The organism is Flavobacterium potami (assembly GCF_020026915.1).
Classification (GTDB): Bacteria; Bacteroidota; Bacteroidia; order Flavobacteriales; family Flavobacteriaceae; genus Flavobacterium; species Flavobacterium potami.
In genome coordinates, this window is sequence record NZ_JAINUY010000007.1 from 288,358 (window position 1) to 403,700 (window position 115,343).

Below are 115,343 nucleotides of genomic sequence, written 5' to 3' on the forward strand. Positions count from 1 at the left end.
AAAGGTTCGATGGTAAGAAATGCTTCTTTACGTTTTGACTTTTCGCACTTCGCTAAAGTTTCTGATGAAGAATTAGTAGAAGTAGAGAACTTTGTAAATGCAAGAATTCGCGAAAGTTTGCCGTTAATTGAGAAAAGAGCAATTCCGAAAGAACAAGCTCTTGAAGATGGTGCAATTGCTTTGTTTGGAGAAAAATATGGCGATTTAGTTCGTACGATTAAATTCGGAGATTCTGTCGAATTATGTGGAGGAACGCACGTTGCTAACACATCTGATATCTGGCACTTTAAAATTGTTTCAGAAGGAGCAGTTGCGGCTGGAATTAGAAGAATTGAAGCAATTACTAGTGAAGCTGCAAAAGAATATTTTGAGTCTCAAGCTGTTTCTTTAAATGAAATTAAAGAAGCGCTAAAAAATGCTCAAGATCCAGTAAAATCGATTTTGGCTTTACAGGACGAAAATGCTCAGTTGAAAAAACAATTGGAAACTTTATTGAAAGATAAAGCTAAAAATATGAAAGCTGATTTAGCTAAAGAATTACAAGAAATCAATGGAGTTCAGTTCTTAGCGAAACAAGTAGATTTAAATCCTGAAGGAGCAAAGGATTTGGCTTACGAGTTAGGTAATGCTTACAATGATTTATTTATTGTTTTGGCTACAGCTCACGAAGGAAAACCAATGTTAACATGTTATGTTTCTAAAGAAATTGTAGCAAGCAAAAACTTAAACGCTGGACAAGTAGTTCGTGAATTAGGAAAATACATCCAAGGTGGTGGAGGAGGACAACCTTTCTTCGCAACTGCAGGAGGTAAAAATGTTGACGGAATTGCTGAGGCGCTTTCGAAAGCGATTGAGTTTGTGAAATAAGTTGCTAAGAATCTGAGTTACTAAGATTCTAAGTTTTTTATAGATAGTAAACCCGACAGGTTTTTAAAACCTGTCGGGTTTTTGTTTTTTCTCATTTTATGTCATTTCGACTGAAAGGAGAAATCACACATGAAACTCCGCAAAGTATATCTAAAATCTTTGTCGATTTACTAGTGTGATTTCTCCCTTCGATCGAAATGACAAATAATACAATTTAATAACGTCCAGCTTTAGCTGGATGAAAAATTATAGCATTAGAAAAGGGCTTTAGCCAAACGTATCAGTTTGGCTAAAGCCCTTTTTTATAAGACTTTTTATACCTCCAGCTAAAGCAGGAGGCAATTCAAAAACTTAGCAACTTAGAATCTTAGTAGCTTAAAAAAAAACTACTTTCTTTCCCCAATCTGCTGGCGCCACATTGCGTAATACAATCCTTTCTCCACAATCAAATCTTCGTGTTTACCTTGTTCGATGATTTTTCCTTGTTCTAAAACAAAAATTCTATCAGCATGCATTACGGTTGACAAACGGTGAGCGATTAAAACTGTAATTCTGTTTTTGTCTGAGATGTTTCTAATAGTGGCATTAATTTCTTCTTCGGTAATAGAATCTAAAGCAGAAGTTGCTTCATCAAAAATCAATAAATTCGGATTTCTTAATATTGCTCTCGCAATAGATAAACGTTGTTTTTCTCCACCAGAGACTTTGATTCCGCCTTCACCGATTGTGGTGTTTAAGCCGTCTTCCGCACGTCTCAGAAGTTTATCACAACTAGCACGTTTTAAGGCATCGTATAAATCTTCGTCGGTTGCATTTGGTTTTACGAATAATAGATTTTCGCGAATAGTTCCAGAAAATAACTGTGCGTCCTGCGTTACAAATCCCAATTGTTTTCTTAGGTCCAGTAAATCAATATCTGTTGAATCAATATCATTATACAAAACGTGACCTTCCTGTGGAGAATACAAGCCAACTAATAGTTTTACTAAAGTTGTTTTTCCTGATCCAGACGGACCAACAAAAGCGACGGTTTGTCCTTGTTTGATTTCGAAATTGATGTTTTCAACTGCTTTGAATTTTGCTGTTTTATGTTGAAAACTAACATTTTCAAAAAGTAATTTTTGAATAGCTCCAACATGTTTTGGAGTTGCAGGACGAAATTCTTTAGGTGCATTCAATAGGTTTTTAAAGTTTTCCATAGAAACTTTCGTTTCATTCAATGCAATAATGAAGTTTCCTAATTCTTGTAACGGTCCAAAAATAAAGAAAGTGAAAAATACCATTGTCAATAAATCTCCAACAATGATTTTTCCTCCAAACAAGAAATAGTACAAAGCAAAAACAACACAAGTTCTCAAAAAGTGAACGGTTGTTCCCTGAATAAAACTCAAACTCCTAATAAAGCGGATTTTTTCCAATTCTAATTGAAGAATTTTAAAAGTGTTTAAGTTCAAACGTTTTTCTTCTTGATACGTTAAACCAAGACTTTTTACTAACTCAATATTTCGCAAACTTTCTGTTGTAGAACCCGCAAGAGCATTGGTCTGATTTACAATCTTTCTCGAGACAATTTTGATCTTTTTACCCAAATACAAACTCACCAAAGCAATAATTGGCGCTGTAATTAAAAAGATAATCGAGATTCTAAAGTCGATTCTTGCAACATAAACAATTACGAAAATAAATCCGATAATGGTTTGAAAGATTAACGAAATAGAAAGTGTAATTAGTTTTTCAGAATCAATTCTAACTTTTGTCAGTTTACTTAAAGTTTCACCGCTTCGCTGATCTTCAAATTCGGCAAAAGGCAAATCAAGAGATTTCTTGATACCGTCAGTATACATTTGTGCTCCAGTACGCTGAATTACAACGTTGGTGAAATAATCCTGAAAGTTTTTGGTAATTCTGGAAATCATTGCGGCACCAAGCGAAAGCCCAAGCCAGAAAGCCAATGATTTGATAAAATCCATTTCGTTTCCTTTGTATTTTGCCAGTCCAACCCCGCAATCCTGCATTAATTTTCCAGTAATTACTGAGTCTGACAAACTGAAACAAATGTTGATAGAAGCCATTATCAAAGCAAAAAACAAAAGCATTTTGTGTTTGATGATGTAAGTATATAATAATTTCATAAGTGATTTAAAAAAATGGAAGATGCAAAAGTAAGGAATTGTTTTAGTTTGTGAAGTCAGTTTTTGTTATTAAAAATGTAATTTTTTGAAGGGCAATTATTCTAACTTTGTAAAAAAAAAGGAAACCATGCAATTCAGAACTCAAATTCCAATTTTAAAAAGTAATTCTCCAATTGACTATAATTCGAAAATACTTTCTATTGGTTCTTGTTTTGCACAAAATATGGCGGAGAAATTCGATTATTTTAAATTCCAAAATGAAACCAATCCGTTTGGAATTATTTTTAATTCGGTTTCCATAGAAAAATTGTTTCAAAGAGTCTGCAATCTGGATTTCTATGGTGAAAAAGATGTTTTTTTTCATAATGAACGCTGGCATTCTTTTGATGTACATTCAGATTTAAGTAATGCTGATCGACAAGAATTATTAGAAACATTAAATAAAGCTCTTACAGAAACTCATAAACAATTAAAAGAAGCGACACATATTATTATCACTTTTGGAACTTCCTGGATTTACAGAAATCTGGAGAAAGACGAAATTGTAGCCAATTGTCATAAAGTGCCTCAAAAACAATTCTCAAAAGAATTATTATCGGTTGAAGCGATTCAAAAAAGCATTCAAAATACGATTGAATTAATTCAGGCATTAAATCCAGATATCAATTTCATTTTTACCATTTCACCAGTTCGCCATATAAAAGACGGTTTTGTAGAAAATCAATTAAGCAAATCGCATTTATTTACGGCTTTGCACAATACTTTTGACTTTCGACTTTCGACTTTCAACTATTTTCCTTCTTACGAAATCATGATGGATGAATTGCGTGATTATCGTTTTTATGGCGAAGATATGTTGCATCCCAATCAAATTGCTATCGATTATATCTGGAAGCTTTTCAGCGAAAATTATATTGCAGAAACTGATTTTTCGATAATGAAAGAAGTAGACGAAATCCAAAAAAGCCTGCGCCACAGAAGTTTTAATCCAGAATCAGAACAGCATCAAAAATTCCTAGATAATCTTCAAAAGAAAATTAATCTTCTAGGAGAAAAACAACCGCATATAAAATTTTAGAAAAAACTTCGTGCCTCAGAGCCTTCGTGGCAAGAAAAAGCTCATTTAGCAGTAAAATTTTAGAATAATTCCTCATAATTATGTAAATTGTTAAGGTTTAAATTTTACATTTTTGTAAAATGTCTAATCCTGCTTTTTTCAGAAGTAATCTAATCTAAAATGATTTTATTGAGGTATGAATAAGAAACCCATTCATTATTTAAAAAAAACACTTCGTATACTGCTTTGGTGTGTGGGTTCTGTGATTACGCTTTTATTACTTCTTATTATTTTAATTCAAGTTCCATCGGTTCAGAATTTCGTTAAAAATAAAGCGATTACATATCTTGAAGGCAAGATCAAAACCAAAGTTTCGTTAGATAAAATCTTAATCAAATTCCCGAAAGATGTAGTTCTGGAAGGTTTCTATTTTGAAGATCAAAAGAAAGATACTTTGCTGGCAGGTAAACGATTAGAAGTTGATGTTGATCTTTTTAAATTGGTAAGCAGTGAACTTGAAATCAACTCTGTTTCGCTTGAAAATGTAAAAGCGAATATTTCCAGAAACAAAGAAGGTGTTTTCAATTTCGATTATATCATCAAAGCATTTGAATCTAAAGAACCAAAAGTAGAAGATCCTAATGCCAAGCCTTTCAAAATTTCGGTTGTAAAAGTCAATCTAGATCAGGTTAAATTTAACTTTAAAGATGATTTTTCTAAAAATGATATTCGAGTAAATCTGACACATTTTGATACCAAATTCAAAAAGTTCGATTTAGATCAAATGGATTTTAATATTCCAACTATCAACTTAAATGGTTTAAAAGTGGTTTTAGATCAAGATGTTGTGGAGAAAATTGCAGAAGTTTCAGTTAAAACTGTTGACACGGTTTCGAAACGACCAGACTTCAAATTGAAATTGGATAAAATTGCTTTATCCAAAATTGATGTTTTATATGATAATAAAGACTCGAAATTAAATTCGGGTATAAGTTTAGGAAATTTAAATTTGTTAGTAAATGAGATTGATCTTAATAAACAGCTTTTGGATTTTGATACTTTTGAAGTTAAAAATCTTAAAGGAAATTTACGTTTGGGTGCAAAAGATAAGCAGATTCAAGCGCCAAACCTCGACACCACAGCCGTAAAACAAGCGGGCTGGAAAGTAAAATTAAACGAAACCAATTTAGAAAATATCGCTTTCAAATTTGATGACATGCAATCGAAACCAGTTTTAAGAGGAATCGATTACAAGCATTTAGATTTAAACAAATTCAACTTTAAAGCCAAGAAACTATACTACGGAAATGATACGATTTCAGGAAGTATCAAAACGCTTACTGTAAATGAAAAAAGTGGCTTAGCCATTCAATCTTTAAAAACCGATTTCTTTTACGGACCCAAAAATGCGTCTTTAGATAATTTATATTTAAAAACACCGCAAACTCTCGTTCAAGATAAAATAAAAGCCGAATATAAATCGCTTGAATCACTTCAAAAAGATTTAGGAAATTTGGCTCTTGATGCCAATTTAAAGCAATCAAAAATTGGTTTCAAAGACATTTTATTGTTTGTACCAGATTTACAGAAAACAAATCCGTTTAAGAGTAATCCAAATGCGATTTTGTATGTAGACAGTCGTGTAAGCGGGAAAGTAAAAGATCTGAATATTTCGAAGTTTGAAATGAGCGGAATAGGAACAACAAAAGTTTCCCTTTCGGGGAAAATTGCTGGTTTGCCTGATGCTCAAAAAGCGTATTACGATTTGAATATTAAAAAGATTTCCAGCACCGCAAAAGATATCAATATGTTTGTGCCGGCAGGAACAATTCCGAAAAATATTCAATTGCCTTCTCAATTAAATTTACAAGGAAAATTTAAAGGTTCGGTTCAGAATTTTAAAACTAATTTAGCTTTAAACAGCAGTTTCGGAAATGCTAAAGTGGACGCTTTATTTGATCAACGCATCAAGAAAAAAGAAAAATACGATGCAGAAGTCTATCTTCTAGATTTCGATTTAGGCCGATTAATTAAAAACGATTCGATTGGAAAAATTACGCTTAAAGCGAAAGTAAAAGGAAATGGTTTAGATCCGAAAACAGCAAATGCCGCTATTGATGGTTTAGTACAGAAAGCCGTTTTTAATAGATACACGTATAAAGATTTAGCTTTAAAAGGAAATATAGAAAACGGTTCTTTTGCAGTAAAATCTGGAATGAAAGATCCAAATCTGAATTTTGATTTAACGGCAAGCGGAGATACAAAAGATAAATATCCAACCGTAAAATTAAAACTGAATCTGGATATTGCCGATTTAGAAAAACTGAATCTGCATGCAGGCCCAATGAAATTGCGTGGCAATGTCGACGCCGATATTACCAACAGTAATCCCGATTATTTGAATGGAAAAGTATTCCTTTCGAATGTTCAAATTTTGCAAGACAAAGAACCAATTGTTTTGGATTCGGTTCGTGTAATTGCGTTTGCAGACCAAACACGTAATAATATTAAAGTTTCGTCTCAATTTTTAAAAGCCGAGGTTGACGGAAAATATAAGTTGACAACACTTGTTGCGGCAATGAAAAAATCATTGTCAAAATACATTGATTTGAAGAATCCAAAAGTGAACGGAGAATCAGATGAACAGAGGCTGGCGTTTACACTTTCTGTAGACAACGATCCGATTTTATTCAAATTGATTCCGAAATTGACAGGTTTAGAGCCAATTAAAATTACAGGGAAATATAACAATGTCACAGATTCTTTGGAAGTTCGAGGTACGATTCCAAGAATTGCTTATGCTGATAACACGATTTCTGATGGAAAAATTAATATTGAAGCCAAAGAAAATGCTTTAGAATATTCCATTTCAATCGCAACAATTGAAAGTGGTTCTTTAAAAATTCCGTTTACGAGTTTAAAAGGTGATGTTCAAAATAATATTTTGACTTACGCACTTGAGGTTCAGGATGCCAAACAAAAACAGCAGTATTTTATTGCAGGTGAATTTAAAGCAGAAGATTCTAAAAACATCTTAAAACTTGATGCTGAAAACTTCGTTTTAAACTATGACAAATGGAATGTTGATCCAGAAAATGCCATTGAATTTGGAGACAAACGACTTTATGTCAATAAATTCAATTTGAATAATAACGGAAATGAATTAAAAGTTCAATCGCAGGGAACGCAGGATAATGCGCCACTGCAAGTCGATTTTGTAAACTTCAAAATCGAGACCATCATGAATATGGTTAAAAAAGATGAGCTTTTAATGCAAGGTTTGATCAACGGAAATGCACTAGTTGAAAATGTAATGACCAATCCAACTTTTACATCCGATTTAAAAATTGATGATTTTACTTTTAAAGGAGATAAAGTAGGTGATTTAGAAATAAAAGTAGACAATAAAACTGCCAATACGCTTGCGGCAAATGTGACTTTAAGCGATGAAGGAAATGATCTTAAACTAACGGGAGATTATCAATTAGACGCTGGAAATTTTGATTTTGATGTCGATATCAATAAACTGAATATTGCCAGTATTCAAGGTTTCAGTATGGATAATATTACCGAAGGAAAAGGTTATTTATCAGGAAATTTTAAAATTACTGGAAACACAACAACTCCAAGAATTAATGGAGAATTGAATTTTAATGATGCCGCTTTCAGAGTAACACAACTGAATTCGTATTTTAAAATTGGAAACGAAAAAATCACATTCGATAACGAAACAATTTCGTTTGATAAATTCTCTCTTTTTGATGAAAATGACAATGAATTGTATGTAAATGGAAATATAAAATCGCCTGATTTTAGAAAATACAATTTCGATTTATTGGTTGAAGCAGACGATTTTAGAGCGATTAACTCCAAAGCAAAAGACAACGACTTATTCTACGGAGATTTATTTTTAGATACAAAATTAAATATCAAGGGAGATCTCGACAGTCCAGTAATTGATGGAACGTTAAAAATTAATAAAAAGACCAAATTTACAGTGGTTATGCCACAATCAGATCCTTCAATTGCGGATCGTGAAGGAATTGTAGAGTTTGTCGATGAAGATAACGTTTATCTGAAACAGACGGTTGATATGCAGAACAAACTGAATCAATCGGAGTTGAAAGGAATGAATGTAAATGTGGCGATTTCAATTGATAAAGAAGCAGAACTTACTTTGTTAATCGATAAATCAAATGGGGATTATTTGAATTTGAAAGGAGAAGCAGAATTAGTTGGCGGAATCGATCAATCTGGAAAAACAACTTTAACTGGGAAATATGAATTCTCAGAAGGTGCTTATCAAATGAATTTCAACGGAATAAAAAGAAAATTTGATATTCAGAAAGGAAGTTTTATTACCTGGAATGGCGAGCCGACAATGGCAACTTTAAATATTACGGCAATTTACAAAGTAAACACAGCGCCAATTGATTTGTTAGGAAATCAGTTGAAAAGCCTACCACCTGCAGTTCAAAATACTTATAAACAAAAACTTCCTTTTCAAACTTTGTTGAAGATGAACGGAGAATTGCTGAAACCAGAAATCTCCTTCGGAATTGTACTTCCAGAAGGAAATTATAATGTTTCTTCTGATGTTGTAGAATTAACGCAAACAAAGTTGAAACAATTAGAACAAGATCCGGCTGAGATGAACAAACAGGTTTTTGCGCTTTTATTATTGAACAGATTTGTTGGCGAAAATCCATTTTCAAGCGAAAGCGGTGGTACAAATGCCGAATCTTTTGCCAGACAAAGTGTGAGTAAAATTCTTTCGCAACAATTAAACAATCTTGCAGGTGATTTGATTACAGGATTTGAAGTCAATTTTGATTTAGAGTCGACAGAAGATTATACCACAGGAACAATGCAAAACCGAACTGATCTGAATGTTGAAGTTTCTAAAAAATTACTTGACGACCGATTGAAAGTGACAGTTGGAAGCAGTTTTGGAGTTGAAGGACAAGAACGTGCCAACGAAGAAAGCACCAATATTGCAGGAGATGTTGCTCTGGATTATCAACTTACAAAAGACGGTCGATATATGGTTCGTGCGTATCGTAAAAATCAATATCAGGTTGCGGTTGAAGGTCAGGTTGTAGAAACCGGTGTTGCTTTTGTAATTACGATGAGTTATAATAAATTCAGAGAGCTTTTTCATCGTTCAGAAGAAGAAAAAGAATTAATTAGAGAAGAGAAAATCCGAAAAGAGAAAGAAAAGAAAAAGAAGCAGGAGGAGAAGGAAAAAGAAAAACTGCAAGACAAAGAAGAAGAAAATCAAATTAAAGGAAATGAGCTTAAAACATAATCATATAAAACAATTTTATATAAAGTGTATCGCACTGTTTTCCTTATTTTTTATCATAGGATGCAGTAATACCAAATATCTTCCAGAAGGCGATTTACTTTATACTGGCGGTTCTGTGACTATAAAAGATTCGATTATGAAAAAGAAAGATCGAAAAGCTTTAGAAACAGAATTGGAAGGTTTATTACGTCCAAAACCCAACAAACAAATCTTTGGACTTCGACCTAAATTATGGATTTACAATCTTGCCGGAGAACCTAAAAAAGATAAAGGAACCAGATATTGGCTAAGAAACAAAGTCGGTGAAGCACCAGTTCTTTTTAGTCAGGTAGATTTAGATTATAATGCTTCGGTTTTGCGAAATTTTACGGAAAACAGAGGGTATTTTAAAACGCGTGTTAGTGCAGATTCGACTGTTCGAAACAAAAGAGTGACGGCTGAATATACCGTTACACCAAGAAAACAATACATTATAAAAAGTGTGACGTTTCCAGATGATTCTCTTAAGATGTCAAAAATCATTGCAAAGAGTCACAGAAGAAGTTTGTTGAAAGTCGGAAATCCGTATGATTTGGAGGTGATTAAAGCAGAAAGAGAACGAATTGATGCGCGATTAAAGGAAAAAGGTTATTTCTACTTTAATCCAGATTATATTCTAGCGAAAGTGGACAGCAGTAAAGGCGATCATGAAGTAAAAATCAGATTGGTTATAAAAGATGATACTCCTGTTAAAGCATTGACAGCTTATAAAATTGATAAAATCTTTGTGTATCCAAATTATTCGCTAACGAATGACAGCGCAGTTTACAGAAAAAGAAATATCACGCAGTACAAAGATTTTACAATAATTGATACCGCAGACACTTTTAAACCAAGAATTTACGACCGAACGATTTATTTCAAAAAAGGAGATGTTTACAATAGAAAAGATCATAATCTGACCTTAAACCGGTTTGTAAATCTGGGAACTTTTAGTTTCGTGAAAAATGAATTTAAACCTTCGGATTCGATTCCAAATGCATTAGATTCGTATTACTATTTGACGCTTTTGCCTAAAAAGTTTATTCGTGTTGAGGTAATTGGAAAAACGAATTCAGCAAGTTATACAGGAACTGAGTTAAATGTAAACTGGAACAATCGAAACTTCTTAAAGGGAGCAGAATTGTTTACAGCTTCTGTTTTTGGCGGAGCCGATTTTCAGCTTGGAGGAGTAAATAAAGGAAAAAATATTTACAAACTTGGAGGTGAAGTTAGTTTGACTTGGCCAAGATTTATTACGCCTTTTCATATTGAAGGAAATAGCGAATATGTTCCTAGAACCAAAGCAACATTGCGCTATGAATACCAAAAGAGAACACAATTATATGCTTTGAATTCTTTTAATACTTCATTCGGTTATTTGTGGAAAGAAAACATTCGTAAAGAACATCAGCTAAATGTAATTGATGTGACTTATGTAAGTCCAAATCACGTGACACCAGAATACTTAGAAGATATAAAAGAAGATCCTGCTTTAGGGAAAGTGATTGAAAAACAATTGATTTTTGGTCCAACATATAATTATACGTATACCAATACGATGCAGAAACGCCGAAAAAACACTATTTATTTTAATGGTGAATTGGATTTGGCAGGAAATATTACGGGATTGGTTACTGGCGCAGATTATCCGGATAAGGTAAAAACGATATTTGATGTTCCGTTTAGTCAATACGTTAAAATTAAAACAGATTTTAGGCATTATTTGAAACTAGGAAAAGAAAGCGAATTGGCAAGTAGATTAATTTTAGGCGCTGGATTTGCTTATGGAAACTCAAATACGCTTCCTGCATCAAAACAATTTGTAGTAGGAGGAACAAATAGTATTAGAGCCTTTAGAGCAAGAACTCTTGGGCCGGGAAGTTATGTTATTCCGCCAACGACAACTAATATAAATTATACTCCAGATCAATCTGCCGATTTAAAGTTGGAATTCAATACAGAATATCGAGCGAAATTATTTAGCATTGTAAGAGGAGCTATCTTTTTAGATGCCGGAAATATTTGGCTTTTACACGCCGACCCAGATAAACCAGGAGCCGAAATCTCAAAAGATTTTATGAAAGAACTTGCTGTTGGAGCAGGAGCAGGTCTACGTTTCGATTTGTCATTTTTAGTTTTGAGAACAGATTTGGCTATTCCGCTCCGAAATCCGGCATTACCGGACGGACAAAGATGGGTAATTGATGATATTAATTTCGGAAGCAGTTCATGGCGAAAAGACAATCTTATTTTGAATATAGCAATCGGATATCCGTTTTAAGTTTTTTCAGCCACGAATTCACGAATTATCTTTTAATCTTTATTTTATTTTCTCTAATTGCACTAATTAAAATTTGAGAAATTCGAATTGACCATCAAGTAAATTAGAGATAATTCGTGAATTCGTGGCTAAAAAATCTAAAAAAAGAAGTAAATTGGTCTAAAATATTTTACTAGAATGCAAAACTTGATCAAAAGAATTATAGGTGTCGGTGTCATCGTTTTATTAATTGTTCTCGCTTTTAAATATTGTGATTTCAAAAAAGACGACGATTCTTCAATGGATTATAATACCAATTTAATTCAGCAGCAAATTTTAAATGTTGGAAAATTGGTAGTAACCGAAGGACATTTCTCTGAAGTCGTTACCTATAAAAATCAGCAGAAATATTTTATGGATATGGTTTCTTTTGAAAAGAAAGCTTTAGTAGTTGTAAATGCAAATGTTACGGTTGCTTACGATTTGCATCAGATGAAATATGATATCGACGAAAAAAACAAAACGATTACGATTCTAAATATTCCAAAAGAAGAAATTACAATAAATCCAGATATTAAGTTTTACGATGTTGAACAAAGCAAACTGAATCCGTTTACGGGAGATGATTATAATAAAATCAATAAATCAGTAAAAGCGAATCTGGCTAAGAAAATCGAAAAATCTACACTAAAAACGAACGCCCAAAACAGATTAATCAGTGAATTATCTAAGATTTTAATCATGACCAATTCTATGGGTTGGAAACTGCAATACAACGGAAAAACTATTGAATCTGAAACAGAGTTGACTCAGGATTTGAAACTTTAAGGTTCAAAGGGACAAAGTAACAAAGGTTCAAAGTTGCAAAGACTTCCCTGCAATCTTGTCATTTCGAGGAACGAGAAATCACATTCGTAAATCGACAAAGATTGACGATATACTATATTGAATTTCTAGTGTGATTTCTCGTTCCTCGAAATGACAACAGTACTTTGTATTATACAATGTAAAAACCTTCGCGCCTTAGTGCCTTTGTGGCAAATTAGGCAAAGAATTAAAAATCAAATCCAATCCTCCAGCAATTAAATGCGCGATTTCAGGACGTTTTTCTTTCAATTGATCCAAATGAACCAATACTTCTTGTAAAAGTTGTTTTTCGTCAGAATCTTTCAAAAGTTCAGCAATTTCAACGGATAATAACCAGTCGTTTGCGTGATTGTTTTTTAGCTTTTCAAAAACAGATTGTAATTCAGTTTTAGGATTTTTATTATTTCGAATATCACGAACAAGTGCATATAAATGCTCCAGCTCGTCACGTTCTTCTGTATGTTTTGCTTTTATAGTTTTTGTTGAAGGAACGATATTGATTAAATCAAAACTATTGACATCGGCGGGACCAGAAAAAGCAGAAATCACTTTTTTACCAATTGCCATATCATAATTACCCCATTCTGGTTGGAATAAAATTGTTTCGCCATGCGTTACAGTACAATTTTTAAAACTGATTAAAATGATTTCCCCGTGAAGATTTCTTGAACCCGTAATAATTTCTCCTTCAACAATAATATTGCCTTCAAATTCAAGCGTTATTTTTTCTCCTTCAACAATACTGTAAGCTTGTAAGTCCTTCGGACTCATATCTTCAATTGCAAGATTAAATCCTTTCAGTTTCCCGATCGGACTTCCAAATCCGTGTGGATGCGTTAAAGTTCCGTGCCCAACTAATTCTTTTTCGCGATAAGCCAAAGCCGTTTTTCCAGTTGTTTGAATATAAACAGGTTTTCCTTCTTCTTCAATTACATTTGTAAAAACTCCTGAAATCTGTAAACCAGTACTCAATTCAATTGTCCCTAAAGCGTTCGATTGAATAAGCTTTTTAATTCCAGACAAACCTCCAGTTCTCAAAGCCATTTTATTAGCAAACTCTTCCAAAATCAAACTCAAATGAGAAAAAGTTGGCGTAACATAAAGTTGAGGTTGTAACTGTGTAATATCAAAATTCTGATTGGCAGCTGAAATATCATAAGGAATTTTCTTCACATTGTCGGTCATACAATGAGCACTTTCACCAATTGAAGAAAGCAATCCAGCACCATAAATTTTCGGATTCTCAACAGTTCCAATCAAACCATATTCAACAGTCCACCAATGCAGGTTTCTAATTTGAGCCATTTCAGATAGTTCACCCATATCGTTTTGTAAATCGGCAACCGCTTTTTCGGCTTCGTCGATTTTTTCTTGTGGTGTATCTTCGGCTTCTTTCAAAATAGAAAGCAAACGAATTGCTTCATACATTTGATAATCTTTGTGAGATGAAATTGCTTTACATCCAATTTCACCAAAACGTCTCAAATATTCCGCATATTCAGGATTCGCAATAATAGGAGCATGGCCGGCACCTTCATGAATAATATCTGGAGCCGGAGTATATTCAATATGCTCTAATTGTCGAATATCTGAAGCAATAACCAGAACATTGTAAGCCTGAAATTCCATAAAAGCATTTGGGGGAATAAAGCCATCAACGGCAACCGCAGCCCAGCCAATTTCGCTTAGAATTCGGTTCATCCCGTACATACTCGGAATAGAATCAACTTCGATTCCTGTTTTTCTTAAACCCTCCAAATAAGAATGATGTGCTACTTTAGAAAGATAATCTACATTTTTGCGCATCACATATCGCCAAACCGCTTGATTGATAGGAGTGTAATCGCTATAATCTTGAGGTTTAATAAATTGCTGTAAATGCTTCGGCAATCGCTCTAATAACGGATTGGTTTCAATATTTGGATTCATTTCGAAAACGATGTAGATTAGATTGTAAAATTACGAATTTACAGCTCGATTTGGTATCGCTAATCGAAAATTTTTTATTCTAAAGATCCTTTTATTGCATTTTTGTAGATTTTGTACGTCTAAGATTTATTTCCCGAATTTCTTAATTCGTTTTCCGCATTCCTAAAATATTCAATTTTATGACTAAACATAAAAGCCATATTGGTAGCACGCATTTTGGCTTCTTCAGTAATTGGACCTTCAAATTGCGAATCTATCGTGGAGTTAAAAATGGCAATCCAACGGTCAAAATGTGTTTTATCGACTGGTAATTGTTTGTGTGGAGGAAATGGAGTTCCTGAGTATGCGCGAACATCAAACAAAATAGTCTGCCAGAAATTATACATTTTTTGCAAGTGAGGTTCCCAGCGATCTTGAAGTTTGTCATTAAAAATTGGTCCAATCAAATCGTCTTTTCTTACGTTGCCATAAAAGCTGTCAACCATTTGTTTTATGTCTTCTAATGTAGAAATATCTTTTAGAGCTGCCATTTTTTGTAATTTAAAGTAATTGCAAAAATACAATTTATCTTTCTTTGGCTTTCCTGATATTTATCATTAACCCTTTTATTTCCTCATAAAAAGACATTTTGTAAGGAATTGTAGTGGTTTTGTAATTTTTGATGAGTTATTTGGATTTTAACAGGTAAGTTTTTTATGATTTTTTATTTTTTAAAGTATTGATAATTAATTTTTTAAAAAACAAATGGATTAGTTTTTGTTATGCCAAAATTTTGAATTTGATGTGTATTTGTAAAGTATTCAAAATAAGAATATTGCAGAATTACTCATAATATTGTGGTGTTTTAGTAAAATAAAACTGAATAATTGAGAAAAAGAAAAACTAATTATCTAACCACAAAAACCACAAAAGATGCACAAAACTACTCAAAAACCTACAAATCGGGTAAGTAAAGCGTTGAAACTACTTTTTTGTAGTTCGCTTTTATTTATGAACAGCTTAAATGCTCAGACGGTAACTCCTTGGATAACAAGTGGAGATCAATCTAAATTGCTACAACAGCAAGGAACGGTCAATTTCGGAGCCAATTCAGGAACAAATTCTTCGACAGTTACCGTAAATGCAGGAACAACTTATCAAACCATGGATGGCTTTGGTTATACCCTTACCGAAGGAAGCTGTGAGGTGATCTCGGGAATGGCGGCCACTCAACAAAATCAGTTATTGAATGATTTGTACAATCCTACAACAGGTTTAAATGCAAGCGTTGTCCGTATCAGTATTGCTGCTTCAGATTTAAGTAGTTCTTCTTATAGCTATAATGAAACTTCAGGCGATACGAATATGAACAATTTTAGTCTGAATGGACCTGATTTGACTTATTTAATTCCAATCATTAAAAAGATCCAGCAGATTAATCCAAATATCAAAATCTTGGCAACACCATGGTCAGCACCACGCTGGATGAAAACCAATGGTTCTTGGGTTGGAGGTTCACTTCAAACACAATATTATGCGGCTTACGCAAAATATTTTATCAAGTATTTTGATGCTATGAAAGCACAAGGTATTAATATTTGGGCAATTACACCACAAAATGAACCAGAAAATCCAAATAATGAACCAAGTATGTTGATGAATTCAACAGAACAAAAGAATTTTATTAATCAGCAGCTTGGTCCACAAATGGCAGCGGCCGGATATGGAAATGTGAAAATCATCGCTTTTGATCATAACTGTGATAATCCAAATTATCCAATAGATGTTTTAAATAATAGTTCTTACGTTGATGGTGCGGCATTTCACTTGTATTTGGGAAACATTTCAAATATGTCAGTAGTAAAAACTCAAACAGGAAAAAATGTATATTTTACGGAACAATATACGGGTGCAGGAGGAAATTTTGGAGGTGATTTTGGCTGGCATATGCAAAATGTAGTAATCGGAAGTACAACAAACTGGTCAAAAACAGTTTTAGAATGGAATGCTGCCAATAATTCAAGTTATGGACCACGTACTCCTGGCGGATGTACTACTTGTTTGGGAGCCATTACGGTTAATAACAGCACAAGTTACACGAGAAATGTAGCTTATTATATTATTGGGCAAGTTTCAAAATTTGTAAAACCAGGAGCAGTAAGAATAGCTTCTTCAAGTACAAACGGCAGTATTTCTTCTGTTGCATTCAAAAATCCTGATGGTTCTACGGCTCTTGTTGTTTATAATTCTGGATCGTCAAATACAATAAAAGTGGTTTCTGGTTCTTCGGCATTTAATTATACAGTTCCGGCATCTTCTGCGGTGACATTTAATTGGGGAGCATCAAATCCAGTTGCAGTTACAGGAGTTAGTGTTAGTCCTACTTCTTCAACAATTACAGCTGGACAAACTCAGCAATTAACGGCGACCGTTTCTCCAAATAATGCTACTAATACTGCTGTAAATTGGAGCTCAAGTAATACTTCTGTAGCAACGGTAAGCTCAAACGGATTGGTTACAGCGGTTTCTGCAGGAAATGCTACAATTACAGTTACAACTGTTGATGGAGCGAAAACTGCAACAAGTGCAATAACCGTAACAGCTGCAACAACTGGTTTTCCGGGATATTATAATATTATTTCAAGAAACAGTAACAAAGGTTTAGACGTTGCCGATAATTCTACCACGAGTGGAGGACGCATTCAGCAGTATGATATAACAAATGGAGGCGGAAATAATCAGCGTTGGAAATTTGTTTCTGCTGGAAATGGCAATTATTACATTATAGTAAAATCAACAGGAATGTATTTGGCTGTTGAAAATAACGGAACAGGAGACGGACTAAAAGTGCAACAAAAGTCTTTTTCAACCTCAAACGAATTTAAATGGACCATTACAAGTCTTGGCTCTGGATATTATAAAGTGATAAATGTAAACAGTGGAAAATCACTTGACGTAGAAGGTGTTTCTACAGCAAACGGAGCCAATATTCAGGTTTGGGCATACACAGGTGGACTTAATCAACAATGGCAATTTGTTCAGGTTGAAAGTTCTACAACTACCGCAAAAAGCACTTTGGCAGTGCAAGAAATTCCAGTTGAGAATGCGAGTTCAAACGATATGACCATTTTTGTTGATCAGACCAACAATCATTTGAAAATTGAGACCAATCGTGAAGGAAGTTCTGATGTTCAGATATTTAATGTAACGGGACAGCCGGTTTTAAAAAAGAATGTAAATTTTGTAAAAGGCAATCAGTCGGAAATAGAGATTTCCAAACTGCCGAAAGGAATTTATATTGTAAAAGTAAATGATAGTCAGGGTTCTTATTCCAAAAAGATAATAAAACAATAAATAAATGTCAGATTCAAATTAGTAATTTTTTATTGGATTTTAAAAGGCTGTCATTCCATCTGACAGCCTTTTTGTTTTTATCGATTAACCTATAAGTTGTGTAAACAAATCCTGATTATCATTTAAATATTGAAACTCAAATCCATTTTCTGTCATTTTTAATTTGATTGGCATAATGTCATTTTTGTTTTTCAATTCTAAACCTACTACTACAGAACCTACTTCGCGACTGTTTTTCTTTGCAAATTGAAAATAGGTAATGTCATCGTCTGGACCTAAAATATTATTTACAAATTCTTTTAAAGCTCCGGGGCGCTGTGGAAACTGAATCATAAAATAATGCATCAAACCTTCATAAAGCAGTGAGCGTTCTTTGATTTCAGCAGTTCTTTCAATATCATTATTACTTCCGCTTACAATGCAAACTACATTTTTTCCTTTTATTTTTTCCTTGTAAAAATCCAAAGCAGCAATTGTTAAAGCACCTGCTGGTTCAACTACCATTGCTTCTTCATTATACAAACGTAAAATTGTTGTACATACTTTTCCTTCGGGAACCAGAATAATATCTTCTAAATTATAACGGCAGATTTCGAAAGTTTTATTGCCAACTTGTTTTACAGCTGCGCCATCCACAAATTTGTCAATTGTTTTCAAGGCTGTATTCTGATTTTCTTCAATCGAAGTTTTCATTGAAGGAGCACCTTTAGGCTCAACACCAATGATTTTGGTTGTTGGACTTAAGTGTTTAAAAACTTCAGACAATCCCGAAGCCAATCCGCCGCCGCCAATTGGAACAAAAACATAATCAATAGGTTCTTTAAAACTTTCCAGAATTTCTAAACCAACAGTTCCTTGTCCGGCAATTACTTTTTCATCATCAAAAGGATGAATAAAGGTTTTATGATTTTTAATGGCATCTGCCGTTGCAGATGCATAAGCATCATCAAAAGTATCTCCAGTTAAAACAATTTCTACAAACGATTTTCCGAATAACTGAACTTGCTTTACTTTTTGTTTTGGCGTGGTTTTGGGCATGTAAATTTTTCCATTAATCTTCAGAAGATTACAAGAATAAGCGACACCTTGCGCATGATTTCCTGCACTGGCACAGACAATTCCGTTTGTTTTTTCTTTTTCGTTTAACGAAGAAATCTTATTATATGCGCCTCGAATTTTATACGAACGAACAATTTGTAAATCTTCTCTTTTTAATAAAATAGTAGATTCAAATTCGTCTGAAAGATTAAGGTTTTGAGTTAAAGGCGTAGCCGCAACTACATCTTCTAATTGCTTTTTTGCGTTAAGTACTTCGTTAAATAGATCCATCGTTTTTAGTTTTTTTGCCACGAATTACACGAATTAGCACTAATTTTTAAAGAAATTAATTCGTGTAATTTTGTGCAATTCGTGGCAATATTAAAAAATAAAAAACCTCCCAATTGGGAGGTTTCTATATATTATATTTGATATACTTATATAACACCTCGCCATTATTGCTGAATTGCAATAATGCTAATAATAGCGATAATAATGTTATTAAAGTTTTTCATTTTTTAGCTGAATGAATAGCAAATGTAATTAATTATTTAAAAAGAATTCAATAACTGGTTTCAGTTTTTTTGTGGAAACTGAAAACCGAGACTGAAAACTATTTTTTAACAGGCGGATATTGCGCTAAAATTTTGTTTACGAACTCCGCTATTTTCTGATCCTTTTTATCGATATTTCTAGTCAAAGTTCCCTGACCTTCACCTTGCCAAATCATTTCTTTCTTTTTAGCATCAATCAAATCGATGTATAGAGTTCCTTCAGTCGAAGTCGAAACAGTAGTTTGGTTTCCTCCGTACATCATCCACGGATTCCAACCCCAGCCCCAGCCGTAACCCCATCCGGCACTAAATTGGTTTACATTTACTTGTTCTCTAGATTTGGTAAAAATATTTACCAACAAATCAGGATTCTCACTTTTAGTAAGACCTTTGGCTTGCATTTCAGCATCGATTGCTTTCAGAATACGTCTTTTATCCAAATCAGAAATTTCCACTTTATCAATTCCTGGCTTAAAGAAAGCGTAAGTTTTGTAAGGCGCAAAATCGACAGTTTTGTCGTAGTCAGAATATACAGTAACAGTGCTGCATGAGCTAAGAATTAACAGCAGCAAAATCGGAACTAATTTGAATGTTTTCATATTATTGGAAATTTAATGTTCTCATTTTATTGTTTAAAGCAAACCTTCATCTACAAAATTAGGCAAAGTTACTTTTAGTAAAGGCTCAACTTCCATTGCTCTTTTTATGGCAAAAACAGCACCTTCATTTCGGGCCCAGCTTCTTCTTGAAATTCCGTTGTTAACATCCCAGAAAAGCATTGATGCTAAACGCTTTGAAGCTTCAGTAGAACCATCAAGAACCATACCAAATCCGCCATTTATAACCTCTCCCCAGCCAACTCCGCCACCGTTATGGATTGAAACCCAAGTTGCTCCTCTAAAACTATCTCCAATTACGTTATGAATCGCCATATCGGCTGTAAAGCGAGATCCGTCATAAATATTTGAAGTTTCTCTGTATGGCGAATCGGTTCCAGAAACGTCATGATGATCGCGTCCTAAAACCACAGCGCCAATTTCGCCTTTTGCAATCGCCTGATTAAAAGCTTCTGCAATTTTGATTCTTCCCTCTGCATCAGCATACAAAATACGAGCTTGTGAGCCTACAACCAGTTTGTTTTCTTGCGCGCCTTTGATCCATTTAATGTTGTCCTGCATTTGTTGCTGAATTTCATTTGGAGCAGTTTCGGCCATTTTTTCTAAAACTTCGCAAGCAATTGCATCCGTTTTTAATAAATCTTCCGGTTTTCCAGAAGTACAAACCCAACGGAAAGGCCCAAATCCATAATCGAAACACATTGGTCCCATAATATCCTGAACATAACTCGGATATTTAAAATCAATATTATTCTCTGCCATAACATCAGCTCCTGCGCGAGAAGCTTCTAATAAAAAAGCATTTCCATAATCGAAAAAGTACGTTCCTTTTGTAGTATGTTTGTTGATAGCATCTGCATGACGACGTAAACTTTCCTGAACTTTTTCTTTAAATAAATCCGGATTTTCAGCCATCATTTTATTAGCCTCTTCAAACGAAATCCCAACCGGATAATAACCTCCAGCCCAAGGATTATGAAGCGAAGTCTGATCTGAACCTAAATCAATTTTGATATTTTCCTGATCGAAACGTTCCCAAACATCAACCACATTTCCTAAATAAGCAATCGAAACGGTTTCTTTTTTTGCTTTCGCCGAAGCGACTCTCGCAACCAATTCGTCAGTAGAAGTTACCACTTCATTAATCCATCCTTGTTCGTGACGGATTTTAGTAATCTTCGGATTTACTTCGGCGCAGACAGTAATACAACCCGCGATATTTCCGGCTTTTGGCTGTGCACCTGACATTCCGCCCAATCCAGAAGTTACGAATAAATTGCCTTCTGGATTTTGTTTTATTTTTCGGAAACCGTTTAAAACCGTAATCGTAGTTCCGTGTACAATTCCCTGCGGACCAATATACATATAACTTCCTGCCGTCATTTGTCCGTATTGCGAAACTCCAAGAGCATTCATTTTTTCCCAATCGTCAGGTTTAGAATAATTTGGGATTACCATTCCGTTTGTAACCACAACTCTTGGCGCTTCTTTATGAGAAGGAAATAATCCCATTGGATGTCCAGAATACATAGTTAAAGTCTGCTCATCTGTCATTTCAGACAAATATTGCATCGTTAATAAATATTGCGCCCAGTTTTGAAAAACTGCTCCGTTTCCGCCATACGTAATCAATTCATGTGGGTGTTGCGCTACAGCATAATCCAGATTGTTCTGAATCATGTGCATAATCGCTTTTGCCTGCAATGATTTTCCTGGATATTCGTCAATTGGTCTTGCGTACATTTTATAATCCGGACGAAGACGATACATATAAATTCGGCCGTAAGTTTCTAATTCTTCTGAAAATTCAGGAAGTAACTCGGCGTGGTGTTTTGGATTAAAATAACGCAAAGCATTTTTCAACGCCAGCTTTTTTTCTTCTGCCGAAAGAATTTCTTTTCGTTTCGGAGCATGATTAATAGCCGGATCGTAAGCCTGCTTTTGAGGTAATATAGAAGGTATTCCTTGTTGTATTTGTTCTTTGAAAGTCATTTTTTTTAAGATACTAAGTTGCTGAGCTTCTAAGTTGCTAAGATATTTTAGCAAGATGAATATCAGATTAATTTTTTGTTTTTTTAATATGTCGCCCCGATGGGGCTTTAACATGACAGATTGCTAATTAATCCTATAAATATGTCGCTCCTAACGGAGCTGAAAAAAAATAGTAAATCCAGATGCAAAGACTTGGAAAGTTCTATATATATTTTGCTCCTAATGGAGCTGATAAATTCGTTAAACCCAAATGTAAAGCCTTGGAAAGGCGAAATATTTATAGAAAATCATAATCACCCACAAAAAGCTCCAGCGGAGCGAAATAAATTGGTAATTATCTAATTTTCAAATTGTCACATTATCTCATTAATTATAAACCTCTTCATTAACACAAAACGGCATTTTCTTATCTTCAAAAAGTGCGATGATATTTTGTGCAGCGCAAACCGCCATTCCGTTTCGGGCTTCGTAAGTTGCTGAACCAATATGTGGTAAAACACAACAGTTTGGAAGGGACAATAACGGATTATCAGATTTCATAGGTTCTGGATTTGTAACATCCAATCCAGCACCCCAGATTATATTATTCGTTAAAGCGTGAAATAAATCATCTTCATTTTGAAATTTCCCTCTTGCCGTATTAATGAAAATCGCATTAGATTTCATTTTTGCAAAAGTAGTTGCATTGAAAATTTCGTTGTTTTCTTCACTGTAATTAGAATGAATACTCAAAACATCACTTTCTGTAAGTAAGGTTTCAAAATCTACATATTTAGCATCTAGTTCTTTTTCGGCTTCTTTATTATGAGAACGATTGTGGTAAATAATGTTCATTCCGAATGCAGCTTTGCATTTTTTAGCCATTTCAAAACCAATTCTTCCCAAACCAAAAATCCCAAGAGTTTTACCGTAAAGTTCTTGACCTAAATTGGCTAACGGATCAAAACTTCCCCAATTATCATTTAGAATTCTTTTGTGATTAAAAAATGATTTTCTGGCTACGCTTTGCATCAATAAAAAAGCAATATCAGACGTAGCTCTGCTCAAAACGTCGGGTGTATTTCCAACAGGAATTTTTCTACTATTTGCTGACGGAATATTTACAGCATCAAATCCGACAGAAAATAAAGCGATGCCTTTTAAATTCGGACATTGCTCAAAAAAATCTTCGTCTAATTTATTTGTTCCAACATTTAGCAGCGCATCATGTTCTTGACAGATTTTTATAAACTCTTCTCTCGATAAAACATTCTTTGTTGGATTTATCGTAAGGCTGATTTCTTTTTCCTGAAGCAGTTTAATGCCGATTTCGGGTATATTTTTATTGATAAAAACCTTCATTGTTTGGTATTCTAATTTTTATTTATTCTTCCTGTTTTTTTATCATATCCGTATGGACAATGGCGACAACCGCTTTTGCAGCAATAACCACGTTTCAAATGATGTTTTTCAGTAAAGCATTTGTAACCTTCGGGCGTATAATAAAAATCTTCGCCTTCGATTAATTTATTTTCATTACTTTGCTCTTTCATAAATCTGTTTCGGGTTCAATTTCTAGTGAACTTAAAATCAAAAATAAAAATATTTGATTATGATTTTATTGAAATCGAACAATTTTATAGCTACAAATTTATAAATTTTACAGCCAATGTTTCTGATTGTTGCTAAATATTTAATTCCGAAAGGGTATCGTGGAATGACATTATTTCCTTTTGTTTTAGTTAAATATGATTTTGATAAAGGAAACAAAGTTTTCGTCAATCACGAAAAAATACATTTAAGACAACAACTAGAAATGTTAGTTTTTCCGTTCTATATTTGGTATGTTTTAGAATTTTTTATTCGTTTAATTCAATACAAAAACAAAGATTTGGCGTATCGAAATATTAGTTTTGAAAGAGAAGCTTATACCAAAGAAACCGATTTGAATTACCTGAAAAAACGATCTTTTTTTCGATTTCTGCATTATTTGTAGCTTTAGGGGCTAAGCAATAGGCTTTAAGCTTTACAATATTAAGATGTGAATTATCACTTTTGACTTTCGACTTTCCAACTTTCGACTTAAATTAAAATGAATCCAGTTTTTAATCAATTCCTAAATATTCAATTTCCAAATGATATTTCGATGACAATTAAGCGTGAAGATTTAATTCACCCTTTTGTTTCAGGAAATAAATTCAGAAAACTGAAATACAATTTGCTTCAAGCAAAAGCCGAAAACAAAACCACTTTGCTGACTTTTGGCGGAGCGTTCTCCAATCATATTGCAGCGGTTGCTTATGCAGGAAAAGAGAAAGGTTTTAAAACGATAGGCATCATTCGCGGAGACGAACTTTTAGATAAAATCGAAGAGAATCCAACTTTGAAATTTGCTCAAGAAAACGGAATGCAATTCGAGTTTGTTTCGAGGGAAGAGTATCGTTTAAAAAGTGAAGCTTCTTTTATAGAAAAGTTAAAAGATAAGTTTGGTGATTTTTATCTGGTTCCAGAAGGTGGTACAAACGAATTGGCTGTAAAAGGATGTGAAGAGATTTTGACAAATGAAGATTCTAGTTTTAATTACGTTTGTTGTGCTGTTGGAACGGGCGGTACAATTTCCGGATTAATAAATAGTGCATTACCAAATCAGAAAATTTTGGGATTTCCAGCGTTAAAAGGTGACTTTTTAACCGATGAAATTCGTATTTTTGCCAAAAAAGATAACTGGAATTTAATTTCTGACTATCATTTTGGAGGTTATGGCAAGATAAATTTAGAATTAATCGAATTTATAAATGCTTTTTTTGAAGAAAATAAAGTGCCCTTGGATCCAATTTATACAGGAAAGATGGTTTTTGGCGTTATAGATTTAATCCACAAAAATTATTTTCCTGCACATTCAAAAATTTTACTCATTCACACAGGTGGATTGCAAGGAATTGACGGAATGAATATAAAGTTGAAGCAGAAGAAATTACCAATACTCAAAACCAATGATTAAAAAAATTGTATTACTTCTCGTAATATTAGCTTTAGCAAGCTGCTCTTCTAGTAAGCCTGCCATCGCGACGACTAAAAAAGCGGCAGCAATTCAAACCAGAACAGCTTCAACAAAAAGAGGCGCTCCTGTAAAACCAATCGGAAAAAATTATCCTTCTACAAATAATACAACTGAGGTTATCCAGTCTACATCAAAAACAGTTGTTACCAGCGATTTAATTAACAATTATGTATTGCAGTACAAAGAGATTGCAATGGGCAACATGAAAACGTACGGAATTCCGGCAAGTATTATTTTAGCACAAGGAATTTTAGAATCGGGTGCGGGTAGAGGAGATTTGGCTGTTGATGCTAATAATCATTTTGGAATAAAATGTCATAATGATTGGTTGGGAGAAAGTGTTCGTCATGACGATGACTCAGCTCAGGAATGTTTTAGAAAATATCCTCAGGCATCAGAATCGTATAGAGATCACGCTTTGTTTTTGGTTGGAAAAAAGAGATATGCGACCTTGTTTACTTACGAAAAAGACGATTACAAATCTTGGGCAAAGGGTTTAAGAGCAGCAGGTTATGCAACAGATCCTAAATATCCAGACAAATTAATCAGTTATATTGAGCGTTACAATTTGCATCAATACGATTGCCAGGTTACAGGAAGGAACTACGTGCCAATTAATACTTCGGCACCAACAAGAAGTTCATCTTCAGTTGCAAATTCTGATCCGAAGATAAATATGAATACGTATGATCAAAATGCATATGAAGTTCAAAAAGGAGATACATTATATTCTATTTCAAAAAAATTCAATTTATTGGTGGAAGATTTAAAGAAGAAAAATAATCTAACAGATAATACGATTTCAATCGGGCAGAGGTTGAAGGTGAAATAATTATCAATTGATAATTGACAATTAATAATTAACAATTATCAAGAAATCTAAAATAAAAAATGTTATATAAAAGAAGTAGTCAGCTTTTTGCTGAAGCAGAAAAAGTAATTCCGGGAGGAGTAAATTCACCAGTTAGAGCATTTAAAGCCGTTGGAGGAACTCCGATTTTTGTAAAAAGTGCTAAAGGTGCTTATTTGTATGATGAAGACGGAAACAAATTAATCGATTATATCAACTCTTGGGGACCAATGGTTTTAGGTCATGCGTATCAGCCAGTTGTTGATGCCGTTGTTGAAAAAGCAAAACTAGGAACTTCATTTGGAATGCCAACAGAATTGGAAACAGAAATTGCAGCTTTGGCGGTTTCTATGGTTCCAAATATTGATAAAATTCGTTTTGTAAATTCAGGTACAGAAGCTTGTATGAGCGCGATTCGTCTAGCTCGCGGATTTACAAAAAGAGATAAAATTGTAAAATTTGCTGGTTGTTACCACGGACATTCAGATTCATTTTTGATTCAAGCAGGAAGTGGAGCTGTAACTTTTGGCTCGCCAAATAGCCCAGGTGTTACAGAAGGAACTGCAAAAGATACTTTGTTAGCCAAATACAATGATTTAGAAAATGTAAAAACATTGGTAGAAGCTAATAAGGGAGAAATTGCTGCGATTATTATTGAAGCCGTTGCAGGAAATATGGGATGTATTGTTCCTAAAGAAGGATTCTTGCAAGGTTTAAGAGATTTGTGTACTGCAAACGGAATCTTATTGATTTTTGATGAGGTAATGACAGGTTTCCGTTTGGCTCGTGGTGGAGTTCAAGAATTATATGGTATTGATGCTGATATCGTAACTTTCGGGAAAGTTATTGGTGGAGGATTGCCTGTTGGAGCTTTCGCTGCACGCGAAGAAATCATGAATCATTTAGCGCCTCTTGGACCAGTTTACCAAGCAGGAACATTATCTGGAAATCCGTTGGCAATGGCGGCTGGTTTGGCAATGTTGAAAGCACTTGATTCTGATAGAGAAATTTTTACTCGTTTAGAAGAAAAAACAGCTTATTTAGAAGCAGGAATCGACAGAGTTTTAAAAGCGAATAATGTTGTTTTTACCATCAATAGAGTAGGTTCTATGATTTCGGTTCACTTTGATGCAGATCCAGTTACCGATTTTCAAACGGCTGCAAAAGGTGATAACGAAACATTCAAAAAATTCTTCCACGGATTATTGCAAGAAGGAGTTTACATCGCGCCATCTGCATACGAAACGTGGTTCATTACAGATGCATTGACTTACGAAGATTTAGATTTTACAATCAATGCAATTGATAAAGTTTCCAAATCATTCTAAAAAGAATATAGTTAAAAATACTCAAGGCTCAATTTTTATTAATTGAGCCTTTTTTATCAATGATTTTAAAAAGTTAATAAAAAGTTAATACGGGAATATTTTTCTAGTTTATTATCAGAAAAATTATTTTTGTTTGACAAATAACCATAAAACCTACCTTAAATGAAGAAATTTTTCATTTTTTCTGCATTAACTGCAATTGCATTATTTCCCACAAACCAATTTGCTCAGAATAAGAAGAAAAAAGACCAGAAAGAAGCTGTTGCACCTGTGCAGGAAAAGAAACCCGAAACTTCTATTAAAGATTACAATAAAGTCATTACAAAAGAAGCTATTTCTGATGAAGGACTTTTTACTGTTCACAAAGTAGATAAAAAATATTATTTCGAAATTCCGAATAAGTATTTAAATAAAGACATGCTTTTGGTTAGCAGGTTATCAAAATTACCTTCAAATTTAGGAGGCGGTTATGTAAATGCTGGCTCTGAAACCAACGAACAACTGATTGTATGGCAGCGTTTTCAAGATAAAATTCTTATCAAATCAAAATCGTATAATGCTGTTGCAAACGATTCTTTACCCATTAGTATTTCGGTAAAAGCTAATAATTATGAGCCCACTTTATTTGCATTTGATATTGTAGCATTCAGTAAAGATTCGGCAAATACTGTTATCGATGTTACTAAATTTTACAGTACAGATGTAAAAGCAATTAGCGGGATCTCTCCAGAAATGCGTGAAACTTACAAAGTAAAAGGGTTAGACGATTCGAGAAGTTTCATCAATACAATGAAAAGTTTTCCGATGAATATCGAAGTAATTCAGGATTTGACTTATAATGCTTCTAAGCCTTCTATGTTAGAAGAATCAGAATCTATCAGCATTCAAATGAATCAGTCTATGATTTTATTGCCTGAAATTCCAATGAAACCAAGATTGGCAGATCCGCGTGTAGGATGGTTTACGATAAGTCAGTACGATTATGGAAGTAACGAACTAAAATCAGATCTTAAAACTTACATCAGACGTTGGAGATTAGAGCCAAAAGATCCGGAAGCGTATAATAGAGGAGAATTGGTTGAACCAATCAAACCGATCGTATATTATTTGGACCCAGCGACTCCTGAAAAATTGAAAAAATATATCAAACAAGGAATTGAAGAATGGCAGAAACCTTTTGAAACAGCAGGATTTAAAAATGCCATTATTGCAAAAGATGCTCCAACAAAAGAAGAAGATCCAGATTTTAGTCCAGAAGATGTACGTTATTCTGTAATTCGTTATGTTGCAAGTACAACTCGAAATGCAGTTGGACCAAGTGTTTCAGATCCTAGAACGGGAGAAATTATAGAAAGCGACGTAATTTGGTATCACAATCATTTACGCTCTTACAGAAACAGATATTTATTAGAAACCGGAGCAGCAAATCCGTCAGCAAGAACCTTACAGACCAGCGATGAAGAAATGGGAGAAATGATGCGAATGGTTATTGCGCATGAAGTCGGACATGCATTAGGATTTCCACATAATATGGGAGCTAGCTGTTCTTATGATGTAGAAAGTTACAGAAACGGTGCTTTTACACAAGAAAACGGAATTTCTGCAAGTATTATGGATTATGCCCGATTCAATTATATTGCACAACCTGGTGATCAAAATATTCGTTTTATTAGAAAAATGGGAGCTTATGATCATTATGCTCTGAATTGGGGTTACAGAGTAATTCCGACCGCTAAATCTCCCGAAGCAGAAACACCAACATTAGACAAGTGGATTTTAGAAAAAGCAGGAAATCCGATATATAAATTTGGAAAACAGAGCAGTACTTTTGATCCGAGTTCTCAAACGGAAGACATCGGAAATAACTCGATGAAAGCAAGTTCGTACGGACTTAAAAATCTGGAATATGTTGCAAGCCATTTAAGTGAATGGACCAGTACAGCGACTAATGACTATGAAGATTTAAATGAATTATACAAAGAGTTATTGGATTGTTGGAGCCGTTATGTTGGGCATGTTGTAACCAATGTTGGTGGGGTTTATGAAAATACTAAAAAGCCAAATCAGAAAGGGAATGTTTATGAAGTCGTTCCAAAAGCAAAACAAATTGAAGCGATGAACTGGCTTCAAAAAAATGCATTTGAATCGCCAACTTGGATTGTTAACACCAAAACATTACAGAATACGGAGTTTGCTGGTTACACAGAAAAGTTTAGAAACTTACAGGTTAGACAGTTGAATAATCTACTGACTTTAGGAAGAATAGGTCGATTAATGGATAACGAAATTTTGAGCGGTGATAACTACAAAGCTTTGGATTTCTTTAAAGATGTTCGTAAAGGGATTTGGAAGGAAGCAAGTACAGCGGGAAATGTAACGGTTTACAGAAGAAATCTTCAAAGAGCCTATATTGACAGAATGGGATATTTGATGACAGAAGAAATTAAACCAACGGATCGCTCCACAACTTACTACAACGTCTCTCAGTCAGATTTAAGAGCTTTGGTTAGAGGAGAACTAACTGCATTGCGCAAAGCATTGGTTGTTGCGAAAGCAGGAGGAAGTAATACCGAGACCAAATACCATTATGAAGATTGTATTAAAAGGATTGATTTGATTTTAAATCCGATTAAATAATAAAACAAAAAAGAGGCTTAAACAAGCCTCTTTTTTTATAAACAGAAATTAGATTTTATCTTTTCTGCGCTCTTTCATATTGTCTCTCATTTTTTCTTTTTTCTCTTCTTGCAAAGCTTTCCATTTTGTGTATTGATCTGCTTTTAAAATTGATTTCATTTTAGCGTCGTTTGCGGCAACTTCATCTTCCATTTGTTTCTTAAAAGCCGCTTTTTCTTCTGCAGTTGGTTTAACGTTACTGTCTTTTTTATCTTTTCTAGCCTCTTTAAATTTTTCAGCTTTAGCGCTTCTGTCTGCTAAAAGCTGTTTTACTTGTGCTTGCTGACTGGCATCCAAACTTAATTCAGTTGTCAGTTTTTGAAGCTGTTTTTCATTACGTTGTTCAGGAGTCATTCTTTCCTTATGCTCACGTGTAGGTTTTTGATCTGCGTCTTGTGCAAAACTTGCTATTCCAACAAATAACATAGCTGCGATAAATAATTTTTTCATGTTAAGTTTTTTTTATTGTTATATCGATTAGACTTTGTTAGCAGAAACAGGTTTAATCTCACTTTTAAAATTGTGTTTTATTTAACAAATTGAGAATCAACTTTTTTAAGAATCAGTTTAAATAAGATTATGATAACGCTAAATCTGTATTTGTAAGTGTTTTACGTTAGATATTTTTTTTAACTTTAGAGAAACTATTGCTTTTCAGTAATTTATGAAAAATAGTTTTTTAGGTTCCCCATATTTCAGTAATAGATTTTCAAAAACATAATTTAATACTTTATCCTATGGCAGATCTTTCCCAATCTCATCGCATTCTTTTTTTAAATACTTTGGCTTTTGCCATTTGTTTCGCTTGTTGGACACTAAATGGAGTGTTGGTTACTTTTTTAGTTGATAAAGAAATTTTTGATTGGAGTGTTGTACAAATTGGTTGGCTTTTAGGAATTCCTGTACTAACAGGATCCATTATGAGACTGCCAATGGGAATTTTAACCGATAAATTTGGAGGCAGAATTGTGCATTCTGCTTTATTGATTTTAGCATCTATTCCATTATTTCTTTTACCATTTGCTGCTTCTTTTACTGTTTTTGCTATTCTGAGTTTTTTGTTTGGAATGGTAGGAACCAGTTTTGCAGTCGGAGTCGCTTCAACCTCAGTTTGGTATCCAAAAGAATGGCAAGGAAGAGCTTTAGGAATCTTCGGGATGGGAACTGCGGGAGCTTCTATAACGCCTTTTTTAGCACCTTCATTATTAAGTAAATTTTCAGAAACCGATCCAGAAAATGGATGGAAATGGCTTCCAGTAATTTACGGTTCCGCTTTATTGTTAATGGGAATTGTATTTTTAATTTTCGCTAAAAACAAAAAAAGCGAAGCACAATCTAAAACTTTAAAACAATTGGTTCAGCCTTTAAAAAGAGTGCGTGTTTGGCGTTTTGGAACGTATTATTTTTTAGTATTTGGTTCATTTGTGACTTTCTCGCAATGGCTGTTGCCTAATTTTATGAATGTCTATCATATCTCTTTAATTCTTGGCGGAATCTTTACTTCTTGTTTCAGTTTACCAGCCGGAGTTGTTCGTGCTTTCGGAGGTTTTTTGTCTGATAAATTCGGCGCTAGAAAAGTAATGTATTGGGTTTTGAGTTCTTCTGTGGTTTTAAGCTTTTTATTATTATTTCCAAAAATGGATATCACTACTTCTGGAAGCGGATTATTGGCCAGTAAGGCAGGTACCGTTACTTCAGTTGCCCCTGATAAAATAGTGATTGAAGGAAAAGAATATGCCATCAGTCAAAAAGATGAAAATCAGCCTAATTCTAAATTTTTTCCATCTAAAAAAACATGGCAGGAAGTGGTTGTAACAGAAAATCAAAAAGTACAAAAGAAAGAGCTGTTAGCAGAAGGAATTACGCAGATTCATTTTGAGGCCAATATGTGGATCTATTTAGTATTAGTCATTTTAATTGGAATTTCTTGGGGAATTGGCTCTGCAGCAGTCTTCAAACACATTCCAGATTATTTCCCTAATGAAGTGGGAGTGATTGGTGGTATGGTTGGTTTATTAGGAGGCTTAGGTGGATTCTTCGGCCCAATTGTTTTTGGGTATTTATTATCACTTACGGGATTCTGGACCAGTTCATGGTTTTTCATTCTAGCCTTATCGCTGACTTGTTTAATCTGGATGCATCGTACAATTGTGAAAATGACCAAAGAAAAATTGCCTGAAATGGCTCAAGATATTGATCGAAAATAAAATGTTATGAAAGAAAGAGCATTCAATACAAAAGCATTATTAATTGCAACAGTAGCTTCGGTTTTTATGGTCGTATTGGTTTTCTATGGATCAAGAAAACTGCAGAATTTTGATGCAGCTTTAGTGACTTACCTGTTCGGAACACTATTTGCATTTTTCGGAGTGGTCTATCGCTATACCGTTTGGTTACAAAGACCGCCAACTTGGATGTATTTCAAACGCGGTATTCATTTTCTTTTTACAGGAAAAGTATTTTCTCATTTATGGTTTTTAGGAAAAGAATCTGTAGAAAATATCGCTTTGCAGAAATTCATTTATCCGATATGAAAATACCGTTGGATAGCGCACTTTTGTATCGCAATTGGCTGTTTTTCTGCTTTTGCAATCACTTTTCCATTAACATTTGGATGGATTCATTTTACGTTAGCTCCAAACTCAATTTCGGTTTACGAAGCCCACTTTTTTGGTTTTAAAGTAATGGATTTCAGATTAGATTCTATAATGGCGTTTTTGACATTTCACGCCTTAAACTGGTCTTCGTATTTGGTTATTTTCGGATCGCTTTATTATTTGAGACGTCGTTTGACTAATCCAGGATTAATTGCGACTCAGACTTTTGAAGGTGATTTGCTACCACTTCTTTTATTAATTGCCATTTCGGTTACAGGTTTATGTCTTACCTATTCTTATCAGTTTATGAAAGGATTCGCATATGATTTTCTGGCTGTAATTCACGCTGTAACCGTTATTATGTTTTTGATATGGATTCCCTTTGGAAAATTCTTTCATATCATTCAACGACCGGCTCAGATTGGTGCGCATATTTATAAAAAAGAAGGAATGAAAAAGGGAATGGCAATATGTCCCGAAACCGGAAAACCTTTTACAACACAACTTCATGTCGATGATTTGAAAATAGTAACCAAACAATTGGGATTTGATTTTAGTGATGATGAAGGCAATTCGCATCTCGATTTAAGTCCAGAAGGAAAAAGAGACCGTTTGGCAAAAGCACATTTAAAAGCAAGACTCGAAGGAGGGAATTTATTTGGATAGAATTATAGTTTCAAGTTTAAGGTTTCAGGTTTCAAGTTATCGCGAGGAACTTGAAACATGAAACATGAAACAAAAAAATAACAAAAAAGAACATGGCAAAACTACCTGTATCAACCGAAAAAATAATTCAAGACTTTGGTCCGCATTTGAATTATACTCCAAAAGAAGGATATGAAGGACGCGACGAACCAGACAAAACGGTAAAAACACATTGTTGTTTCTGCGGAATGCAGTGCGGAATTCAATTATCTGTAAAAGACAACAAAGTCGTTGGTTTTGAACCTTGGATGGAGTTTCCGTTCAACGAAGGTCGCTTGTGTCCAAAAGGAGTTCAGCGTTATATGCAAAACAATCATCCCGATCGATTACTGCATCCGATAAAAAGAGTAGAAGGCAAAGGTTTCGAAAAAACAACTTGGGATGAAGCAATGGATAAAACGGTTTCTGAAATCAAAAGAATTCAGGAAAAATACGGAAAACATGCTTTTTCAATGCTTTCTGGAGTTTCGCTTACGAATGAGAAAAGTTATTTGGTTGGGAAATTTGCCAGAGTCGCTTTAAAAACAAGAAATCTAGATTACAACGGACGTCTTTGCATGGTAAGTGCGGGCGCAGGAAATAAAAAAGCATTTGGTTTAGACCGAGCTTCAAACAATTATTCAGATTTAGAATATGCTGAGGTTATTATTGTGGCTGGAGCAAATGTAAGCGAAACTTTTCCAACTTTAACGCATTGGATTTGGAAAGCAAGAGATCGTGGTGCAAAACTGATTGTAGTTGACCCGCGTGTAATTCCGTTGGCAAGAACTGCCGATATTCATTTGGATGTAAGACCAGGAACAGATTCTGCTTTATACGGAGCAATGCTGAAATATTTGGTTGATCACGACATGTTGGACCACGATTTTATAGACAATTATACGTCAGGATTTCAAGAAACTATTGATGCTGTAAAAGAATATACTTTAGAATGGGCAGAAGAAGTTACAGGAATTTCTAAAGAAAAAATCAAAGCCGCAGCCGAATTGTGGGGAAAAGCAAAAACCAGCTTTTTACTCCATGCAAGAGGAATCGAACATCACTCAAAAGGTGTTGATAATGTAATTGGTTGCATCAATCTAGTTTTGGCAACAGGAAGAATCGGAAAGCCTTATTGCGGTTACGGAACTATTACAGGTCAAGGAAATGGTCAGGGCGGGAGAGAACATGGTCATAAATGCGATCAATTGCCAGGAAATCGTGATATCGAAAACATGGAACACCGAAAATATATTGCCGATGTTTGGAAAATAAAAGAAGAAGATATGCCGCACAAAGGCATTACAGCTTATGAAATTATCGAAGCCATTCACAGTGGCGAAATAAAAGGATTGATTTCGATTTGTTTTAATCCGTTAGTTTCTCTTCCTAATAATAATTATGTGCGTTCGGCTCTCGAAAAACTAGAGTTTTATGTTGCGATAGATTTCTTTTTGAATGAAACTGCTCGCCATGCAGATATTGTTTTAGCAGGCTCATTACAAGAAGAAGAAGAAGGAACAACCACATCTGCAGAAGGACGTGTAATAAGAATCAGGCAAGCCGTTACGCCACCGGGCGAGGCAAGAACAGATACTTCGATATTATTAGAATTAGCCAAAAGATTAGGCGAAGAAGAGCGATTTACCTATGCCAATAGTGAAGCCATTTTTAACGAATTGCGAGTTGCTTCAAAAGGAGGAACTGCCGATTACAATGGAATCACGTATAAAAAAGTAGAAGACAATATGGGCGTTTTCTGGCCATGTCCAACCGAAGATCATCCCGGAACGCCAAGATTGTGGGAAGATAAAAAGTTTGCGACGCCAGATGGAAAAGCGCATTTCAATCCCGCTCCTTATAAATTGCCAGGCGAAATTACAGATGAAGAATATCCGATAATATTAACCACCGGACGTGTAGTATCGCAATATTTAAGCGGAACTCAAACTAGAAGAATCGGGAAATTAGTCGATCAGTTTCCAGAACCATTGTTGGAAATTCACCCAGAAATGGCTCGAAAATATAATATCCAGCAAAGAGAATTGGTAAAAGTTTCAACCAGAAGAGGGGAAGGAATTTTTCCTGCCAATATTGTAGAAACCATCAGAAAAGATACTGTTTTTGTACCGTATCACTGGCCGGGAAAAAAATCAGCCAATCAGTTAACACCTGGGACTTTAGATCCGATTTCTAAAATTCCAGAGTTTAAAGTTTGTGCCTGTAAACTCGAACCATTAGGAGAAATCGAAAATTCATCAGACAAACCAAATGCTTATGCAAGTGTTTAATCTATAAAAACCAACAATTATGAATGTAACGAATTATAATAAGAACGAAGAGTTTTTTGTAGACTTACAAAGATGCATTGGCTGTAAAGCTTGCGAAATGGCTTGTGCAGAATGTGAAACCAATGGTCAGGAATCTATGATTCATGTCAATTATGTAGAACGTGAAGTTACCATTCAAACCACCGTTCAGGTTTGTATGCATTGTGAAGATCCCGTTTGTGCCAATGTTTGTCCAGCTGATGCGATTTCGCAAGACGAATTTGGCGTTGTTCATACCGCAAATACGGAGCGTTGCATCGGTTGTTCCAACTGCGTGATGGCTTGTCCGTTTGGAGTTCCGAAGAAAATGGAAGAATACGATTTAATGATGAAATGTACAATGTGCTATGATAGAACCAGCATTGGCAAAAAACCAATGTGTGCAACAGTTTGCCCTAGTGGAGCCTTGTTTTACGGAACTCGCGCTCAAATCGAAGAAATGCGCCCGAACAGTACTCCAGTAAATTCGTTTGTATTTGGAAAAGAGCGCGTAAACACCAAAGTGAATATCATGATGCCAAAAGGAAGTACCGAATTACGAATATTCTAAATCTAAAATCCATGTCTAAAGAAGATAATTTAAGTGAAAACTGGAAGAAAGATTTTCCATATAGAAAGCAAGAATCGACACAAGTCAGCCGACGTGATTTTGCCAAATTTCTTACTTTGGTTTCTGGCGGTTTAATGGTCGGTAGCGGATTGGTTGCGGCAAAAGCCTATTTGTTACCAGCCGATGAAGTTGTAGGCGAACATTTTGTATGCGAAATAAAAGATATTCCGTCGGGAGGAACTAGAGGTTTTGTAATTGAAGGAAGTACAATTCCGTACATATTAGTACATTTAGAAAGCGGCATGTTTAGAGCTTTTGAGCAAAAATGCACGCACCTTTCGTGTGCTGTTTATTACAAGCCTGGAACAGGAATTATTCATTGTCCTTGTCACGAAGGATCTTTTGATGCTTTGACTGGAGATGTTGTTGCAGGACCTCCGCCGAGAGCTTTGCCACAATTAGAAGTGGTTTTAAAAGGAGAGAAAATTTTTGTAAAAGCTTTAGAAAATAAGGAAAGTTAATTGTCTAAGAAATATATTATGAGTACATTTAGAAGAAGCCAAAATCGGGCAAATCCAAATAAGTTGAATGTAATTCTTTCTACTTTAATATTTGTTTTAATCTTAAATGTAAGTATTCAAATTTGGTTATTGTATGCAGCGCTGAACAATGCGTTAGATCATAATAAAGAAATTTTAATTCCGGCATTTATAGGTTCGCTTATTTTATTTTTAATTGGTTTTGGATGGCTGTATTATCTCCCAAAAGGGAATTTTAAAAATAACAAAACATAAAAAAAAATCCTTTATGAGCTTAAATCTTGGTGCAAACAAAATTGCATTTTTCTCAACCCAGCCCTACGATAAAACGTTTTTCAATAAGTACAATGAAGATTTTGGTTTTCAATTGGATTTTTTCGAAACACAACTCAATCAGCAAACAGTAGCTTTAATTGAAGCTTGTGAAATTGTTTGTGTATTTGTAAATGATATTGTAAACGAAACGGTCATTAAACAATTGGCAGAAAAGAATGTCAAAATAATTGCGTTGCGTTGCGCTGGATTTAATAATGTTGATTTAGAAGCAGCTAAAAAGCACAACATCAAAGTTTGTCGTGTTCCAGCGTATTCTCCGCAAGCCGTTGCAGAACATGCTATGGCCATGATTTTGACTTTAAACCGAAAAACACATAAAGCATACAATAGAGTTCGCGAACAAAATTTCTCTTTAAACGGATTATTAGGTTTTGATTTATTCGGAAAAACGATCGGAATTATTGGAACGGGAAATATCGGAAAAGCATTTTCTAAAATTGCATTAGGTTTTGGCTGTAAAGTCTTAGCGTACGATATTGTTGAAAGTGAAGAAATGAAAAAAGATGGCGTTTCTTTTGTGGGCTTAGAAGACATTTTCAAATCAAGTGATATTATTTCGCTTCATTGTCCGTTAAATGATCAGACGAAACATATCATCAATACAACTTCGCTTTCTTTTATGAAAGAAAGTGTAATGATTATCAACACCAGCCGAGGCGGATTAATTGAAACATCATCAGTAATTGAAGGCTTAAAGGAAGGTAAAATTGGTTATCTAGGAATTGACGTTTACGAGCAGGAAGAAAAGTTGTTCTTTAGAGATCTTTCAGCAGATATTATTCAAGATGATGCGATTCAGCGTTTAATGAGTTTTCCGAATGTTTTGGTAACAGCGCATCAGGCGTTTTTCACCAACGAAGCTTTAACGCAAATTGCATTAGTAACTTTCAATAATATTAAATCGCTCTTGGAGCAAAATGATATTGAAAATAACGCAGCATTATTGGTTTAGAAAGTAATATTAAAAGAATCAGATTATGAAAAATAAAGTTCTAATTCTAATCGGAATTCTGTTCTTGTCTTCTTGTCAAAATAAAGAAGAGAAAAAAAATATCATCAAAACGATTGTTCAGGATACTTTATCCAAAACACTCGGCGGAACAGCAGATTTAAGTGAAGTTTCGGAAAAAGATAGCAAAGTAGTAGAATTAATCCAGAAACAACTACAGATTTTATTGAAGAAAGATTTACCTGCAATGACAAAAGAGGATCGTTATTTTTATTATGAAGCGTTCGATTTAAACAGCGATCAAAAAGATGAATATTTTGTTGGTTTCTCCAATTCGTATTTTTGCGGAAGCGGAGGCTGTTCATGCTATATTTTAAACAATGATGGAAGTTTGATAAACAAATTTACGGTAACCGATTTTCCAATTTTGGTTACAACAGAATCTTCAGAGAAATTCTATAATCTTTTAATGAAAAGCGCAGGAACATTCCATCTCATAAAAATGAAAAACGGAAAATATCCATCAAATCCTTCTGTACAAGAAAAATGGAAAGGAGAAGTTCCTAAGGAAAGTACTTCTGTTTTGGATATTCAAGGAAAGACATTGGAGAAGTATTCGTTTTAAATTTATAATATAAATGCAATTCTAAATTAAACCGGACTGAAGTCCGGTCCTACAATATGATTTGTTCCTTCGGAACAGAAAAAGAGCTTTAGCTCATTTATATTGTAGGGCTGGACTTTAGTCCAGTTGACGGTTGATGTTATATTGGCTGTATAAAATATAAATAAAAAACCCGACAGGTTTTTAAAAACCTGTCGGGTTTGGAAAATATTATTAAATCAAATTGAAATTTATCCCACCAATTCCACAAACTTAAACTCGCCTTCAACGACAACTTTTGTCAAACCGTGTTTAGATAAGTTTTTCATAGAAGCATCCCATTTTTTTCCGCTTAAGTTAGCAGAAACTTTAAGTTGAGATAAATCCATTTTGTTTTCGTTTCCTTTTAGTAAAGTAATGATCACTTTTTCTTCTTCAGTCAATTCGATCTGAGCTTGTTTTTTCTCAGGACGCATTTGTGGGAACAATAAAACCTCTTGAATCGAAGCGTTGTTTGTTAAATACATAATCAAACGATCCATTCCAATTCCCATTCCAGAAGTTGGTGGCATACCGTATTCAAGGGCTCTTAAGAAATCCTCGTCGATAATTCCGTTTGCTTCGTCATCACCTTTTGCAGCCAAACGCATTTGATCTTCAAAACGCTCTCTTTGGTCAATTGGGTCATTCAATTCAGAATAAGCATTTGCGATTTCTTTTCCGCAAACCATTAATTCAAAACGCTCCGTCAAATCTGGATTATCGCGGTGCTCTTTACAAAGCGGCGACATTTCTTTTGGATAATCAGTAATGAAAGTTGGCTGAATATAATTTCCTTCACATTTAGCTCCAAAAATCTCATCGATCAATTTTCCTTTACCCATTGTTTCATCAACTTCGATTCCCATTCCGCGAGCTGCTTCAAACAATTCTTGTTCTGTTTTACCAGAAATATCAAAACCAGTAAAATGTTTGATAGAATCAGTCATCGTAACACGAGCGTAAGGCGCTTTAAAGTTGATTTTATGCTCACCAAAAGTAACTTCGCTAGTTCCGTTAACAGCAATTGCGCAATGCTCCAATAAGCCTTCTGCAAATTCCATCATCCAGTTGTAGTCTTTGTAAGCTACATATATTTCCATTGCAGTAAACTCAGGATTATGCGTTCTGTCCATACCTTCGTTACGGAAGTTTCTAGAGAACTCATAAACACCTTCAAATCCACCAACAATTAATCTTTTTAAGTATAACTCGTTTGCAATACGCATGTAAAGCGGAATATCAAGTGAATTATGGTGCGTAATAAATGGTCTTGCCGAAGCACCACCAGGAATTGATTGTAAAACCGGAGTATCAACTTCTAAATATCCTGCGTCGTTAAAATAACCACGCATTGCCGTAAATAACTTAGTACGTTTGATAAAAGTTTCTTTAACCTGCGGATTTACAGTTAAATCTACATAACGCATTCTGTAACGCAATTCAGCATCGTTGAAAGCATCGTGTACATTTCCTTCTTCGTCAACTTTTGGCAATGGTAACGGACGTAATGTTTTACTCAAGAAAGTAAAACCACTCACACGAATACATTTTGCACCCACTTGAGTTGTAAATAATTCACCTTCAATACCAATAAAATCACCTAAATCGGTTAATTTTTTGAAAACCTGATTGTAGAAAGTTTTATCGTCACCTTCGCATAAAACATCACGATTAACGTACAATTGAATACGTCCTTCGCTGTCTTGTAACTCAGCAAAACAAGCTTTACCTTGATCACGAACACTCATTAAACGTCCCGCAACGATCACCTTCTTACCCTCTTCAAACGTTTCCTTTATCTGCTTAGATGTATGATTTACAGGAAAAAGATTAGCCGGATAAGGATTGATTCCTAAGTTGCGTAAGTTCTGAAGTTTTTCTCTTCTAATGATTTCTTGTTCTGATAATGCCATTTTGTGCTATTTTTTTAAGTGTGCAAAGATAAAATTTTTGTTTCAAGTTTCAACTCAAAGTGTTAAGGTTTTTTGCAGCAGAAATTTTCGTTTTTTCAGGAACGTTTTGTCCCGCTATCCATTTCAATCTTTTATGCCGAACCCCGGCACAAAAGGATTTCCATTTCTATCGGGGCTAGATTAGAAGTTTTTGTTTTCAAAAGAAGTTTTAGTTGGAACGCATTGAGTGAAAAAACTTACTATATTAGCCTTCTAGAATCTTTTTAAAACATGAAATATTTATCAGCCTTTCTATTTTTCATTTTATTATCAAGTTGTCAAATTACAGAAACAATTACAATCAATGCAGACGGAAGCGGAAAAGTTGAGGTCGTACAGCTTCGCGAAGAAAATAGTTACATGCAACTGGCTGGAGAAGAATATTCTAAAGAGAATGTTTTTGAAGATACGACTTACGTTTTCAAAGAGTATATAGACAAATACCGTGAAAACTTCTCGAAATATAAACCGGAAGAACAACAATTATTTCAAAAGTATTCGAATGTAAAAGTGCATCTTAAAAAAAGTTCATTCGAAAAAGAATATAAAAATGAATTTTCACTTCATTTTACTAAAGTTTCTGATATTCCAGATTTATACAAAACGGAGAATTATGCGTCAGATATTCAGCATAATTATGCTTTGACTGCCGAAAATCATTATTTCAGAATAGAATATACTTTTGACGGAAAAGTTTTTAAGCGTTCTGTTGTCATTATAAATGAAGTTGAATTTGAAAAAGCAAAAGGCGATTCAGAAAGATTCAAAGCTAAATATGGTGCTTCAAAATTGACACAATCGTATGTTTTAAAATACTATTTTCCCAAAAAAATAAAATCGGTTTCAAATTCAAAAGCAATTATTACTTCAGACCAAAAATCTTTGACTATAGAATTTCAACTTGCAGATTGTTTAAAAGATCCAGAAAGCACAAATTTGGAAGTAATTTTAGATTGAGCTAAGAAGTTTAGCAACTTCGAGGCTTAGTATCTCAGAACCTTAAAAAATAAAAAAGTTCGTATCTTTGATAAAAAAATGTACGACAATGAGATTATACAAATTACTTGGTTTTTGTTTTTTAGTTGCAACGTTAACGAGTTGTACCTTCACTGAAAATATTTACATCAATGACAACGGAAGCGGAAAATTTTCTGTAGACATGGATGGCTCTTCTTTAATGGAAATGGCAGGTGATCAAATTGCAGGGCAAATGGGAGACGATGCAAAAAAAGATATAGACTCGACTTTTACCTTCAAACAATTATTTGAACAGAAAAAAGACAGTATCGCTAAGTTGTCTCCAGAAACTCAAAAAGAACTGAAAAAATTGGAAAACTTTGTAGTTACAACCAAAATGAGTTCAGCAAAAAAACAGTTTTTAATGACTTTAGGAACTGATTTTAAAAATGTAAACGAACTACAAGATATTCTTCAAACTTTAAGTACATTTCAAAAGTTAGAAGGCGGAGCAAATGCTAGTCCGCTTGGAAGTGGGTTTGGAGACAACAATAGTAAATTAAGTTATACTTACGACGGAAAGAAATTTACAAGAAAAGCGACCATCGACCAGCAAAAGCTGGCAGCAAAACCAAAAGATTCTGCTGCAGATATGTCTAAAATGGTTTTTGCTTCTTCTAGTTATGTTGTAAAATATCACTTTCCAAAAAAGATTAAGAAAGTTTCTAATCCAAATGCATTGTTTAGTGACGATCGAAAATCAATTACCATTCAATACACTTTTACGGATTATATGGAGAATCCCGACAAACTTAACTTTGATGTTGAGTTTGAAAAATAATTAAAATGAACAAAAAAATCCAACTTCAGGATCTGGGCAAAAGAGATTATAAATCGACTTGGGAATATCAGGAAGAAATCTTCAAAGACATAGTCGATTTAAAAATCAAGAACAGAAGAGAAGAACTAGATCAGCCAACACCCAATTATTTATTGTTTGTAGAGCATCCGCATGTCTACACTTTAGGTAAAAGCGGCGATTTGGAAAATTTATTATTAAATGAAAAACAACTAGAGGCCAAAGGAGCGACTTTTTACAAAATCAATCGCGGCGGTGATATTACGTATCACGGACCAGGACAAATTGTAGGTTATCCGATTTTGGATTTAGAAAATTTCTTTACCGATATTCACAAATATTTGCGTTTTCTCGAGGAATCAATCATTTTGACTTTGGCTGAGTACGGCTTGGAATCGGGCAGAAGTGAAGGAGAAACGGGAGTTTGGCTTGGCGTTGGAACTCCGTTTGCACGAAAAATTTGTGCAATGGGCGTAAGAGCTTCACGCTGGGTAACCATGCACGGATTTGCTTTAAACGTAAATGTCGATTTAGGTTATTTTGATAATATTATTCCGTGTGGAATTCGCGGAAAAGGCGTTACTTCTTTAAATGTTGAGCTTGGTGTAGAAAAAGTAGACGAAGAAGAAGTCAAAGCAAAAATTATAAAACATTTAAAACAATTGTTCGAAGCAGAATTTGTTTAAATAATCTTCTAAAATACAAACCGTTTCCATTTTCAGGAAACGTTTTTTTTATTTAAAGCTTAAAAAATAAGCCCCTTTCAAACTAATAGCCTTGCTTTACATTTGCAAGAAAGGATTCAAAAATTTAAACAGAAAGCTATTTTTTAATGAAAATGGATTCAAAAAATAGAAAAACTAATTCGTAAGAGTTAAGATTTTGAAAGTATAGCAAATTATAGAACCCATGTAATTGTGTAAACTATTTATGCTAAATTTGAAAACATCGCTATTTATTATTCAATTAAATCTAACCCAATTCCTTATGAGAAAAATCTACTTATTATGTTTCCTTTTTATTCTTAATGGTCTTTTTGCTCAAAAGAAAGATAAATTATATCCAATTGCAGCTTATGAAAAAGTGTGGCAGGAAAAAAATAGTGATACCAGATTGAAAATGATTAAATCGATTTGGTTGGAAGACAGTACTTTCGAAGATCCTTCTGCTTCTATAAAAGGGACAGCGGCATTTAATAATGTAATCAATGAGTTTTATAAAAAATTTCCAGATGCCATTTTTTCATCAGGATCCAAGATCGTAAAAGATAACTATGTGACCTGGGAATGGAAAATTGTCGATGCTAAAAATAAACTGATTATGGGAGGTCGGGAGTTTGCCCGATTAAATGGAAAAGGACAGGTAAGTAAAATTATTAGTTTTTGGGATAAAGATGCAGTTTTGTCTGAAGAGGATCTTTTGAAAAATTTAGAAGCCGATAATTTGAAAGTTGTAGCAAAATATTATGAATGTCTTTTTAAAACAAGAGATTTTGATACAATGGGCGCTTTAATTGCTGATGGAGCAGTTTATAACCAAGCGTCGGGATTACCTTATGGAGGAACTTTTATTGGTTTTGAAGAATGGAAAAAAATGTTTACAAAATCAACTGAATTCTTTGATTTGCAAATAGAAAAAGAACCAACTTATTTTAGTGATGCTTCTAAAAATGAAGTTGTTATTTATTTTACCATAAACTGTAAATCTAAAAAATCTGGAAAATCAATGTCGATGCCAATTTCGGAGCATTTCGATTTGAAAAACGGAAAAATTACAGCGGTAAGACCTTTCTATTACGATACAAAACAATTTGCCGAGTTTTTGAAAAGCAAAAGATAGAATGAGTAGTGATTATTTACTAGTAATTACTGAAAAGTTAAAATGAAAAACGACCTAATTTTAGGTCGTTTTTTTATTCGAAAAAGTTAAGTTCCAATTGTTCGGGTAAAAGCCTGAAACTCATTCGATGGTATTTTGTTGTTCCGAACTCTTTTATCGCTTCGCGATGTTCTTTAGTTGGGTAGCCTTTGTTCTGTTTCCAATTGTACATTGGAAATTCTTCGTGAATTTGATCCATGTATTCATCACGATAAGTTTTTGCTAAAACCGAAGCTGCAGCAATGCTCAGGTATTTTGCGTCACCTTTTATAATGCTCTGATTCGGAATTGATTTTAACAATGCAATTTCATCAGACGTAAATTGTTTTCCAAAAGAGTTTTTAAGTCCAAGTTTTGCGTTTAAAGCGCGATTTCCATCTACTATAATATATTCGGGAACATGTTTGAGTTTTAAAATACATTCCTGCATTCCTTTCATAGAAGCATTTAGAATATTTATTTCATCAATTTCATCAGGAAATAAATGCGTAACAGCAAAACATAAAGCTTCTTTTTCGATAATTGGTCTTAAAAGTGCTCTTGTTCTCTCAGACAATTGTTTACTATCATTTAAGATCTGATTTTCAAAATTTTCCGGAAGTATAATTGCAGCTGCAGTAACAGGTCCAGCCAGACATCCACGACCGGCTTCGTCTGTTCCAGTTTCTAAACTAAATCCGGAGTAATTAAGTTGCAACATGTTTCTTTTTTTTATTAACGCAAATATTGCGTTTTTTTTGAAAGTTATCCAAAAGTAATTTAAAAATAGAAATTTAGTTTTTTGAAAGAGAGAACGATAGAAAAAAATGCAGCAAAGAGTAACTACGGTTTTTTCGATTTTTTTTACTAAGATAATTGCTACATTTTAATTTAAAAATGTCGTCAATATGTAGTCTTTTACCTCTTTAATTTGTTAATTATTTGTTAAAATTGTTAACATATTTTTATGATTAAAATTAAGTATTTTGTTACAAAAAAGCGTCAAAACCATCTGTGTGTTGGTTTTTTACGACCTAATGTTAATGTAGTATTAAAGAAATACAAAGCAAGTGTTAAAATCGCCTTGTAATTTTAAGAAATAATTAAGATGTTTGTCGCCTACTAATTCAAAATTTATAAAAATGAAATTAAAATTACTTTGGATCTATTCGCTATTGATAGCGTTATCTATTCAGTTCTCTTATGCTCAGGAGAGGACTGTTACAGGTGTTGTTTCAGGAGACACCGGAGTTATTCCAGGAGTTAATGTTGTTGTGAAAGGAACAAAAGTTAGTGCGCAAACAGATTTTGACGGGAGTTTCTCTATTAAAGCTAAAACTGGTGACGTACTTCTTTTTTCTTATGTTGGTATGGAGGATATGTCTGCTGTTGTAGGACCGTCATCTACAGTTAGTGTTAAAATGAAAGATACAGGAAAAGCTTTGGAGGAAGTTGTTGTTGTAGCTTATGGTAAAGCAAAGAAAAGTTCTTATACAGGTTCTGCAGTTTCAATTAAAGGTGAAGACTTTGCAAACAGAGCTGCAACAAACGTTTTGTCTGTAATTGAAGGAGCTTCTTCTGGTGTTCAAATTCAGAGTGCATCTGGACAGCCTGGTGCAGCGCCAGCTATCAGAATTCGTGGTTTTAGCTCTATCAACGGATCAAATACGCCATTATATGTTGTAGATGGTGTTCCTTATGCAGGAGATATCAGCAACTTGAATTCTGCCGATATTGAAAGTTTAACAGTACTTAAAGATGCTTCTTCGACTTCTCTATACGGTTCAAAAGCAGCTAATGGTGTTGTAATCATTACTACAAAAACGGGTAAATCAACTCAAGATAAATTCTCTTTAAATGTTAGTCAGGGTATGAGTTCAAGACTTATTAAAGAGTATGAGAGAGTGAATGCTTTTGATTATTATCCTTTAGAGTGGGAAGCAATTAGAAATAGCCGACCAATGGCTACTCAGGCTCAAATCGATGCAGCAAATGCATTTGCTTCTACTAGAGTTCCTGTGGTTTTGGTAACAAATCCATTTAATGTTCCAAACGATAAAATAGTTGGTACAGATGGAAAAATAAACCCAGATGCGAAATTATTATACCCGCAAGATTTAGATTGGGCTGCTCCGTTAGAAAGAGCGGGTGTTCGTCAGAATGTTGATTTTTCTTACCAAGGAAAAAGCGAAAGATCAAATTATTTTGCATCTATTGGTTATGTAAATGAAGAAGGATATGTTCGTAAATCAGATTACGAAAGAATTTCAGCAAGATTAAACCTTAATACATCATTAAAAGAATGGTTTAAAACAGGTGTTAATTTAACAGGTGCTACAACAGATTCTAATTTAGCTGTTGATGGTGTTGATAATACAAGTTCTTTTAACAATCCATTTAGAACAATCAGATACATGGGACCAATTTATCCAGTATATGACCATACTGCAAATGGAGATTATGTTTATGATGCTTTAGGTAATAAAGTGTATTCAACAGTGAGAGGAACAGGAGCTTCTAATGGTAGAAATATCGTTTATGAAACTTTAAATAATACAGATAATACTAAAGGAACTGCTTTATCTGCACGTGCTTATGCTGAAGTTAAATTCTTGAAAGATTTTAAATTTACATTTAATGCGTCTTTGGATAAATCATACAACAATAGAACGTATACTTATAATACTGAAATTGGAGATGGAGCGCCAACTGGATTAATCTCTAAAGAAGATAGAATTATTACAGGAGTTACTTATAACCAATTATTGAATTATGACAAGAAAATTGGAAATCATAACATTTCTGTTTTACTTGGTCATGAGAGTTTTGATTATGAAAGAAATTGGCTTACAGGTACAAAAACAGGTCAAGTTTCTCCTGATAATCCAGAATTTATTAACTACGCAACTACTACAGATTTAACGTCTTACACTAGAAATTATGGAACAGAATCTTATTTCTCAAGAGTAGGATATGACTATAGTGACAAATATATTCTTTCTGGTTCTTTTAGAAGAGATGGATCTTCAAAATTTGCAAAAGATAACCGTTGGGGTAACTTTTGGTCATTAGGAGCTGCATGGGTTCTTACAAGAGAAAATTTCTTACAGAATGTAGGTTGGTTAAATGAACTTAAATTAAGAGCTTCTACAGGACAAGTAGGTAATGATTCTCATACTAGTTTTGATGGATTAAGCTATTATGCTAGTTTGCCAACATTTAGTTTAGGATATGATAATGGTAGCGAAGGTGGAGTTGTAACAAATGCTTCTGGTGCTGCAGATTTACAGTGGGAAAAAAATACGCAAAGAGATATTGCTGTTGAGTTTGGATTATTTAAAAACAGACTTAGAGGTAGTGTTGAGTATTATAACAGAAAAACAGATGGTTTAATTTTTACAGTACCAAATCCATTGTCATCAGGTCTTGATAACAGAATCGAGAATATTGGATCTATGATAAACAGAGGTATTGAGGTTTCAGTAGACGGTCTTGTTGTAAAAACAAACGATTTTGCTTGGGGATTAAATGTTAACGCTTCAACAATTGAAAATGAGATTACAAGTTTACCTCAAAAAGAAATTATCAATGGAACTAAAAAATTAATGGTTGGACAATCTATGTACGACTACTGGTTGAGAGACTGGTACGGTGTAGATTCAGCTGATGGATATGCTTTGTATGTTTCAGATCCAGCTTTAATTGTTGCAGGAGATGCTACTCAAAGAGTTGTTAACGGAGTAAATGTAACAACAGACCAAAATAAAGCGTTATATCACTATGCAGGTTCTGCAATCCCTGATTTATACGGAAGTTTTGGAACTAATGTAGAGTACAAAGGTTTAAGATTAGAAGTTTTATTTTCTTACCAAATTGGTGGTTTGATGTATGATAGTAACTATGCTGCTTTGATGCACACAGGTAACAATTACGGATCTGCTTTGAGTGTTGATGCTTTAAACAGATGGCAAAAACCTGGAGATATTACAGATGTACCAAGAATGGATATTAACAGAAATACACAATCAACTGCAGCTTCTGACAGATGGTTAATTGGTTCAGATCATGTTTCTCTAAGACAAGTTAATTTATCTTATAAAATGCCTGCTAGTTTAATTTCAAAATTAGGAGTAGATAATGCTACTTTATATGCAAATGGTGAAAATTTAATGTTATTCACTAAACGTCAAGGAATGGATCCAAGTCAAACTTTTAATGGAACAACTCAAAACAGATATACTCCTTCAAGAGTTATTACTTTAGGTTTGAACTTAAACTTTTAAAAAAATACAATATGAAATCAAATTATATAAAACAGATATTTATAGCATTATCATTAGTATTGCTATCCTCTTGCTCGGACGATTTTCTGGATAAAACACCAACAGAGTATATCGATTATGATGGCGCTACTAAAACGACAGATAATTTAATGACTCTTTTAAATGGTATTCATAGATCTTTGTATGTTAGATATGAATCTAATCAAAATGAGAATGGACTTGGGAGTTTGATGCAACAGGTTGATATTGCAGGAGATGATATTGTTTATCCAGTAACTAACGGTTGGTTTTTACAGATTTATAACTGGAATGGTCAAGCAAACGAGAATGCACAGGACATTAGATTTCCTTACAGAACGTATTATAGAATAATTAGAAATGCAAACACGATTATTAATGCGACTGATGCTGCTGTAGGTTCAGATGCAGATAAGAAAATTGTAAAAGGTCAGGCGTTATTATATAGAGCTTTCTCTCACTATCAATTGGTGCAATTATTTGGTAAGAGATATGTAAACGGAACTACAAATTCTCAACTTGGTGTGCCAATTATTTTAACAGTTGGTAATGAAAATCATGCTCGTAACACAGTTGAAGAAGTATATGCTCAAATCAATAAGGATTTAGATGAGGCTAACGTTTTATTGGTTGGTTATACAAAACCTAATAATTCACATTTAAATTTAAAAGTTGCTCAAGGTTTAAAAGCTAGAGTTGCTTTAACTCAAGGAAATTGGGCTATTGCAGCAGACTATGCAGCTAAAGCGAAAACAGGTATCACTTTGATGAGTACTACCGAATATGTAAAAGGATTTAACGATTTTAACAATGTAGAGTGGATGTGGGGAAGCCACATTAATGAAGTTCAAACTGATTACTTTGGAAACTTTGGGGCTTATATGTCTAGAAACTATAACTCAACAGTTATTCGTTCTTGTCCAAAAGCAATCAACAGTAAACTTTATAATTTGATTCCAGCTACAGATGTGCGTTCTACACTATTTGATAAAACAGGTAGGCATACTGCGTTAAACTTGCCATCTACATATGCTAAATTTGCTTATACAAGTCAGAAATTTTTATCTTTAAGTACTGGTGACAGTAGATGTGATATTCCTTACATGCGTGTTGCTGAAATGTACCTTATTGAGGCAGAGGCAAAAGCTAGATTAGGACAAGCAGATGCTAATACTGTATTGTTTACATTAGTAAAAAGTAGAAACCCTTCATACGTTTTATCTACAAATGTAGGTCAGGCTTTAGTTGATGAAATTTTGTTTCAGAGAAGAATTGAATTATGGGGTGAAGGCTTTAGATTTTATGACTTAAAGAGAACAAATTCTGCCCTTGACAGATCTGGTGCAAATCATGATACAGCAATTACAGCTGGTGTTATCAATGTTCCTGCAACAGACAAAAGATGGCAGTGGTTGATTCCTAGAGCAGAAATCAATGCAAATCCATTAATTCAGCAAAACGATCTATAAATGGTAATTTAAATTAAGGAGATTAAAAGTCTTAAAACTTAATTTTTTCTTACACGAAATAATAATTATTTTGATTTTTTGAAAGCCCCGTACACTTTAGTGTGCGGGGTTTTCGTTTCAAAAGATCGAAAATTTTGTCATTTTATATTATATATTATGTTTTTTCGTTTATACGTTTTTATCTTTTACCTTTGCTCAACAAATTTTGTCAAAATAAATTTATACAAAGCCATCAAATGAGAATATTCATTTTTCTATATCTATTAGTTGTACCAACTTTATTGTTTTCTCAAGAAAAAAAAACTGCCGCTCCTAAGAAGGATTTAGATATGAATACGGAATATTCTAGTATTACTGATACCGTAAAAAAGAAAAAACAAAAAATAGCAACAATAGATCAGTATAAGATTGTTACGTTAGAACATGACACTATTTATGCTGATACTTCATTGACTATTAAAAGTGCTTACAGACAGAACCATCTTAGAAAAGATCTTTTCGGACTTTTAGAACTACCCAATATTGGCCAACCAATAAGTACCGTTCAATATAGCTTAACAAGTTTTTCTCCTTATCCAGAAATTGGATTTACAGGAAAACATTCCGTTTACATGCAAGCAGATCAAATTAGATATTATTCTGCAGCAACACCTTTTACAGAGTTGTTTTTTAATACAACAATTAATAAAGGACAAAACGTAGATTCGTTTATTACTTTAAATACATCTAAAAATCTTAACCTTTCGATTGCTTACAGAGGTTTAAGATCAGAGGGTGATTATATCAATCAATTGGTAAGCGCCGGAAATTTTAGATTTACAACCAGTTATGCAACCACAACCAGGCGTTATGCTCTTAACGCGCATTTTGCAAATCAGGATGTTATGAACGAAGAAAATGGAGGTATTACAAATGTTTCCAATTTTGAAAGTAATGACCCAGATTTTAAAAATCGCCAAAGATTACAAGTTTATTTAACCGATGCTGAATCTCTTTTGAAGGGAAAAAGATTGTTTTTTGATCATGCATTTAGAGTTAATCCAACCGATGGCAGTAATAATTTGTACATAACACATCAGTTTAATTACGAGTACAAAAATTATCAATACAAACAGGCAACTGTAGCTTCTTCTATTACCGATGAGAACAATGTAACTACAACAGTGAATCGTTTTGGAGATTCTTACGTAGCGAGCGGAATCAATGATCAGACAAGATATCAAAGACTTTATAATAAAGTAGGAGCTGCTTACGAAAATTCGCTATTAGGAAAGTTTAACTTTTTTATAGACGATTACAGATCAAATTACAAATACGATAGAGTTATCGTTGATGCTTCTGGTAATGCTATTCCTGCCAATTTGTACATGCAATTTAATAATGTTGGAGGAGAATACGAATATCAAAAAAACAAATGGAACGGTAGATTTTTATACTCAAGATCAATCACCAATCAGTCGCTTTCTAATTTAGATGCCAAATTAAGATATGATCTGAATGATAAAATTAAGTTTGATTTTAGATATCGTAACATCAATAAATTGCCGAACAATACCTATAATTTGTATCAAAGTAGTTGGTTAGAATACAATTGGTCTAATGATTTTAAAAACGAAAAAATAAATTCGCTTAGCGCCGAAATTCAAACGCCTTGGTTGACAGGACAAGTTCAATATACAGTATTGAAAGATCATTTATATTTTGCTAACGATACTGCAGTAGCGCCAGTTGCAAATGTTCAAATTATCGCACCTTATCAATATGGAAACACAATTAATTATTTGGAAATAAAAGCGAGTAAAGAATTTAAATTTGGACCTTTTGCGTTAGATAATACACTTTTATATCAAAAAGTAGATCAAAGTGATTTGATTTTAAATGTGCCTGATTTTGTAACAAGAAATACTTTTTACTACTCAGGTCACTTCTTTAAAAAAGCTTTATTCATGCAAACGGGTATTGTCTTTAATTATCTAACCAAATATTATGGAGATGATTACAATCCTGTTATTGCAGAGTTTTTTGTACAGCAAGACAAAAAGATTGGTGGATTTGGAACATTCGATTTGTTTGTGAATGCAAGGATTCGTCAGACTCGTTTTTATTTAAAAGCAGAGCATCTAAATGCGCTTTTTTCTCAAAGCAATTACTATTCAACTCCTAATATGCCTTACCGTGATTTTGTATTGCGTTTTGGTTTAGTTTGGAACTTCTTCCAATAAAAGAAGGATTTTATTCGAACCACATATTAAACTTAAATAAAAATGGACTTTTCAAATAATATTTTAGAAACAATTGGTAACACACCATTGGTAAAGCTCAACAAAATTGTTGCTGAAATTGATGCGTTAGTATTGGCAAAAGTCGAAACCTTTAATCCTGGTAATTCTGTAAAAGACAGAATGGCCGTAAAAATGATTGAAGATGCTGAGGCTGATGGCCGATTGAAACCTGGAGGAACTATCATTGAAGGAACTTCGGGAAATACAGGTATGGGATTGGCTCTTGTAGCTATAGTAAAAGGATACAAGTTAATTTGTGTTATCTCAGATAAACAATCTAAAGAAAAGATGGATATTCTTCGTGCAGTTGGAGCAAAAGTTGTTGTTTGCCCAACAGATGTTGAACCTTCAGATCCTCGTTCTTATTATTCGGTTTCAAAACGTCTTGCAGAAGAAACACCAAATTCTTGGTACGTTAATCAATATGATAATATGTCAAATTCTTTGGCGCATTATGAGCAGACGGGACCAGAAATCTGGAAACAAACAGAAGGTAAAATTACACATTTTGTTGTAGGTGTTGGAACAGGAGGAACAATCTCCGGAGTTGGAAAATATCTAAAAGAGAAAAATCCAAATATTAAAATCTGGGGAATCGACACGTATGGTTCTGTTTTCAAAAAATACCATGAAACAGGAATTTTTGATGAAAATGAAATCTACTCCTATATTACAGAAGGAATAGGAGAAGATATCTTGCCTAAAAATGTTGATTTTTCTCTGATCGACGGTTTTACAAAAGTGACAGATAAAGACGCAGCAGTTTATACTAGAAAAATTGCACTTGAAGAGGCTATTTTTGTTGGAAACTCTGCTGGAGCTTGTATAAAAGGTCTTTTGCAGCTAAAAGAACATTTTAAACCTGAAGATGTTGTTGTGGTGCTTTTTCATGATTCTGGAAGTCGTTATGTTGGTAAAATGTTTAATGATGACTGGATGCGTGAACGTGGTTTCTTAGAAGAAAACGTAACTAAAGCAGAAGATGTAATCAAAGACCATATTGACAAAGAATTAATTGTGGTTCGTACAGAAGAATTGGTTTCGCACGCAATTGAACGCATGCGTAAATACAAAATTTCGCAAATTCCAGTTGTTGATATAAATGGATTTGTTGGCTCTGTTGACGAAACAGATTTGTTTAGAAGCTATGTTGAAGACAAAAATGTTGCCGAAAAACCAATTAAAGAGGTAATGGGAAAACCTTTTCCAATTGTCAGATTAGGAACTCCAATCGAGGAAGTTTCTAAATTATTCTCAAAAGAAAATGATGCGGTTTTAGTAGATTTAGAAAATGGACATCATCATATTATTACAAAATATGACATTATTGGTTCAATAAAATAAGCCTTTCCCAAATAAACGAATCCATAAATCTAGTCGTCTTCAGGATTAGATTTGTGGATTTGTCTTTTTAAAAATATAAAATGAATTTTACAGCTATTGATTTTGAAACAGCGACAGGACATCATCCGTGCTCAGTCGGAATTGTTACCGTCGAAAACGGAGTAATCGTTGACGAATTTGTTTCTTTGATTAAACCACCAAATAATGAATATAATCCGTTTACGATTCGTGTTCACGGAATTTATCCAAAAGATACTGTCAATGCAAAATCTTTCTTTCAAATATATCCAGAAATTGAAAAGAGATTAAAAAATCGCGTTGTCGTAGCTCATAACGAAAGTTTTGATAGAAATGTCTTAATGAAGACAATGTTGCTGCATGGCTTAAATTATGAAGATTTAAATATTGCAGCAAAATGGGAGTGTACAGTCAAAATTTATAAAGCAAAAGGTTTCAAACCCACAAAATTAAGTGATTGCTGTAAGGAAATGAATATTCAGCTAAATCATCATGAGGCATTATCAGATGCTCGAGCCTGCGCAAAACTTTATATGCTTCGATAAATAATTTATTTTTGTAAGAATAATTGTAATTTTTTATTATTTTAGATGGTATAAATAAAGTCTAAAATGAAAGAAGATTTTCTTCATTATCTCTGGAAATTCAGGAAGTTTAATGCCTTGAATTTAAAAACTGCACAGAATGAGTTAATTACCATAATAAAAACGGGTGATTATTTGGAGCTTTCCGGTCCCGATTTTTTTAATGCTCATATTAAAATCGAAGATCAAAAATGGGCTGGCAATATCGAAATTCATTTAAAATCTTCTGATTGGTATTTGCACAATCATGAAAAAGATCCTGCTTATGAAAATGTCATTCTCCATGTAGTATGGGAGAATGATGCGCCAATCTATAGAAAAAACAATACCGAAATTCCTGTTTTGGTTCTTAAAGATTATGTGTCAAAAGAAATAATAGAAAGCTATAATGCATTGGTATCTCCAAAAACATGGATTTCCTGCGAAAAACAAATAAAAGAAATTGACACTTTTGTTTTCAATAATTGGCAGGAAAGATTGTTTTTTGAAAGATTGGAGCGTAAATCGAAATTTATTTTTGAAATTGTAGAAGAAACCAATCAAGATTGGGAAGCGGTTTTATTTTATCTGCTAGCAAAGAATTTTGGATTAAATACAAATGGGAATTCTTTTTTGCAGATTGCAAAAGCAATTCCGTTCTCTATCATCAGAAAAGAAAGTTTTGAATATGAAAACTTAGAGGCATTGTTTTTTGGAACCGCTGGCTTATTGGATGTCGAAAAAGAAGATATTTATTTTAAAGATCTAAAGTTTAGGTATTTCTATTTGCTGCACAAATATCAATTGGAGAAAAACTATGTTGATCCGGTTCAGTTTTTCAAACTCAGACCTGATAATTTTCCAACAATTAGACTTTCTCAGTTGGCTGGTTTGTATCATAAATATCAAAATTTATTCTCTAAAATAATTGATTTAAAATCGGTTAAAAATGTTTATGACGTTCTAAATGTTTCTGCGAGTTTATATTGGTCTAATCATTATCAGTTTGATAAAGAGAGTTCTAAGAAATCAAAAACATTGTCAAAATCATTTATAGATTTGGTGATCATTAATACGATAATTCCGCTCCAGTTCGCTTATGCAAGTATCATGGGGGAATCTGTTGAAGAGGATTTAATTGATTTTATGAAAGAAGTTGCATCAGAAAAAAATGCGACTATTGACAAGTTTAATTCGTTTGGAATTAACTCAAAAAATGCATTTGAGAGTCAGACTTTACTTGAGTTAAAGAAGGAGTATTGTAGTCAAAGAGCTTGCTTAAAATGTGCTTTAGGGTTGGAGTTGCTTAAAAATAATTAGATAATTTGTACTTTTGTGTAATCTAAAATCTAAATTAAAGATGTCAGCAATTTTAAGATTAAAATTCTTTTTCGAAAAATACGGTTTTCATGTTTCATCAAGACTGGCAGATAAACTCGGGATGCGTGTAACAAGCGTAAGGCTGTTTTTTATCTATATCTCTTTTGTTACAGCAGGACTGGGATTTGGAGTTTATTTGACGCTTGCTTTCTGGATAAGACTAAAAGATTTAATTCGTTCAAAAAGAACATCAGTATTCGATTTATAAAAAAGAAATAAAAAAAACCTGTTCAAATGCTGAACAGGTTTTTTATTTTTAAAGAAGATCTTTTAGATTTCTTCCGTTGTTTCGTTTTCAAGATTGTTAAGTTTCGCTCTATTCTTACTGTAAGCAAAATAAACGATAATACCTAAAGTTCCCCAACATAAGAAAGCAATCCAAGTATCGTGTCTTACCTGAGTCATTAGGAATAAATTGAAGGATACACCTAAAGTTCCAACTAAATAAACAGCAGGAGTCTTATAGTGTCTTTCCAATTCTGGTTTTTTGTATCTCAATATCATTACGGCAACGCAAACCATTCCAAATGCTAATAATGTTCCCATACTACACATTTCACTTACTTTTTCAATAGGAGTAAGCGCTGCAACAATAGAAATAATTGTTCCTACCAAGAATGTACTTTTGTATGGAGTTTTAAATGTTGTGTGTAGTTTGCTAAAAAATGGAGGAAGTAATCCGTCTCTAGACATTCCTAAGAAAATACGAGTTTGCCCTAACATCATTACAAGCATTACTGATGTTAAACCAGCAGTTGCGGCAATTGTAATGATAAATACAGCCCAAGTTAAACCATTTTCGCTAAAGGCAGAAGCTACAGGAGCCGCTTTATCCAATTGGTCATAATGAACCATTCCAGTTAACACTAACGAAACAAGAATGTAAAGAATCGTACAGATTACCAATGAAGCAATAATAGCAAAAGGAACATCTTTTTTAGGATTGATCGCTTCTCCAGCTTGAGTAGAAACAGCATCAAAACCGATATAAGCAAAGAATACTATAGTTGCTGCAGTTAGTACACCACCAAATCCAAAATTCATTTTTCCTGTAGCATTTCCAAGCGAATCTAGTGCAGGAACTTCTGTAGGAATAAATGGATGCCAGTTTTCTGTGTTGATATAAAAAGCACCGCAAATAATTACAAAAAGTACAACTGCAATTTTAACAATTACAATGATGTTATTTGTACTTGCAGCTTCTTTAATTCCTTTTACAAGAATTGCAGTTACAATCCATGTAATTATAAAAGCAGGTAAGTTAAATGCAAATGTTGGAATGTCAATTAAATCAGCAGGAAAAGCTTTGTTGTGTTCGATGATTTTTTCGGTAGCAGTATGAAGATCATTGCAGAGATAAATAGGAATATTGATTCCAAACAAATGAAGCAGTTTGACAAAATAACCGCTCCAGGCGACTGCAACTGTAGTGGCCCCCATCATATATTCCAGAATTAAATTCCAGCCAATGAACCAGGCAAAAATCTCACCAATTGTACCGTAAGCATACGCATAAGCAGATCCTTCTACTGGTAATACTGAAGCAAATTCAGCATAACAAAGAGAAGCAAACAAACAGCCTATACCTGCGATAACAAATGATAGAGCCAAAGCTGGACCTGCATAATCGTGAGCTGCGATCCCTGTTAAAGTGAAAATTCCTCCACCTATGATTGCTCCAATTCCTAATGAGGTCAATCCCCATCTGGTAAGGACTCTCTTTAAATCACTTTTTTTCATATCAGCCTCAAAGGCAGATATTGGTTTAACTCTCCAAATTGACATACTATTTTATTGGTTTATTTGTTATTAAGTGCCAAATGTATTGTTTTTTGTAAAAAATAAAAACATTTATCATGTTTTAAGTTATAAAAACTTTAATTTTTTTACAGTACTCGCAGGAAAGTTTCTTTAAGTATTGACATTCATTAAATTAATTGCTCTTTTATAAAAGATTCAATAATTTTTTGAAAACTACTTTTCTTACTAATTTTCTTTGATAAATTTGAGAGTTTTTTCCTTCTTTTTTATTTTAAACTTTTTTCATGATGAACTTTATCAAATATTTACATTTTACAAAATACCAGAGAACAAGTATTTTTTTGTTTTTCATTATCATAATCGGTTTGCAGGTATTTTATTTAATGATAGACTTTGATGCTTCTGAAAACGTGGATTACAAAAATGAGCAATGGAGTGCTTTTCAATCTGAAGTGGATGAATTAAAATTGGATAAACAAAATACGAAAACGGGTAATTATCTGTTCAATCCCAATTTTATTTCTGATTATAAAGGATATAAACTAGGTATGTCTGTTGAAGAAATTGATCGTTTGATGCGATTTCGTAAGGAAAATAAATATGTGAATTCTCCAGAAGAATTTCAGAAAATTACGGGAATTTCCGATTCGTTGTTAAATAAGATGGCGCCATTGTTTAAATTTCCAAACTGGACCCAGCAGAAAACTAATTTTAAGTCTCAAAAAGCAGACTTTGTTAAGAAGGACTTTTTGAAAAAAGAAAAGATTGAGGTTTTGGATATAAATCAGGCGACTCAAGAAGATTTAATGAAGTTGTATGGAATTGGAGAAGGATTGTCGTCCCGAATATTAAAACAAAAAGAGATTTTAGGCTACTTTGTGTCAATGGAGCAAATGAAGGATATTTGGGGGCTATCACCAGAAGTTATAAATGAATTAAACAGCCATTTTAAAGTGGTGATTCCTTCTACAGTAAAGAAAATAAATGTGAATGATGCTTCTTTAAAAGAATTGTCTCAATTTTCATATTTCAAATATGCGGTGGCAAAACAGATTGTAACCTACAGAAGTATGAATGGAAATTTTAATAATATTGAGGATTTGGCAAAAATTAAAGATTTTCCTGTAGAAAAAGCAAAAATAATTAGTTTATATTTGGAGTTCTAAAAAGAGCTTAACTAATGAACTTTGATTACAACGAAACGCAAATAATGATTGCACAGTCTATAAAAGATTTTGCAGAAAAAAATATTAAGCCTTTTATAATGGAATGGGATGAAGCGCAAATTTTCCCTATTCCTTTATTTAAGCAACTTGGCGAAATGGGCTTCATGGGGGTTTTAGTTCCAGAAGAATATGGAGGTTCGGGTTTAGGGTATCACGAATATGTTACAGTTATTGAAGAAATTTCGAAAGTAGATCCTTCTATAGGTTTATCGGTTGCGGCACATAATTCTTTATGTACAAATCATATTCTAACTTTTGGAAATGAAGAACAAAAGAGAAAATGGCTCCCAAAGCTTGCAACAGCTGAATGTATTGGTGCTTGGGGGCTAACAGAACACAACACAGGATCGGATGCTGGAGGGATGAACACAACAGCTGTTAAAGATGGAGATCATTGGGTTGTGAATGGTGCAAAAAATTTTATAACACATGCTATTTCGGGAGATATAGCTGTTGTTGTTGTTCGAACTGGTGAAAAAGGTGATTCAAAAGGAATGACTGCTTTTGTATTCGAAAAAGGAATGAAAGGATTTTCATCGGGCAAAAAAGAAAATAAGCTGGGTATGAGAGCAAGCGAAACTGCTGAACTTGTTTTTGATAATTGCCGTGTTCCAGATGAAAACAGACTTGGTGAAGTAGGACAAGGTTTTGTTCAGGCAATGAAAATTCTCGATGGAGGAAGAATCTCTATTGGGGCATTGTCTTTAGGAATTTCAAAAGGGGCTTATGAAGCGGCATTGAAATATTCAAAAGAAAGACATCAGTTTGGTCAACCAATCAGTAATTTTCAAGGAATTTCTTTTAAATTAGCAGATATGGCAACAGAAATCGAAGCTTCTGAGTTGTTGTTGCATAAAGCTGCTTTTTTAAAACAAAAACATAAACCGGTTACTACTTCTGGCGCAATGGCAAAAATGTATGCTTCTGAAGCTTGCGTTAAAATTGCCAATGATGCGGTTCAGATTCATGGCGGATATGGGTATACAAAAGATTATCCGGTAGAAAAATTTTATAGAGATTCGAAACTGTGTACCATAGGAGAAGGAACCACTGAAATTCAAAAACTGGTTATTTCTAGAAATTTACTAAAAGAATAAAGTGTAATTTTATAAGTTTAAAAAACTCTTTTTGATTTTTTTGAAAAATAATTTGCGATTTATAATTGATAATTAATAATTAATAATTACTTTTGCAGCCTTAACGAGAGGAGGTGTCTATATTATGTTAATTATACCAATTAAAGACGGAGAAAATATCGATAGAGCATTAAAGCGCTATAAAAGAAAATTTGATAAAACAGGAACTGTTCGTCAATTAAGAGCACGTACTGCTTTTATTAAGCCTTCTGTTATCAAAAGAGCTCAAATTCAAAAAGCTGCTTACATTCAAGGTTTGAAAGATAGCTTAGAAAGTTAATATTAGCTTTTCAAAAATAATTACCGTTAGCGGTCAAAATGTTTTAATTTTGATGCTAACGGTTTTTTTATGCTTAATTTTGAGATATTTTATTTTTTATGAAAACGAATAAAGAGGCTTTTGGTGATTATCTTTTGTTGGAGAAAAAGTATTCTGTTCATACGGCTAATGCTTATTTGAATGATTTGATGGCGTTTGAGATTTTTGTAAAAGAAAATTTTGAGCAAGATTGTATCGATAATGTAAATTATAGTCAAATTAGGAGGTGGATTGTTTTCTTGGTGGATCAAAATATTTCAAATGTATCTGTGAATAGGAAAATGGCTTCCTTGAAAGCTTTTTATAAGTTTCTTTTAAAGTCGAAGCAGATTGAGGTGAATCCTATGTTGAAGCATAAATCTCTGAAAACTCCGAAGGTAGTTCAAGTTCCTTTTTCGGAAAAAGAGTTGAAGGATTTGTTAGGTCAGATTGAGGATTCTGTTGGTTTTGAAGAGGTGCGCGATAAGTTGATTGTTGAGATGTTTTATGTGACGGGAATGCGTCGTGCAGAATTGATTCATTTGATGATTAAAAATGTAGATCGCTCGACAGGTATTATAAAGGTTTTGGGAAAGAGAAACAAAGAGAGGTTGATTCCGATTTTGCCAATTATTGAAAATCAGATCGACTTATATATAAAGGAGAGGGGTAGTTTGGAAAATTTAACTGATTCGGATTATTTCTTTGTTTCGAAAAAAGGATTAAAATTGAGTGAATCTTTTGTTTATCGTTTAATAAATTCATACTTTAGTAGGGTCTCAGAAAAGGTGAAAAAAAGTCCGCATGTGCTTCGTCATACTTTTGCAACTCACTTGTTGAATAATGGGGCAGATTTGAATTCAGTTAAGGAGTTATTAGGGCATTCTAGTTTGGCGTCTACACAAGTTTATACTCATAATAGTTTGGCGGAGCTTAAAAAAGTATATATTGATGCACATCCGCGGAATAAGTAGTAATTTCAAAGTGTTAATCCTAAAATTTTTATTATGAAGGTAGATGTTCATGCAGTTAACTTTACTGTTGACAGAAAATTGGTCGATTTTATTCAGGAGAGAATGGATAAGTTGGAAAAATACTACGATCGTGTGGTTTCATCGGATGTTTTTTTAAAAGTTGAAAGAACGAGTGATAAGGAAAATAAAGCGGTTGAGATTAAGATTAATGTTCCTGGTGATGACTTTTTGGTAAAAAAACAGTGTAAGACATTTGAAGAGGCTGTGGAGCTTTCGGCAGAATCTTTAGAACGTTTGCTTGTAAAAAGGAAAGAAAAAATAAGAGCGCACATTTAATTGAAATTTTTTTTAAAAAATGTTTTGATTAAAAGATAAAATAGCTACATTTGCAGTCCGTTAGAAATAGCGGACTTTTTTAATGTATTCGCCGATGTAGCTCAGCTGGCTAGAGCAGCTGATTTGTAATCAGCAGGTCGTGGGTTCGAGTCCCTCTATCGGCTCAATAATTTCCAAATACGATTTGGAAATTGGTTCTTTAAAATAATGGAATTTTAAAATTAGGGGAGATACTCAAGCGGCCAACGAGGGCAGACTGTAAATCTGCTGTGTGAACTTCGCAGGTTCGAATCCTGCTCTCCCCACTAAAAAGAAGTTGGGATTTTAGATTGTAGGTTTTGGATTAATAAAATCTAAAATTTAAAATCTGAATTCTAAAATCAGAACTCTCTGCCGGTGTAGCTCAGGGGTAGAGTGCTTCCTTGGTAAGGAAGAGGTCTCGGGTTCAAATCCCGACATTGGCTCAAGTAAGTAGGAAATTGAAAATTAATATATAACTAAGATTAAAAATTAAGTAAAATGGCAAAGGAGAATTTTAATCGTTCCAAACCGCACTTAAACATAGGTACAATTGGACACGTAGATCACGGAAAAACTACATTAACTGCTGCAATTACAAAAGTATTGTCAGATGCTGGTTACTGTCAAGCAAAATCGTTTGATCAAATCGATAACGCTCCAGAGGAGAAAGAAAGAGGTATTACTATTAATACATCACACGTAGAGTACGAAACTGCTAACCGTCACTACGCTCACGTTGACTGTCCAGGTCACGCGGATTACGTTAAGAACATGGTTACTGGTGCTGCTCAAATGGACGGTGCTATCTTAGTAGTTGCTGCTACAGATGGTCCAATGCCACAAACTCGTGAGCACATCCTTTTAGGACGTCAGGTTGGTATTCCAAGAATCGTTGTTTTTATGAACAAAGTGGATATGGTTGATGATGCTGAGTTATTAGAGCTTGTTGAAATGGAAATTAGAGATTTATTATCTTTCTACGAATATGATGGAGATAATGGTCCTGTAGTTCAAGGTTCTGCTTTAGGAGGATTAAACAATGATCCAAACTGGGTACCTAAAATTATCGAATTAATGGATGCAGTTGATGCTTGGATCGAAGAGCCAGTACGTGACGTTGCTAAACCATTCTTGATGCCAGTTGAGGACGTATTTACAATTACAGGTCGTGGAACTGTTGCTACAGGTCGTATCGAAACTGGAGTTGCTAATACTGGAGATCCTGTTGAAATCATTGGTATGGGAGCTGAAAAATTAACTTCTACTATTACAGGAGTTGAGATGTTTCGTAAAATCCTTGATAGAGGTGAAGCTGGAGATAACGTAGGTTTATTGTTAAGAGGTATTGATAAAGCTGATATCAAAAGAGGTATGGTTATCATTAAGCCAGGTTCAGTAAAACCACACGCTAAATTCAAAGCAGAGGTTTATATCTTGAAAAAAGAAGAAGGTGGACGTCACACTCCATTCCACAATAACTACCGTCCACAGTTCTACGTACGTACAACTGACGTAACAGGAGTTATTTCTTTACCAGCAGGTGTAGAGATGGTAATGCCAGGTGATAACTTAACTATCGAGGTTGCTTTATTAAGCCCAATCGCTATGAACGTAGGTTTACGTTTCGCTATCCGTGAGGGTGGTAGAACAGTTGGTGCTGGTCAGGTTACTGAAATTGTAGAGTAATTCTATTAAAATAAATAAAAAGCCAGTGATTATTTTTTTAATCACTGGCTTTAATTACGGGCGTAGTTCAAGGGTAGAATAGCGGTCTCCAAAACCGTTGATGGGGGTTCGAATCCCTCCGCCCGTGCAATAAAAAATATATCAAATGACAAAAGTTACTAATTATTTATCAGAGGCTTTCGAAGAGTTAAAGTCAAATGTTACTTGGCCAGCTTGGGCTGAAGTACAAAAATTAACAATTGTTGTGGCTGTATTTTCGATCTTATTCGCTTTGGCAACTTGGGGAGTAGACGAATTTTTTGCAAAAGCTTTGGCTGGATTTTTTAACTGGTTAAAAGGATAATTTTTTTTGTGATGGCAGATAATAATGTGAAAAAATGGTACGTAGTTAGAGCGGTTAGTGGTCAAGAGAATAAAGTGAAAGCTTATATCGAGACTGAGATTGCAAGATTAGGTATGGAGGATTATGTTTCTCAGGTTTTAGTTCCTACAGAAAAAGTAGTTACTGTAAAAGATGGGAAAAAATCATCTAAGGATAAAGTGTATTTTCCTGGATATGTTATGATCGAAGCTAACTTAGTTGGTGAGATTCCTCATATTATTAAGTCGATTACTAGTGTTATTGGATTTTTGGGAGAAACTAAAGGCGGAGAACCTGTTCCTTTAAGACTTTCTGAAGTAAACCGTATGTTAGGTAAGGTAGATGAATTAGCTGTAAATACAGATACTCGTTCTATTCCTTTTAGTGTTGGTGAAACGGTTAAGGTTATTGATGGACCTTTTAACGGATTTAATGGATCTGTTGAGAAAATCAATGAAGAGAAGCGTAAACTTGAGGTAATGGTTAAGATTTTCGGAAGAAAGACTCCATTAGAATTGAGTTTTATGCAAGTAGAAAAAGTATAATTTTTTGTTACACTATAATAAACCATTGTAATCGCTTCCATTGATTACAGTGTTAAATTTTTTAAAAATGGCTAAAGAAATTAGTAAGGTAGTTAAACTACAAGTTAAGGGAGGTGCTGCGAACCCGTCGCCACCGGTTGGACCTGCTTTAGGAGCTGCTGGGGTTAACATCATGGAGTTTTGTAAGCAATTTAATGCTAGAACTCAAGATAAACCTGGCAAAATTTGTCCAGTGCAAATCACTGTGTACAAAGACAAATCATTTGATTTTGTTGTTAAGACTCCTCCAGCGGCTGTCCAGTTATTGGAAGCTGCAAAGCTAAAGTCTGGATCAGGTGAACCAAATCGTAAAAAAGTAGCTAGCGTTACTTGGGATGTTATCAAAGCAATTGCTGAAGATAAAATGGTAGATTTAAATGCATTCACAATCGAATCTGCAATGAGTATGATTGCTGGAACTGCTAGATCTATGGGTATAACTGTATCAGGAGATGCTCCTTTTTAATTAAGAAAAAGAAATGGCAAAATTAACAAAAAAGCAAAAAGAGGCTGCTTCAAAAATTGAAAAGAACAAATTATACTCTCTAAAAGATGCTGCTGCATTATTGAAAGTTGTTGCTTCTGCAAAATTTGATGAGTCTGTTGATATCGCAGTTCGTTTGGGTGTAGATCCAAGAAAAGCGAATCAAATGGTTAGAGGTGTGGTTACATTACCTCACGGAACTGGTAAGGATGTAAAAGTATTAGCATTAGTTACTCCAGATAAAGAAGCTGAAGCTAAAGAAGCTGGTGCTGACTATGTAGGTCTTGATGATTACTTACAAAAAATTAAAGATGGTTGGACAGATGTTGATGTAATCATCACTATGCCAGCTGTTATGGGTAAATTAGGTCCATTAGGTCGTATTTTAGGACCTAGAGGTTTAATGCCAAACCCTAAAACAGGTACTGTAACTATGGATGTTGCAAAAGCTGTTCAAGAGGTTAAAGCTGGTAAAATTGACTTTAAAGTTGACAAAACTGGTATCGTTCACGCTGGAATTGGTAAAGTTTCTTTCGGAGCTGAGCAAATTGTGGACAACGCACACGAAATTATTCAAACATTAATAAAACTTAAACCAACTGCTGCTAAAGGTACATACATTAAAGGTATTCACCTTACAAGCACAATGAGTCCTGCTATTGCATTAGACCCAAAAGCAGTATAATTGGTAGTTAAAAATTTTTAGTATGACTAGAGAAGAAAAATCAATCGCGATTGAAAATTTAACTGCGCAGTTAGCTGGTACAAATATCATTTATGTATCTGATATTTCTGGTTTAAACGCAGAAACAACTTCAAGTTTACGTAGAGCTTGTTTTAAAGCTGGTATCAAATTAGAAGTTGTAAAGAACACTTTGCTTGCAAAAGCAATGGAAGCTTCTGCTAATGATTATGGTGATTTACCAACAGTTTTAACTGGTAATAGTGCTATCTTCATTTCTGATGTTGCTAACGCACCTGGAAAAATTATCAAAGATTTCCGTAAGAAATCTGATAAACCAGTTTTAAAAGGAGCTTACATCAATTCTGAAGTGTATATTGGAGACAATCAATTAGATGCATTAGCAACTATTAAATCTAAAGAAGAACTTCTTGGAGAACTTATTGGATTGTTACAATCACCAGCTCAAAGAATTATTTCTGCTCTTCAGAACAAATTTTCTGGAGAAGAATCAGAAGAAGCTTAAAAACAACTTTAGACTTGCGGGTCTATAGTGCTTAAAAATTGCACACACAAATAAATTATAATTTTACAAATCATTTTAAACGATAGAAAAAATGGCAGATTTGAAACAATTCGCAGAACAATTAGTTAACTTAACAGTTAAAGAAGTTAACGAATTAGCAACAATATTAAAAGACGAGTATGGTATCGAGCCTGCTGCTGCAGCTGTAGTAGTTGCTGCTGGTGGTGGAGATGGTGCTGCTGAAGAAGCACAAACTGAATTTACAGTTGTATTAAAAGAAGCTGGAGCTTCTAAATTAGCTGTAGTAAAATTAGTTAAAGAACTTACAGGTTTAGGTCTTAAAGAAGCTAAAGATGTAGTTGACGGTGCTCCAAGCAACGTTAAAGAAGGTGTTTCTAAAGAAGAGGCTGAAGGTCTTAAAAAATCATTAGAAGAAGCTGGAGCTGTAGTTGAATTAAAATAATTCAACTCGGTTTTAAGAACTAGGTTTAGGCCCAGAGTTAACACTCAAAGGCCTAAACCATTTTTCGTATAATAAAATACATTAAATTTTATTATCAAATAGTTTAATATACGAAAGAGTTTTTGATCAATACGAAGAAAGAAAATTGAACTTTATTTTATCGGTTTATTTTTAAAGATGTATTGATTTTAAAAAGAAAGTATAAACTACGCAGTGTGTTTTTACACAAAAAAATTACTTTTTTTTAATCAAAATTTTGTCCATTGATGATAACAAATCAGACTGAAAGATTGAATTTTGCCTCGACAAAAAACATTCCTGATTATCCAGATTTCTTGGATGTTCAGGTTAAATCTTTTAAAGATTTCTTCCAATTAGAAACGAAATCTGACGAAAGAGGCAACGAAGGGTTGTACAATACCTTCATGGAAAACTTCCCGATTACAGATACGAGAAATAACTTCGTATTGGAATTCCTTGATTATTTTGTTGATCCACCACGTTATACAATTCAAGAATGTATAGAGAGAGGTCTTACTTATAGTGTGCCTTTAAAAGCTAGGTTAAAACTATACTGTACAGATCCAGAACACGAAGATTTTGAAACAATTGTACAAGATGTTTATCTTGGAACAATTCCTTACATGACTCCAAGTGGTACTTTTGTAATCAATGGTGCCGAGCGTGTTGTAGTATCTCAATTACACCGTTCTCCAGGGGTTTTCTTTGGACAATCATTCCACGCAAATGGAACTAAACTTTATTCTGCCAGAGTAATTCCTTTCAAAGGTTCTTGGATAGAATTTTCTACAGATATTAACAGCGTAATGTACGCATATATCGATAGAAAGAAAAAATTACCTGTAACAACTTTATTCCGTGCTATCGGATTCGAAAGAGATAAAGATATCTTGGAGATTTTCGACTTAGCTGAAGAAATTAAAGTTTCTAAAACAGGAATTAAAAAATATATTGGAAGAAGACTTGCTGCGCGTGTTTTGAATACATGGCATGAGGATTTCGTAGATGAAGATACTGGAGAGGTAGTTTCTATCGAGCGTAACGAAATCATCCTTGATCGTGACACTATTATCGACAAAGATAATGTTGAAGAGATCATCGATTCTAACGTAAAATCTATTTTGTTACACAAAGAGGATAATAACCAAGCAGATTATGCTATTATCCACAACACGTTACAAAAAGATCCAACAAACTCTGAAAAAGAAGCTGTAGAGCACATTTACCGTCAGTTGCGTAACGCTGAACCGCCTGATGAGGAAACTGCTCGTGGTATTATAGATAAATTGTTCTTCTCTGACCAACGTTACAACTTAGGTGAAGTAGGTCGTTACAGAATGAACAAAAAATTAGATTTGGATATTCCTATGGATAAGCAAGTGCTTACTAAAGAGGATATCATTACAATCGTAAAATATTTGATCGAATTAATTAACTCTAAAGCAGAGATTGATGATATCGATCACTTATCAAACCGTCGTGTTAGAACAGTTGGAGAACAATTGTCTCAACAATTCGGTGTTGGTTTAGCACGTATGGCTAGAACTATTCGTGAGAGAATGAACGTTAGAGATAACGAGGTGTTTACACCAATTGATTTGATCAATGCTAAAACATTATCATCAGTTATCAACTCTTTCTTTGGTACTAACCAGTTATCTCAATTTATGGATCAAACGAATCCATTAGCTGAGATTACACACAAAAGAAGACTTTCTGCACTTGGGCCAGGTGGACTTTCGAGAGAGAGAGCTGGTTTCGAGGTTCGTGACGTTCACTATACTCACTATGGTCGTTTATGTCCGATTGAAACTCCTGAGGGACCAAACATTGGTTTGATTTCATCTCTTGGTGTTTATGCAAAAGTAAATGGAATGGGATTCATCGAAACTCCATACCGTAAAGTAACTAATGGTGTAGTTGATTTAGAAAGTACGCCAATTTATTTAAGTGCTGAAGAAGAAGAAGGAAAAATGATTGCTCAGGCAAACATTGAAATGGATGCTTCAGGTAAAATTACTGCTGGTAACGTTATTGCTCGTGAAGAGGGTGATTTCCCAGTTGTTGAACCAAGTTCAGTACATTATACAGACGTTGCTCCTAACCAAATCGCTTCGATTTCTGCATCTTTGATTCCTTTCTTGGAGCATGATGATGCGAACCGTGCGTTGATGGGATCGAACATGATGCGTCAGGCAGTTCCTTTGATCCGTCCTGAAGCTCCGATTGTTGGTACAGGTTTAGAGCGTCAGGTAGCTTCAGATTCTAGAGTATTAATCAATGCTGAAGGGCATGGAACTGTAGAATACGTTGATGCTAACATCATTACTATTAAATACGATCGTACAGAAGACGAGAGAATGGTAAGTTTTGATGCTGATGAGAAAACGTATAACTTAATTAAATTTAGAAAAACCAATCAAGGTACAAGTATCAACTTGAAACCAATCGTAAGAAGAGGTGATAGAGTTGTTCCTGGTCAAGTATTGTCTGAAGGATATGCTACTCAAAATGGAGAATTAGCTTTAGGTAGAAACTTAAAAGTTGCTTTCATGCCATGGAAAGGGTACAACTTCGAGGATGCGATTGTAATTTCTGAGAAAGTAGTTCGTGATGATATCTTTACATCTATCCACGTTGATGATTATTCATTAGAGGTTAGAGATACGAAGTTAGGAAATGAAGAGTTAACAAACGATATTCCTAACGTTTCTGAAGAAGCTACTAAAGATTTAGATGAAAACGGTATGATCAGAATTGGAGCAGAGGTTAAGCCTGGCGACATTTTGATCGGAAAAATTACACCAAAAGGAGAATCAGATCCAACTCCAGAGGAGAAATTGCTTCGTGCAATCTTCGGGGATAAAGCTGGTGATGTAAAAGATGCTTCATTAAAAGCTTCTCCATCTTTACATGGTGTAGTTCTTGACAAAAAATTATTTGCAAGAGCCGTAAAAGATAAACGTAAACGTACTCAAGATAAAGATGCTTTAGGCGCTTTAGAAATGGAATTCGAAACTAAATTTGTTGAATTAAAAGACAGATTAGTTGAAAAATTATTCTTGATCGTTAACGGAAAAACATCTCAAGGTGTAATGAATGATTTGGGTGAAGAAGTTTTACCAAAAGGTAAAAAATATACTCAAAAAATGCTTTACGCAGTAGAAGATTTCGCTCACTTAAGCAAAGGTCAATGGGTTGCTGATGATGCTACTAATAAAATGGTTAATGATTTGATTCATAACTATAAAATTAAGCTAAACGACTTACAAGGATCTTTAAGAAGAGAGAAATTCACTATCACAGTTGGAGATGAATTGCCATCTGGAATCTTGAAATTAGCTAAGATTTATATTGCTAAGAAACGTAAGTTGAAAGTAGGGGATAAAATGGCGGGACGTCACGGTAACAAAGGTATTGTTGCTAGAATCGTTCGTCATGAAGATATGCCTTTCCTTGAAGACGGAACGCCAGTTGATATCGTGTTGAACCCACTTGGGGTACCTTCACGTATGAACATCGGTCAGATTTATGAGACTGTATTAGGTTGGGCTGGTATGAACTTGGGTAGAAAATTTGCTACTCCAATTTTCGACGGTGCTTCTCTAGACGAGATCAACGCTTTGACTGATGAGGCTAACGTACCACGTTTTGGACATACTTACCTATTTGATGGTGGAACTGGAGAGCGTTTTGCACAAAAAGCAACTGTGGGTGTAATTTACATGCTTAAATTAGGACACATGGTTGATGATAAGATGCACGCACGTTCTATCGGACCATACTCATTGATTACGCAACAGCCACTTGGAGGTAAAGCTCAATTCGGAGGTCAGCGTTTCGGAGAGATGGAGGTTTGGGCACTTGAGGCTTATGGAGCTTCTAGTACACTACGTGAAATCTTAACTGTTAAGTCTGATGACGTTATTGGTAGAGCGAAAACTTACGAAGCTATCGTTAAGGGTGAAACAATGCCAGAACCAGGTTTACCAGAATCATTCAATGTATTAATGCACGAATTGAAAGGTCTAGGATTAGATCTTCGTTTGGAAGAATAATAAAAGTTTTCAGTTACAGTCTCAGTATTCAGTTTAGCACTGAAAACTGGGACTGAGACTGTTTACAAAATGTTACAAGTTTTTAAAGATTTATACCCGTAACCCGTTCCGATTTTTTATAACAATGCGAGGCATTTTATAACTAGCGCTTCAAACAAGAGTTTGAAGTTTAGAGAAGTAACCCGAGGTAGTAGCTGAATGATTAACTCTTTATTTTTTTAAGAGTAGATTATAAATCTAAATTCAATTTTTTAATTGCAAATAAATCAATAGTAAAAACTATGATGAATAACAGAAACAATAAAGATAAAAATCCAGTAAAAAGATTTAACAAAATCTCTATTGGATTGGCTTCACCAGAATCTATCTTGAAAGAATCAAGAGGAGAGGTTTTAAAGCCAGAAACAATTAACTATAGAACTCACAAACCAGAGCGTGACGGGCTTTTCTGCGAAAGAATCTTCGGACCAGTAAAAGATTTCGAATGTGCTTGTGGTAAGTATAAAAGAATTCGTTACAAAGGTATCATCTGTGACCGTTGTGGTGTTGAAGTTACTGAGAAAAAAGTACGTCGTGATAGAGTAGGACACATCAACCTTGTTGTGCCAATTGCTCATATCTGGTACTTCCGTTCTCTTCCAAACAAAATTGGTTATATCCTTGGTCTTCCATCTAAGAAATTAGATATGATCATTTACTACGAAAGATACGTAGTAATCCAAGCTGGTATCGCTAAAAATGCAGATGGAGAATCATTACAAAGATTAGATTTCTTAACTGAAGAAGAATACTTAAACATTTTAGATACTCTTCCACAAGAAAACCAATATTTAGATGATTTAGATCCTAATAAATTTGTTGCCAAAATGGGAGCAGAGTGTATTATGGATTTATTAGCTCGTATTGATCTAGATGCTTTATCTTATGAATTAAGACACAGCGCTAACAACGAGACATCTAAACAAAGAAAAACTGAGGCTTTAAAAAGATTACAAGTTGTTGAGTCTTTCCGTGAGTCTAACGAAAACCGCGAAAACCGTCCAGAATGGATGATTATGAAAGTGGTTCCAGTTATTCCACCAGAATTACGTCCGCTTGTGCCACTTGATGGAGGTCGTTTTGCAACTTCAGATTTGAACGATTTATATCGTCGTGTAATCATCCGTAACAACCGTTTGAAAAGATTAATGGAGATTAAAGCTCCAGAAGTTATCTTAAGAAACGAGAAACGTATGTTACAAGAATCTGTAGATTCATTATTCGATAACACACGTAAAGCTTCTGCTGTTAAAACAGAATCAAACAGACCATTAAAATCATTATCTGACTCTTTAAAAGGTAAACAAGGACGTTTCCGTCAAAACCTTTTAGGAAAACGTGTGGATTATTCTGCTCGTTCGGTAATTGTCGTTGGTCCAGAGTTAAAATTATATGAGTGCGGATTGCCAAAAGATATGGCATCTGAGTTATACAAACCATTCGTTATTCGTAAGTTGATCGAAAGAGGTATTGTAAAAACAGTAAAATCTGCTAAGAAAATCATTGACAAAAAAGAGCCTGTAGTTTGGGATATCCTTGAAAACGTAATTAAAGGTCACCCAGTATTACTTAACCGTGCTCCTACTTTGCACAGACTTGGTATTCAGGCATTCCAACCAAAATTAATTGAAGGAAAAGCGATCCAGTTACACCCATTAGTATGTACGGCTTTCAACGCCGATTTCGATGGTGACCAGATGGCGGTTCACTTACCATTAGGACCAGAGGCTATTTTAGAGGCACAATTATTAATGTTGGCTTCTCACAATATCTTGAACCCTGCAAATGGTGCTCCAATTACTGTACCTTCTCAGGACATGGTCTTGGGTCTATACTATATGACCAAAGAGCGTATTTCTACAGAAGATCACAAAATTATTGGTCAGGATTTGACTTTCTACTCTGCTGAAGAAGTAAACATTGCATTAAACGAAGGAAGATTAGAATTGAATGCTCGTGTGAAAATCCGTGCAAAAGATTTTAATGACGCTGGAGAATTAGTTTACCAAATTATTCAAACAACTGCAGGACGTGTATTATTTAACGAAGTAGTACCTGAAGCAGCTGGATATATCAACGACGTATTGACTAAGAAAAACCTTAGAGATATTATCGGACACATTTTAAGTGTGACTGATGTACCTACAACGGCAGCTTTCTTGGATAATATGAAAGATATGGGTTATAAATTCGCATTTAGAGGAGGTTTATCATTCTCTTTAGGTGATATTAGAATTCCAGAACAAAAAACGAAGTTAATTGCAGATGCTAGAGAGCAAGTTGAAGGTATCTCAACTAACTATAACATGGGTCTTATCACAAATAACGAGCGTTACAACCAAGTTATTGACGTATGGACTTCAGCAAATGCTCAGTTAACAGAGTTAGCAATGAAAAATATTAGAGAAGACCAACAAGGTTTCAACTCTGTATATATGATGCTTGACTCTGGGGCGAGGGGTTCTAAGGAACAGATTCGTCAGTTAACTGGTATGCGTGGTTTGATGGCTAAGCCTAAAAAATCTACTGCTGGTGGTGGTGAGATTATTGAAAACCCGATTCTTTCAAACTTTAAGGAAGGTCTTTCGATCCTTGAGTACTTCATTTCTACTCACGGTGCTCGTAAAGGTCTTGCGGATACGGCTCTTAAAACAGCCGATGCTGGTTACTTGACAAGAAGGCTTCATGACGTTTCTCAAGATGTTATTGTTAACATCGAAGATTGTGGAACTTTAAGAGGTGTTGAAGTTGCAGCATTGAAGAAAAATGAAGAAATCGTTGAATCTTTAGGAGAGAGAATTTTAGGACGTGTTGCATTACAAGACGTTATTAATCCTCTTACTAACGAAGTAATGGTTAAATCTGGAGAACAAATTACTGAATCAATTATGAGAACTATCGAGGCTTCTCCAATTGAAAAAGTAGAAGTTAGATCTCCATTAACTTGCGAAGCTTTAAAAGGTATTTGTGCTAAATGTTACGGTAGAAACTTAGCTACTGGTAAGATGACACAAAGAGGAGAAGCTGTCGGAGTTATTGCAGCTCAGTCTATTGGAGAGCCAGGTACACAGTTGACACTTCGTACGTTCCACGTTGGAGGGGTTGCTGGAGGTATCTCTGAAGAGTCTAGTATTGTTACAAGATTCGCTGGTAGACTTGAAATTGAAGATTTAAAAACAGTTAAAGGTGAAGACGGAGAAGGTAACTCTGTTGATATCGTAGTTTCTCGTTCAACTGAGTTGAAATTAGTTGATGAGAAAACTGGAATTGTTTTAAATACACATAACATTCCTTACGGATCTAGTATTTTTGTTAATGATGGAGATACTGTTGCTAAAGGAACTGTAATCTGTAAATGGGATCCATATAACGGTGTAATTGTTTCTGAGTTTACTGGTAAGATTGCTTACGAAGATTTAGAGCAAGGACAATCGTTCATGGTTGAGATCGATGAGCAGACTGGTTTCCAAGAAAAAGTAATTTCTGAGGCTAGAAACAAAAAATTAATCCCAACTTTATTGGTTTACGGTAAAGAAGGTGAATTGATTCGTTCTTACAACTTACCAGTAGGTGCACACTTAATGGTTGAAAATGGTGAGAAAATTAAAGCAGGTAAAGTATTAGTTAAGATCCCACGTCGTTCTTCTAAAGCGGGCGATATCACGGGAGGTCTTCCTAGAATTACTGAGTTGCTTGAGGCTCGTAACCCTTCTAACCCAGCAGTTGTATCTGAAATTGATGGTGTTGTATCTTTTGGAAAAATTAAGAGAGGTAACCGTGAGATCGTTATCGAGTCTAAATTTGGTGAGGTTAAAAAGTATTTAGTTAAACTTTCAAGCCAAATCTTAGTACAAGAAAATGACTTCGTAAGAGCGGGAGTTCCATTGTCTGATGGTGCAATTACACCAGATGATATCTTAAGAATTCAAGGTCCAGCTGCTGTTCAACAGTACTTGGTAAATGAAATCCAAGAGGTTTACCGTTTACAAGGGGTAAAAATTAATGACAAACACTTCGAGGTGGTTATTCGTCAAATGATGCGTAAAGTAAGAGTTCAGGATCCAGGTGATACTTTATTCTTAGAAGACCAATTAATTCACACTAAAGATTTCATCGTTCAAAACGATAAATTATACGGTATGAAAGTGGTTGAAGATGCTGGAGATTCTTCAGTGTTGAAACCAGGTCAGATTATTACGCCTCGTGAATTACGTGATGAAAACTCATTATTGAAGCGTACAGATAAAAATCTTGTTGTAGCAAGAGACGTAATCACTGCAACTGCAACGCCAGTTTTACAAGGTATTACAAGAGCTTCGTTACAAACTAAATCATTCATTTCTGCGGCTTCATTCCAGGAGACAACGAAAGTACTTAACGAAGCTGCAGTAGCTGGTAAAGTAGATGACTTAGAAGGATTAAAAGAAAATGTAATTGTTGGACACAGAATTCCTGCGGGAACTGGTATGAGAGAGTATGATAACACTATCGTAGGATCTAAAGACGATTACAACGAAATGATGGCTAATAAAGAAGAATACATTTATTAATTAGGAAACTATGAGTAATCCGAAACAACAACAAGAGCAAATTAATATTGAGTTAGACGAAACTATTGCAGAAGGAATTTATTCTAATCTTGCAATAATCAATCACTCTTCATCAGAATTTGTTTTAGATTTTGTGAGCATTATGCCGGGGATTCCTAAAGCCAAGGTAAAGTCAAGAATTGTCTTGACACCACAACATGCTAAAAGATTGTTGCGAGCAATAGGTGAAAATATCCACAGATTTGAGGCCGCTCATGGCGAAATCAAAGAAACGGAACAAGCACCAATTCCGCTTAATTTTGGTCCAACAGGACAAGCATAAATTTTAAAAGCCCCTTTTTAAGGGGCTTTTTTTTTGATTAATGTTTTTAAAATGCACTTAATCAGATATAATTAACTTTAATCGAGAAAATTTCTTCTATTTTTTTTATTGATGTAATCTTGCAATTCTATTGAAAGATTAATTTTGAAATATAATGACTTAGTAAGGTTGATTAATTCAAATTATAAAAAAGCGCTAATTACATTAGTGCTTTTTTTTTATGCTATAATTTTTTTTTCTAATTTCATTCCAACCTTTTATTCAAAAATGTACTCTATAGAAGTATAACAATCCGTTAAAAGATTTTAATCTAAATAGATATATTATGCAAAAGAAATTCACTTTAGAAATAGATAATCCATGTTCTGAGAATTTTGATAAAATGATTCCTAATATATCTGGTTCATTTTGTAGTTCCTGCATGAAAAATGTAATCGATTTAAGTAAAAAAACGAATTCTGAGGTAGCTAAATTCGTTTCAGAAAATAAAGGTTTGAATATTTGTGCAAGATTGAGAAGAACACAGCTAGAAGAGGAATTTCGATACAATGAAACATCTAAAATCAATAATTTGAAATATGCTGCAGTTTTGGCTTCGGTTTTATTGACTTCGAATGTTTCAGGACAGGAAAAAGAGTCGATAAATACCGAGATGCAAGTTGATTCATCAAGTTATTTAGTTGGTAAAGTCGCTTCCAATCAAAATAGTTTCGATGATGTTTCAATTATGATGAAAGGTAGGTTTTTAGATGCAAAAACTAATAAGCCCTTTAACGAAAAAACATTTCCTAAATTTACTCTTTCCATAAATGGATCTAAGAAGGTAAAAGTAAATTCTAAAACGGGTGATTTTTCAATTCCTATTACGATTTTAAATAAAAGGGATACGCTTGAAGTTATTATTCAAGGACCTAATCATTATCTTTCTAAAAGAATACCATTTAGTATTGAAGATGTTAAAGATCATTTATTACTGCAAGATATAATTGTTGATGAACAAGAACTATCTCAAGCTGTAATAATGGTTCTTGGGGGATTGGGAATTAATTATTTACCAGAGAAAAATATTCAGAAGACATAATAAAAAAGGCTGTTTAATAAATATTTAAACAGCCTTTTTTTATGTTTTTAATGTAAAGCATTAATCAAATTCCGATGTAAAATATAATTTTACAGATGGATATTTACTTTGCGTCATTTGAATGGTAAAATCAGAATCGGCTAAGAATACCAATTGGCCATATTTATCGTGAGCAAGGAATTTTTGTTTGATACGTTTAAATTCTTTGAACTCTTCATTTTTAGCATCATCAGGTTTTACCCAACAAGCTTTATGTACGGGGAAGTTCTCATAAGTACATTTTGCGCCGTATTCGTGTTCCAAACGGTATTGAATTACCTCATATTGAAGTGCTCCAACCGTTCCGATAACTTTACGGTTGTTCATTTCTAAAGTAAACAACTGAGCAACACCTTCATCCATTAACTGATCAACACCTTTTTCTAATTGCTTAGCTTTCATCGGGTCAGCGTTATTGATGTATCTAAAATGTTCTGGAGAGAAACTTGGAATTCCTTTAAAACTCATGATTTCGCCTTCTGTCAAAGTATCTCCAATTTTAAAGTTTCCTGTATCGTGCAAACCAACAATATCACCAGGATAAGAAATGTCAACGATTTCTTTTTTCTCAGCGAAAAAGGCATTCGGACTTGAGAATTTTAAATTTTTCTTCTGACGAACGTGGTAATAAGGTTTGTTTCTTTCGAAAGTTCCCGAAACGATTTTAATAAATGCTAAACGGTCACGGTGTTTAGGATCCATATTTGCGTGGATTTTGAAAACAAATCCAGACATTTTTTGCTCTGCAGGATCTACTGTACGCGTTTCAGAATCTTTTGGACGTGGTGATGGAGCAATTGTAATGAAACAATCTAACAATTCGCGAACACCAAAATTATTCAAAGCAGAACCAAAGAATACTGGCTGGATTTTTCCATCCAAATAATCTTGGCGTTCAAATTTTGGATAAACTTCATCAATCAATTCTAATTCTTCACGAAGTTTATTTGCTGCTTTTTCACCGACAATTTTATCTAGTTCTGGATTATTTTGAACATCAGAAAAAGCAATTGTTTCTTCGATATTTTTACGGCTGTCTCCACTGAAAAGGTTAATGTTCTCTTCCCATAAATTGTAAATTCCTTGGAAATCATAACCCATACCAATTGGAAAACTTAGAGGAGTAACTTTTAGACCTAATTTTTGTTCTACTTCATCCATTAGATCAAAAGCGTCCTTACCTTCACGGTCTAATTTGTTGATGAAAACAATCATCGGAATGTTACGCATTCTACAAACAGAAACCAATTTTTCAGTTTGTTCCTCAACCCCTTTTGCAACGTCAATTACAACGATTACACTATCAACAGCGGTTAAAGTTCTGAATGTGTCTTCGGCAAAATCCTTGTGTCCAGGTGTATCAAGGATATTAATTTTTTTATCTTTATAATTAAAAGCAAGTACAGAAGTAGAAACCGAGATACCTCTTTGGCGTTCGATTTCCATAAAGTCACTCGTTGCTCCTTTTTTAATTTTGTTATTCTTTACCGCTCCTGCTTCTTGGATGGCACCTCCAAATAAAAGTAATTTCTCTGTTAACGTCGTCTTACCAGCATCGGGGTGCGATATAATTCCAAATGTTCTTCTGCGTTGTATTTCTTTTAAAAAGCTCATATTTTGTATAAATAGGTTGCAAAAGTACTATTAAATTACGGCTTAAGAAAAATATTCAGTTCTTAATTAAAGGACTTAAATTTTAAATTTGAGTCTGGAGTAAATTTTTTTGCCACGAATTACAAATTTGCACGAATTAATTGGTGCTAATTGGTGTAATTCGTGGCAAAAGAATAACAGTATTTTACTAAAAAAAAGCTGCTCATTTTGAGCAGCTTTAAAATAGTCATTTTAAATTACTGATTAATTGACCAAACTGAATATCCTTTTGGAGGACATTGTATTTTTACCCATTTATCTGCCTGAGTTGTCGGATACCAAGTCGAATTTCCTGTAAAATCTTTAATTTGAGTATTGGCCCAATTGGTCTGAATCCATCTTTCCTGCCAAGTATCTGAATTGTTGATGTAAACTACTAATCCTGGATTTCCATTATATCCGTTTCTTCGTGCCACATATTCATCATTATCAGAATATAAAATAGAAGTGGTTCCTGTTGCTTTATTGTTATGAATCCAGATCAGATTGTTCAATTTGTTCTTATCTAACCATTCTTCGTAATCTCTGTAAAAAATGGTTGGATAGCCTTCGTGAGTTAATATATAGGAGTAGGCAAGCATTTTGCTCCAGATTTCATCAGTGTCATGATTGGTTACAAAAGTCACTGCTTTGTATGGATTACGTTTCCACATCATATCATCATTCAAAAGTGCCAGATTGTTTCCGTCAAAAGCATCATTCATTTTATAATAACAAGCAAAATCGAACACAGAACTATTTGCATTATTCGCCCAATCATTTAATACGTTTACATTCGAATCCCATAATTCACCTACAGAAAATCCGCCTACATTTGCATTCCAGTCTCTTACAACCCAAGCGCCAAAACCTTTTACATAGTCAAATCTCCATCCGTCAAACTTCATGGTATTCTTATAATATTTACCAACTCCGTCAGTCCTTTTCCAAAGCCAATCCTGTACATACGGATCAGCATGACATAAATCTGGGAAACCTCCAAAAGAACCTTCATCATTATTTCCATAACTGTTTTTGTAGAAATTAGCATAAGTACGCTTGAATTTTCCCGATGCAATTCCGTTAAAATTAGTCCAAGTATTGGTTCCTGTAAACGGATTTGCTTCTGATTGACCACCGCTATTATGATTGATAACAATGTCGGCATAAACTTTTATGTTTTGAGCATGAGCAGCCGTAATTAAATTGACCAATTCAGTTTTAGATCCAAATCTGGTTTCTGTGGTTCCATTTTGATTATAATCTCCAAAATCAAAATAATCAGTTGGATCATATCCCATCGAAAATGCCCCGTTTTGAGCTTTTGAAGCAGGAGGTAACCAGATAGAGCCAATTCCTGCATTTCCCCAAGCAGTTACTTTACTGCTGACAGTATTCCACCAATTCCCTCCGGCTGGAACATCCCAGTAAAATGCCTGCATCATAACTCCGCCACCGGGATTATCGACATATTTTGAAGTTAAGGAAGAACTCGATGTTCCTGTGCTAAAAGGTTTTCCGTCATGATGTGTGACATCGATAATTTTGAAGTTCTGACTTTCAGCTATTGAATCGACATCATTAATTTCATTTTGAGAACACGAAAACAGCATTCCGCTAAATACAGAAATGAGACACAATTTTAAAATAGGTTTTTTCATAATAGATGTGGTTGAGTTAAATAGTTGTTTTTGTAATTTTCTAATTTAAGTGCTTAAAACAAGAATATTTATATTTTTAAGTAGTTTAAATTATTGATTACGCATCTAAAGTAGATTTTTTTTGATATAATTTCAATTTACAAGAAAATTAATTATCACGAAAACGTTGTAGTGTTAAGAACTTTTTTTTAGATGACTAATAATTAGATTTATAGCTAAATTTCTATTAAGTAAATGGACAATTTTCGGGCAGTATGAAAAGAGACTAAAAGGAAAGTTTAAAAAGCAATATAGACCTATCCTATAATTTTTTGTTAATAGTATTGCGGATAGTTGTATTATGTAATTGAATTGTTATTTTTGTTCGTTATAAGTTAGGAAAGAACTATACTAATTATTTATCTTTCAGGAAGTATTTCAGAAAATATAAATAACTTTGGCGAGTTATCTAAAGCAGACTTTACATTCAAATTAAATTTAAAATAATGTTATTAAAAAAATTACAGCTAAAAACAATTGATTACAAGTTTGTTCTAACAGTTTGTTTTTTTCTTTTTTTTGCTCCAATTGTTGCAGCACAAGAAATAATTCCTGATGTCGTTGCTGAAAAACCTGCTGAAAAACCAGCTGGAGGTAAATTAAAAATCGATGGAATTATCGCAACAGTAGGAGATTATATCGTATTAGATTCTGATATAGATAAAGGATTTTTAGAAATCACGGCACAAGGAGGAAATACTAAAGATATCACAAGATGTCAGATGTTAGGAAAACTTCTGGAAGATAAGTTATATGCTCACCAGGCAATTCAGGATAGTATTATTGTGAGTGATGCTGAAGTTAGAGGTATGATGGAAGACCGTCTAAATTATATGACACAGCAAGTTGGTGGAGATATTAACAAAGTTGTAGAATATTATAAAAAGAGTTCTGTAGAAGAATTTAAAACTTATTTTGCGGATATCTTGAAAGAGCAAAAATTAGCATCTGAAATGAGAGATAAAATCGTTAAAGATGTTGAAATAACACCAGAAGAGGTTCGTAATTTCTTCAAGAAAATTCCAAAAGAGGAATTACCAACATTTGGTGCTGAAATGGAAGTTGCCCAAATTGTGGTAGAACCTAAAGTATCTAAAGAAGACAAGCAAAAGGTAATAGATAGATTGAATGCAATAAAACAAGATGTTCTCGAAGGATCTAGTTTTGCTACTAAAGCTGTTTTATATTCTCAGGATCCTGGATCTTCGCCAAATGGAGGTTACTACAAAATGACAAGAAAAACTCCCTTTGTAAAAGAATTTAAAGATGTTGCTTTTAGTTTACAGGCAGGAGAAATTTCTGCACCTTTTGAGACTACTTTCGGTTTTCATATTATTATGGTAGAGAAAATTAAAGGACAGGAAGTAGAATTGCGTCATATTTTAATTTCTCCAACGGTTTCTGAGGCTGCTTTAAAAGAAGCAAAAGAAAGAATTATCAATATCAGAAATAAAATTGTTGGTAAAGAAATTTCATTTGCAGATGCTGCAAGAACAGAATCTGATGAAAAGGAAACAAGAGCAAACGGAGGAACTTTGGTGAACCCAACAACTCAAGATACTAGATTTGAGTTAACAAAAATGGATCCGACATTATATAGCCAGGTTTCAAATTTAAAAGGAGATGAAATTTCTCAGCCGATTTTAAATACAGACGATAAAGGTAAAAAAACGTATAAGTTAATTACTGTAACAAATAGAATCGAAGACCATACTGCAGACTATGCTAAAGATTATACAAAAATTAAAGAATTAGCATTAAAAGAAAAGCAAATCAATGCAATTGCAAAATGGTTCGATACAAAAATTAAAGATACCTATATCAAAATCATTGGAGAATATAAAGAATGTGATTTTGCAAACAACTGGTTGAAAAAATAAGTTTTAATAAATAAATAAAAAGAGTTAGTTTTATGAATTCATAGAATTAACTCTTTTTAATTTTAAATACATTCATAAATGTCTGACGTAACAGCAATTCATAATTTAGTTCAAAAAAGAAATGAATTAAAAAACGAAATAGCGAAAATAATTGTAGGGCAAGATGCCGTTGTTGATCAAATTTTACTTTGTATATTTTCAGGCGGGCATGCACTTTTAATTGGTGTTCCAGGTTTGGCAAAAACCTTAATGATAAATACCTTATCTCAAGCTTTAGGTTTAGATTTTAAAAGAATTCAATTTACGCCAGATTTAATGCCTTCTGATATTTTAGGAAGTGAAATCTTAGATGAAAATAGAAACTTCAAATTCATCAAAGGACCTATTTTTTCGAATATTATTTTGGCCGACGAGATAAACAGAACACCTCCTAAAACACAGGCTGCACTTCTTGAAGCGATGCAGGAAAGATCGGTAACAATTGCAGGACAACATCATAAATTAGATTTGCCTTATTTTGTTTTGGCGACTCAAAACCCTATTGAACAAGAAGGAACATACCCTTTGCCGGAAGCACAATTGGACCGTTTTATGTTTGCGATTAAATTGGAATATCCAACTTTTGAAGAAGAAGTTCAGGTTGTAAAAAGAACAACTTCTGATGCTAAAACGGTTATTAACCCACTTTTTAATGCACAGGAAATTATCGATTTCCAGCATTTAATTCGTAGAATTCCTGTTGCAGATAATGTAATTGAATATGCGGTAACTTTAGTAAGTAAAACAAGACCGGATAATACGTTGTCAAATGACTTTGTTAAAAATTATTTAGATTGGGGTGCTGGACCAAGAGCTTCTCAGAATTTAATTTTAGCAGCAAAAGCACATGCCGCTTTCAACGGAAAATTTTCGCCAGATATTGAAGATGTCCAGGCTGTAGCGACTGGAATCTTAAGACATAGAATTATTAAAAACTATAAAGCAGATGCTGAGGGAATAACAGAAGAAGTTATTATTAAAAAACTCATGTAATACTGTAAATCCAAATAGTAAAAATCCTGATAATCTATCAGGATTTTTTGTTGTTATGCTTTGCTAGTTTCGTTGATTAAATAAACGGGTTTGTTATGTAATAATTTGATGAAAAGTACCTCAGGAAGCGAGGTGTATTTCTTTTTGTCGCATTCATACCACCAATAAGAATCGTATTGAATGTTGTTTTTCTCCATCTTTACAAACCAAATTTGTTCATTGTTTTTGTTGATTTTCATTGATTTGATAATCTTGTAACCAGAGCCGGTCCAACAAACTAACGGATTATGAGTTGGTGTTTTGATGTATGTAAGTTTATTTGGAGTTGAAATCTTAATAACTTCTTCGTTGATCTGTATTGCATTTTTGTTTTTATAAGTTGTAGTAAGGGTTCTGAATATATCATCTGGTTTTGTCTTTATTTCAAAACTAGTTATAAAAATGACAAAGGTTCCGGAAAGAAATAAAACTAAAGAATTGGTGCTTTTTGATATTTTTAACTCGTCTTTTTTTGGTTTGAAAAATCACACCAAATAAAGCATCGGAACAATTTGATAAAACAGAAAACATAATATTCCAATTGTGTGATGTAAAGTGTTTTCTTCGGTACAGTTAAATACAAGTAGGGTAATGATTCTGAAGTAATTTGAAATGACATTCAAGATAACAACTACAGCAAAAAATAAAGATACCTGAAGGATACTGAAATACTTTTGATGTTTCTTTTCTTCAAAAATCAAAAGGAATGCACTTGTTAACAATCCAGTTTTAAACATTGATAATCCCATACAGGCTGTGTCTATTGAGATTCTTGATTCGCCAAGATAAAAGTTGACACCTTCAATTTTAGTTATTGGAAGGAAGTCTTTCAGAAAAAGATATACATAATAGCAAAGAGATTGTTTGATTTCAGTCGATAGATAATCAAAAAATGTATTGAAAACAGAAGAAAATAATAGGATCGAAATAAAAGCAATGAACGAGAATTTCTGGGTTGCACTGTAATATAAAAAACAAACAAAAAGCGCCAAAGCCAGAAAATGCACAGATTTTGTGTGAAGACGATAACTTATAAATTCTAAGATTAAAATAAACGGAAGTAAGAGATAATTTATGTTGAAATTTGTTTTTCTTCCTCCAATGATAAACAAACCCACAGAACAGAGAATTCCGAATAAATTACTATCCAGTCCGATCATTATAATGTTATAATTTACAATGATCAGACAAATAGTAATCAATAAGAAAACACGTTTTTGATATGATATTAAATGATTCATTAAATAATCTGTTTTTTGTTTTTTCTATAATAAAAATATAAAGAAGAAAATCCAATAATAAGCAGCACCCATTCATAAGGTTCAGGTACAGATCCGTCATTGTTAATAGAAGCATTTCCCAATGTGTTTACATTCTGCTCGATTCCGTTTTTCTTATAATCTTTATCGGTTTCAAGTACGATTAAAGAAGAAATCGGAGTAACAATATTGGCGTCTTTTGCTAATTCTACATATTGGTTTTTTGAAATAGTATCTCCTTGTATTTTAATTTGTTCTTGTAATACTTTTCCAAAAGCATACATTCTGTAAATATGATTTGGCCCGTTGCTTTTTAAGCTGTCAGTATATGCTTTTTGGTGAATTGAAATTAAAGCAGGCTCAATATTTACAACATTTTCCTCTTCTTTAAATAAAGGAAACTGATGCTCATTTACCATTTTTAGACAGTTGTTTAAGTTTGTTTGAAAGTATTCGACATACTTCTGTTCTTTCGCAGTCTGCCAAAACGGATTGATGTCGGGGCTGATATTTATAACTTTTATATCTCGTTGTTTTGTGTTCTTTTTAATTTTTTTAAAATAATTAGATTCTTCAAGGTCTTCGAAATTTGCAGAAAAAGTCCCCGATTTTGTTATGATCAAACTGTTTTTGGTTAATTTATAAAGTGGTAATAAAGAATAATGATAGTTCTCAAAATCTTGCTGGATAGCTTTGAAATTCTCTTTATTAATTTCTTTTTTATGCCCATTAATAAAAACGAAGATATTTTTTCTGTCAAGATTTACAACAGATTCAATTTGTTTCGTTGTCCACTTATCATTTAGGTCCAGAATAATTTCAGAAGGAGTGAAGCGAGTCAATGTTTTTTGAATTTCACGCACTTCGTAAACTTTGTTTTTCCATACAAAAGAGCTATGATTGATTTTGCTCAAAGGTATATTGGCTTCCCAATCATCCAGTCCTTTAGATTGATTCATGTAAAAGCCTTTTTCCAGTTCAAAATCTTTAGAAGTTTCTATTGAAGTATTCCCTACTGTTTGTATTCTTGAAATGGTCTCAGCATTTGAAATGTTTGGTCCTTCTATGGAAAGACTTTGGTATTTCAATTTGTTGTCTTCGACTTTCAGTGGAGTTGTAAAACCACATTTAAATGTTCTGGGATTGATTTTATTTACTGGAAAAACCTTCACGACAACTTTGTTGCCTTCTCGCCATTGCATTAAGGAAGGATCTCGATATTCTACTCCAACAATTTGATTGTATGCTTTTTTAGCTTTTTCTTTAGTAGTTAAAACACCTTTGCGTTCTACACCATTAACCCAAAGTGAAAGTGAAGTGGCAACTGAACCTTCCGGTAATTGAAAGGAATAAATTGCTTCTTTGTTACTCAAAGTCTTATTGTGACATTCGATATTCATTGTGATTTCCGTATAAGCTAGTCGAGAATCAGGATAAATTTTTACATCTTCTTTGATAGATTTGGTAAAAATCTGGTCTCCGCTCCAGAGATGTTCTTCGGTTTCTAATCGTTTGTTGAAGTTTGATTTTAGAATGTTTATTCTGTCATCGTTATTAATATTTAGGTCTTTGCAGAATAAATAGGCAATACTTATAAAGGGATTATGAGCTTTAGTCTCATTAAATTGTTGTTTGCTGAATGAACCAAAGCCGTCAAATGAAAAGAATTTATCGATATCAATATATACGATGTTTTTCTTTAGTAGAATTTCATTGAAAAAATTAGGCTTTATATTCTGTGAAATGGAAATGTAAGTGGGTAAATCAGTTTCTGTCTCGAAAGAATTCATTTTAATGATTTCTGAAATTTTTTTGCTTTCTATAACCAATCCAATTGTAAAAACTAGAAAGCCAACCAATATCGTTGAAAAACCGGCGCAAAAGGAAATGAAATAATATCTGTTTTTGGGCAAGTATAAAAGAATACTCAATGTATGAATAACTAAAATAATTGCTGGAACCAAACCATAAAAGCCAAGACCTAAAGCTATAATTCCGACTAAAGAGTAGGGCATTACCGGAATAAGAAACAGGGCAAAATAGAAAATAATCCAAAACGTAAGTCCATTAATAAAATAGAAAATCAGAACACGAAGGTTTTCTGCCTTAGTTTGGTAAAGAAAGAAATTTGAAATACAAAATAAAAAAGTTGTTGCATATACCCAAACAGGAAGATTCAGAAAAACTGGAAAGAAAACATTTAAACTAAAGCAGCCAATAAGCCAGTTTAGCATTAGAAATGGGGTAAGGTGCATATGTTTTTTTCTGTTTTTTAATAATAGAAAAGACAAGATTGTGCCATAGCCAAATTCAAATATTAAAGCCACTACAGCAATAGATTCGAATTTGTAAAACTCCAATTCTTTGCAAGCAAGTGCCATAATTAACAGCATAGCTGAAATAGAAGTGACGGCAAGACTAATTCCTACGTCGGTTTTTCGATAATATTCTCTAAATAATTCAAATTTGTGTTTCATAGTATTATTTTTTTAAAAGAACTTTGAATTGCAAAGTTAAAAGAATATTTGAAAAACAAAACTTTTAGATTGATTTTTTTAGAGCTAACTTCTTACAATTTTGATTTAAAAAAAAAGACGTTTTTTGAGTAGATAAAACTCCAACTATAACGTTATAATTGCTTATTTAGAAAGGTTCTTAATGAAAATAGAGGTAAAATCTCACTTACTTTATAACATCGAATTTCGACTTTGTTAAAGAAAAGATTTTTAAATGTTAATAATTCATTATTTTAATATAAAATTGATTTTTTGATAAAAACAAGCAGTGAAAATCGTTTTTTAGCAATAATAATTTTTGAAAAGGCGAGTTCTATTATATTTTTTTTAATTATCGGGTTTAATGCTTAAATTTGCCTCAAAAAAATAAATCCGCTTTTATTATGAATATTTATCAGGATTACATTCAAGAAATTGAAGAAAGAAAAAATCAAGGTTTACACCCTAAGCCAATCGATGGAGCTGAATTATTAAGCGAAATCATTGCTCAAATTAAAGATGTTGATAACGCAAATCGCGAAGATTCTCTTAAGTTTTTTATTTACAATACTTTACCTGGTACTACAAGTGCTGCAGGTGAAAAAGCTAAGTTTTTAAAAGAAATTATTTTAGGCCATTCAGTAGTAAAAGAAATTACTCCAACTTTTGCTTTCGAATTATTATCTCACATGAAAGGTGGGCCTTCAATCGAGGTTTTATTAGATTTAGCTTTAGGATTTGATGCTGCAATTGCTCAACAAGCTGCAGACGTTCTTAAAACTCAAGTTTTCCTTTACGATGCAGATACTGACCGTTTGAAAGAAGCTTTCAAAGCTGGTAATGCATTCGCTAAAGAAATTATCGAAAGTTATGCACAAGCTGAGTTCTTTACTAAACTTCCAGAAATAGCTGAAGAAATTAAAGTTGTTACTTATATCGCTGGAGAAGGTGATATCTCTACAGATTTATTGTCTCCAGGAAACCAAGCGCACTCTCGTTCAGACCGTGAACTTCATGGTAAATGTATGATTACACCTCAAGCGCAAGAGGAAATTCAAGCATTACAAGCTAAGCATCCAGATGCAAGCGTAATGTTGATCGCTGAAAAAGGAACAATGGGAGTTGGTTCTTCTAGAATGTCAGGTGTAAACAACGTGGCACTTTGGACAGGAAAACAAGCAAGTGAATATGTTCCATTCGTAAATATTGCTCCAATTGTTGGAGGTACAAATGGTATTTCTCCAATTTTCCTTACTACAGTTGACGTAACTGGAGGTATTGGAATTGACCTTAAAAACTGGGTTAAAAAAGTTGACACAGACGGGAAACCGGTATTAAACGAAAACAACGAACCAATTCTTGAGCAAGCTTATTCTGTTGCTACAGGAACTGTTTTGACTATCAATACTCAAACTAAAAAATTATACAATGGTGATCAAGAATTAATTGACATTTCTAGATCATTTACGCCTCAAAAGAAAGAGTTCATTAGAGCTGGAGGATCTTACGCAATTGTATTCGGTAAAAAGCTTCAGACTTTCGCAGCTAAAGTATTAGATATCGAAGCTCCTGCTGTATTTGCTCCGTCTAAAGAAATTTCTAACGAAGGACAAGGTTTAACTGCAGTAGAGAAAATCTTTAACAAAAATGCTGTAGGTATTGCTCCAGGAAAAGTGTTGCACGCTGGTTCTGACGTTCGTGTAGAAGTAAACATTGTAGGTTCTCAAGATACTACAGGTTTGATGACTGCTCAAGAATTAGAGTCTATGGCTGCTACAGTTATTTCTCCAATTGTTGACGGTGCTTACCAATCTGGTTGTCATACTGCTTCTGTTTGGGATAAAAAAGCTCAGGCTAACATTCCTAAATTGATGAAATTCATGAACAACTTTGGTTTGATCACGGCTCGTGACCCTAAAGGTGTTTATCATTCAATGACAGACGTTATCCACAAAGTACTTAATGATATTACGATTGACGAATGGGCAATCATTATCGGTGGTGACTCTCACACGAGAATGTCAAAAGGTGTTGCTTTTGGTGCTGACTCAGGAACTGTTGCTCTTGCATTAGCGACTGGAGAGGCTTCTATGCCAATTCCGGAATCTGTAAAAGTAACTTTCAAAGGAGACATGAAAGGTTATATGGATTTCCGTGATGTAGTTCACGCTACACAAGCGCAAATGCTTAAACAATTCAATGGTGAGAATGTATTCCAAGGAAGAATCATTGAGGTTCACATCGGAACACTTACTGCTGACCAAGCGTTTACATTTACAGACTGGACTGCAGAGATGAAAGCTAAAGCTTCTATCTGTATTTCAGAAGACGATACTTTGATCGAATCATTGGAAATTGCTAAAGGCAGAATCCAAATCATGATCGACAAAGGAATGGATAACGACAGACAAGTTCTTCAAGGTTTAATTAACAAAGCTGATAAGAGAATTACTGAAATTAAATCTGGTGAAAAACCAGCTTTAACTCCAGATGCAAATGCTAAATATTATGCTGAAGTTGTTGTTGATTTGGATTTAATTGCTGAACCAATGATCGCTGACCCAGACGTTAACAATAAAGACGTTTCTAAGCGTTATACTCACGATACTATCAGACCATTATCTTTCTATGGTGGAGAGAAAAAAGTAGATCTTGGATTTATCGGTTCTTGTATGGTTCACAAAGGAGATATGAAAATCCTTGCTCAAATGTTGAAAAACGTTGAAGCACAAACAGGAAAAGTTGAATTTAACGCTCCTCTTGTAGTTGCTCCTCCAACTTACAACATCGTAGATGAATTGAAAGCTGAAGGTGACTGGGAAGTGTTGCAAAGATACTCTGGTTTCGAATTTGACGATAATGCTCCTAAAGGTGCGGCTCGTACAGAATACGAAAACATGTTGTACTTAGAGCGTCCTGGATGTAACCTTTGTATGGGTAATCAAGAAAAAGCAGCTAAAGGAGATACTGTAATGGCTACTTCAACACGTTTATTCCAAGGAAGAGTTGTAGAAGATGCTGAAGGAAAAAAAGGAGAATCATTGCTTTCTTCTACTCCAGTTGTGGTTCTTTCTACAATTTTAGGTAGAACTCCAACAATCGAAGAATATACTGCTGCGGTAGATGGAATCAACTTAACGAAGTTTGCTCCTTCTAACAAACAATTGGTTATGTAATCGAGAGATTATTTAATAATATTTTAAAAGCCCGAGTCGTAAAACTCGGGCTTTTTTAGTAATAATTGTTCTATTTTTTGTAACTTGTCATGTTCAAAAAAGAATAATAAAAACAAAAAATCTATGGCTTTTGATATCGAAATGATTAAAAAAGTGTACGAAAACATGCCAGCGCGAGTTGATAAAGCGCGTGAGATTGTTGGTCGTCCACTTACTTTAACAGAGAAAATTTTATACAATCACCTTTGGGATGGAAATCCTACTAAGGCGTTTGGAAGAGGAGTTGATTATGTTGATTTTGCACCAGATCGTGTAGCATGTCAAGATGCAACTGCACAAATGGCATTATTACAGTTTATGCATGCTGGTAAATCGAAAGTGGCAGTTCCAACAACGGTTCATTGTGATCACTTGATTCAAGCAAAAGTAGACGCTGTAACCGATTTGGCAAGAGCAAAAACACAAAGTAATGAAGTTTTCGATTTCTTATCGTCGGTTTCTAATAAATATGGAATCGGTTTCTGGAAACCAGGAGCTGGAATTATTCACCAAGTTGTACTTGAAAATTATGCTTTCCCTGGCGGAATGATGATTGGTACCGATTCTCACACTGTAAATGCAGGTGGATTAGGAATGGTAGCAATTGGTGTAGGTGGAGCAGATGCTGTAGATGTTATGTCTGGAATGGCTTGGGAGCTTAAATTTCCGAAACTTATCGGAGTGAAGTTAACGGGTAAATTATCAGGATGGACAGCTCCAAAAGATGTTATTCTTAAAGTTGCTGGTATCTTAACTGTAAAAGGTGGTACAGGTGCTATTGTAGAATATTTTGGAGAAGGTGCAACTGCAATGTCTTGTACAGGTAAAGGAACTATCTGTAATATGGGGGCTGAAATTGGAGCTACAACTTCAACTTTTGGTTACGATGATTCTATGAGTCGTTATCTACGTTCTACAAATAGAGCTGATGTTGCCGATGCTGCAGATAAAATAGCGTCTTACTTAACTGGAGATCCAGAAGTATATGCAAATCCGGAAAAATATTTTGATCAAGTTATCGAGATTAACTTATCTACATTAGAGCCACATTTAAATGGTCCTTTTACTCCAGATTTAGCTACTCCGATTTCAAAAATGAAAGACGAAGCAGTTAAAAATAACTGGCCATTGCAAATTCAAGTTGGTTTGATTGGTTCTTGTACGAACTCTTCTTACGAAGATATTTCTCGTGCAGCTTCATTGGCAAGACAAGTTGCTGATAAAAATCTAAAAACAAAATCACAATTTACCATCACTCCGGGTTCTGAAGTAGTTCGTTCTACAATCGAAAGAGATGGATTTATTGATACTTTCCACAAAATTGGAGCGACTGTTTTTGCAAATGCCTGCGGACCATGTATTGGTATGTGGGATAGAGAAGGAGCAGAAAAAGAAGAAAGAAATACCATTGTGCACTCTTTCAACCGTAACTTCTCAAAACGTGCAGACGGTAATCCAAATACTTTGGCTTTTGTTGGTTCTCCAGAATTGGTGACAGCTTTGGCTATTGCAGGTGATTTAAGTTTTAATCCATTAACGGATAAATTAATCAATGAAGATGGAGAAGAAGTAATGTTGGACGAGCCAACTGGAGATGAGCTTCCTGCTAAAGGTTTCTATGCTGAAGATCCAGGTTTTCAAGCGCCGGCTGCTGATGGATCAAATGTTCAGGTTGTGGTGAACCCAACTTCAGAGCGTTTGCAATTGTTGGCTCCATTTAATGCTTGGGATGGTAAAAATATTACAGGTGCTAAATTGCTAATCAAAGCATTCGGAAAATGTACTACAGACCACATTTCTATGGCAGGACCTTGGTTGCGTTTCCGTGGACACTTAGATAACATTTCAAACAATATGTTGATCGGAGCTGTAAATGCTTACAATCAAAAAACAAACTCTGTTAAAAACCAATTAACAGGCGAATACGATGCAGTTCCTGCTGTAGCTCGTGCGTACAAAGCAGCTGGAGTTCCGTCTATTGTAGTTGGAGATCACAACTATGGAGAAGGTTCTTCTCGTGAACATGCGGCTATGGAGCCACGTTTCTTAGGGGTTAAAGCGGTATTGGTGAAATCTTTTGCTCGTATCCATGAAACTAACCTTAAAAAACAAGGCCTTTTAGGATTAACATTCGCAAACGAAGCAGATTATGATAAAATCCAAGAAGATGATACAATAAACTTCTTAGACTTAACAGAATTCGCTCCAGGCAAACCACTAACATTAGAGTTTGTTCATGCAGATGGTACAAAAGATATTATCTTGGCTAATCATACCTACAACGAAGGTCAAATTGGATGGTTTGTTGCAGGTTCAGCATTAAACCTGATTGCGGCTGGAAAAGCTTAATATTTGATTTAATCAGATCATAAAAAAAACGCTCTGTGAAAACAGGGCGTTTTTAGTTACTAATAATATCTTACTGTTTTTGCTTTAAAGTTTTGATTTTGCTAGGACTCGTATTCTGAAATTCGTCTATAGCAATACGATATGTTTTATTAGAAGGCCTGCTGCTCAGTTCGTCTTGTGATAGTCCTCCAATTATATATAAATTATTTTCAAATAAATGCATTGCTGAATATTTTACGTCTATATCAATAACGAATTCTTTTAGTACTTTTGTTTTAATGTCATATAAGTATATTTTTTTGCTGTCAAAAATATAAATAAGATCGTTTTGTGAGGCAATTGCTGGTTTTTCGAGTTCAGAAAATAATTCTCCTTCATTTAGCCATTTGTCATTTATCAAATCAAAACTTTGAATTTCGGACATTGCTTTTCCATTGTTTCCTCCGATTAGGTAAATTTTATCTCCCATTAAAATCCCGTTTGCTTCTTGGGCAATAGGCATTTCTGATAATTCGTACCATAAACCGGAAGTTAAATTGTAAAAATGAGTTTTGTTTGTAAAAGTCTTTTTGCCTTTTGGAGTTGTTTTGATAGCGCCTCCCATTACAATTATGTTGTCTTTATAAATAAAAGATGGAGAATTAATTGCTTGATGCGGATTGGTTTTGTCTATTGCAATTTCGTTTTTCGAAAGGTCAAAAATTTCAATTTGATTTTCTAAATATTCAAATTTTGCATTTGGAGAAATTCGTTTGCCTCCAAATATATAAAATGAATTATCATAGAAATGTAAACTATGATAAGCTCTTTTTATGAGTTTTTTATTGGAGTTTTCCCAAGAGTCACTCTTAATGTCGTAAATCAAAAAATCGCCTTTGTGTTTTGCGTTTCCTTCTTCACGGCGCAACTCTTGAAAGTAAATTGGCATAAATACTTGTGGATCGTGTGAATTTGTTTTTGTTTTTGCTATTTCGAATGCATTAGAATTGTAGGAAGAATCACCTCCAGTAACATAGATTTTTCCATTATGGAGTGTGGAAGCAAAAGAATAGACAGCATCTTTTAATGGACTGAGTTTCTCAAAATCAATTTTAGATTTTAATTTCTTCTTCTTGATTTTTACTTCTACATTGTTCAGATTTTCAATGTCTTCTTGAAGTAAAATAATATAGTTGATCTTTTTTAAATCTTTAATAGCAATTTTTGCAGTTACAAATCCAATATGAGAAACTTGAAGGGAGTCGTTTGTTTTTTCTTTTAGATTTAATGTAAATTCTCCATTGCTGTTTGTCAGAGTTCCTATTTGGTTTTGAACGGCATATATGTTCGCGTCATCAAGTAAGGAATCGGTGGCTTGAGATTTAACAATTCCTTTTATAGTTTGCGCATTGAGGCATAAAGGAAATATAAGAATAGCAAAAAGTACTTTTTTAATCATATAGGAGGGATTTAAAGTGGTTTGAATATTGAATTAAAATGCTTTCTATATAAAAAACTGCTTTTCAAAAAGTTGGCTCAATTTCTATGCCGAGGCTGTTAATTTGAAGTAAAATAATTGTTAAAAATTATGGTTTTTATAAGTTTAAGCGTTAAATTCGCCTTTGAGGTAATATATTTGTAATTTTTAAGTTTAATTCTATAACTAAACTTAAAAAAAGGAGTAATAACTTAAAGGAGGGATATGATTTTTAGATTTATAATAGTTTTGATTTTTTTCAGTACAGGAGCTTTTGCGCAGGATAATTTTATTAAGCACAAAATTTCACAAGGAGAAAATCTTTCTGTTATTGCTAAAAAATACGACGTTACGGTAAAGGAAATCAATAATGCCAATCCGAATGCTCCAAAGATCCTTAAACTAAACTCTGTACTTTTAATTCCAAATAAAAATAAAAAAGAAGTTGCATCTAAAGCAAAATCATTGGCTAAGGCAGAATCTAAAGTAGAAACTGTTGTAAATAATGAAGCAGGTTCTCATGAGGTTTTGTCTAAAGAGACACTTTGGGGAATTTCAAAAAAATATAATGTAACGGTTGATGAATTGAAAAAAGCCAATCCGCTCTTGGAAACAGAAGGTCTGAAAATTGGTCAAAAGATCGTTATCCCATCAAACGAAAAACCAGTTATACAAGAAATCGCTTCTGCAGATGTTGAACTTTATAGAGAAGTTAAACCTAAAGAAACGAAATATGGTATTTCTAAAGAATATGGAATTACGGTAGCAGAATTGGAGCGTCAGAATCCGTCGATAAAAGGAAAAGTTCCTGTTGGTTATCTCTTGAAGATTCGTGTTTCAAAAGAAAAAGCAGATGCAATTCAGGCCGCTAAAGCTATTGAAGAATCACAAAACGCGGCAGTAACTTCACCAGTGCAAATAGCAGAAACTGCGGTAATAAAAAAAGATTCTACATTTGTAAAAATGACAAGTGGAAGTCATTCAGAATTAGTTGATCAGATTATTGCAAATGCAACAGAAAATATCGGAATTAGATACCGATCGGGCGGAACAACAAAAGCAGGTTTCGATTGTTCAGGTTTGATGATCTGTACTTTTAATAACTTCGATATTAAACTCCCAAGAAGCTCTATAGAGCAATCAAGAGTTGGAACAAAAGTAAATTCTGAAGAGGCTCAAAAAGGCGACTTAATATTCTTTAGAACCAATGGTAGACGCCACATTAATCATGTCGGAATGGTAGTTGAGGTTGCTGAAGACGGAGAAATTAAATTTGTACATTCCTCTACTCATGGTGGCGTAATGATTTCTTCAACAAAAGAACCTTACTACACAAGAGCATTTTCTCAAGTAAATCGTATTTTAGAATAAGATATATTTAAAGAAAAGCATTCTTTAAAGTTTCTAAACAAAACGGTTTATTCCAAAAATCAGTGACATATTTGTTTTCTTTCGCTTTTTTAATTTCATCTGTATCCAGAGTCGAAGAAAGAACAAAAATCTCTATTTTACCACTTATTTTTTCTGCAAGTCTTGCAAATTCGTCCAAAAACTCAAAACCATTCATAATTGGCATTTGAATGTCCAAAAGAATGATTAACGAAGTATGATTAGGGTTTTTTAAAAGCCATTCAATGCCTTCTTTACCGTTGTTGGCAATAAAAATCGGATTGATGTTTAATCCTTTTTTGAGTAATTTTTTAGTGACAAATTGATCAATTAAATTATCTTCAATAAGTACAAATTCAGATTTAGATTGCATGTGAGTGTGGTATGGTTACTATAAATTTACTTCCAACGGTGCTTTCTGAGAAAACAGAAATATCGCCTTTGATGTTTTCAACGGCTTCTTTTACAATGTAAAGACCTAGTCCTGAACCTTTATTTTTGTTGGTTCCAAAATACATTTCAAAAATATTTTCTTTGTCTTTATCATTAATTCCGATTCCATTATCCGAAACCTCAATTTTATTTAAACCATCTGAAAAATAAGTTTTGATGGAAATGAACATTTCTTCCTTGCTAGCATCGGAATATTTGATGGCATTTGAAATTAAATTGTTGATTATGATTTTTAATCGAAGACCGTCACTTTCAATTTGGTCGACCAGATGTTCTTGTGTAAATTTTATTCTGTTGGCATTTTCAATATACATTAATTGAATAATAGCCTCATTAAATAACTCTTTTAAACTTACCGGCTCCATGATTACTTCTTTTCTTTTGTTTTTAGAATAATCAATAATGTCACTTATAAATTGGTCCTGACGAGCCAGGCTATGATGCATCATTTGAAGGTAGTTTCTAATTTGGCTTAGATCGTCTTCTAAAGAAGTAATTTCGATAAGACCTTTTAAAGAAGTTATTGGAGATCTCAAATCGTGAGAAGCACTGTAAACAAAACGATCTAATTCACGATTTACAATAATTAAATTCTCATTTTTTACTTCTGTTTCTTTTTTAGAGATCAGCAGTCTTTTGACCATTATAGAATAATAGAGGCAAACACTGCAGATAATAACTAAAATGAAAAAGACGTTAGTAAAAATCAGTAGGTCTTTTATTTTACGGGTTCCTTCGCCTAAAAGATTCGAAAAATTACGTTCGTTAATGGTAAGTTGGTCACTAATGGAGCTGATCTCTTTTAAATACTGTTTCTGATCTTTTGGGGTTAAAAGATTACGATTGATTTTGGCATTAATTTGTTCCCCAATTATAAACAACTTAAAAATTAGTTGATCGCCTTTTCCCCATTCGTCAATAGCCTTTGATAAAAAGGAAACTTCTTTAAAGTTATCAAATAGCCAAATAATATCGTCAAGGTCGTCTTCGTGATTTCTTCCAACAAGTAGACCTTTTCTAGCTATATCATTATCACCGGCTTTTAAAAGTGTAATTCTGGCAGTTCCGTCACCCTGAGGAACTTTTAATTCCTCACAATACAATTTCCATTGATTCGGTTTTTTTGTATATAGATAGGTTATAAGATGTCTTGAAGCATCTTTTTGGCTTTTAGAATAATGGGATTCTCCGTTTATGTAAGCTCTATTTGCAGATAAAATTTTGATGGTAAAAAAGTTAATGCAAATCAGTAAGGCGCAGGAGATAAAAATGATTAATATAAGAACAAAAACATTCGGAAACCGAAAGTTTCTTAAATCTTGCAACTTAGACATAAACTTATAATTAGTAGGTTAATAATAAAGTGCCTTTTTGCGTATTTAAAGAAAATTGTAAACAACCTTAGGGGAAAGTTAATTCACAGTTATTATTAAACACTTGTTAAAGAATATTTGTTAATGAAAAAATAATTATATTGATTTTTTTCAAATGTAGTAAAAATTATCTTATATATTTTTCAAAATTCACAACGAATTTTAAAATTTTTATTTTAAATGTAATTGATTGGTTTTTAGATGTTTTGAGTCTTTTTGTTTCTTTTTGTTGTATTGTTTTTTATTTATGAAGCTATTTTTAACTCATTTTTAAACTAACGTACAGAAAATTGTTCTGTTATTTTAATAAAGCTAAAATCGATGAAGTTTTGTTTAAGGAGCAATAAATTTCCTGACAAGTTTTTTATTAAAATCTTGCATACAAAATCAATCTTCTAAAAGCATAAATAGAGGGAACAATAGGGAAATATTTGTTTATTCGGATTTTAAATTCAGCTGATAATTTTTTGAATTGCTCTTCATTTAAACGCTCTTGATAAACAGTTAGGGCTGAACCGGAAATAAAATCAAAAAAATCATTTTGTGATGCAGAAATTAGAGGATATACTTTTTCATATAAAACTAAATCGGTACCGCCATTTTCAAAAAGTATTTTGGCATACTCGTCTAAAGTCAGGACTGGAGAAGGACGTGTCCAATTGTTAAGATACGAAGCAAAAGGTTCTTCCTGAACCAAGTTTAAAAGTATTCTATTCAGAATATTTTCATTTTGTTGTGGCATTTGAACAGCCAATTGCCCACCTGGATTTATTCGAGAAATAATTTTTGGAAATAGTTCGCCATGATTGTCGATCCATTGTAATGCGGCATTCGAAAAAATAAGATCCCATTTTGTTTCTTCTTTTAATTGCTCGGGAATTGATAATTCTTTAAAATTAAGATTTTCTCTAACTGGAGCTTTCGCCAGCATCTCTGCAGAATTGTCTATACCCAGAACAGTTGGGTTTGTAACCTTTTCAGAAAGTCTTTTGGTAAGTTCTCCCGTTCCGCATCCTAAATCTATAATTTTTAGATTTGGATGATCAACAATATGACTTACAAGATCATCAAAGGGTTTAGAACGTTCAGTTTTAAATTCGTTGTATTTTTTTGGATCCCAAGTCATAAGCTATTGTTTTTAATTTAAAAAAGAAATTATTGTAAATGTTTTGAATTAAAGTTAAGAATTTAATTTATCAATATTATAGAAGAAAGCCGCAAATAATTACGGCTTTCTTTACTTTTGAGAATAAATTTTACCCTTTTTAGGGATTAGTTTTTTTAATTATGGAATTATATTATAATACATTTTTGCTTCATAATTAAATGAATAAGTTGATGGATTAAAATTGTTAAATGAGTACCATCCATCATAAGAACCAGACCATCCCCAATTCATATGTAACGATAACATTCCAACTCCAAGACAAGAACCTTGACTTTCGTCGTAGTAGTAAGAGCTAGATCTTATGTAACCATCGCAAACCCACGCATGACCATCAGCATACATATCAAAAGAAATCCCGTCTTTTTTTCTTCCTCCAGATAAAATTACTGGTCTTCTAGCACTAATCTGGCTAACTACAGTTTGATAATTGTAAGTGCCTCTCGCAGCATTTGAATAATGGAAATCATTTACAAATGAAGAAGCGACCTGATCATAAGAATCGGCACTAGAACCGTCACATCCATAAGACATATTAACAGCATAGCCAATATCTAACATAAGTCCTGCAGTACTAGGCGTACCATAGTTATTTGGCATATTAGCCCAATTATATGAAGCGGGTTTCTGATGATATTTCATTACCTGTGCCATAGCTGTAGCCACACAACCTGTTGGGGCTCTACCTGATGAATTTGCACTACACAATAAAGGTGCTAAGTTGTTATAGCCGCCCCATTGTCCCCAAGTAGTTGTCAAAAGAGGGCCGACTTGTTCAATCTGATCCTCGGGACATGTTTTTGGATCAAATGGAATTATTTTTTTTGCAGTAGCGCTTCCGCCAGAAATAATTTTTGAAGCAGCACTCCATTCTGTTTTATTAATAGCCGATTGAGCTAGATTTTTAAATTTAATAGTTTCTATATTTTGGGTTTGAAATGCTAGCCACATTTTTAAACCCTCTGGATAATTTACTGTATCATTTTGAAAAACTGAATTTTCAGAATAAGCTAATACAGGAGTATTTCTATCATCGGCAGAAACAATAGCAAATCCTCCGTTCTCATAATTTATAATATAAAATGCAGCATCTTTTTTTTGAGTAAATCTTGTAAATGTGTATCCTGCTTTTTTTATTCTGGAACCTTTACTAGTTTGAGAAGATATTCTACCTGTTACAGTCAAATTTTCGGCTATTTTGATTGCATCTTCTTGAGAAATTAGATGTGAATCTGTTTTTGATTGTGTTTGAATTTCATTATCACTTTGGCAAGAATTAAAAAATAATAAACTAGAAATAACTAAACAGCTTAGTTTTAATAGTGTTTTTTGGTTTTTTTTCATCATTTTTTTGTTTAAATTAATAGTGGGGAATCTATTCTCAAAGTATTATTTTGTTTTGTACACGTATTCTTTTAGCTATTGTATAAATAACAATGTTTTATTTTTATTTATTTCAAATATAAATACTAAAGTCAGTATATCCTTACGGAAAGACGTAAAGACATATTATTTAACTATTTTTTTATTTTTTATTAATCGAGGTTATTAAAAAAGACGGGAGGGTACATACATCTGGAAGATCCAAAACATTTCGAATTACGAATTAAAAAATTAGTTTTTCAGAAAAAAGTATATCTTTAACTAACCCAAAACCAATAAAAATGCAAGAAAACGACCAAGAACATTTTAAAAGAGAACTCGGATTATTAGACGGAACCATGCTGGTTGTTGGTTCTATGATCGGATCCGGAATATTTATTGTAAGCGCCGATATCGCCAGACAAGTTGGTTCGGCAGGATGGCTTACTTTAATCTGGCTTTTGTCTGGATTAATTACAATTATCGCTGCAGTAAGTTATGGTGAATTAAGTGCCATGTTTCCGAAAGCTGGAGGACAATATGTTTATTTGAAAGAAGCATACAACAAGCTGATTGCCTTTTTGTACGGATGGAGCTTTTTTGCCGTAATTCAGACTGGAACGATTGCTGCCGTTGGTGTAGCTTTTTCGAAATTTGCAGCGTATTTGTACGAACCGTTAAGTGATGAAAATATTCTTTACGAATTAGGTTCGTTTAAATTGAATGCCGCACAACTTGTTTCTATTTTTACGATTGTAGTCTTAACTTTTATTAATAGTCGAGGCGTTAAAAATGGAAAAATTCTGCAAACAGTTTTAACAATTATCAAAATTTTATCACTGCTTGGATTAATCGTTTTTGGATTAACCTTAGCGGCAAAAGCTTCGGTTTGGGACTTAAACTGGGCCGATACATGGGGTACACGTTCTTTTGATAAAGAAAGTGGTTCATGGCTTCCAATTGGAGGAACGGCATTGATCTCGGGAATTTCTGCAGCAATGGTTGGTTCTCTATTTTCAAGTGATGCTTGGAATGGTGTAACTTTTATTGCAGGAGAAATTAAAAATCCACAACGAAATGTTGGAATGAGTCTGTTTCTTGGAACATTTATCGTAACAATTATTTATGTTTTGACAAACATTATGTATCTGGCTGTAATTCCGTTTGACGAAATTGCAACAGCAAAATTTGACAGGGTAGCAGTTGTCGCTTCACAATATATCTTCGGAAATATAGGAGCATTGATTATTGCAATCATGATTATGATTTCGACTTTTGCCTGCAATAACGGATTAATTATGGCGGGAGCAAGAGTTTATTATACCATGGCAAAAGATGGTTTATTTTTCAAAAAAGCTGCTGTTTTAAACTCGTCAAGTGTTCCTGCGTGGGCACTTTGGGCACAGTGTATTTGGGCTTCGGCTTTGTGTCTGACGGGAAAATATGGCGATTTACTAGATTTTGTAATTATCATTGTTTTGATTTTTTACATTCTAACTATTTATGGAATTTTCATTTTAAGAAGAAAAATGCCTGATGTCGAAAGACCTTACAAAGCTTTTGGATATCCGTTTTTGCCAATGTTGTACATTGTTATTGCATCGGCAATTTGTATTTCGTTACTACTAACAAAATTCTCAACTTGTGGCTGGGGTGTATTAATTATGTTAACAGGAATTCCGGTATATTATTTAACTAAACCAAAAGAAGAGTAAAAATTTGTTTCAGTTTAAATTTTCAAGTTGAAAAACTATATCAATTAAAAAAAGCGTCTTGTGGCTATCAAGACGCTTTTTTTATTCATTGTATTGAAAAATTAAAAACTATTATCGGATAAATCATTTTTAATCCTTTCTTCGGTTGGTCTTAAGAAAATCAGATATATAATAATAAGAATTCCAAAAATTACGAATTCCGGAGTTAGGAATAATAATATAAAAGCGGCGCCTTCTAAAATAGCCCAGCGTAAAATAGAAGCGGCTTGATAGAAAGGAAGTTTTTCTTCCAGTTTTAATTTAGGATCGATTTGCCTGATCTGAGACTTAAATAAAAAAGTACTGATAACATAAGCTAAAATTGGTATTAAAGTATATAAGATACCTATTGTACTAAGTTCAGGAATTTTTAATTTTTCAAGAGTAATTTCGCCTACAAAAAAATAAGCCAAAATAACTCCTGCACATACGGCAAGATGAATGATCTGTAATGTTTTGATTTTTTCAGTCATAATTTGGTTGAGGTTTGAGGTTGATTTTACGCAAGTTAGGACTAATTATTTTAATTCATAAAAAAAGGCACTACAATTAAGCAGTGCCTCTTGATGTAAATAATCACAAAGTGTTGGTTTGTTATGCGACAACAGACTCAGCAGGTGATTTTATAGTTGAATTAATAATAGACAAAGTCAACGGATCTGTTTCTCCAGAGAAGAAAGCTTCCAAAATTTCCTCAAATATTGGATTTGCATTTTCCACCAAAGAAAACAAAGTCATACACGAACGTAATTTGCGTGCATCTAAATCTCCAAAAATTCCATCAGCAGATTTTCTTTTGAAAGTCAATAAAAGTTCTGAAATTTCGATTAAATGTTTTCCAAGAATTGGATGTTCTAAGTAATCTGTAGCTTCTTTTAAATCATTAATGGCATAAAGATTAGCTGTATCACTTTTTCCTAAACCTTTTATTTGAGGAAAAATAAACCACATCCAATGTGTTTCTTTTTTCCCTTTGCTGATTTCAGAAAGAGCGGTAAGATAAAGTTTGTTCTGCGCATCTAAGAAACGCGATAGATCATTGTTCGAATAAGCCATTACGGTATTGTATTTTAAAAAAGGTTGCAAAAATAGTAAAAAAGATAGGTTTAGCCTAGTAAAAGGTTCATATAGTGAATGTTTTAACTTTTTAAAGAAGGAATATCTTACGTTGTTTTAACCAAAAAAGACATCTTTTAAGAGATTTAATTCTATAAAAATCAAAGATTTCGATTGGTTCTTCTAAAGGTAAGATTGATCCTTGGTAAAACTTTCCGCGCCGTTTTCGGAACCTGATGTTGCCAAAAACTATTAGTTGTTCCTGCCATCAATAAAAAGGAACCGTGATGCAGCGGAATTTCAATGGGAGCAATATCTTTCCTGAATTTATGCCGAAGTTTGAACATTCTGGTTTCTCCAAAAGTGACAGATGCAATAATAGGATCTGGGCCTGTATTATGTTCCTTGTCGCTGTGCCAGCCGACACCGTCGTTTCCGTCGCGGTACAAATTAAGCAGTACGGTATTAAAATCCAGTTGTGTTTCTTTCTCTACACGACTTCTTATTTTTAATAATTCATACGTCCAGTCTGGACCTTTTGGGTCTGCTCCGGGATTATCTTTGTCTTCATACCACGAAATCATTCTCGGAACGGTATATGTTTTATCATAAATCTCCATTTCGTATTCTCTCCATTTCGTTTTACGAAGTAATCTTTCGTAAAAAATATCAGACTCTTCTTTAGTAAAGAAATCGTCGATTAAAATTAATTTGGAATCAGGAATGTCAAATACTTTTTTTCCTGCCAAACCTGTGGTAAACAATTCGGTGTCGTTAAATAGTGTCATTTTCCATTATTTTTTATCAATTTCAATCCATACTGGCGCATGATCGCTGGTTTTTTCCCAGCCCCGTACATGACAATCAACGCCGCCTGAATTTAATTTTTTTGCTATTTGCGGACTTAGTAAGAAGTGATCTATTCGCAAACCAGCATCTCTTTCGTAGGCATTTCTAAAATAATCCCAGAATGTGTAAATTTTCTCGTCAGGATATAATTTTCTAATGGCATCTGTCCAACCTTGTGAAACAATTGATGCAAAAGCTTCTCGAACTTCAGTCCTAAACAGTGCATCGTTTATCCATTTTTCAGGTTTATAAACGTCCAGTTCAGTTGGCATTACATTATAATCGCCAATCAGTATAACGGGGACTTTTAAATTTAATAAGGTTTCAGCACGATGCGCAAGACGATCAAACCATTTCAATTTATATTCAAATTTTGGTCCCGGATAAGGATTCCCGTTAGGAAGGTAAAGACACGCAATTACAATTCCGTTAATTAAAGCTTCAATATAACGACTTTGAATATCGTCATCATCGCCGGGAAGTACATGCGTAACTTCTTCAATTTCCATATTTCGAGCAAGAATCGCAACGCCATTCCATTGTTTTTGTCCATGCCAGATTGCGTTATAACCCGCATCGTTTATTGCTTTAAGCGGAAATTTATCTTGAGGCGCTTTTAGTTCCTGTAAGCATACAATATCGGGAGCGGTTTCTTCCAGCCATCGTAATAAAACATTTAATCTTCCGTTGACTCCATTTACGTTATAAGTGGCTATTTTCATAGTAGATTTTGATTTGTTCTAATCTTGAATTTACAACTTTTCAGAATTTTATTTTGCAAAGTGTTTGTTAAAGAACACTTTACCAGGATGTTTTTCGGCGTAAGCAAAAATTAACTGCTCAATATATTGATTGCTTTTATAAGGCGTAACATAACTTTTAACTTCTTCAGGATCATTGATGGCAACATCTCTCGGAATATATCCCATTCCATGAAAATGGCCATTTTCAATCCAGATACAACTTCTTTCGTCTGAAGATCTTCCTTTGTCAATAATGGCAAAACTTGGTCTGTTGTTCAATAAATAATCAATCGCATTATCAATTTGTTCGTTATGAAGTAAAGGATCTGGCAATTCTTTTAGTTCATTGTTGTAGAAAAACTCACCTTCTTCAGGTATTGAATATTTGCAAAAACGATGATCGATTTGAAATTGTTCTGCCAAACTTCGTAATAAATGAATACCAGTATGTTGGTTGTTGAATTCATGAATACAGGTCTGAAATTTGCTCATTTTCCCGAGTGCCAGATATTTATAGCCGTTTCGAGCTTCGTATTGGTAAATGCCAAATTTGGCTTCAAAACGTTTTAAGGCTCTGTTGTAAGTTGGCCAAAGTTTTTTGATTTCGGTACATTCTAAAAGAAGCGCCATTAATTCGGTTGCACAGATTTCAAAAGAAATTCCGTGAATGTCCCTTAAAAAATGTTGTCTTTGCGGATTGATATTATTTCCTGTAAAATGCGATGTTACTCGTTTTTTCAGATTAATAGCTTTTCCAACATAAATTACTTTTTTCTGCTGATTATAAAAATAATAGATTCCAGGTTTAGCGGGTAAATTGTTAAAATCTTCTGCAGGAAGATTTGGAGGCAAACGCTGATCTTCAGCTGTTTTTTTGATCATTTTGTCCATTTCTCCGGCATCGTCCCATTCCAACAAAAGAGAAAAAAGAAGAGCAGTAGCATCGGCGTCTCCACCAGCGCGGTGTCTGTTTTCTAAAGATATATTTAAAGAATTACATAAATTTCCTAAACTATAAGAACCTAATCCAGGTTTGATTTTTCGAGCAGCACGAACGGTACACAATTTTTTTGCCGACCATTTAAATCCAGCTTGTTCCAATTGATGATGAACGAACGAATAATCGAAGTTGACATTGTGTGCAACGAAAATACGATCGGTCAACATTTCCAAAACTTTCTCTGAAATATCATCAAAGATTGGCGCATTGGCAACCATTTCGTTATTGATTCCCGTTAATCCAAAAATAGAAGGAGGAATGTCCTGTTCCGGATTTACAAGTGTTTCGTAACGATCCAACACATTTGTACCGTCATGAATAATAATGGCAATTTCTGTAATACGGCTTCCACTGGCATTCCCGCCTGTGGTTTCAATATCGACTATGGCATATTCTTGCTTCTTCATTTGTATATAACGTAAAATGTTCTATTTCTGTTATTTATTATTTTAAATACATAGTTTTCAGTCTCAGTCTCAGTATTCAGTTAATTACTAAGTCATCAGAGAAATACTGAAAACTGAGACTGCGACTGAAAACTAAAACTTCATTCGATGTCTAGGCATATTAATTTCATGAGCTGACGGATAAGGTTTTCTATTCGTCATACTGATATCTTCTTTAATCTGATTTTGAGTTCGATACTGATCTTTAGCATCCATATATCGCGGATCTGGAATAAAAGGCATTTTTGCCATTTTAAGAATCGTAATTGTCGGAAAATGATAATCGACTTCTACATTTCCTAATAAAAGATAACAGCCTCCGCCTTGAAACGCATATTTTTCTAAACTATCTGGAAAATGAGCCGTATCAAAATAAGTGCCTTCATGATCGATCCAAGTTCCAAAATACATCGCGCCTTTTTTTGTCGGGACGTGTTTTCTGGAAATTAAATACGCCAACATTCTAACTTGTCTTTTATGATGTTTGACCAAATCTTTCGCCATAATATCACCACGATGTTTGGTTTGTAAAAGATCGAAAACGGTACACGAAACTGGAAAACTCAACAATTCGATTTCATCAAAAGCATCTTCAAAAACAGAACGTTCCAAAACTGGTAATTTGAATTCTTTTGCTGGTTCTTGTAATAATTTTAAGTTTCGGTTTTCTGGTTTATAATTATTTAAAAGTAAACTCGCAGTAATTAAAAGCTGATTTTTTGTTTTTCCTGTAAAGCGAAAGGCGCCAATGAAAATCAGAATTTTAACGCCTTCAATCCCAATTGGAATGCGATTGATGAAATTTTCTAAAGAAAGATATTCGCCGTTTTCTATTCTTTCCGATTCGATTAAATGTGCAATTTTAGATTCTAAACTTTGCAAATGCATAAAACCTAAATAAATATCGGTTCCATATAAAGTCGTTTGATATTCGCTTTTATTCACACACGGATTATGAACCGTTCCGCCCGACATTCGCGCTTCGTGTACATAAACTTCAGTTCTATAAAATCCGCCTTGATTGTTGATTACCGCTGTCATAAATTCGACAGGATAATTCACTTTCAAAAACAAACTCTGATAACTTTCAACCGCATAAGAAGCCGAGTGCGCTTTACAAAAAGAATATCCCGCAAAAGATTCAATCTGACGGTAAATTTCCTGACTCAAAGCTTCTGGATGTCCTTTTTGAGCACAGCTTGCAAAGAAATTATCTTTAACTTTTTGCAAAGCTTCCAAAGATCTTCCTTTTCCAGACATCGCGCGACGCAGAATATCGCCATCAGGAGCGGGAAGTCCGCCGTAATGTTGAGCAATTTTAATGACATCTTCCTGATACACCATAATTCCGTAGGTTTCACCAAGATGTTCTCTAAAAACCTCATGAAAATATTCAAACTGATTGGGATTGTTATGTCGAAAAATATACTCTTTCATCATTCCCGATTGTGCCACTCCAGGACGAATAATAGACGAAGCGGCAACGAGAATTTTATAATTGTCACAATTCAGTCTTCGTAATAATCCACGCATCGCAGGACTTTCGATATAAAAACAGCCAATTGTATCTCCTTTTGCCAAATGAAAATTGCAAACGGCTTCATCTTTAGAAATGGAAGTATTACGAATATCAACTTTTATCCCTCGGTTTTTAGCAATCAATTTTACGCTGTCATCAATATGTCCGATACCGCGTTGACTTAAAATATCAAATTTGTCAAACCCAATTTCTTCAGCAATATGCATGTCAAAAAGCACGATTGGAAATCCTTTTGGAGGCATTTCCAAAGGTGTATAATTGGTAATTGGTTCTTCAGAAATGATAATTCCGCAGGCGTGCATACTACGCTGATTTGGATATTTGTTCATCATTAATCCATATTCCTGAACCAATTTTACAATTTTATTTGTGGGATGAAGTTCTTCTGGATTTTTTGCCAATACATCTAATTCTTCTTTCGGAAGTCCAAAAACTTTTCCGACTTCTCTATAAATAGATCGGTATTTGAATTCGACATTCGTACCGCAGAAAGCAACATGATCGCTACCGTATTTTTCGAAAATATATTCTAAAATTACATTGCGTTCCTGCCAGCTCCAATCAATATCAAAATCGGGTGGACTTTTTCGGTTCAGATTTAAAAAACGTTCAAAATACAAATCAAGTTCTATCGGACAGATATCTGTAATTCCTAGGCAATACGCAATAATACTGTTGGCGCCACTTCCGCGACCAATGTGCATAAATCCTTGACTATTGCTATATTGTACAATATCCCAAGTAATTAAAAAATAACCGCTGAATTCCAGTTCGTCAATTACTTTTAATTCTTTTTCTACGCGTTTTCTCGCAGTTGTGTTTTCTTTTCCATAACGCCATTCAAAGCCTTCTTCAGCTAATTCGGTTAATTTTTCTAAATCTTTTTCACGGCTTCCGGTAAAGAATTTTTTATTTCTTTTAATTGAAAAATCATATTGAAAATTACATTCGTCAATGATGCGTTGTGTATTAGAAACGATTTCAGGATATTTTTCATAAAAAGGTAAAAGAGCGTCTAACGGTTTTATGAAATCAGAAGTTTTGCAATAATCCGTTTCAGTAAGTTTTGATAGAATAATATTCGTATCAATTGCTCGAAGGACTTTATGCAGATTATATTCTCTTTTACAGCTAAAAGTTACGGGCTGTAAAACCACCATTTTGGCCCTTTTATTTTTATGTTTTGAAGTCAGAAGACTTGAAACTTCTTCGGGACGAACTCCGATAAATTCATTTTCATAAAGTGTTTCGGGAGCATTTTCTAAAGTGTAAACCACAAAAGCCGAATCAAATTTTGGAGCTCGCAAAGGCAAAGTTTCTCCGCTGAAATTATGATCCGTCAAAAAACGATTCATCTCGGCTAATCCTTCTGCATTTTTAGCCAAACCAATATATCGGAATTGATGATTGCAACGAAATTCCATTCCAACCAAAGGCTTGATTCCTTTTTTTTCGCAATCTCTTATAAAATCATAAATTCCCGTTACCGTATTAATATCTGTTAATGCCATTGCTTTTACATCATGCAAAACAGCCTGCATGACAAGTTTATCAAGAGGAATCGTGCCATAACGCAGAGAATGAAAAGAATGACAGTTTAAATACATATTAAGGTTTAGGATTTTCGTTTTTTCGTTTTAAAATTTCATCTTTAGTATTGGGTTTGAAATGCGCTCCAGCACAACGCATAACGGCATCAAAACCGTAACGACTTTTCATTTTATCCATCGCGGCATAAAGAGCCAGGATTTCCTGAGTATCTTCAAAAAGATCAATTTGATAGGTTCCGCGCACCAATCCGCTAAAGCGAACGCCAATCAGACGCAGACGCATACGACGCTGGTAAACTTTCTCAAAAAGTTCCATTACGGTTTTGGTCAAAATATGATCGGCTGAAGTGTAAGCAACTCGAGATTGTTTGGTTTCGGTATCGAAATTGGCGTAACGAATTTTAACCGTAACAGTAGAAGTCAGCCATTGCTCAGAGCGCAATTGAAAAGCCAGTTTTTCGACCATTCCCAAAAGCACTCTTTTCAGTTTTGCAATATCAATAGTATCTTGAGAAAAAGTGTTTTCTGTTGAAATGGATTTTCTTTCGCTATAAGGTTCTACAGGCGTATGATCGATTCCGTTGGCTTTTTTCCAAATATCTAAGCCATTTTTTCCAATCATTTGCTGTAAAACCTCCGCAGGCATTTCAGCTAAAGTCTGAATTTTGCGAACACCAATTCGCGACAAAAGTTGAAATGTTACAGTTCCGACCATTGGTATTTTCTGAATCGAAAGCGGATTCAAAAATGTCTGTACTTTATGTTCTGGAATTTCTAGATTTCCTACTGGTTTTCCTTCGCCAGTAGCAATTTTAGAAACCGTTTTATTAATCGATAACGAAAAACTAATCGGCAATCCAGTTTCTTTAATTACTTTTTGAGCCAATTCATCGGTCCATTTATAACTTCCGTGAAAACGGTCCATTCCGGTAATGTCTAAATAAAATTCATCGACACTTGCTTTTTCTAAAACAGGTGCTTTCTCTTGAAGAATTTCGGTTACATCATGAGACATTTTTGAATACAATTCCATGTCGCCTTTGATGATTTTTGCATCGGGACAAAGTTTCATCGCCATTGCAATAGGCATTGCAGAACGGACTCCAAATTTACGGGCTTCATACGAACAAGAAGCAACAACACCGCGCTCTCCACCGCCTACAATAAGCGGAATTCCGTTCAGTTCAGAATTGGTGAGTCGTTCGCAGGATACAAAAAAGGTATCCAAATCCATATGTACAATTGCCCGTGCCATTTTCCTTTTGTTTTTGTATGAAACAAAATTAGTACAGATTAGAACATTTTGTGTATATTTGCTGTTCCAAATTATAACAAATTTATTATGTCCTTATTTTCAGACAACATCAGAGCATTAAGGGTTAAGCATAAAATATCTCAAGAGAAATTAGCTGAAAACCTTAGCATTACCAGAGGTAGATACGTAAAATATGAAGACGGAACTTCGGAAGCGCCGTATGATATTTTAAAGAAAATTGCATTGTATTTTCATATGAGTATCGATTTGATATTATCGGTCGATATTCGTAAAATTGATGTGCAAAATTTGATAAAACTAGAAGGCAACCGACTTATTTTGCCCATTCAAGTGGATAGTTTTGGAGAAAACTTTATTGAAATTGTATCTCAAAAAGCAAAAGCAGGTTATCTTAACGGATATGCTGATCCAGAATATATTGAAAGTTTACAGCAGATTACACTTCCGTTTTTAGGACCAGGAAAACACCGCGGATTTCCCGTTGAAGGGGATTCAATGCCTCCGCATGAAGATGGTTCTATTATTATTGGTCGTTATGTGGAAAAACTGGGAGAGGTGATGGATGGTAAAACCTACATTCTGATTACTAAGACTGAAGGAATGGTGTATAAGCGTCTGAATAAAAATAAAAAGAATGCTTTGGTTTTAGAATCAGACAACAGTTTTTATCCGAATTATGAAGTGAAAGCTTCTGATATTTTGGAGATTTGGGAATACGAATGCAACATCGGACGTTCAGATAAAAAACAAGAAACGACAGAAACTGGAGCAATGAAAGATTTGCTTTTAGAATTGAAAAGAGAAGTTCGAGAAATTAAGAATAATACTTCGAATGCTTAAAAGTACTGGTATGAGAATAAGTCATTATTTATTTTGCTGTTCTTTTTTTCTATTAAGTTGTAAAAAGGAGAATAAAGAACAAAAATCTGTTTTTGTAAAAACATGGTACGATACAGAAATGGATATTCCATACATGGCAAGATTGGAAATAAATAAAGACCACACTTTTAAGTTTGTTGGCGGAGCTTGTACAACAAGTTTTCATTCTGATGGGAATTGGATAGAAAAAAACGATACATTAATTTTAAATAGTGTACTTCCTAAAGAATGTTTTCAGATTCATGAATTTGGAAAAATGTGTTATTCTAAAGAAGAAATTGAAAAAATAAGATTTACAAAAACTATAGCTGATTGTGAACCTAAAAATGAGGATAGTTTTGAAAATTTTAAAGATGAAAAATTCTATTTAAGAAATGATTCTCTGGTTTTGAAAAAAGATAGAAAAGAGAAATGTACAGAAAGAAAAATTGTGTTTTTTAAATATAAAAAACAAAGATGAACATTCAAAAAGCCAAAACCGAAGATCATATCCGCTTGACGGAAATCACCAAAAAATCAAAAGCATATTGGGGATATTCGGAAGAACAATTGGAAAAATGGAGTAATAATCTAACAGTTACAGCAGATTATATCCAAACAAATCCTGTTTTTAATTTGGTTGATGAAAATCAAATTATTGGTTATTATTCCTATTTGAAAAAAGAAGATAATCAGGTAAAATTGGATAACTTATTTATTTTACCTGAATATATCGGAAAAGGATTTGGCTCTTTTTTAATGAATGATTTCTTGGAAAGAATGCGAAATGAAAAATGCCAAAAAATCATTTTGGACTCAGAACCAAATGCCGAACAATTTTACCAGAAAATCGGATTTGTAAAAATCGGAGAATTCGAAACTTCAATTAAAAATAGATTTATGCCCATTATGGAAATGAATTTATAAAAGTTCTAAGGTGCTGAGATGCTAAGATTCTGAGTTTTTAAAATCGCCACGAATTGCACGAATTTTCACGAATTATATTGCGACTATTTTTAGATAAAAAATTTGTGCTAATTCGTGCAATTCGTGGCAAAAGTAAAAACTAAAAAACTTTAGCAAACCCCAATCCATATTGTTGCCCATTGTAGAAAGGCATTAACATAGAAGTTGATTTGTTTTCTGCTGATGATTTGAATAGTTTTTTAGTGATATACGGATTAATCCAATAAGCGATTTTCGTACTCAAAATCCCAATTCCAGCTCCGGCAGCTACATCTGTCAACCAATGACGATTGTTGTAAATTCTAAAAAGCCCGGTTCCTGTGGCTACGGCGTAACCCGCAATTCCGTACCAAATCGATTTGTCTTTATATTCTTGATATAAAAATTCAGCACCCATAAATGCAGTTGCAGTATGCCCAGATGGGAAAGAGTTATTTGAACTTCCATCAGGTCTTTCTACATGAGAAATCGATTTTAAACCCAAAACCGTTGTAGCCATAATAGCGTAAGAGGTTACAAATATAACCGAACGATCACGCATATTGTTTTTTCCTTTTACGCCAAAAGCGTTTAAAGCATAAACAGAAGCTGCAGGCGCATATTGCGAAAAATCATCAATTGTGATTTTTTCGTCAATATCTTCAGTAACTTCAGCCTTTATTTGTTTGTTGAAACTCAGAAGCTGATCACTTTCTAAACCAATTACACCATAACCAATCAAAACCGACGGAATAATTAATTGTTTGTAATTGAATTTTAAATGATTAGAAGTACTGTCAATTTTTGTAATCGAATCATTTTGTTGTGCATTCGCAGCAAATAATCCGAATAGAAATACTAGGAAAATCGTTTTGTGGAACATTGTTATAGTCGTTATTTTTTGCAATATTAACGAATGTTCGAGCTGGGTATTTTGTGCTTAATTCAACCTTAAGCGAATATTAATCAAGGGAATGGAAATAGCAAAAATCAACAACAATATCAATGACAATTCAAATAGAAAGTCCCAGCGGGACGATATATTTATAGAAATTATTGATGAATTTTAGTGAGCCCCATCGGGGTGAAATATGTCGCTCCGCTGGAGCTTATGATTCGTGTAAATCAAACTATCTATAAATATTTTGCTCTTCCAGAGCTTTACTTTAAACTTTCAGAGTAAACCAAAAAGTACTTCCCAATCCTAAATTACTCTCAACGCCAACGCTTCCATTTTGAGCTTCAATAAATTCTTTACTGATCGCTAAACCTAATCCCGTTCCTGATTTCTGACTTCCTGGAATTTGGAAATATTTATCGAAAACTTTGTCTTTGTATCTTGGTTCAATTCCTTTTCCGGTATCAATAACCTGAAAAACCATCTGATTGTTTTCTTCTTTTAATTTAATGAGAATTGTACTTTTTTCAGATGAATATCTGATAGCATTTGATAGATAATTAATCAAAACCCAGCCTGTTTTTTCAGCATCGGCTTTTACGTTTTTAAGATTTTCATCGGCGTCAACAATCAATTGAATCTGTTTTTGATCTGCCTGAATTTTTACAGCTTCAACAGCATATTTTACAATTTCATGCGGATTGCTTTTTCCAATGTTCAGCTGGATGTTTCCAGTTTCCAATTGTGATAAATTCAGTAATTCGCCTGTGATTTTCAACAAACGCTGACTATCATCTTTAATACTTTCTACCAATTGTTTTTGGTCGTCGTTCATATCGCCAGTTTTGGCATTTTCAAGTAATTGAAGACTTAATTTTATAGAAGCAATCGGCGTTTTTAATTCGTGCGAAACCGTGGCAATAAAATTGGTTTTGGCAAAATCCAATTCTTTAAAAAGCGTAATATTTCGAAGAATAATTACATCTCCAATATTGATTTCTTTTTCTTCGCCCGTTGGCGTTATCGTGATATTGTGAATTTCCTTTTCGAAATAACTTTCTTTTCCGTGAGCAAAAATTTTGAGAGGTTGTTTTTTCGGAGTTTCATTTTCTTTCAGAATTAAAGAACGAATCAAATCATTAGAAACTGCTAATTCAGATGAAGGTTTTCCAATAATATCTTCCGATTTCAAACCGATAATTTTCAGTGCTTCATCATTCACAAACAAAACAATTCCTTCGTTGTCCAAACCAATAATCGGATCATTCATATTATTGATCAATGTTTCCAGTCGTTTTTTCTCAAAAAGAAGTTTATAAACATTGCTGTCGTGGTATTCTTCTAGTTTTTGTGCCATGGTATTAAACGATTTGGCAAGATCTCCAAATTCGCTGTGGCTTGTAAAATGAACACGTTCTGAATAGTTTTTATTGGCAATTTCCTTAATACTCAGCGTTAATTCCTTAATCGGATTCGCAATATTATTTGGCAGGTTAACCAATAAATTAAAGGCAATCAGAAAGCACAAAGTTCCTACAATGGCAATCGATAAATTAGCCGTTTCAGCCGATTGTTTAGCGATGTCACTTTTCTGTTTTATAGCATCCAGATTCAGTTTCATGATCGCAAAAATATCTTGACGAATTTGTGCTTTTACAGTTTCATCAGAATTGTTTTTAGACAGAAGAGCAAAACTTTCTTTCAGCTTTTCAGTTGCTTGTTTCTCGCCAGGTTCGGTAATATTCTGGGTTTGCTTTTCGAGATTTTCCTCAAAATTCAAAATCGTTTTTTTCGAATCTGATTTCATTCCGTCCAAAGCAAAAATCATATTTCGCGAATATTCCAGCGTATTGTAATTCGATTTCAGAATATTCTCAGTGTCCTGCTTAATCAAAAAAACAGAATAAGCACTCACTAACGAGAGAATGATGATCATTAAAAATAACAATCCAACACCCAGATTCAATTTGGTTTTAATTCTCATATTTTTAAAACAAGTTTTTTATATACGAACCATTAAGATATTAAGAAAATTAAGGTTTAGCACCTATTTTTAATCTAGAATATAGAACAGTAAGCTTAATGTTCTGTGCACAAAGAAAAACTTAATTTTCTTAATCTCTTAATGGTAAAAAAAATCAAGATAGTATAACAAGATCAACGTTTGATAATGACAATTTATTCAACAAACGCCTGAAAATTGTTGTAGACAAAATTACTTTAAATAAATTCAAATGCGGTTTTCCGATGCAGACAGTTGTAATTTGTTTTTCTTCTACGGTTGTCAAAATCGCATTGGCAATATTCGAATTTTCTAACTTAATAACTTCGGCACCCAATTGCACGGCGAGTTTAAAGTTATTAATTAAATGTCTTTGTTTGTCAAGTGCGATTCTTGTACTGCTTTCCTGTGGAGTTTCTACATACAAAACATACCAGCTTCCGTTGTAATAACTTGCCAATCGAGCAGCTTTTCTAATTACGATTTTTGCTGTTTTATCGTTACTGCTAATACAAGCCAATAATTTTTCATGACGTAAAGCATGCAGATTCGGAACTTCACTTTCTACTTTTCGAACTACCTGACTCGCTACTTCTTTCAAAGCCAATTCACGCAACTGCAGAATTTGTTCCGATTTGAAAAAGTTCTGCAAAGCCATTTGAATTTTATCTGCCGTATAAATTTTACCTTCTTTCAAACGTGCAATCAAATCTTCCGAAGTTAAATCAATATTGACAACCTCATCGGCTAAACGTAAAACATTATCCGGAATTCTTTCCTGAACGTCAATATTTGTAATCCGTTTGACATCTTCATTTAAACTTTCAATATGCTGAATATTGACTGCCGAAATCACATTAATTCCCGCTTCCAAAATCTCCAGAACATCTTGCCAGCGTTTTTCGTTTTTGCTTCCTTCTACATTTGTATGCGCCAATTCATCAACGATAACCACTTCTGGTCTAAGGTTGATGATGGCCTGAACGTCGAGTTCTTCGAGTTCTTTTCCTTTATAAAAAATAGTCCGTCTTGGAATAATAGGCAGACCAGACAATAACTCATGCGTTTCCTTTCGCATATGCGTTTCGATGTAGCCAATTTTGACATCGATTCCGTTTTTCAATAACGAATGCGCTTCCTGAAGCATACGGAAAGTTTTGCCCACACCGGCGCTCATTCCAATGTAGATCTTAAATTTTCCTTTTCGAGATTTCTGAATCAAATCCAGAAAGTGCTGTGCGTTATTTTCGTTTTCCATTTCTTTTTTGGATTTAACCATTAAGAGATTAAGTAAGTTAAGCTTTTCTTTGTTTACAGATCATTAAGCTTAATGTTCTGATTCTAGATTAAAACTACGTGCTAAAACTTAATTTTCTTAATTTCTTAATGGTAGAAAAATAAATTTTAATGTTTAAAATGAAATAGCCAATGCTGTCGTTACAAAAGTATTCGTATCTGTTGGCAGATTGTTTTTAGTAAAAATTTCATCTTTGCTTG

89 protein-coding genes and 4 tRNA genes (2 of these 93 only partly in view) are annotated in these 115,343 nt (G+C 33.8%); 60 read left to right on the plus strand and 33 right to left on the minus strand.

Annotated features, from left to right (window positions below; all coding sequences use genetic code 11):
• Positions 1–867: the end of an alanine--tRNA ligase gene (alaS, locus tag K6T82_RS20105; RefSeq protein ID WP_223709950.1), read on the plus strand. The gene continues 1,764 nt to the left of window position 1, outside the view; only the last 867 of its 2,631 coding nucleotides appear in the window; its start codon lies off the left edge, out of view; the stop codon is at positions 865–867.
• A gap of 386 nt (positions 868–1,253) precedes the next feature.
• Here alaS and K6T82_RS20110 read toward each other — a convergent pair whose 3' ends face one another.
• On the minus strand, positions 1,254–2,999 hold the full coding sequence (locus K6T82_RS20110; RefSeq protein ID WP_223709952.1) for an ABC transporter ATP-binding protein: 1,746 nt from the start codon (positions 2,997–2,999) through the stop codon (positions 1,254–1,256).
• 127 nt (positions 3,000–3,126) lie between these two features.
• Here K6T82_RS20110 and K6T82_RS20115 point away from each other — a divergent pair, with 127 nt between their 5' ends.
• From K6T82_RS20115 to K6T82_RS20130, 4 genes are all read left to right on the plus strand, one after another.
• Positions 3,127–4,077 (plus strand): GSCFA domain-containing protein, encoded by a 951-nt coding sequence (locus K6T82_RS20115; RefSeq protein WP_223709954.1) that lies wholly within the window; start codon positions 3,127–3,129, stop codon positions 4,075–4,077.
• Between the two features lie 175 nt (positions 4,078–4,252).
• Positions 4,253–9,364 carry a translocation/assembly module TamB domain-containing protein gene (locus tag K6T82_RS20120; protein WP_223709957.1) on the plus strand — a complete coding sequence of 1,704 codons (5,112 nt, stop codon included), beginning with the start codon at positions 4,253–4,255 and terminating at the stop codon, positions 9,362–9,364.
• Complete coding sequence (gene tamL / locus K6T82_RS20125) at positions 9,348–11,666, plus strand: translocation and assembly module lipoprotein TamL (protein WP_223709959.1); 2,319 nt, start codon at positions 9,348–9,350, stop codon at positions 11,664–11,666. Before K6T82_RS20120 ends, tamL begins: the two co-directional genes overlap by 17 nt.
• 177 nt (positions 11,667–11,843) lie before the next feature.
• Complete coding sequence (locus tag K6T82_RS20130; RefSeq protein ID WP_144215195.1) at positions 11,844–12,473, plus strand: DUF4230 domain-containing protein; 630 nt, start codon at positions 11,844–11,846, stop codon at positions 12,471–12,473.
• Positions 12,474–12,668: 195 nt separating this feature from the next.
• On the opposite strand, the gene K6T82_RS20135 is transcribed toward K6T82_RS20130, so the two are convergent.
• Positions 12,669–14,441: an aromatic amino acid hydroxylase gene (locus K6T82_RS20135; RefSeq protein WP_223709962.1), complete on the minus strand. Its 1,773-nt coding sequence runs from the start codon at positions 14,439–14,441 to the stop codon at positions 12,669–12,671.
• Positions 14,442–14,560: 119 nt separating this feature from the next.
• Complete coding sequence (locus K6T82_RS20140; RefSeq protein WP_223709964.1) at positions 14,561–14,971, minus strand: group III truncated hemoglobin; 411 nt, start codon at positions 14,969–14,971, stop codon at positions 14,561–14,563.
• A gap of 382 nt (positions 14,972–15,353) precedes the next feature.
• Here K6T82_RS20140 and K6T82_RS20145 point away from each other — a divergent pair, with 382 nt between their 5' ends.
• Positions 15,354–17,774, plus strand: coding sequence for an RICIN domain-containing protein (locus tag K6T82_RS20145; protein ID WP_223709966.1), 2,421 nt, complete (start codon positions 15,354–15,356; stop codon positions 17,772–17,774).
• An 84-nt stretch (positions 17,775–17,858) separates the two neighbouring features.
• Here the strand turns inward: K6T82_RS20145 and ilvA are convergent, their stop codons facing one another.
• The 5 genes from ilvA to K6T82_RS20170 form a co-directional block, all read right to left on the minus strand.
• A complete protein-coding gene (gene ilvA, locus K6T82_RS20150) occupies positions 17,859–19,103 on the minus strand; it encodes a threonine ammonia-lyase IlvA (protein ID WP_223709969.1) in 1,245 nt (414 codons plus the stop codon).
• Positions 19,104–19,425: 322 nt separating this feature from the next.
• Entirely contained in the window at positions 19,426–19,965 is a 540-nt protein-coding gene (locus K6T82_RS20155) for a DUF4136 domain-containing protein (RefSeq protein ID WP_223709971.1), read from the minus strand.
• A gap of 33 nt (positions 19,966–19,998) precedes the next feature.
• Positions 19,999–21,975, minus strand: coding sequence for a urocanate hydratase (locus tag K6T82_RS20160; RefSeq protein WP_223709974.1), 1,977 nt, complete (start codon positions 21,973–21,975; stop codon positions 19,999–20,001).
• A gap of 366 nt (positions 21,976–22,341) precedes the next feature.
• Positions 22,342–23,316, minus strand: coding sequence for a 2-hydroxyacid dehydrogenase (locus K6T82_RS20165; RefSeq protein ID WP_223709976.1), 975 nt, complete (start codon positions 23,314–23,316; stop codon positions 22,342–22,344).
• 11 nt (positions 23,317–23,327) lie between these two features.
• Positions 23,328–23,507 carry a C1orf53 family protein gene (locus tag K6T82_RS20170; RefSeq protein ID WP_095928730.1) on the minus strand — a complete coding sequence of 60 codons (180 nt, stop codon included), beginning with the start codon at positions 23,505–23,507 and terminating at the stop codon, positions 23,328–23,330.
• 116 nt (positions 23,508–23,623) lie between these two features.
• On the opposite strand from K6T82_RS20170, the gene K6T82_RS20175 reads away from it, so the two are divergent.
• The 5 genes from K6T82_RS20175 to K6T82_RS20195 all read left to right on the plus strand — a co-directional run bounded on the left by K6T82_RS20175 (position 23,624) and on the right by K6T82_RS20195 (position 29,830).
• Positions 23,624–23,950, plus strand: coding sequence for a hypothetical protein (locus K6T82_RS20175; protein WP_223709978.1), 327 nt, complete (start codon positions 23,624–23,626; stop codon positions 23,948–23,950).
• A 96-nt stretch (positions 23,951–24,046) separates the two neighbouring features.
• A complete protein-coding gene (locus K6T82_RS20180) occupies positions 24,047–24,955 on the plus strand; it encodes a 1-aminocyclopropane-1-carboxylate deaminase/D-cysteine desulfhydrase (RefSeq protein ID WP_223709981.1) in 909 nt (302 codons plus the stop codon).
• Complete coding sequence (locus K6T82_RS20185) at positions 24,948–25,847, plus strand: glucosaminidase domain-containing protein (RefSeq protein WP_223709984.1); 900 nt, start codon at positions 24,948–24,950, stop codon at positions 25,845–25,847. The genes K6T82_RS20180 and K6T82_RS20185 overlap by 8 nt, the downstream gene beginning before the upstream one ends.
• A 59-nt stretch (positions 25,848–25,906) precedes the next feature.
• Positions 25,907–27,193, plus strand: coding sequence for a glutamate-1-semialdehyde 2,1-aminomutase (hemL, locus tag K6T82_RS20190; RefSeq protein WP_223709986.1), 1,287 nt, complete (start codon positions 25,907–25,909; stop codon positions 27,191–27,193).
• Between the two features lie 162 nt (positions 27,194–27,355).
• Positions 27,356–29,830: a zinc-dependent metalloprotease gene (locus K6T82_RS20195; protein ID WP_223709988.1), complete on the plus strand. Its 2,475-nt coding sequence runs from the start codon at positions 27,356–27,358 to the stop codon at positions 29,828–29,830.
• A 48-nt stretch (positions 29,831–29,878) separates the two neighbouring features.
• On the opposite strand, the gene K6T82_RS20200 is transcribed toward K6T82_RS20195, so the two are convergent.
• A complete protein-coding gene (locus K6T82_RS20200) occupies positions 29,879–30,319 on the minus strand; it encodes a hypothetical protein (protein WP_223709990.1) in 441 nt (146 codons plus the stop codon).
• Between the two features lie 287 nt (positions 30,320–30,606).
• Here K6T82_RS20200 and K6T82_RS20205 point away from each other — a divergent pair, with 287 nt between their 5' ends.
• From K6T82_RS20205 to K6T82_RS20245, 9 genes are all read left to right on the plus strand, one after another.
• Positions 30,607–32,076 (plus strand): MFS transporter, encoded by a 1,470-nt coding sequence (locus tag K6T82_RS20205; protein ID WP_223709992.1) that lies wholly within the window; start codon positions 30,607–30,609, stop codon positions 32,074–32,076.
• Between the two features lie 6 nt (positions 32,077–32,082).
• Positions 32,083–32,403: a hypothetical protein gene (locus K6T82_RS20210; protein ID WP_223709995.1), complete on the plus strand. Its 321-nt coding sequence runs from the start codon at positions 32,083–32,085 to the stop codon at positions 32,401–32,403.
• Positions 32,404–32,553: 150 nt separating this feature from the next.
• Entirely contained in the window at positions 32,554–33,132 is a 579-nt protein-coding gene (locus K6T82_RS20215; RefSeq protein WP_223709997.1) for a hypothetical protein, read from the plus strand.
• A gap of 92 nt (positions 33,133–33,224) precedes the next feature.
• On the plus strand, positions 33,225–35,441 hold the full coding sequence (locus tag K6T82_RS20220; protein WP_223709999.1) for a molybdopterin oxidoreductase family protein: 2,217 nt from the start codon (positions 33,225–33,227) through the stop codon (positions 35,439–35,441).
• Between the two features lie 19 nt (positions 35,442–35,460).
• Positions 35,461–36,030 carry a 4Fe-4S dicluster domain-containing protein gene (locus K6T82_RS20225; RefSeq protein WP_223710001.1) on the plus strand — a complete coding sequence of 190 codons (570 nt, stop codon included), beginning with the start codon at positions 35,461–35,463 and terminating at the stop codon, positions 36,028–36,030.
• Positions 36,031–36,041: 11 nt separating this feature from the next.
• Positions 36,042–36,551, plus strand: a complete 510-nt coding sequence (locus tag K6T82_RS20230) for a QcrA and Rieske domain-containing protein (protein ID WP_223710003.1) — start codon at positions 36,042–36,044, stop codon at positions 36,549–36,551.
• An 18-nt stretch (positions 36,552–36,569) separates the two neighbouring features.
• Positions 36,570–36,824 (plus strand): DUF6755 family protein, encoded by a 255-nt coding sequence (locus K6T82_RS20235; protein WP_223710006.1) that lies wholly within the window; start codon positions 36,570–36,572, stop codon positions 36,822–36,824.
• 13 nt (positions 36,825–36,837) lie between these two features.
• Positions 36,838–37,857 carry a 2-hydroxyacid dehydrogenase gene (locus tag K6T82_RS20240; protein ID WP_223710008.1) on the plus strand — a complete coding sequence of 340 codons (1,020 nt, stop codon included), beginning with the start codon at positions 36,838–36,840 and terminating at the stop codon, positions 37,855–37,857.
• A gap of 25 nt (positions 37,858–37,882) precedes the next feature.
• A complete protein-coding gene (locus K6T82_RS20245) occupies positions 37,883–38,479 on the plus strand; it encodes a hypothetical protein (RefSeq protein ID WP_223710010.1) in 597 nt (198 codons plus the stop codon).
• A 230-nt stretch (positions 38,480–38,709) separates the two neighbouring features.
• Here the strand turns inward: K6T82_RS20245 and lysS are convergent, their stop codons facing one another.
• Positions 38,710–40,413 (minus strand): lysine--tRNA ligase, encoded by a 1,704-nt coding sequence (lysS, locus tag K6T82_RS20250; RefSeq protein ID WP_223710012.1) that lies wholly within the window; start codon positions 40,411–40,413, stop codon positions 38,710–38,712.
• Between the two features lie 270 nt (positions 40,414–40,683).
• On the opposite strand from lysS, the gene K6T82_RS20255 reads away from it, so the two are divergent.
• The 4 genes from K6T82_RS20255 to K6T82_RS20270 all read left to right on the plus strand — a co-directional run bounded on the left by K6T82_RS20255 (position 40,684) and on the right by K6T82_RS20270 (position 44,107).
• Positions 40,684–41,409: a hypothetical protein gene (locus K6T82_RS20255; RefSeq protein WP_223710015.1), complete on the plus strand. Its 726-nt coding sequence runs from the start codon at positions 40,684–40,686 to the stop codon at positions 41,407–41,409.
• Positions 41,410–41,497: 88 nt separating this feature from the next.
• Positions 41,498–42,250: a hypothetical protein gene (locus tag K6T82_RS20260; RefSeq protein ID WP_223710018.1), complete on the plus strand. Its 753-nt coding sequence runs from the start codon at positions 41,498–41,500 to the stop codon at positions 42,248–42,250.
• Positions 42,251–42,255: 5 nt separating this feature from the next.
• A complete protein-coding gene (lipB, locus tag K6T82_RS20265; RefSeq protein ID WP_223710020.1) occupies positions 42,256–42,954 on the plus strand; it encodes a lipoyl(octanoyl) transferase LipB in 699 nt (232 codons plus the stop codon).
• 301 nt (positions 42,955–43,255) lie between these two features.
• A complete protein-coding gene (locus K6T82_RS20270; RefSeq protein WP_223710023.1) occupies positions 43,256–44,107 on the plus strand; it encodes a nuclear transport factor 2 family protein in 852 nt (283 codons plus the stop codon).
• A gap of 73 nt (positions 44,108–44,180) precedes the next feature.
• Here K6T82_RS20270 and K6T82_RS20275 read toward each other — a convergent pair whose 3' ends face one another.
• Complete coding sequence (locus tag K6T82_RS20275; protein WP_223710026.1) at positions 44,181–44,846, minus strand: ribonuclease HII; 666 nt, start codon at positions 44,844–44,846, stop codon at positions 44,181–44,183.
• Between the two features lie 421 nt (positions 44,847–45,267).
• Here K6T82_RS20275 and K6T82_RS20280 point away from each other — a divergent pair, with 421 nt between their 5' ends.
• From K6T82_RS20280 to K6T82_RS20310, 7 genes are all read left to right on the plus strand, one after another.
• The gene (locus tag K6T82_RS20280; protein WP_223710028.1) at positions 45,268–48,408 is read left to right on the plus strand and encodes a SusC/RagA family TonB-linked outer membrane protein; all 3,141 of its coding nucleotides are present in this window, start codon (positions 45,268–45,270) and stop codon (positions 48,406–48,408) included.
• Positions 48,409–48,419: 11 nt separating this feature from the next.
• Positions 48,420–49,895 (plus strand): RagB/SusD family nutrient uptake outer membrane protein, encoded by a 1,476-nt coding sequence (locus tag K6T82_RS20285; RefSeq protein ID WP_223710030.1) that lies wholly within the window; start codon positions 48,420–48,422, stop codon positions 49,893–49,895.
• A gap of 236 nt (positions 49,896–50,131) precedes the next feature.
• Positions 50,132–52,117 carry a putative porin gene (locus K6T82_RS20290; RefSeq protein ID WP_223710032.1) on the plus strand — a complete coding sequence of 662 codons (1,986 nt, stop codon included), beginning with the start codon at positions 50,132–50,134 and terminating at the stop codon, positions 52,115–52,117.
• Positions 52,118–52,159: 42 nt separating this feature from the next.
• A complete protein-coding gene (locus K6T82_RS20295; protein ID WP_223710035.1) occupies positions 52,160–53,521 on the plus strand; it encodes a pyridoxal-phosphate dependent enzyme in 1,362 nt (453 codons plus the stop codon).
• 80 nt (positions 53,522–53,601) lie between these two features.
• Positions 53,602–54,084 carry a 3'-5' exonuclease gene (locus K6T82_RS20300; protein ID WP_223710037.1) on the plus strand — a complete coding sequence of 161 codons (483 nt, stop codon included), beginning with the start codon at positions 53,602–53,604 and terminating at the stop codon, positions 54,082–54,084.
• Positions 54,085–54,150: 66 nt separating this feature from the next.
• A complete protein-coding gene (locus tag K6T82_RS20305; RefSeq protein WP_223710039.1) occupies positions 54,151–55,422 on the plus strand; it encodes a DUF2851 family protein in 1,272 nt (423 codons plus the stop codon).
• Between the two features lie 40 nt (positions 55,423–55,462).
• Positions 55,463–55,690, plus strand: a complete 228-nt coding sequence (locus tag K6T82_RS20310; protein ID WP_223710042.1) for a PspC domain-containing protein — start codon at positions 55,463–55,465, stop codon at positions 55,688–55,690.
• Between the two features lie 62 nt (positions 55,691–55,752).
• Here the strand turns inward: K6T82_RS20310 and K6T82_RS20315 are convergent, their stop codons facing one another.
• Positions 55,753–57,267 (minus strand): amino acid permease, encoded by a 1,515-nt coding sequence (locus K6T82_RS20315; RefSeq protein WP_223710044.1) that lies wholly within the window; start codon positions 57,265–57,267, stop codon positions 55,753–55,755.
• 260 nt (positions 57,268–57,527) lie between these two features.
• On the opposite strand from K6T82_RS20315, the gene K6T82_RS20320 reads away from it, so the two are divergent.
• From K6T82_RS20320 to K6T82_RS20415, 20 genes are all read left to right on the plus strand, one after another.
• Positions 57,528–58,409, plus strand: a complete 882-nt coding sequence (locus tag K6T82_RS20320; RefSeq protein ID WP_338083355.1) for a ComEA family DNA-binding protein — start codon at positions 57,528–57,530, stop codon at positions 58,407–58,409.
• A gap of 14 nt (positions 58,410–58,423) precedes the next feature.
• Positions 58,424–59,566: an acyl-CoA dehydrogenase family protein gene (locus K6T82_RS20325; protein ID WP_223710046.1), complete on the plus strand. Its 1,143-nt coding sequence runs from the start codon at positions 58,424–58,426 to the stop codon at positions 59,564–59,566.
• A 124-nt stretch (positions 59,567–59,690) separates the two neighbouring features.
• On the plus strand, positions 59,691–59,885 hold the full coding sequence (rpsU, locus tag K6T82_RS20330; RefSeq protein WP_026730435.1) for a 30S ribosomal protein S21: 195 nt from the start codon (positions 59,691–59,693) through the stop codon (positions 59,883–59,885).
• 98 nt (positions 59,886–59,983) lie between these two features.
• Positions 59,984–60,877, plus strand: coding sequence for a tyrosine-type recombinase/integrase (locus K6T82_RS20335; protein ID WP_223710049.1), 894 nt, complete (start codon positions 59,984–59,986; stop codon positions 60,875–60,877).
• Between the two features lie 33 nt (positions 60,878–60,910).
• A complete protein-coding gene (gene hpf / locus K6T82_RS20340) occupies positions 60,911–61,213 on the plus strand; it encodes a ribosome hibernation-promoting factor, HPF/YfiA family (RefSeq protein ID WP_035652108.1) in 303 nt (100 codons plus the stop codon).
• 90 nt (positions 61,214–61,303) lie between these two features.
• A tRNA-Thr gene (locus K6T82_RS20345) sits at positions 61,304–61,377 on the plus strand.
• Positions 61,378–61,437: 60 nt separating this feature from the next.
• Positions 61,438–61,518 (plus strand) — tRNA-Tyr (locus K6T82_RS20350).
• An 87-nt stretch (positions 61,519–61,605) separates the two neighbouring features.
• A tRNA-Thr gene (locus tag K6T82_RS20355) sits at positions 61,606–61,677 on the plus strand.
• 55 nt (positions 61,678–61,732) lie between these two features.
• Positions 61,733–62,920: an elongation factor Tu gene (tuf, locus tag K6T82_RS20360; protein ID WP_223710051.1), complete on the plus strand. Its 1,188-nt coding sequence runs from the start codon at positions 61,733–61,735 to the stop codon at positions 62,918–62,920.
• A gap of 56 nt (positions 62,921–62,976) precedes the next feature.
• A tRNA-Trp gene (locus K6T82_RS20365) sits at positions 62,977–63,047 on the plus strand.
• A gap of 18 nt (positions 63,048–63,065) precedes the next feature.
• Complete coding sequence (gene secE / locus K6T82_RS20370; RefSeq protein WP_008466927.1) at positions 63,066–63,263, plus strand: preprotein translocase subunit SecE; 198 nt, start codon at positions 63,066–63,068, stop codon at positions 63,261–63,263.
• A gap of 11 nt (positions 63,264–63,274) precedes the next feature.
• Positions 63,275–63,826: a transcription termination/antitermination protein NusG gene (gene nusG / locus K6T82_RS20375; protein ID WP_008466925.1), complete on the plus strand. Its 552-nt coding sequence runs from the start codon at positions 63,275–63,277 to the stop codon at positions 63,824–63,826.
• 67 nt (positions 63,827–63,893) lie between these two features.
• Positions 63,894–64,331 (plus strand): 50S ribosomal protein L11, encoded by a 438-nt coding sequence (gene rplK, locus K6T82_RS20380; protein ID WP_007807442.1) that lies wholly within the window; start codon positions 63,894–63,896, stop codon positions 64,329–64,331.
• Between the two features lie 13 nt (positions 64,332–64,344).
• Complete coding sequence (rplA, locus tag K6T82_RS20385) at positions 64,345–65,034, plus strand: 50S ribosomal protein L1 (protein WP_035619180.1); 690 nt, start codon at positions 64,345–64,347, stop codon at positions 65,032–65,034.
• Positions 65,035–65,056: 22 nt separating this feature from the next.
• Positions 65,057–65,557, plus strand: a complete 501-nt coding sequence (rplJ, locus tag K6T82_RS20390; protein WP_223710053.1) for a 50S ribosomal protein L10 — start codon at positions 65,057–65,059, stop codon at positions 65,555–65,557.
• A 91-nt stretch (positions 65,558–65,648) separates the two neighbouring features.
• Positions 65,649–66,020, plus strand: coding sequence for a 50S ribosomal protein L7/L12 (gene rplL, locus K6T82_RS20395; protein WP_223710056.1), 372 nt, complete (start codon positions 65,649–65,651; stop codon positions 66,018–66,020).
• A 266-nt stretch (positions 66,021–66,286) separates the two neighbouring features.
• On the plus strand, positions 66,287–70,099 hold the full coding sequence (gene rpoB / locus K6T82_RS20400) for a DNA-directed RNA polymerase subunit beta (RefSeq protein ID WP_223710058.1): 3,813 nt from the start codon (positions 66,287–66,289) through the stop codon (positions 70,097–70,099).
• A 281-nt stretch (positions 70,100–70,380) separates the two neighbouring features.
• A complete protein-coding gene (gene rpoC / locus K6T82_RS20405) occupies positions 70,381–74,688 on the plus strand; it encodes a DNA-directed RNA polymerase subunit beta' (protein ID WP_223710060.1) in 4,308 nt (1,435 codons plus the stop codon).
• Between the two features lie 10 nt (positions 74,689–74,698).
• Positions 74,699–75,010, plus strand: a complete 312-nt coding sequence (locus tag K6T82_RS20410) for a DUF3467 domain-containing protein (RefSeq protein WP_109192123.1) — start codon at positions 74,699–74,701, stop codon at positions 75,008–75,010.
• A 325-nt stretch (positions 75,011–75,335) separates the two neighbouring features.
• Positions 75,336–76,091, plus strand: coding sequence for a hypothetical protein (locus K6T82_RS20415; RefSeq protein WP_223710063.1), 756 nt, complete (start codon positions 75,336–75,338; stop codon positions 76,089–76,091).
• Between the two features lie 60 nt (positions 76,092–76,151).
• Here K6T82_RS20415 and K6T82_RS20420 read toward each other — a convergent pair whose 3' ends face one another.
• Together K6T82_RS20420 and K6T82_RS20425 are read right to left on the minus strand one after the other, a co-directional pair.
• Complete coding sequence (locus K6T82_RS20420; RefSeq protein ID WP_223710065.1) at positions 76,152–77,744, minus strand: peptide chain release factor 3; 1,593 nt, start codon at positions 77,742–77,744, stop codon at positions 76,152–76,154.
• A gap of 236 nt (positions 77,745–77,980) precedes the next feature.
• Positions 77,981–79,423, minus strand: a complete 1,443-nt coding sequence (locus tag K6T82_RS20425) for an alpha-amylase (protein WP_223710067.1) — start codon at positions 79,421–79,423, stop codon at positions 77,981–77,983.
• A gap of 485 nt (positions 79,424–79,908) precedes the next feature.
• On the opposite strand from K6T82_RS20425, the gene K6T82_RS20430 reads away from it, so the two are divergent.
• Both K6T82_RS20430 and K6T82_RS20435 read left to right on the plus strand, forming a co-directional pair.
• Complete coding sequence (locus tag K6T82_RS20430) at positions 79,909–81,342, plus strand: peptidylprolyl isomerase (protein WP_223710069.1); 1,434 nt, start codon at positions 79,909–79,911, stop codon at positions 81,340–81,342.
• A 78-nt stretch (positions 81,343–81,420) separates the two neighbouring features.
• Positions 81,421–82,374: an AAA family ATPase gene (locus K6T82_RS20435; RefSeq protein ID WP_223710071.1), complete on the plus strand. Its 954-nt coding sequence runs from the start codon at positions 81,421–81,423 to the stop codon at positions 82,372–82,374.
• A gap of 53 nt (positions 82,375–82,427) precedes the next feature.
• On the opposite strand, the gene K6T82_RS20440 is transcribed toward K6T82_RS20435, so the two are convergent.
• From K6T82_RS20440 to K6T82_RS20450, 3 genes are all read right to left on the minus strand, one after another.
• A complete protein-coding gene (locus K6T82_RS20440; protein WP_223710074.1) occupies positions 82,428–82,613 on the minus strand; it encodes a hypothetical protein in 186 nt (61 codons plus the stop codon).
• 285 nt (positions 82,614–82,898) lie between these two features.
• Positions 82,899–83,654, minus strand: coding sequence for an exosortase N (xrtN, locus tag K6T82_RS20445; RefSeq protein ID WP_223710076.1), 756 nt, complete (start codon positions 83,652–83,654; stop codon positions 82,899–82,901).
• The gene (locus K6T82_RS20450; RefSeq protein WP_223710078.1) at positions 83,654–86,149 is read right to left on the minus strand and encodes an XrtN system VIT domain-containing protein; all 2,496 of its coding nucleotides are present in this window, start codon (positions 86,147–86,149) and stop codon (positions 83,654–83,656) included. The genes xrtN and K6T82_RS20450 overlap by 1 nt, the downstream gene beginning before the upstream one ends.
• Before the next feature lie 422 nt (positions 86,150–86,571).
• On the opposite strand from K6T82_RS20450, the gene K6T82_RS20455 reads away from it, so the two are divergent.
• Together K6T82_RS20455 and K6T82_RS20460 are read left to right on the plus strand one after the other, a co-directional pair.
• Positions 86,572–89,343: a bifunctional aconitate hydratase 2/2-methylisocitrate dehydratase gene (locus tag K6T82_RS20455; RefSeq protein ID WP_223710080.1), complete on the plus strand. Its 2,772-nt coding sequence runs from the start codon at positions 86,572–86,574 to the stop codon at positions 89,341–89,343.
• Between the two features lie 123 nt (positions 89,344–89,466).
• Positions 89,467–91,731, plus strand: a complete 2,265-nt coding sequence (locus tag K6T82_RS20460; protein WP_223710083.1) for an aconitate hydratase — start codon at positions 89,467–89,469, stop codon at positions 91,729–91,731.
• A gap of 70 nt (positions 91,732–91,801) precedes the next feature.
• Here the strand turns inward: K6T82_RS20460 and K6T82_RS20465 are convergent, their stop codons facing one another.
• Positions 91,802–93,169, minus strand: a complete 1,368-nt coding sequence (locus K6T82_RS20465) for a Kelch repeat-containing protein (protein ID WP_223710086.1) — start codon at positions 93,167–93,169, stop codon at positions 91,802–91,804.
• A gap of 243 nt (positions 93,170–93,412) precedes the next feature.
• Here K6T82_RS20465 and K6T82_RS20470 point away from each other — a divergent pair, with 243 nt between their 5' ends.
• Positions 93,413–94,558, plus strand: coding sequence for a C40 family peptidase (locus K6T82_RS20470; RefSeq protein ID WP_223710089.1), 1,146 nt, complete (start codon positions 93,413–93,415; stop codon positions 94,556–94,558).
• Positions 94,559–94,565: 7 nt separating this feature from the next.
• On the opposite strand, the gene K6T82_RS20475 is transcribed toward K6T82_RS20470, so the two are convergent.
• The 4 genes from K6T82_RS20475 to K6T82_RS20490 form a co-directional block, all read right to left on the minus strand.
• Positions 94,566–94,949 carry a response regulator gene (locus tag K6T82_RS20475; RefSeq protein WP_223710092.1) on the minus strand — a complete coding sequence of 128 codons (384 nt, stop codon included), beginning with the start codon at positions 94,947–94,949 and terminating at the stop codon, positions 94,566–94,568.
• Positions 94,939–96,363 (minus strand): sensor histidine kinase, encoded by a 1,425-nt coding sequence (locus tag K6T82_RS20480; protein ID WP_223710094.1) that lies wholly within the window; start codon positions 96,361–96,363, stop codon positions 94,939–94,941. The genes K6T82_RS20475 and K6T82_RS20480 overlap by 11 nt, the downstream gene beginning before the upstream one ends.
• Before the next feature lie 406 nt (positions 96,364–96,769).
• Positions 96,770–97,528, minus strand: a complete 759-nt coding sequence (locus tag K6T82_RS20485) for a methyltransferase domain-containing protein (protein WP_223710096.1) — start codon at positions 97,526–97,528, stop codon at positions 96,770–96,772.
• Positions 97,529–97,687: 159 nt separating this feature from the next.
• Positions 97,688–98,911: a C10 family peptidase gene (locus tag K6T82_RS20490; protein ID WP_223710099.1), complete on the minus strand. Its 1,224-nt coding sequence runs from the start codon at positions 98,909–98,911 to the stop codon at positions 97,688–97,690.
• 320 nt (positions 98,912–99,231) lie between these two features.
• On the opposite strand from K6T82_RS20490, the gene K6T82_RS20495 reads away from it, so the two are divergent.
• Positions 99,232–100,644 (plus strand): APC family permease, encoded by a 1,413-nt coding sequence (locus K6T82_RS20495; protein WP_223710102.1) that lies wholly within the window; start codon positions 99,232–99,234, stop codon positions 100,642–100,644.
• 101 nt (positions 100,645–100,745) lie between these two features.
• On the opposite strand, the gene K6T82_RS20500 is transcribed toward K6T82_RS20495, so the two are convergent.
• The 7 genes from K6T82_RS20500 to dinB form a co-directional block, all read right to left on the minus strand.
• Positions 100,746–101,156, minus strand: coding sequence for an MFS transporter (locus K6T82_RS20500; RefSeq protein ID WP_223710104.1), 411 nt, complete (start codon positions 101,154–101,156; stop codon positions 100,746–100,748).
• Between the two features lie 121 nt (positions 101,157–101,277).
• Positions 101,278–101,739 carry a DUF1810 domain-containing protein gene (locus K6T82_RS20505; RefSeq protein WP_223710106.1) on the minus strand — a complete coding sequence of 154 codons (462 nt, stop codon included), beginning with the start codon at positions 101,737–101,739 and terminating at the stop codon, positions 101,278–101,280.
• A gap of 161 nt (positions 101,740–101,900) precedes the next feature.
• On the minus strand, positions 101,901–102,527 hold the full coding sequence (locus tag K6T82_RS20510) for an alpha-ketoglutarate-dependent dioxygenase AlkB family protein (protein ID WP_223710108.1): 627 nt from the start codon (positions 102,525–102,527) through the stop codon (positions 101,901–101,903).
• A 6-nt stretch (positions 102,528–102,533) separates the two neighbouring features.
• Positions 102,534–103,310 carry an exodeoxyribonuclease III gene (gene xth / locus K6T82_RS20515; protein ID WP_223710111.1) on the minus strand — a complete coding sequence of 259 codons (777 nt, stop codon included), beginning with the start codon at positions 103,308–103,310 and terminating at the stop codon, positions 102,534–102,536.
• A gap of 48 nt (positions 103,311–103,358) precedes the next feature.
• Positions 103,359–104,738: an exonuclease domain-containing protein gene (locus K6T82_RS20520; RefSeq protein ID WP_223710113.1), complete on the minus strand. Its 1,380-nt coding sequence runs from the start codon at positions 104,736–104,738 to the stop codon at positions 103,359–103,361.
• A gap of 132 nt (positions 104,739–104,870) precedes the next feature.
• On the minus strand, positions 104,871–107,924 hold the full coding sequence (locus tag K6T82_RS20525) for a DNA polymerase III subunit alpha (protein ID WP_223710115.1): 3,054 nt from the start codon (positions 107,922–107,924) through the stop codon (positions 104,871–104,873).
• Position 107,925: 1 nt separating this feature from the next.
• The gene (dinB, locus tag K6T82_RS20530; RefSeq protein WP_223710117.1) at positions 107,926–109,122 is read right to left on the minus strand and encodes a DNA polymerase IV; all 1,197 of its coding nucleotides are present in this window, start codon (positions 109,120–109,122) and stop codon (positions 107,926–107,928) included.
• A gap of 87 nt (positions 109,123–109,209) precedes the next feature.
• Between dinB and K6T82_RS20535 the strand changes: the two genes are divergently transcribed.
• Genes K6T82_RS20535 through K6T82_RS20545 form a run of 3 tightly spaced genes read left to right on the plus strand, consistent with a single transcriptional unit; the run spans position 109,210 to position 110,928 of the window.
• Positions 109,210–109,983 (plus strand): XRE family transcriptional regulator, encoded by a 774-nt coding sequence (locus tag K6T82_RS20535; protein ID WP_223710119.1) that lies wholly within the window; start codon positions 109,210–109,212, stop codon positions 109,981–109,983.
• Complete coding sequence (locus tag K6T82_RS20540; protein ID WP_223710122.1) at positions 109,976–110,482, plus strand: hypothetical protein; 507 nt, start codon at positions 109,976–109,978, stop codon at positions 110,480–110,482. The genes K6T82_RS20535 and K6T82_RS20540 overlap by 8 nt, the downstream gene beginning before the upstream one ends.
• Positions 110,479–110,928 carry a GNAT family N-acetyltransferase gene (locus tag K6T82_RS20545; RefSeq protein ID WP_223710124.1) on the plus strand — a complete coding sequence of 150 codons (450 nt, stop codon included), beginning with the start codon at positions 110,479–110,481 and terminating at the stop codon, positions 110,926–110,928. The genes K6T82_RS20540 and K6T82_RS20545 overlap by 4 nt, the downstream gene beginning before the upstream one ends.
• A 139-nt stretch (positions 110,929–111,067) precedes the next feature.
• On the opposite strand, the gene K6T82_RS20550 is transcribed toward K6T82_RS20545, so the two are convergent.
• The 4 genes from K6T82_RS20550 to K6T82_RS20565 all read right to left on the minus strand — a co-directional run.
• Positions 111,068–111,829 carry a phosphatase PAP2 family protein gene (locus tag K6T82_RS20550; protein ID WP_223710126.1) on the minus strand — a complete coding sequence of 254 codons (762 nt, stop codon included), beginning with the start codon at positions 111,827–111,829 and terminating at the stop codon, positions 111,068–111,070.
• A gap of 283 nt (positions 111,830–112,112) precedes the next feature.
• Positions 112,113–113,828, minus strand: a complete 1,716-nt coding sequence (locus K6T82_RS20555; protein ID WP_223710129.1) for a sensor histidine kinase — start codon at positions 113,826–113,828, stop codon at positions 112,113–112,115.
• A 154-nt stretch (positions 113,829–113,982) separates the two neighbouring features.
• A complete protein-coding gene (locus tag K6T82_RS20560; protein WP_223710132.1) occupies positions 113,983–115,104 on the minus strand; it encodes a sensor protein KdpD in 1,122 nt (373 codons plus the stop codon).
• A 153-nt stretch (positions 115,105–115,257) separates the two neighbouring features.
• Positions 115,258–115,343, minus strand: partial view of a porin gene (locus K6T82_RS20565; protein WP_223710134.1) — the 3' end only. 991 nt of this gene lie beyond the right edge of the window; the window shows 86 of its 1,077 coding nt (coding positions 992–1,077); the start codon falls outside the window, past its right edge; it ends in the stop codon at positions 115,258–115,260.

What these genes read in the sequence shown, in the direction of transcription:
- K6T82_RS20110 (WP_223709952.1), bottom strand. Translation starts at nt 2,999, where the DNA reads ATGAAATTATTATATACTTACATCATCAAACACAAAATGCTTTTGTTT.
- K6T82_RS20115 (WP_223709954.1), top strand. Translation starts at nt 3,127, where the DNA reads ATGCAATTCAGAACTCAAATTCCAATTTTAAAAAGTAATTCTCCAATT.
- K6T82_RS20120 (WP_223709957.1), top strand. Translation starts at nt 4,253, where the DNA reads ATGAATAAGAAACCCATTCATTATTTAAAAAAAACACTTCGTATACTG.
- tamL (WP_223709959.1), top strand. Translation starts at nt 9,348, where the DNA reads ATGAGCTTAAAACATAATCATATAAAACAATTTTATATAAAGTGTATC.
- K6T82_RS20130 (WP_144215195.1), top strand. Translation starts at nt 11,844, where the DNA reads ATGCAAAACTTGATCAAAAGAATTATAGGTGTCGGTGTCATCGTTTTA.
- K6T82_RS20135 (WP_223709962.1), bottom strand. Translation starts at nt 14,441, where the DNA reads ATGAATCCAAATATTGAAACCAATCCGTTATTAGAGCGATTGCCGAAG.
- K6T82_RS20140 (WP_223709964.1), bottom strand. Translation starts at nt 14,971, where the DNA reads ATGGCAGCTCTAAAAGATATTTCTACATTAGAAGACATAAAACAAATG.
- K6T82_RS20145 (WP_223709966.1), top strand. Translation starts at nt 15,354, where the DNA reads ATGCACAAAACTACTCAAAAACCTACAAATCGGGTAAGTAAAGCGTTG.
- ilvA (WP_223709969.1), bottom strand. Translation starts at nt 19,103, where the DNA reads ATGGATCTATTTAACGAAGTACTTAACGCAAAAAAGCAATTAGAAGAT.
- K6T82_RS20155 (WP_223709971.1), bottom strand. Translation starts at nt 19,965, where the DNA reads ATGAAAACATTCAAATTAGTTCCGATTTTGCTGCTGTTAATTCTTAGC.
- K6T82_RS20160 (WP_223709974.1), bottom strand. Translation starts at nt 21,975, where the DNA reads ATGACTTTCAAAGAACAAATACAACAAGGAATACCTTCTATATTACCT.
- K6T82_RS20165 (WP_223709976.1), bottom strand. Translation starts at nt 23,316, where the DNA reads ATGAAGGTTTTTATCAATAAAAATATACCCGAAATCGGCATTAAACTG.
- K6T82_RS20170 (WP_095928730.1), bottom strand. Translation starts at nt 23,507, where the DNA reads ATGAAAGAGCAAAGTAATGAAAATAAATTAATCGAAGGCGAAGATTTT.
- K6T82_RS20175 (WP_223709978.1), top strand. Translation starts at nt 23,624, where the DNA reads ATGTTTCTGATTGTTGCTAAATATTTAATTCCGAAAGGGTATCGTGGA.
- K6T82_RS20180 (WP_223709981.1), top strand. Translation starts at nt 24,047, where the DNA reads ATGAATCCAGTTTTTAATCAATTCCTAAATATTCAATTTCCAAATGAT.
- K6T82_RS20185 (WP_223709984.1), top strand. Translation starts at nt 24,948, where the DNA reads ATGATTAAAAAAATTGTATTACTTCTCGTAATATTAGCTTTAGCAAGC.
- hemL (WP_223709986.1), top strand. Translation starts at nt 25,907, where the DNA reads ATGTTATATAAAAGAAGTAGTCAGCTTTTTGCTGAAGCAGAAAAAGTA.
- K6T82_RS20195 (WP_223709988.1), top strand. Translation starts at nt 27,356, where the DNA reads ATGAAGAAATTTTTCATTTTTTCTGCATTAACTGCAATTGCATTATTT.
- K6T82_RS20200 (WP_223709990.1), bottom strand. Translation starts at nt 30,319, where the DNA reads ATGAAAAAATTATTTATCGCAGCTATGTTATTTGTTGGAATAGCAAGT.
- K6T82_RS20205 (WP_223709992.1), top strand. Translation starts at nt 30,607, where the DNA reads ATGGCAGATCTTTCCCAATCTCATCGCATTCTTTTTTTAAATACTTTG.
- K6T82_RS20210 (WP_223709995.1), top strand. Translation starts at nt 32,083, where the DNA reads ATGAAAGAAAGAGCATTCAATACAAAAGCATTATTAATTGCAACAGTA.
- K6T82_RS20215 (WP_223709997.1), top strand. Translation starts at nt 32,554, where the DNA reads ATGGATTTCAGATTAGATTCTATAATGGCGTTTTTGACATTTCACGCC.
- K6T82_RS20220 (WP_223709999.1), top strand. Translation starts at nt 33,225, where the DNA reads ATGGCAAAACTACCTGTATCAACCGAAAAAATAATTCAAGACTTTGGT.
- K6T82_RS20225 (WP_223710001.1), top strand. Translation starts at nt 35,461, where the DNA reads ATGAATGTAACGAATTATAATAAGAACGAAGAGTTTTTTGTAGACTTA.
- K6T82_RS20230 (WP_223710003.1), top strand. Translation starts at nt 36,042, where the DNA reads ATGTCTAAAGAAGATAATTTAAGTGAAAACTGGAAGAAAGATTTTCCA.
- K6T82_RS20235 (WP_223710006.1), top strand. Translation starts at nt 36,570, where the DNA reads ATGAGTACATTTAGAAGAAGCCAAAATCGGGCAAATCCAAATAAGTTG.
- K6T82_RS20240 (WP_223710008.1), top strand. Translation starts at nt 36,838, where the DNA reads ATGAGCTTAAATCTTGGTGCAAACAAAATTGCATTTTTCTCAACCCAG.
- K6T82_RS20245 (WP_223710010.1), top strand. Translation starts at nt 37,883, where the DNA reads ATGAAAAATAAAGTTCTAATTCTAATCGGAATTCTGTTCTTGTCTTCT.
- lysS (WP_223710012.1), bottom strand. Translation starts at nt 40,413, where the DNA reads ATGGCATTATCAGAACAAGAAATCATTAGAAGAGAAAAACTTCAGAAC.
- K6T82_RS20255 (WP_223710015.1), top strand. Translation starts at nt 40,684, where the DNA reads ATGAAATATTTATCAGCCTTTCTATTTTTCATTTTATTATCAAGTTGT.
- K6T82_RS20260 (WP_223710018.1), top strand. Translation starts at nt 41,498, where the DNA reads ATGAGATTATACAAATTACTTGGTTTTTGTTTTTTAGTTGCAACGTTA.
- lipB (WP_223710020.1), top strand. Translation starts at nt 42,256, where the DNA reads ATGAACAAAAAAATCCAACTTCAGGATCTGGGCAAAAGAGATTATAAA.
- K6T82_RS20270 (WP_223710023.1), top strand. Translation starts at nt 43,256, where the DNA reads ATGAGAAAAATCTACTTATTATGTTTCCTTTTTATTCTTAATGGTCTT.
- K6T82_RS20275 (WP_223710026.1), bottom strand. Translation starts at nt 44,846, where the DNA reads ATGTTGCAACTTAATTACTCCGGATTTAGTTTAGAAACTGGAACAGAC.
- K6T82_RS20280 (WP_223710028.1), top strand. Translation starts at nt 45,268, where the DNA reads ATGAAATTAAAATTACTTTGGATCTATTCGCTATTGATAGCGTTATCT.
- K6T82_RS20285 (WP_223710030.1), top strand. Translation starts at nt 48,420, where the DNA reads ATGAAATCAAATTATATAAAACAGATATTTATAGCATTATCATTAGTA.
- K6T82_RS20290 (WP_223710032.1), top strand. Translation starts at nt 50,132, where the DNA reads ATGAGAATATTCATTTTTCTATATCTATTAGTTGTACCAACTTTATTG.
- K6T82_RS20295 (WP_223710035.1), top strand. Translation starts at nt 52,160, where the DNA reads ATGGACTTTTCAAATAATATTTTAGAAACAATTGGTAACACACCATTG.
- K6T82_RS20300 (WP_223710037.1), top strand. Translation starts at nt 53,602, where the DNA reads ATGAATTTTACAGCTATTGATTTTGAAACAGCGACAGGACATCATCCG.
- K6T82_RS20305 (WP_223710039.1), top strand. Translation starts at nt 54,151, where the DNA reads ATGAAAGAAGATTTTCTTCATTATCTCTGGAAATTCAGGAAGTTTAAT.
- K6T82_RS20310 (WP_223710042.1), top strand. Translation starts at nt 55,463, where the DNA reads ATGTCAGCAATTTTAAGATTAAAATTCTTTTTCGAAAAATACGGTTTT.
- K6T82_RS20315 (WP_223710044.1), bottom strand. Translation starts at nt 57,267, where the DNA reads ATGTCAATTTGGAGAGTTAAACCAATATCTGCCTTTGAGGCTGATATG.
- K6T82_RS20320 (WP_338083355.1), top strand. Translation starts at nt 57,528, where the DNA reads ATGATGAACTTTATCAAATATTTACATTTTACAAAATACCAGAGAACA.
- K6T82_RS20325 (WP_223710046.1), top strand. Translation starts at nt 58,424, where the DNA reads ATGAACTTTGATTACAACGAAACGCAAATAATGATTGCACAGTCTATA.
- rpsU (WP_026730435.1), top strand. Translation starts at nt 59,691, where the DNA reads ATGTTAATTATACCAATTAAAGACGGAGAAAATATCGATAGAGCATTA.
- K6T82_RS20335 (WP_223710049.1), top strand. Translation starts at nt 59,984, where the DNA reads ATGAAAACGAATAAAGAGGCTTTTGGTGATTATCTTTTGTTGGAGAAA.
- hpf (WP_035652108.1), top strand. Translation starts at nt 60,911, where the DNA reads ATGAAGGTAGATGTTCATGCAGTTAACTTTACTGTTGACAGAAAATTG.
- tuf (WP_223710051.1), top strand. Translation starts at nt 61,733, where the DNA reads ATGGCAAAGGAGAATTTTAATCGTTCCAAACCGCACTTAAACATAGGT.
- secE (WP_008466927.1), top strand. Translation starts at nt 63,066, where the DNA reads ATGACAAAAGTTACTAATTATTTATCAGAGGCTTTCGAAGAGTTAAAG.
- nusG (WP_008466925.1), top strand. Translation starts at nt 63,275, where the DNA reads ATGGCAGATAATAATGTGAAAAAATGGTACGTAGTTAGAGCGGTTAGT.
- rplK (WP_007807442.1), top strand. Translation starts at nt 63,894, where the DNA reads ATGGCTAAAGAAATTAGTAAGGTAGTTAAACTACAAGTTAAGGGAGGT.
- rplA (WP_035619180.1), top strand. Translation starts at nt 64,345, where the DNA reads ATGGCAAAATTAACAAAAAAGCAAAAAGAGGCTGCTTCAAAAATTGAA.
- rplJ (WP_223710053.1), top strand. Translation starts at nt 65,057, where the DNA reads ATGACTAGAGAAGAAAAATCAATCGCGATTGAAAATTTAACTGCGCAG.
- rplL (WP_223710056.1), top strand. Translation starts at nt 65,649, where the DNA reads ATGGCAGATTTGAAACAATTCGCAGAACAATTAGTTAACTTAACAGTT.
- rpoB (WP_223710058.1), top strand. Translation starts at nt 66,287, where the DNA reads ATGATAACAAATCAGACTGAAAGATTGAATTTTGCCTCGACAAAAAAC.
- rpoC (WP_223710060.1), top strand. Translation starts at nt 70,381, where the DNA reads ATGATGAATAACAGAAACAATAAAGATAAAAATCCAGTAAAAAGATTT.
- K6T82_RS20410 (WP_109192123.1), top strand. Translation starts at nt 74,699, where the DNA reads ATGAGTAATCCGAAACAACAACAAGAGCAAATTAATATTGAGTTAGAC.
- K6T82_RS20415 (WP_223710063.1), top strand. Translation starts at nt 75,336, where the DNA reads ATGCAAAAGAAATTCACTTTAGAAATAGATAATCCATGTTCTGAGAAT.
- K6T82_RS20420 (WP_223710065.1), bottom strand. Translation starts at nt 77,744, where the DNA reads ATGAGCTTTTTAAAAGAAATACAACGCAGAAGAACATTTGGAATTATA.
- K6T82_RS20425 (WP_223710067.1), bottom strand. Translation starts at nt 79,423, where the DNA reads ATGAAAAAACCTATTTTAAAATTGTGTCTCATTTCTGTATTTAGCGGA.
- K6T82_RS20430 (WP_223710069.1), top strand. Translation starts at nt 79,909, where the DNA reads ATGTTATTAAAAAAATTACAGCTAAAAACAATTGATTACAAGTTTGTT.
- K6T82_RS20435 (WP_223710071.1), top strand. Translation starts at nt 81,421, where the DNA reads ATGTCTGACGTAACAGCAATTCATAATTTAGTTCAAAAAAGAAATGAA.
- K6T82_RS20440 (WP_223710074.1), bottom strand. Translation starts at nt 82,613, where the DNA reads ATGAAAATCAACAAAAACAATGAACAAATTTGGTTTGTAAAGATGGAG.
- xrtN (WP_223710076.1), bottom strand. Translation starts at nt 83,654, where the DNA reads ATGAATCATTTAATATCATATCAAAAACGTGTTTTCTTATTGATTACT.
- K6T82_RS20450 (WP_223710078.1), bottom strand. Translation starts at nt 86,149, where the DNA reads ATGAAACACAAATTTGAATTATTTAGAGAATATTATCGAAAAACCGAC.
- K6T82_RS20455 (WP_223710080.1), top strand. Translation starts at nt 86,572, where the DNA reads ATGAATATTTATCAGGATTACATTCAAGAAATTGAAGAAAGAAAAAAT.
- K6T82_RS20460 (WP_223710083.1), top strand. Translation starts at nt 89,467, where the DNA reads ATGGCTTTTGATATCGAAATGATTAAAAAAGTGTACGAAAACATGCCA.
- K6T82_RS20465 (WP_223710086.1), bottom strand. Translation starts at nt 93,169, where the DNA reads ATGATTAAAAAAGTACTTTTTGCTATTCTTATATTTCCTTTATGCCTC.
- K6T82_RS20470 (WP_223710089.1), top strand. Translation starts at nt 93,413, where the DNA reads ATGATTTTTAGATTTATAATAGTTTTGATTTTTTTCAGTACAGGAGCT.
- K6T82_RS20475 (WP_223710092.1), bottom strand. Translation starts at nt 94,949, where the DNA reads ATGCAATCTAAATCTGAATTTGTACTTATTGAAGATAATTTAATTGAT.
- K6T82_RS20480 (WP_223710094.1), bottom strand. Translation starts at nt 96,363, where the DNA reads ATGTCTAAGTTGCAAGATTTAAGAAACTTTCGGTTTCCGAATGTTTTT.
- K6T82_RS20485 (WP_223710096.1), bottom strand. Translation starts at nt 97,528, where the DNA reads ATGACTTGGGATCCAAAAAAATACAACGAATTTAAAACTGAACGTTCT.
- K6T82_RS20490 (WP_223710099.1), bottom strand. Translation starts at nt 98,911, where the DNA reads ATGAAAAAAAACCAAAAAACACTATTAAAACTAAGCTGTTTAGTTATT.
- K6T82_RS20495 (WP_223710102.1), top strand. Translation starts at nt 99,232, where the DNA reads ATGCAAGAAAACGACCAAGAACATTTTAAAAGAGAACTCGGATTATTA.
- K6T82_RS20500 (WP_223710104.1), bottom strand. Translation starts at nt 101,156, where the DNA reads ATGACTGAAAAAATCAAAACATTACAGATCATTCATCTTGCCGTATGT.
- K6T82_RS20505 (WP_223710106.1), bottom strand. Translation starts at nt 101,739, where the DNA reads ATGGCTTATTCGAACAATGATCTATCGCGTTTCTTAGATGCGCAGAAC.
- K6T82_RS20510 (WP_223710108.1), bottom strand. Translation starts at nt 102,527, where the DNA reads ATGACACTATTTAACGACACCGAATTGTTTACCACAGGTTTGGCAGGA.
- xth (WP_223710111.1), bottom strand. Translation starts at nt 103,310, where the DNA reads ATGAAAATAGCCACTTATAACGTAAATGGAGTCAACGGAAGATTAAAT.
- K6T82_RS20520 (WP_223710113.1), bottom strand. Translation starts at nt 104,738, where the DNA reads ATGAAGAAGCAAGAATATGCCATAGTCGATATTGAAACCACAGGCGGG.
- K6T82_RS20525 (WP_223710115.1), bottom strand. Translation starts at nt 107,924, where the DNA reads ATGTATTTAAACTGTCATTCTTTTCATTCTCTGCGTTATGGCACGATT.
- dinB (WP_223710117.1), bottom strand. Translation starts at nt 109,122, where the DNA reads ATGGCACGGGCAATTGTACATATGGATTTGGATACCTTTTTTGTATCC.
- K6T82_RS20535 (WP_223710119.1), top strand. Translation starts at nt 109,210, where the DNA reads ATGTCCTTATTTTCAGACAACATCAGAGCATTAAGGGTTAAGCATAAA.
- K6T82_RS20540 (WP_223710122.1), top strand. Translation starts at nt 109,976, where the DNA reads ATGCTTAAAAGTACTGGTATGAGAATAAGTCATTATTTATTTTGCTGT.
- K6T82_RS20545 (WP_223710124.1), top strand. Translation starts at nt 110,479, where the DNA reads ATGAACATTCAAAAAGCCAAAACCGAAGATCATATCCGCTTGACGGAA.
- K6T82_RS20550 (WP_223710126.1), bottom strand. Translation starts at nt 111,829, where the DNA reads ATGTTCCACAAAACGATTTTCCTAGTATTTCTATTCGGATTATTTGCT.
- K6T82_RS20555 (WP_223710129.1), bottom strand. Translation starts at nt 113,828, where the DNA reads ATGAGAATTAAAACCAAATTGAATCTGGGTGTTGGATTGTTATTTTTA.
- K6T82_RS20560 (WP_223710132.1), bottom strand. Translation starts at nt 115,104, where the DNA reads ATGGAAAACGAAAATAACGCACAGCACTTTCTGGATTTGATTCAGAAA.